Annotated in this window: 101 protein-coding genes and 1 pseudogene (2 of these 102 cut by a window edge); 61 read left to right on the top strand and 41 right to left on the bottom strand. The window is 68.2% G+C overall.

The genetic code is table 11. From position 1 onward, the window contains the following. From GGR89_RS14020 to GGR89_RS14010, 3 genes are all read right to left on the bottom strand, one after another. Positions 1-697, bottom strand: partial view of an IlvD/Edd family dehydratase gene (locus GGR89_RS14020; protein ID WP_241217786.1) — the 5' end (the start) only. Its footprint begins 1,082 nt before the window's first position; only the first 697 of its 1,779 coding nucleotides appear in the window; it begins with the start codon at positions 695-697; its stop codon lies beyond the left edge, outside the window. 205 nt (positions 698-902) lie between these two features. After that, the gene (locus GGR89_RS14015) at positions 903-2,309 is read right to left on the bottom strand and encodes a sugar porter family MFS transporter (RefSeq protein ID WP_125971798.1); all 1,407 of its coding nucleotides are present in this window, start codon (positions 2,307-2,309) and stop codon (positions 903-905) included. A gap of 116 nt (positions 2,310-2,425) precedes the next feature. Continuing rightward, positions 2,426-3,472 carry a LacI family DNA-binding transcriptional regulator gene (locus GGR89_RS14010; protein WP_125971796.1) on the bottom strand — a complete coding sequence of 349 codons (1,047 nt, stop codon included), beginning with the start codon at positions 3,470-3,472 and terminating at the stop codon, positions 2,426-2,428. Between the two features lie 169 nt (positions 3,473-3,641). Between GGR89_RS14010 and GGR89_RS14005 the strand changes: the two genes are divergently transcribed. Further along, positions 3,642-6,041, top strand: coding sequence for a glycoside hydrolase family 3 N-terminal domain-containing protein (locus GGR89_RS14005; RefSeq protein WP_125971794.1), 2,400 nt, complete (start codon positions 3,642-3,644; stop codon positions 6,039-6,041). 39 nt (positions 6,042-6,080) lie between these two features. Here the strand turns inward: GGR89_RS14005 and GGR89_RS14000 are convergent, their stop codons facing one another. Further along, positions 6,081-7,904 (bottom strand): glycoside hydrolase family 9 protein, encoded by a 1,824-nt coding sequence (locus tag GGR89_RS14000; protein WP_125971793.1) that lies wholly within the window; start codon positions 7,902-7,904, stop codon positions 6,081-6,083. A 16-nt stretch (positions 7,905-7,920) separates the two neighbouring features. Then, positions 7,921-10,077: an alpha-glucuronidase family glycosyl hydrolase gene (locus GGR89_RS13995; protein WP_125971791.1), complete on the bottom strand. Its 2,157-nt coding sequence runs from the start codon at positions 10,075-10,077 to the stop codon at positions 7,921-7,923. A 112-nt stretch (positions 10,078-10,189) separates the two neighbouring features. Between GGR89_RS13995 and GGR89_RS13990 the strand changes: the two genes are divergently transcribed. Then, positions 10,190-11,344, top strand: coding sequence for an endo-1,4-beta-xylanase (locus GGR89_RS13990; protein ID WP_125971789.1), 1,155 nt, complete (start codon positions 10,190-10,192; stop codon positions 11,342-11,344). Positions 11,345-11,427: 83 nt separating this feature from the next. Beyond that, complete coding sequence (locus GGR89_RS13985) at positions 11,428-12,435, top strand: P-loop nucleotide/nucleoside kinase family protein (RefSeq protein ID WP_125971787.1); 1,008 nt, start codon at positions 11,428-11,430, stop codon at positions 12,433-12,435. Between the two features lie 33 nt (positions 12,436-12,468). On the opposite strand, the gene GGR89_RS13980 is transcribed toward GGR89_RS13985, so the two are convergent. Then, positions 12,469-12,819 (bottom strand): ArsR/SmtB family transcription factor, encoded by a 351-nt coding sequence (locus GGR89_RS13980; protein ID WP_093298762.1) that lies wholly within the window; start codon positions 12,817-12,819, stop codon positions 12,469-12,471. Between the two features lie 167 nt (positions 12,820-12,986). On the opposite strand from GGR89_RS13980, the gene GGR89_RS13975 reads away from it, so the two are divergent. Then, positions 12,987-13,616 (top strand): alpha-ketoglutarate-dependent dioxygenase AlkB, encoded by a 630-nt coding sequence (locus GGR89_RS13975; RefSeq protein WP_125971785.1) that lies wholly within the window; start codon positions 12,987-12,989, stop codon positions 13,614-13,616. A gap of 33 nt (positions 13,617-13,649) precedes the next feature. Here GGR89_RS13975 and GGR89_RS13970 read toward each other — a convergent pair whose 3' ends face one another. The 3 genes from GGR89_RS13970 to hemN form a co-directional block, all read right to left on the bottom strand. Beyond that, positions 13,650-16,253 (bottom strand): TonB-dependent receptor, encoded by a 2,604-nt coding sequence (locus tag GGR89_RS13970; protein ID WP_125971783.1) that lies wholly within the window; start codon positions 16,251-16,253, stop codon positions 13,650-13,652. Between the two features lie 353 nt (positions 16,254-16,606). Continuing rightward, entirely contained in the window at positions 16,607-19,921 is a 3,315-nt protein-coding gene (locus tag GGR89_RS13965; protein WP_125971781.1) for a trifunctional glycoside hydrolase family 18/polysaccharide deacetylase/glycosyltransferase family 2 protein, read from the bottom strand. A gap of 122 nt (positions 19,922-20,043) precedes the next feature. Next, positions 20,044-21,366, bottom strand: a complete 1,323-nt coding sequence (hemN, locus tag GGR89_RS13960) for an oxygen-independent coproporphyrinogen III oxidase (RefSeq protein ID WP_206431090.1) — start codon at positions 21,364-21,366, stop codon at positions 20,044-20,046. A 91-nt stretch (positions 21,367-21,457) separates the two neighbouring features. Between hemN and GGR89_RS13955 the strand changes: the two genes are divergently transcribed. The 8 genes from GGR89_RS13955 (at position 21,458) to GGR89_RS13920 (ending at position 31,235) form a co-directional block, all read left to right on the top strand. After that, the gene (locus tag GGR89_RS13955) at positions 21,458-21,712 is read left to right on the top strand and encodes a hypothetical protein (RefSeq protein ID WP_125971779.1); all 255 of its coding nucleotides are present in this window, start codon (positions 21,458-21,460) and stop codon (positions 21,710-21,712) included. Positions 21,713-21,868: 156 nt separating this feature from the next. Then, positions 21,869-22,513, top strand: coding sequence for an aldehyde dehydrogenase iron-sulfur subunit PaoA (paoA, locus tag GGR89_RS13950; protein ID WP_125971777.1), 645 nt, complete (start codon positions 21,869-21,871; stop codon positions 22,511-22,513). Further along, on the top strand, positions 22,510-23,460 hold the full coding sequence (locus GGR89_RS13945; RefSeq protein ID WP_125971775.1) for an FAD binding domain-containing protein: 951 nt from the start codon (positions 22,510-22,512) through the stop codon (positions 23,458-23,460). Before paoA ends, GGR89_RS13945 begins: the two co-directional genes overlap by 4 nt. 3 nt (positions 23,461-23,463) lie before the next feature. After that, on the top strand, positions 23,464-25,671 hold the full coding sequence (gene paoC, locus GGR89_RS13940) for an aldehyde oxidoreductase molybdenum-binding subunit PaoC (RefSeq protein ID WP_125971773.1): 2,208 nt from the start codon (positions 23,464-23,466) through the stop codon (positions 25,669-25,671). 209 nt (positions 25,672-25,880) lie between these two features. Then, positions 25,881-27,233 carry a chloride channel protein gene (locus GGR89_RS13935; protein WP_125977627.1) on the top strand — a complete coding sequence of 451 codons (1,353 nt, stop codon included), beginning with the start codon at positions 25,881-25,883 and terminating at the stop codon, positions 27,231-27,233. A 47-nt stretch (positions 27,234-27,280) separates the two neighbouring features. After that, a complete protein-coding gene (gene otsB, locus GGR89_RS13930) occupies positions 27,281-28,039 on the top strand; it encodes a trehalose-phosphatase (protein ID WP_125977629.1) in 759 nt (252 codons plus the stop codon). Next, complete coding sequence (locus tag GGR89_RS13925; protein WP_125977631.1) at positions 28,036-29,829, top strand: glycoside hydrolase family 15 protein; 1,794 nt, start codon at positions 28,036-28,038, stop codon at positions 29,827-29,829. Before otsB ends, GGR89_RS13925 begins: the two co-directional genes overlap by 4 nt. After that, complete coding sequence (locus GGR89_RS13920) at positions 29,826-31,235, top strand: alpha,alpha-trehalose-phosphate synthase (UDP-forming) (protein ID WP_125977633.1); 1,410 nt, start codon at positions 29,826-29,828, stop codon at positions 31,233-31,235. Before GGR89_RS13925 ends, GGR89_RS13920 begins: the two co-directional genes overlap by 4 nt. Positions 31,236-31,376: 141 nt before the next feature. On the opposite strand, the gene GGR89_RS13915 is transcribed toward GGR89_RS13920, so the two are convergent. Beyond that, on the bottom strand, positions 31,377-32,459 hold the full coding sequence (locus tag GGR89_RS13915) for a mechanosensitive ion channel family protein (RefSeq protein WP_125977635.1): 1,083 nt from the start codon (positions 32,457-32,459) through the stop codon (positions 31,377-31,379). A gap of 189 nt (positions 32,460-32,648) precedes the next feature. Between GGR89_RS13915 and GGR89_RS13910 the strand changes: the two genes are divergently transcribed. Beyond that, entirely contained in the window at positions 32,649-32,837 is a 189-nt protein-coding gene (locus tag GGR89_RS13910; protein ID WP_125977637.1) for a hypothetical protein, read from the top strand. Positions 32,838-32,934: 97 nt separating this feature from the next. Here the strand turns inward: GGR89_RS13910 and cydX are convergent, their stop codons facing one another. The 3 genes from cydX to GGR89_RS13895 are packed head-to-tail and all read right to left on the bottom strand — an operon-like array spanning position 32,935 to position 35,820. Continuing rightward, on the bottom strand, positions 32,935-33,051 hold the full coding sequence (cydX, locus tag GGR89_RS13905; RefSeq protein WP_093298739.1) for a cytochrome bd-I oxidase subunit CydX: 117 nt from the start codon (positions 33,049-33,051) through the stop codon (positions 32,935-32,937). 12 nt (positions 33,052-33,063) lie between these two features. After that, a complete protein-coding gene (gene cydB / locus GGR89_RS13900; RefSeq protein ID WP_125977639.1) occupies positions 33,064-34,209 on the bottom strand; it encodes a cytochrome d ubiquinol oxidase subunit II in 1,146 nt (381 codons plus the stop codon). Positions 34,210-34,230: 21 nt separating this feature from the next. Then, positions 34,231-35,820, bottom strand: a complete 1,590-nt coding sequence (locus tag GGR89_RS13895) for a cytochrome ubiquinol oxidase subunit I (RefSeq protein ID WP_125977641.1) — start codon at positions 35,818-35,820, stop codon at positions 34,231-34,233. A 118-nt stretch (positions 35,821-35,938) separates the two neighbouring features. On the opposite strand from GGR89_RS13895, the gene GGR89_RS13890 reads away from it, so the two are divergent. The 4 genes from GGR89_RS13890 to GGR89_RS13875 are packed head-to-tail and all read left to right on the top strand — an operon-like array spanning position 35,939 to position 41,559. Then, positions 35,939-37,546, top strand: a complete 1,608-nt coding sequence (locus GGR89_RS13890) for an ABC transporter ATP-binding protein/permease (protein WP_125977643.1) — start codon at positions 35,939-35,941, stop codon at positions 37,544-37,546. After that, positions 37,543-39,120 carry an ATP-binding cassette domain-containing protein gene (locus GGR89_RS13885; protein WP_125977645.1) on the top strand — a complete coding sequence of 526 codons (1,578 nt, stop codon included), beginning with the start codon at positions 37,543-37,545 and terminating at the stop codon, positions 39,118-39,120. Before GGR89_RS13890 ends, GGR89_RS13885 begins: the two co-directional genes overlap by 4 nt. A 40-nt stretch (positions 39,121-39,160) precedes the next feature. After that, complete coding sequence (locus tag GGR89_RS13880; RefSeq protein ID WP_125977647.1) at positions 39,161-39,511, top strand: DUF2946 family protein; 351 nt, start codon at positions 39,161-39,163, stop codon at positions 39,509-39,511. 53 nt (positions 39,512-39,564) lie between these two features. Beyond that, the gene (locus GGR89_RS13875) at positions 39,565-41,559 is read left to right on the top strand and encodes a TonB-dependent receptor (protein WP_125977649.1); all 1,995 of its coding nucleotides are present in this window, start codon (positions 39,565-39,567) and stop codon (positions 41,557-41,559) included. A 21-nt stretch (positions 41,560-41,580) separates the two neighbouring features. On the opposite strand, the gene GGR89_RS13870 is transcribed toward GGR89_RS13875, so the two are convergent. The 4 genes from GGR89_RS13870 to GGR89_RS13855 are packed head-to-tail and all read right to left on the bottom strand — an operon-like array spanning position 41,581 to position 44,099. Then, positions 41,581-42,588, bottom strand: coding sequence for a nucleotidyltransferase domain-containing protein (locus GGR89_RS13870; protein WP_125977651.1), 1,008 nt, complete (start codon positions 42,586-42,588; stop codon positions 41,581-41,583). Continuing rightward, positions 42,585-43,436 (bottom strand): HprK-related kinase A, encoded by an 852-nt coding sequence (locus tag GGR89_RS13865; RefSeq protein ID WP_125977653.1) that lies wholly within the window; start codon positions 43,434-43,436, stop codon positions 42,585-42,587. The genes GGR89_RS13870 and GGR89_RS13865 overlap by 4 nt, the downstream gene beginning before the upstream one ends. Then, positions 43,424-43,699, bottom strand: a complete 276-nt coding sequence (locus tag GGR89_RS13860; RefSeq protein ID WP_125977655.1) for an HPr-rel-A system PqqD family peptide chaperone — start codon at positions 43,697-43,699, stop codon at positions 43,424-43,426. Before GGR89_RS13860 ends, GGR89_RS13865 begins: the two co-directional genes overlap by 13 nt. Before the next feature lie 10 nt (positions 43,700-43,709). Further along, positions 43,710-44,099, bottom strand: coding sequence for a hypothetical protein (locus GGR89_RS13855; RefSeq protein WP_125977657.1), 390 nt, complete (start codon positions 44,097-44,099; stop codon positions 43,710-43,712). An 82-nt stretch (positions 44,100-44,181) separates the two neighbouring features. On the opposite strand from GGR89_RS13855, the gene GGR89_RS13850 reads away from it, so the two are divergent. The 11 genes from GGR89_RS13850 (at position 44,182) to GGR89_RS13800 (ending at position 54,587) form a co-directional block, all read left to right on the top strand. After that, positions 44,182-45,387: a sensor histidine kinase gene (locus tag GGR89_RS13850; RefSeq protein WP_125977659.1), complete on the top strand. Its 1,206-nt coding sequence runs from the start codon at positions 44,182-44,184 to the stop codon at positions 45,385-45,387. A gap of 88 nt (positions 45,388-45,475) precedes the next feature. Beyond that, positions 45,476-46,507 carry a substrate-binding domain-containing protein gene (locus GGR89_RS13845; protein WP_125977661.1) on the top strand — a complete coding sequence of 344 codons (1,032 nt, stop codon included), beginning with the start codon at positions 45,476-45,478 and terminating at the stop codon, positions 46,505-46,507. A 40-nt stretch (positions 46,508-46,547) separates the two neighbouring features. Beyond that, positions 46,548-47,924 carry a phosphate ABC transporter permease subunit PstC gene (gene pstC / locus GGR89_RS13840; RefSeq protein ID WP_125977663.1) on the top strand — a complete coding sequence of 459 codons (1,377 nt, stop codon included), beginning with the start codon at positions 46,548-46,550 and terminating at the stop codon, positions 47,922-47,924. Next, on the top strand, positions 47,917-49,215 hold the full coding sequence (gene pstA, locus GGR89_RS13835; RefSeq protein ID WP_125977665.1) for a phosphate ABC transporter permease PstA: 1,299 nt from the start codon (positions 47,917-47,919) through the stop codon (positions 49,213-49,215). The genes pstC and pstA overlap by 8 nt, the downstream gene beginning before the upstream one ends. Continuing rightward, complete coding sequence (gene pstB, locus GGR89_RS13830; RefSeq protein ID WP_125977667.1) at positions 49,215-49,991, top strand: phosphate ABC transporter ATP-binding protein PstB; 777 nt, start codon at positions 49,215-49,217, stop codon at positions 49,989-49,991. The genes pstA and pstB overlap by 1 nt, the downstream gene beginning before the upstream one ends. Next, the gene (phoU, locus tag GGR89_RS13825) at positions 49,991-50,692 is read left to right on the top strand and encodes a phosphate signaling complex protein PhoU (RefSeq protein WP_125977669.1); all 702 of its coding nucleotides are present in this window, start codon (positions 49,991-49,993) and stop codon (positions 50,690-50,692) included. Before pstB ends, phoU begins: the two co-directional genes overlap by 1 nt. Positions 50,693-50,702: 10 nt before the next feature. Then, positions 50,703-51,395: a phosphate regulon transcriptional regulator PhoB gene (phoB, locus tag GGR89_RS13820; RefSeq protein WP_064314091.1), complete on the top strand. Its 693-nt coding sequence runs from the start codon at positions 50,703-50,705 to the stop codon at positions 51,393-51,395. A gap of 128 nt (positions 51,396-51,523) precedes the next feature. Further along, positions 51,524-51,799 carry a hypothetical protein gene (locus GGR89_RS13815; protein ID WP_125977671.1) on the top strand — a complete coding sequence of 92 codons (276 nt, stop codon included), beginning with the start codon at positions 51,524-51,526 and terminating at the stop codon, positions 51,797-51,799. Between the two features lie 142 nt (positions 51,800-51,941). Next, positions 51,942-52,406, top strand: coding sequence for a Fe-S oxidoreductase (locus GGR89_RS22050; RefSeq protein ID WP_206434332.1), 465 nt, complete (start codon positions 51,942-51,944; stop codon positions 52,404-52,406). Between the two features lie 105 nt (positions 52,407-52,511). After that, the gene (locus GGR89_RS13805) at positions 52,512-53,402 is read left to right on the top strand and encodes an SDR family NAD(P)-dependent oxidoreductase (RefSeq protein WP_125977673.1); all 891 of its coding nucleotides are present in this window, start codon (positions 52,512-52,514) and stop codon (positions 53,400-53,402) included. Between the two features lie 72 nt (positions 53,403-53,474). Next, positions 53,475-54,587 carry a hypothetical protein gene (locus GGR89_RS13800; protein WP_125977675.1) on the top strand — a complete coding sequence of 371 codons (1,113 nt, stop codon included), beginning with the start codon at positions 53,475-53,477 and terminating at the stop codon, positions 54,585-54,587. A gap of 50 nt (positions 54,588-54,637) precedes the next feature. Here the strand turns inward: GGR89_RS13800 and GGR89_RS13795 are convergent, their stop codons facing one another. From GGR89_RS13795 to purB, 3 genes are all read right to left on the bottom strand, one after another. Then, the gene (locus tag GGR89_RS13795; protein ID WP_125977677.1) at positions 54,638-57,208 is read right to left on the bottom strand and encodes an HWE histidine kinase domain-containing protein; all 2,571 of its coding nucleotides are present in this window, start codon (positions 57,206-57,208) and stop codon (positions 54,638-54,640) included. Then, positions 57,209-57,754 (bottom strand): biliverdin-producing heme oxygenase, encoded by a 546-nt coding sequence (locus GGR89_RS13790; protein ID WP_125977679.1) that lies wholly within the window; start codon positions 57,752-57,754, stop codon positions 57,209-57,211. 89 nt (positions 57,755-57,843) lie between these two features. Continuing rightward, positions 57,844-59,160 (bottom strand): adenylosuccinate lyase, encoded by a 1,317-nt coding sequence (purB, locus tag GGR89_RS13785; RefSeq protein WP_125977681.1) that lies wholly within the window; start codon positions 59,158-59,160, stop codon positions 57,844-57,846. A 130-nt stretch (positions 59,161-59,290) separates the two neighbouring features. Between purB and GGR89_RS13780 the strand changes: the two genes are divergently transcribed. The 5 genes from GGR89_RS13780 to GGR89_RS13760 all read left to right on the top strand — a co-directional run bounded on the left by GGR89_RS13780 (position 59,291) and on the right by GGR89_RS13760 (position 64,932). Next, positions 59,291-59,755 (top strand): EF-hand domain-containing protein, encoded by a 465-nt coding sequence (locus GGR89_RS13780; RefSeq protein ID WP_167712981.1) that lies wholly within the window; start codon positions 59,291-59,293, stop codon positions 59,753-59,755. Between the two features lie 42 nt (positions 59,756-59,797). Continuing rightward, the gene (locus GGR89_RS13775; protein WP_125976600.1) at positions 59,798-60,247 is read left to right on the top strand and encodes a PH domain-containing protein; all 450 of its coding nucleotides are present in this window, start codon (positions 59,798-59,800) and stop codon (positions 60,245-60,247) included. Positions 60,248-60,431: 184 nt separating this feature from the next. Continuing rightward, on the top strand, positions 60,432-62,588 hold the full coding sequence (locus tag GGR89_RS13770; RefSeq protein WP_125976598.1) for a gluzincin family metallopeptidase: 2,157 nt from the start codon (positions 60,432-60,434) through the stop codon (positions 62,586-62,588). Beyond that, positions 62,588-64,129 (top strand): MBL fold metallo-hydrolase, encoded by a 1,542-nt coding sequence (locus tag GGR89_RS13765; RefSeq protein WP_125976596.1) that lies wholly within the window; start codon positions 62,588-62,590, stop codon positions 64,127-64,129. The genes GGR89_RS13770 and GGR89_RS13765 overlap by 1 nt, the downstream gene beginning before the upstream one ends. A 20-nt stretch (positions 64,130-64,149) precedes the next feature. After that, positions 64,150-64,932, top strand: coding sequence for a hypothetical protein (locus GGR89_RS13760; RefSeq protein ID WP_125976594.1), 783 nt, complete (start codon positions 64,150-64,152; stop codon positions 64,930-64,932). Positions 64,933-64,944: 12 nt separating this feature from the next. Here GGR89_RS13760 and GGR89_RS13755 read toward each other — a convergent pair whose 3' ends face one another. The 4 genes from GGR89_RS13755 to epsC all read right to left on the bottom strand — a co-directional run bounded on the left by GGR89_RS13755 (position 64,945) and on the right by epsC (position 68,992). Continuing rightward, a complete protein-coding gene (locus GGR89_RS13755; protein ID WP_125976592.1) occupies positions 64,945-65,265 on the bottom strand; it encodes a 2Fe-2S iron-sulfur cluster-binding protein in 321 nt (106 codons plus the stop codon). A 91-nt stretch (positions 65,266-65,356) separates the two neighbouring features. Beyond that, positions 65,357-67,798 (bottom strand): TonB-dependent receptor, encoded by a 2,442-nt coding sequence (locus tag GGR89_RS13750; protein ID WP_125976590.1) that lies wholly within the window; start codon positions 67,796-67,798, stop codon positions 65,357-65,359. Positions 67,799-67,964: 166 nt separating this feature from the next. Next, positions 67,965-68,303, bottom strand: coding sequence for a DUF2794 domain-containing protein (locus GGR89_RS13745; RefSeq protein WP_125976588.1), 339 nt, complete (start codon positions 68,301-68,303; stop codon positions 67,965-67,967). After that, positions 68,303-68,992 (bottom strand): serine O-acetyltransferase EpsC, encoded by a 690-nt coding sequence (gene epsC / locus GGR89_RS13740; protein WP_125976586.1) that lies wholly within the window; start codon positions 68,990-68,992, stop codon positions 68,303-68,305. The genes GGR89_RS13745 and epsC overlap by 1 nt, the downstream gene beginning before the upstream one ends. 155 nt (positions 68,993-69,147) lie before the next feature. On the opposite strand from epsC, the gene GGR89_RS13735 reads away from it, so the two are divergent. The 6 genes from GGR89_RS13735 (at position 69,148) to GGR89_RS13710 (ending at position 76,189) form a co-directional block, all read left to right on the top strand. Further along, on the top strand, positions 69,148-69,921 hold the full coding sequence (locus GGR89_RS13735; RefSeq protein ID WP_125976584.1) for a sulfite exporter TauE/SafE family protein: 774 nt from the start codon (positions 69,148-69,150) through the stop codon (positions 69,919-69,921). A gap of 87 nt (positions 69,922-70,008) precedes the next feature. Beyond that, complete coding sequence (locus GGR89_RS13730; protein ID WP_164521776.1) at positions 70,009-71,217, top strand: acyltransferase family protein; 1,209 nt, start codon at positions 70,009-70,011, stop codon at positions 71,215-71,217. Between the two features lie 89 nt (positions 71,218-71,306). Beyond that, the gene (locus tag GGR89_RS13725; protein WP_125976580.1) at positions 71,307-72,569 is read left to right on the top strand and encodes an acyltransferase family protein; all 1,263 of its coding nucleotides are present in this window, start codon (positions 71,307-71,309) and stop codon (positions 72,567-72,569) included. Between the two features lie 336 nt (positions 72,570-72,905). Next, a complete protein-coding gene (gene ahpC / locus GGR89_RS13720; RefSeq protein WP_125976577.1) occupies positions 72,906-73,469 on the top strand; it encodes an alkyl hydroperoxide reductase subunit C in 564 nt (187 codons plus the stop codon). A 142-nt stretch (positions 73,470-73,611) separates the two neighbouring features. Further along, a complete protein-coding gene (gene ahpF / locus GGR89_RS13715; RefSeq protein ID WP_125976575.1) occupies positions 73,612-75,192 on the top strand; it encodes an alkyl hydroperoxide reductase subunit F in 1,581 nt (526 codons plus the stop codon). A 94-nt stretch (positions 75,193-75,286) separates the two neighbouring features. Beyond that, the gene (locus GGR89_RS13710) at positions 75,287-76,189 is read left to right on the top strand and encodes a hydrogen peroxide-inducible genes activator (protein WP_241213438.1); all 903 of its coding nucleotides are present in this window, start codon (positions 75,287-75,289) and stop codon (positions 76,187-76,189) included. On the opposite strand, the gene GGR89_RS13705 is transcribed toward GGR89_RS13710, so the two are convergent. From GGR89_RS13705 to GGR89_RS22900, 6 genes and pseudogenes are all read right to left on the bottom strand, one after another. Next, positions 76,186-76,500, bottom strand: coding sequence for a type II toxin-antitoxin system RelE/ParE family toxin (locus GGR89_RS13705; protein WP_125976571.1), 315 nt, complete (start codon positions 76,498-76,500; stop codon positions 76,186-76,188). The genes GGR89_RS13710 and GGR89_RS13705 overlap by 4 nt on opposite strands. Beyond that, entirely contained in the window at positions 76,497-76,766 is a 270-nt protein-coding gene (locus GGR89_RS13700; RefSeq protein WP_125976569.1) for a ribbon-helix-helix domain-containing protein, read from the bottom strand. Before GGR89_RS13700 ends, GGR89_RS13705 begins: the two co-directional genes overlap by 4 nt. A gap of 33 nt (positions 76,767-76,799) precedes the next feature. Then, a complete protein-coding gene (locus GGR89_RS13695; RefSeq protein WP_125976567.1) occupies positions 76,800-77,237 on the bottom strand; it encodes a molybdenum cofactor biosynthesis protein MoaE in 438 nt (145 codons plus the stop codon). Continuing rightward, positions 77,234-77,491, bottom strand: a complete 258-nt coding sequence (gene moaD, locus GGR89_RS13690; protein ID WP_125976565.1) for a molybdopterin converting factor subunit 1 — start codon at positions 77,489-77,491, stop codon at positions 77,234-77,236. The genes GGR89_RS13695 and moaD overlap by 4 nt, the downstream gene beginning before the upstream one ends. Beyond that, a complete protein-coding gene (gene pgsA, locus GGR89_RS13685; RefSeq protein ID WP_125976563.1) occupies positions 77,491-78,045 on the bottom strand; it encodes a CDP-diacylglycerol--glycerol-3-phosphate 3-phosphatidyltransferase in 555 nt (184 codons plus the stop codon). The genes moaD and pgsA overlap by 1 nt, the downstream gene beginning before the upstream one ends. Positions 78,046-78,100: 55 nt before the next feature. Continuing rightward, positions 78,101-78,614, bottom strand: a pseudogene (locus GGR89_RS22900) (phosphotransferase). A 103-nt stretch (positions 78,615-78,717) separates the two neighbouring features. On the opposite strand from GGR89_RS22900, the gene GGR89_RS13675 reads away from it, so the two are divergent. After that, positions 78,718-80,025, top strand: a complete 1,308-nt coding sequence (locus GGR89_RS13675; protein ID WP_125976561.1) for an MFS transporter — start codon at positions 78,718-78,720, stop codon at positions 80,023-80,025. Here the strand turns inward: GGR89_RS13675 and GGR89_RS13670 are convergent. The 3 genes from GGR89_RS13670 to rnr form a co-directional block, all read right to left on the bottom strand. Next, positions 80,020-80,184 carry a hypothetical protein gene (locus tag GGR89_RS13670; protein WP_164542669.1) on the bottom strand — a complete coding sequence of 55 codons (165 nt, stop codon included), beginning with the start codon at positions 80,182-80,184 and terminating at the stop codon, positions 80,020-80,022. The two genes, GGR89_RS13675 and GGR89_RS13670, sit on opposite strands and share 6 nt — an antisense overlap. A 127-nt stretch (positions 80,185-80,311) precedes the next feature. Further along, positions 80,312-81,322 carry a LacI family DNA-binding transcriptional regulator gene (locus GGR89_RS13665; protein WP_125976559.1) on the bottom strand — a complete coding sequence of 337 codons (1,011 nt, stop codon included), beginning with the start codon at positions 81,320-81,322 and terminating at the stop codon, positions 80,312-80,314. A 133-nt stretch (positions 81,323-81,455) separates the two neighbouring features. Beyond that, on the bottom strand, positions 81,456-83,699 hold the full coding sequence (rnr, locus tag GGR89_RS13660; RefSeq protein WP_125976557.1) for a ribonuclease R: 2,244 nt from the start codon (positions 83,697-83,699) through the stop codon (positions 81,456-81,458). Between the two features lie 131 nt (positions 83,700-83,830). Between rnr and GGR89_RS13655 the strand changes: the two genes are divergently transcribed. After that, on the top strand, positions 83,831-83,977 hold the full coding sequence (locus GGR89_RS13655; RefSeq protein WP_164521773.1) for a hypothetical protein: 147 nt from the start codon (positions 83,831-83,833) through the stop codon (positions 83,975-83,977). Here the strand turns inward: GGR89_RS13655 and GGR89_RS13650 are convergent. Both GGR89_RS13650 and GGR89_RS13645 read right to left on the bottom strand, forming a co-directional pair. Further along, positions 83,961-84,560: a TIGR02466 family protein gene (locus GGR89_RS13650; RefSeq protein ID WP_125976555.1), complete on the bottom strand. Its 600-nt coding sequence runs from the start codon at positions 84,558-84,560 to the stop codon at positions 83,961-83,963. The genes GGR89_RS13655 and GGR89_RS13650 overlap by 17 nt on opposite strands. Next, positions 84,560-85,804 (bottom strand): threonine ammonia-lyase, encoded by a 1,245-nt coding sequence (locus GGR89_RS13645; protein ID WP_125976553.1) that lies wholly within the window; start codon positions 85,802-85,804, stop codon positions 84,560-84,562. Before GGR89_RS13645 ends, GGR89_RS13650 begins: the two co-directional genes overlap by 1 nt. 58 nt (positions 85,805-85,862) lie before the next feature. Here GGR89_RS13645 and GGR89_RS13640 point away from each other — a divergent pair, with 58 nt between their 5' ends. Together GGR89_RS13640 and GGR89_RS13635 are read left to right on the top strand one after the other, a co-directional pair. Continuing rightward, entirely contained in the window at positions 85,863-87,518 is a 1,656-nt protein-coding gene (locus GGR89_RS13640; protein WP_125976551.1) for an amidohydrolase, read from the top strand. A 5-nt stretch (positions 87,519-87,523) separates the two neighbouring features. Beyond that, complete coding sequence (locus GGR89_RS13635; RefSeq protein WP_164521772.1) at positions 87,524-88,171, top strand: HPP family protein; 648 nt, start codon at positions 87,524-87,526, stop codon at positions 88,169-88,171. 37 nt (positions 88,172-88,208) lie between these two features. Here the strand turns inward: GGR89_RS13635 and GGR89_RS13630 are convergent, their stop codons facing one another. The 4 genes from GGR89_RS13630 to GGR89_RS13615 form a co-directional block, all read right to left on the bottom strand. Then, the gene (locus tag GGR89_RS13630; protein WP_241213437.1) at positions 88,209-88,646 is read right to left on the bottom strand and encodes a diacylglycerol kinase family protein; all 438 of its coding nucleotides are present in this window, start codon (positions 88,644-88,646) and stop codon (positions 88,209-88,211) included. A 71-nt stretch (positions 88,647-88,717) separates the two neighbouring features. Further along, on the bottom strand, positions 88,718-89,425 hold the full coding sequence (ctrA, locus tag GGR89_RS13625) for a response regulator transcription factor CtrA (RefSeq protein ID WP_125976549.1): 708 nt from the start codon (positions 89,423-89,425) through the stop codon (positions 88,718-88,720). A gap of 134 nt (positions 89,426-89,559) precedes the next feature. Next, positions 89,560-90,630 carry an AI-2E family transporter gene (locus GGR89_RS13620; RefSeq protein ID WP_125976547.1) on the bottom strand — a complete coding sequence of 357 codons (1,071 nt, stop codon included), beginning with the start codon at positions 90,628-90,630 and terminating at the stop codon, positions 89,560-89,562. Then, entirely contained in the window at positions 90,627-91,538 is a 912-nt protein-coding gene (locus GGR89_RS13615; protein WP_125976545.1) for a LysR family transcriptional regulator, read from the bottom strand. The genes GGR89_RS13620 and GGR89_RS13615 overlap by 4 nt, the downstream gene beginning before the upstream one ends. A 114-nt stretch (positions 91,539-91,652) precedes the next feature. On the opposite strand from GGR89_RS13615, the gene GGR89_RS13610 reads away from it, so the two are divergent. From GGR89_RS13610 to GGR89_RS13560, 11 genes are all read left to right on the top strand, one after another. After that, a complete protein-coding gene (locus GGR89_RS13610) occupies positions 91,653-92,351 on the top strand; it encodes a pirin family protein (protein ID WP_125976543.1) in 699 nt (232 codons plus the stop codon). Between the two features lie 48 nt (positions 92,352-92,399). Then, positions 92,400-93,002, top strand: a complete 603-nt coding sequence (wrbA, locus tag GGR89_RS13605; RefSeq protein WP_125976541.1) for an NAD(P)H:quinone oxidoreductase — start codon at positions 92,400-92,402, stop codon at positions 93,000-93,002. Positions 93,003-93,120: 118 nt separating this feature from the next. Further along, positions 93,121-93,780 carry an RluA family pseudouridine synthase gene (locus tag GGR89_RS13600; RefSeq protein ID WP_125976539.1) on the top strand — a complete coding sequence of 220 codons (660 nt, stop codon included), beginning with the start codon at positions 93,121-93,123 and terminating at the stop codon, positions 93,778-93,780. Beyond that, a complete protein-coding gene (gene arfB, locus GGR89_RS13595) occupies positions 93,773-94,174 on the top strand; it encodes an alternative ribosome rescue aminoacyl-tRNA hydrolase ArfB (protein ID WP_125976537.1) in 402 nt (133 codons plus the stop codon). The genes GGR89_RS13600 and arfB overlap by 8 nt, the downstream gene beginning before the upstream one ends. Positions 94,175-94,345: 171 nt before the next feature. After that, the gene (locus tag GGR89_RS13590; protein ID WP_125976606.1) at positions 94,346-94,828 is read left to right on the top strand and encodes a GAF domain-containing protein; all 483 of its coding nucleotides are present in this window, start codon (positions 94,346-94,348) and stop codon (positions 94,826-94,828) included. Positions 94,829-95,120: 292 nt separating this feature from the next. Next, entirely contained in the window at positions 95,121-97,799 is a 2,679-nt protein-coding gene (locus GGR89_RS13585) for a TonB-dependent receptor (RefSeq protein WP_342449847.1), read from the top strand. Positions 97,800-97,867: 68 nt separating this feature from the next. After that, positions 97,868-100,201, top strand: a complete 2,334-nt coding sequence (locus GGR89_RS13580; RefSeq protein ID WP_125976533.1) for an alpha-N-acetylglucosaminidase — start codon at positions 97,868-97,870, stop codon at positions 100,199-100,201. Then, positions 100,198-101,346 (top strand): acyltransferase family protein, encoded by a 1,149-nt coding sequence (locus GGR89_RS13575; RefSeq protein ID WP_125976532.1) that lies wholly within the window; start codon positions 100,198-100,200, stop codon positions 101,344-101,346. Before GGR89_RS13580 ends, GGR89_RS13575 begins: the two co-directional genes overlap by 4 nt. 113 nt (positions 101,347-101,459) lie before the next feature. Next, complete coding sequence (gene cphA, locus GGR89_RS13570) at positions 101,460-104,222, top strand: cyanophycin synthetase (protein WP_167712976.1); 2,763 nt, start codon at positions 101,460-101,462, stop codon at positions 104,220-104,222. Then, positions 104,215-105,111, top strand: coding sequence for an isoaspartyl peptidase/L-asparaginase family protein (locus tag GGR89_RS13565; RefSeq protein WP_125976528.1), 897 nt, complete (start codon positions 104,215-104,217; stop codon positions 105,109-105,111). The genes cphA and GGR89_RS13565 overlap by 8 nt, the downstream gene beginning before the upstream one ends. Further along, positions 105,104-105,904: a cyanophycinase gene (locus GGR89_RS13560; RefSeq protein WP_125976526.1), complete on the top strand. Its 801-nt coding sequence runs from the start codon at positions 105,104-105,106 to the stop codon at positions 105,902-105,904. The genes GGR89_RS13565 and GGR89_RS13560 overlap by 8 nt, the downstream gene beginning before the upstream one ends. Before the next feature lie 9 nt (positions 105,905-105,913). Here GGR89_RS13560 and GGR89_RS13555 read toward each other — a convergent pair whose 3' ends face one another. After that, entirely contained in the window at positions 105,914-106,513 is a 600-nt protein-coding gene (locus GGR89_RS13555; protein WP_125976524.1) for an alpha/beta hydrolase, read from the bottom strand. A 151-nt stretch (positions 106,514-106,664) separates the two neighbouring features. Here GGR89_RS13555 and GGR89_RS13550 point away from each other — a divergent pair, with 151 nt between their 5' ends. The 7 genes from GGR89_RS13550 to bfr all read left to right on the top strand — a co-directional run bounded on the left by GGR89_RS13550 (position 106,665) and on the right by bfr (position 113,973). Further along, positions 106,665-109,583, top strand: coding sequence for a sensor histidine kinase (locus tag GGR89_RS13550; RefSeq protein ID WP_125976522.1), 2,919 nt, complete (start codon positions 106,665-106,667; stop codon positions 109,581-109,583). Positions 109,584-109,695: 112 nt separating this feature from the next. Continuing rightward, the gene (locus tag GGR89_RS13545; protein ID WP_164521771.1) at positions 109,696-110,730 is read left to right on the top strand and encodes a sensor histidine kinase; all 1,035 of its coding nucleotides are present in this window, start codon (positions 109,696-109,698) and stop codon (positions 110,728-110,730) included. A gap of 66 nt (positions 110,731-110,796) precedes the next feature. Further along, a complete protein-coding gene (locus GGR89_RS13540; RefSeq protein ID WP_125976520.1) occupies positions 110,797-111,198 on the top strand; it encodes a DUF3052 family protein in 402 nt (133 codons plus the stop codon). Positions 111,199-111,292: 94 nt separating this feature from the next. Beyond that, positions 111,293-111,946 carry a nitroreductase family protein gene (locus GGR89_RS13535; RefSeq protein WP_241213434.1) on the top strand — a complete coding sequence of 218 codons (654 nt, stop codon included), beginning with the start codon at positions 111,293-111,295 and terminating at the stop codon, positions 111,944-111,946. Between the two features lie 9 nt (positions 111,947-111,955). Further along, positions 111,956-113,200: a DUF418 domain-containing protein gene (locus tag GGR89_RS13530; RefSeq protein WP_241217977.1), complete on the top strand. Its 1,245-nt coding sequence runs from the start codon at positions 111,956-111,958 to the stop codon at positions 113,198-113,200. Between the two features lie 33 nt (positions 113,201-113,233). Next, positions 113,234-113,404 (top strand): (2Fe-2S)-binding protein, encoded by a 171-nt coding sequence (locus GGR89_RS13525; RefSeq protein ID WP_010545522.1) that lies wholly within the window; start codon positions 113,234-113,236, stop codon positions 113,402-113,404. 86 nt (positions 113,405-113,490) lie between these two features. Then, the gene (gene bfr, locus GGR89_RS13520; protein WP_125976516.1) at positions 113,491-113,973 is read left to right on the top strand and encodes a bacterioferritin; all 483 of its coding nucleotides are present in this window, start codon (positions 113,491-113,493) and stop codon (positions 113,971-113,973) included. A 171-nt stretch (positions 113,974-114,144) separates the two neighbouring features. Here bfr and der read toward each other — a convergent pair whose 3' ends face one another. Next, a protein-coding gene (gene der / locus GGR89_RS13515; RefSeq protein WP_164521770.1) for a ribosome biogenesis GTPase Der crosses the window boundary here: on the bottom strand, positions 114,145-114,545 show its 3' portion. 967 nt of this gene lie beyond the right edge of the window; 401 of the gene's 1,368 nt are visible here — the last part of the coding sequence; its start codon lies beyond the right edge, outside the window; the stop codon is at positions 114,145-114,147.

The following is a 114,545-nucleotide window of genomic DNA, read 5'->3' as shown; positions in this document are numbered from 1 at the left end:
GATAGGGCGCCGGGATCATCGCGCAGCCGGGCAGGCTCATGCCCAGCCCCTCGGCCATGCTGTTCATCGTCGAGGCCGTGCCCATCGTGTTGCAATGGCCCGAGGAGGGCGCACTCTCCATCGCCCGGCGGAGGAACTCGGCCTCGTCGATCTCGCCCGCCGCCATCTTGCGGCGCGAGCGCCAGATCACCGTGCCCGAGCCGACCAGTTCGCCTTCGTGCCAGCCGTCGAGCATCGGCCCGCCCGAGAGGACGATCGCCGGGATGTCGACGGTGGAGGCGGCCATCAGCGACGAGGGCGTGGTCTTGTCGCAGCCGGTGGTGAGGATCACCGCGTCGATCGGATAGCCGTTGAGGATCTCGACCAAGCCCAGATAGGCGAGGTTGCGATCGAGCGCGGCGGTCGGACGCCTACAATTCTCGAAGATCGGGTGGAGCGGAAACTCCATCGGAATGCCGCCCGCCGCGAGGATGCCTTCGCGGGCGCGCTTCACCGTCTCGAGGTGGATGCGGTTGCACGGCGCGATGTCGCTGCCGGACTGGGCGATGCCGATGATCGGCTTGCCCGAGGTCAGCTCCGCCGGCGTGATGCCGTAGTTCATGAACCGCTCGAGATAGAGCGCGGCCATGTCGGCGCGGCCGGGGGCGGCGAACCATTCGCGCGATCGGAACGGACGGACGGGCGTGCGGGTCACGATATTCTCCCAAACCAAAACTCGAAGGGTACTCGCTGGTCGCGCCGATCAGGGCCCCTCGCTTCCCCGAAGACGTTACCCCGGCGAAAGCCGGGGTCCATTATGGCCTCCGTCGCCGCTCTTGCTTCGACCGAGAGGCGAATGGATCCCGGCTTTCGCCGGGATGACGGCGTAACGAAGGGCGGGTCCCAATCGACGCGCCTTCGTCTTACCCCTCCATCGCCTCGAGTTCCTTGCCCTTGGTTTCCTTGATGAACTTCAGGACGAGGAAGAAGCTGACCGCCGCGCAGACAGCGTAGAAGGTGTAGCTGGCGGCCAAGCCGAGCTTGGACGCCATCACCGGGAAGCTCTGCGCGATCAGATAGTTGGCGAACCACTGCGCGAAGCCGCACACGGCAAGCGCCGAGCCGCGGATCTGGTTCGGGAACATCTCGCCGAGCATCACCCACATCACCGGGCCCCAGCTGACGTTGAAGAAGATCACGTAAAGGTTGGCGGCGACCACGGCGATCTTGCCGAGTTCGGGCGAGAGCACCAACTTGCCGGCGGCGTCGAGCGAGCCATGGCCGAAGGCATAGACCAGCACGAACAGCGTCACCGCCATGCCCGCCGAGCCGATCAGCAGCAGCGGCTTGCGGCCGATCTTGTCGACCAGGCCGATGGTGACGAGGCAGGCGGCGATCGAGACCGCGCCCGAGACGATGTTGATCAGCAGCGAATCCGCTTCGGTGAAGCCGGCCAGCTGCCACAGCGTCGAGCCGTAGTAGAAGATCACGTTGATGCCGACGAGCTGCTGGAACACCGCGATCACCAGGCCCGCCCACAGGATGGTGCGGATCTTGCCGGTGCGCGGGTCGATCAGGTCGCGGAAGCTCGGGCGGTGATCGGCGGTGAAGCTGGCGCGAATCTCCTCCAGCTTGGTGCGCGCGGTGGCCGGGCCGAACAGGTCGGTCAGCACCTTGGTAGCTTCCTCGGTGCGGCCCTTGGCGACCAGGAAGCGCGGGCTTTCGGGAATGAAGAACAAGGCGACCAGGAACACCGCCGCCGGCAGCGCCTGCATCAGGTACATCCAGCGCCAGGCCTCGAGGCCGGCCCAGAACTTGTTGGTCGAGGCACCGGCCGCGCCGGCCAGATAATAGTTGACCACGAACGCGGCGGTGAGTCCGGAGATGATCATGATCTGCTGCACCGTCGTCATCCGGCCGCGAATGTTCGCAGGGGCGACTTCGGAGATATAGGCGGGCGACAGCACCGATGCGGCGCCGACCGCGATACCGCCGGCGATCCGGGCGATGACGAAGATCGTATGGTCGTGCGCAAAGCCCTGGACGAGCGCGCCGCCGAGGAAGAGGAGCGCGGCGAGCCGCATCACGTTGCGGCGGCCCATCTGGTCCGCCAGCGTGCCGGCGAAGAAGGCGCCCGCGACGCAGCCGATCAGCAGCGAGCCGACGGTGAAGCCGAGCCCGGCTTCATCGAGCGCGAACGCGGCCTGCAGGCCCGGCTGGGTGCCGTTCACCGCGCCGCTGTCATATCCGAAAAGCAATCCGCCGATCGTGGCTACGGCCACGATGGCGCCGATCAGGCCGATATTGGCCCGCTCCGCCGTCTGATTCATCCGATCCCTCTCCTAGCCCGGGAAGTTGGGCCGATTTGTTAGCGGTAACGCTGGCCCGTGCAACCAGGAAAAGCAAGCCGGCAGCTGCGTTCACGCAAGATTCTGCCAGCGTTGTCCTATCGCTTGGGCGGCGGCGCGCAGGATTCGCGCACGATGAGCTGATGTGCAAGCACTTGTTCGGGCTCGGTGATCTGCCCGCGCGGCCGCAGCTCGTCGAGGAGCATGGTCAGCGCCGCCTCGGCCATTGCGGCGATCGGCTGGCGGACGGTGGTAAGCTCGGGCCACATGGTGGTGGCGAGCGCGGTATCGTCGAACCCGACGACGCTCAAGTCCTGCGGCACGTGCAACCCGCGGCGATGCGCCACGCCCACCGCGGCCGCGGCCATGTCGTCGTTGCTGGCGAAGATCGCGGTTGGCGGGTCGGGCAGGTCGAGCAGTGCCTCGCTGGCGACGATGCCGGAGCGGAAGGTGAAATAGCCCTGCTCCACCGGCATCGCGGCCAGGTCGAGCCCTGCTTCCTCGATGGCCGCGCAGAAGCCACGATAGCGCTCGGCGCTGGAAGTCTGATTGGGATTGCCGCGGATGAAGCCGATATGGCGGTGGCCCATGTCGAGCAGGTGCTTGGTCATCGCGCAGGCGGCGGCGAAATCGTCGATGCGGACGTTGAGGCTGCCCTCGGGGGGCAGGCCCATCGCCACCGATACCCAGGGGATGCCCGCCGCTTCCAGCTCGTCGCGCACCGCCGTCACTTCGGAGAGCGGCGGCGGCAGGATCACGCCCTGCACATGCGTCTGCACGAAGCCGCGGGTCGCCTCGGCCTGCTCCTCGGCGCGCTCGCCTTCGCAGGCCTCGAGCACCAGATGGCACCCTGCCCGCCGCGCCGCGGCCAGCGCGCCGATCAGGAATTGCGACAGATAGGCGGCCGACGGGTTCGAGTAGAGCAACCCGATCTGGGTCGCCTCCCCTGCGGCCAGGCTGCGTGCGGCGCTGTTCGGCGAGTAGTTGAGCTTGGCGATCGCCGCGAGCACGGCTTCGCGAGTCGCTTCGCGCACATTGGTGCCGCCGTTGACGACGCGCGACACGGTCATGGCGGATACGCCTGCCTCGCGGGCCACGTCCTGTACGGTGATGCTGCCCCGGCTGCGCCGGCTTGGTTTGGTCATCCCCCCTCCTGCACGAACGCTTAAGTGCGCGCTATCACGATTGCAATCGTTCGCGTGCCCTTACCCCGCACCGGTTGACCGGCGTCGTTACGCCCCCTTATAGCTGATAGCGCTACCAACATGGCAAGAGGCGACTGCACCAATGTCGCCGGCCTTCAGGGAGAGGAACATGCGCTCATTCCGTCGCGTCGCCGCGCTTGCCATCGCTGCGAGCGCTCTGACCCCCTTCGTCGCCGCGCAGCCCGCCGCCGCGCAGACCAATGTCGCCGGCAAGCCGCTGTACAAGGATGCGAGCCAGCCGGTCGAGGCGCGCGTCGACGACCTCCTCGCCCGCATGACGCTGGAGGAGAAGGTCCAGCAGCTCCAGGCGCTGTGGCTCAACAAGGGGCTGGTCCAGGACGCCAGGGGCGAGTTCGACCCCCTCAAGGCGAGCGCCAACTTCCCCAACGGCCTGGGCATGATTTCGCGCCCCTATGACCGCCGCGGCGTCGTCGCAGGGCAGGGGGACGCGGCCGGCGCGGTAGCCGGTGCGGTCAATCGCAGCCCGGAAGAAACCGCGCGCTATGTCTATGCCGCGCAGAAATGGGCGATGGAGAAGACCCGGCTCGGCATCCCGATGCTGATGCACGAGGAAGCGCTCCACGGCCTGGTCGCGCCCGGCGCGACCAGCTTCCCCCAGTCGATCGGCCTCGCCAGCAGCTTCAACCCGAAGCTGGTCGAGAACATCTTCTCGATGGCCGCAAGGGAAGCGCGCGCCCGCGGCGCCAACCTCGTCCTCGCCCCCGTGGTCGACGTGGCGCGCGATCCGCGCTGGGGCCGCATCGAGGAGACCTATGGCGAGGACCCGTATCTCGTCACCCAGATGGGGCTGGCGGCGATCCGCGGCTTCCAGGGCACCACCCTGCCGCTCAAGTCCGACAAGGTGTTCATCACCCTCAAGCACATGACCGGCCATGGCCAGCCCGAGAACGGCACCAATGTCGGCCCCGCCTCGCTCGGCGAGCGGACGCTGCGCGAGGATTTCTTCCCGCCCTTCGAACAGGCGGTGAAGACGCTGCCGGTGATGTCGGTGATGGCCAGCTATAACGAGATCGACGGCATCCCCAGCCATGCCAACAAATGGCTGCTCACCGACGTGCTGCGCGGCGAATGGGGCTTCCAGGGCGCCGTGGTCAGCGACTATTTCGCGATCCGCGAGCTGATCACCCGTCACCACATGTTCAAGGACCCCAAGGACGCGGCCCAGCGCGCGCTCGACGCGGGCGTCGACGTGGAAACGCCGGACGGCGAGGCGTTCACGCACCTCGTCCAGCTCGTCAAGGAAGGCCGGGTCAGCCAGGGCGAGATCGACAATGCCGTGCGCCGCGTGCTGCGGATGAAGTTCGAGGGCGGGCTGTTCGAAAACCCCTATCCCGAAGTGAAGCTGGCGGCGGCGCGCACCAACACGCCCGAAGCCATCGCCCTGTCCCGCCAGGCCGCGCGCGAATCGATCGTGCTGCTGAAGAATGCCCAGGGCCTGCTGCCGCTCGACGCCAGGGGCATCAAGCGCATGGCAGTGATCGGCACCCACGCCAAGGACACCCCGATCGGCGGCTATTCGGACCTGCCCAACCATGTCGTCAGCGTGCTCGAGGGCATGCAGGCCGAGGGCAAGGGCAAGTTCGCGGTCGACTATGCCGAGGGCGTGCGCATCACCGACCATCGCGAATGGTCGAAGGACGAGGTGAAGCAAGTGCCGGCGCCGGTGAACGACCAGCTCCGCGCCCAGGCGCTGGAGACGGCGAAGAACGCCGATGTCGTGGTGCTGGTGCTCGGCGGCAACGAGGCGGTGAGCCGCGAGGCCTGGGCCGACAACCATCTCGGCGACAGCGAGACGCTCGACCTGCCGGGGCCGCAGGACCAGCTCGCCAAGGAGCTGATCGCGCTCGGCAAGCCGGTCGTGGTGATCCTGCTCAACGGCCGCCCCTATGCGGTGAACTACCTCGCCGAGAAGGCCCCGGCGCTGATCGAGGGCTGGTATCTCGGCGAGCAGACCGGCACCGCGCTCGCCGACGTGGTGTTCGGCCGCTACAATCCGGGCGGCAAGCTGCCGGTCTCGGTGGCGCGCAATGTCGGCCAGCTGCCGATCTACTACAACAAGAAGCCGAGCGCGCGCCGCGGCTACCTGTTCGGCGACACCAGCCCGCTCTACCCGTTCGGCTATGGTCTGAGCTACACCAGCTTCGACATCTCGGCCCCACGTCTGGGCACGCCGACGATCGGCATCGCCGACAAGGCGAACATCGAGGTGGACGTGACCAACACCGGCAAGGTCGCCGGGGACGAGGTGGTCCAGCTCTACGTCCATGACGACGAGGCCTCGGTGACGCGACCGGTGATCGAACTCAAGCGCTTCGAGCGCGTGACGCTCAAGCCGGGCGAAAAGAAAACGGTGCGCTTCGAGCTCACCCCGGACGATCTGGCGCTGTGGAACAGCCAGATGAAGCATGTCGTGGAGCCGGGGACCTTCACGATTTCGTCCGGCCCGAACTCGGCGACGCTGAAGAGCGCTACGCTGACCGTGCGCTAACGCGGCTCGGGGAGGGAGCAAGGCTCCCTCCCCTCTGGCTCAATCCTCCATCCACGCCGCCACCCAGAAGAACGGCGCGTTCCAGTTGATGGCGACTTCGTTCAGCGCATAGGCATGGATATCGTCGGCCCAGCAGGTCTGGGCGACGCACTTGCCCTTGAGCTGCATCGCCACCGGGTCGGCCAGTGCCGTGTCGTTCGGTCCGCCCGAAAGCACGCCCGGCGGCGGCCCCGGCAGCTTGGCATCCAGCACATGCGCCCAGAAACGGTGGTGCGGGTTGTTGAGCGACCGCACTCCATGGCCGCTGACATAGGAGGTCCCCATCGGGTTGCGGCCGAGCAGATAGTCCAGCGCGGAGACGATGCCCCCGCGGTACTTCGAGTCGCCGGTCAGGTCGCTCGCCACACCGAGCAGCATTGCCTGGTTCATCAGGTCACCGTTCGATCCCCAGGGATAGCCCTGCGCCTTGTAGGGGATCGCATAGCCGTTCTGGCGGCGCTGCTCGAGCATGCCGTCCGCCGCCGCGATCAGCGTGGCGCGCAGCTTCTGCACCTCGGCATCGCTGAGGCCCGTCTTCACCGTCGCGAGGGTGATCGTGCCAAGCGGCGCGGTGAAGCTCCAGCCAGGCGCGCGGACCGCTTCGCCGAAGTGCGGCGAGCCGGTCACCGCCTTGCGGAATGCCGCCTCGCCGGTCGTCGCGTAGAGCTCGGCAGCAGCCCAGTAGAATTCGTCGCTCAGGCTGTTGTCGCCATAGCCGCCGCTGCCGGTGAAGCTGCTGGTAGCATAGACCTGGGGGTTGCGCTGCGCCGCCGCCCAGGCCCGCCGCGCGGCGGTGAGGCAGCGGGCGGCGAAGGCATCGTCCACCTCGCGCCACAGCCGCGCGCACTGCGCCGCCGTCGCCGCGAGATTGAGCGTCGCCCCCGTCGTCGGCGGATAGAGCAGCCGTTCCTCGCGGTCGTTCTGCGGGGGCATGGGCAGCGCGGTCCAGTTGCGGTCGGCGACCTTCTGGTGCGCCATGCCGCCGGCATCGATTTCGGCGAAGGGCGGGAAGCTCGCTTCCCAGGCCGGGCGGCCGGGCTTGGGCGCGCCGAGCGGGCCCGAAGGCACCTGCGTGCGTACCCCATCCGGGATCTGCATCCGCAACAGAAATTCCATCTCCCAGCGCGCTTCGTCGAGCAGGTCGCTCACGCCGTTGCCGCTTTCCGGGATGCGCAGCGATCCGTCCGGGAAGGCCTTGGGGCGGCGCGCATAGGCGTTGAGCAGTGTCCACAGCGCGATGCCGCCGTTGACGACGTACTTGCCGTGGTCGCCGGCATCGTACCAGCCGCCGGTCACGTCGAGCTTGTAGGCGCACCCCGGCCATACAGTGCCGCGCTCGTCGACGCCGGAAAAGCAGCCCGCCACTTCGTGCGCGTGACCCGCAGGGCGTGCCCAGGCGGAACCGGCGAATTTCGCGTCGATCGGGGTGCCGGCGCGTTGCTGGTAGAAGAAGTTCGCCGCGTCGCGCACCAGCGGCCGGTAGAGGCTCGGCGCAATCGCGAAGGGATCGCTGGTCACCCCGGCGACCGACAGGCGATAGCCCTTGCCCGCACGACGGAAACCCGAAAAGTCGATCCGCTGCACCACCGCACCCGAGCTTGCGTCAGGGCCGTAAACCAGGGTCTCGCCCTTGCCCACCGCCTTGCCATCCGTATCCAGCAGCAGCCAGGGCAGCGTCTTCGTACCCGCGCCCCGCACCACGGCCAGCTTCACGTCGGCCGGCTCGAACCCCAGCTGGTTGAGGTCGATCGCAGGCGACTGCTGCGCCGCAGCCGCACTCGTCGCCATCAAGGTGGCGAGCAGCCACCCGTTTCGCTTGCGCATCCTGCTCCCCTGTTTCTCATTTGCCGTTGCCGGGCGCGTGGGGCGTCCGGATCGCCTCGTAATAGCTGAGCGGGCGCGGCGGGGCCAGATGACCGGCCGGCAGCGGGCGCTTCGACAGCGACTGCCAGTACGCGATCGAGGCATCCCGCCACCACTGCGCTTCCTGCCGCTGGATGGCGAGGAAGTCGCGCACCTCGGCCCAGCGGCGGGCGTCGACCTTGCCCTCCAGCCCGGCCCAGCGGCGCTGCATGCCCTCCACCGTGGCGATGCCGGTGTCGTAGTGCGCGATCAGGCTGTTCCACAGCGTCTCGCCCGAGCGCAGGCGATAGTCCCAGGGGACATGGTGGAACCAGAGCAGCAGGCTGTCCGGCACCGTCTTCAGGTCGCCCCAGCGCTTCGCCACCTGCGGCGCGTACTGGCCGAGCGCGTTGGTCCCGGTCGGCGTGCGGTCGAAGCCGATCCCGTCCGCATCGGCACGGTGATAATAGGTCGGGTTCCACTCGGGCCGGGCGAGGTCCGACACCCAGGGCCCCGGGCCATAATGGTGGCCGGTCGCCATCACATGGCCGAGGCCGAGCGGCGTCATGTAGTTCACCACCGCCTCGCGCGATTCCAGCATCATCGCGACGATCGGGGTGACCACCGCCGGATCGGGGCTCCAGGTCAGCCGCGCCCAGTCGCGGGCAATATCCTCGGCCTTGGCGTCGGGATCCCAGGCGAGCCGGCCATAGGCGTACCAGTTGGCCTGGTCGAACTGCGATCCGCTCCAGTTCACGTCGGTGCCGATATTGGCGACGCCCGCCATGCCGGTAAGGGCCTTGGGCGCGACCGGCGTCTCCAGCACCTTGGCCACCGTGCTGCCGGCGCGCGGGCGGAAGGTGTCGCTTTCCAGCACCTCCTCCCACATCGTTCCCAGATAGGCGAGGTGCGTGGCGAAGCCGAGATATTCCTTGGTGATCTGCACCTCGAGCATCAGCGGCGTCTTGGGCATCGCGCCGAACAGCGGGTGGAAGGGCTCGCGCGGCTGGAAGTCGATCGCGCCGTTCTTCACCTGGAGCAGCACATTGTCGCGGAACTTGCCGTCGAGGGGCACGAACTCGTCATTGGCCTGCTTGTGGCGATCGGCGTCGTTATGCTCGGAATAGACGAAGGCGCGCCACATCACCACGCCGCCATGGGGAGCGAGCGCGTCGGCGAGCATGTTGGCGCCGTCGGCATGGCTGCGCTTATAGTCGGACGGGCCCGGCTGGCCTTCCGAATTGGCCTTGACCAGAAAGCCGCCGAAATCGGGGATCACCGCGTAGATCTCGTCCGCCTTGGCCTTCCACCAGGCGCGCACCGCCGGGTCGAGCGGGTCGGCGGTCTTGAGCCCGCCGATCTCGATCGGGGCGGAGAAGCGCGCGGTCAGGTAGATGCGGATGCCATAGGGGCGGAACACCTCGGCCAGCGCCTTCACCTTCTGCAGGTAGGGCGCGGTCAGGATATCGGCATTGGCGTTGACGTTGTTCGGCACCACCGCGTTGATGCCGATCGAGGCATTGGCGCGGGCATAGTCGGTATAGCGCGGGTCCTTGTAGCCCGGCAGCTTCTGCCAGTCCCACAGCGACTGGCCGGCATAGCCGCGCTCCACGTAGCGATCGAGATTGTCCCAGTGATCGAGCACGCGCAGCTGCAGCTTGGGGGCGTCCTGCACGTCGAGCGCGTCGATGGGTGCGCGGAGCTGGAGCAGCTTGAGCAGGCGGAAGCTGCCATAGAGCAGCCCGGTGTCGCTGTTGGCCGCGATCAGCGTCACCTTGGCGCCGCCGATCGTCGTCGTGCGGAGCAGGAAGCCCTCGCGGCCGAGCGCGGCCAGCGGCAGCTTCATCCCCGCCAGCAGCGGCGAGCCGGCGGTGGCGAGCACCACCCCGCCCTCGCCCCGCACCGCGCTGGCATGCGCCGGCGCCGATCCGATCAGCCCGGCAAGGCCGCGGTCCAGCTCGTCGAGCGCCGCGCGGATCGTGGGGCGACTGCCGTCGGCCACCACATAGCGAAGCTTGGGCGCCACCCGCTGCACGGTGCTCGCATCGAGCGGCTGATAGCGCAGCCACAGGTCGTAGCCGGTTTCGGCATGTGCCTGATTCGCAAAGGCAAACGTCGCCAAAATCCACAAAATCGCCTGATATGCCGCCCGCATTGCGCCCTCTCTCTGCCGCGATCCTTCGCGTTTGTTGACAAGCGTGTAGCAGGCCGAACATGGTATCGCTACCAAACAAGCGACGCCCCAGGGCGCGATCAGGAGAGGGTTCATGACCAACGGATTTCCCATCGACCGCCGCGCGCTGCTCGCCGGCGCCGCCGCCACCGCCGCGCTGCCGCTGGCCGCCCGCGCGACCTCGCAGCTGCCGGGGCTGAACACCATCGCCGGGCAGAAGGCCATGCGGATCGGCTCCGCCTTCGCCTGGAGCCCGCCGGGCGCCGATGCCGGTTCCTTCGCCAACCCGCGCTACGCCGCATTGCTCCAGCGCGATTGCGGCCTGCTCGTGCCCGAGAACCAGCTGAAGTGGCAGGCCGTCCGCCCTGCCCCGGACAAGTTCGACTTCGCGCACTTCGATGCGATGCTCGACTGGGCCGAGGCGCACCGCATGGCGATGCGCGGCCACACGCTACTCTGGCACAAGAGCGAGTATTTCCCGCGCTGGCTCAACGCCTATGATTTCGGCGCGACCCCGCGGCGCGAGGCCGAACGGCTGCTCACCAGCCATATCGATACGGTCTGCCACCGCTATGCGAATCGGATCGGCAGCTATGACGTGGTCAACGAGACGGTCGACGAGAAGACCGGCGCGCTGCGCGAGACCAGCCTGTCGCGCGCCTTCGGCGGCACCGTGCCGATGCTCGACCACGCCTTCCACACCGCCCGCGCCGCCGCCCCGCACGCCCAGCTGGTCTATAACGACTATATGAGCTGGGAGCCCGGCAACGAGGCGCACCGCGACGGCGTGCTCCGCCTGCTCGAAGGCTTCCGCAAGCGCGGCGTGCCGGTGGATGCGCTGGGCGTCCAGTCGCATATCGAGCCGCTCAGCGATGCCCCCGCCGGCGTGCTGGCGGCGCGGCAGGAAAAGCCGTGGCGTGCCTTCCTCGATGCGGTCACCGGCATGGGCTATGCGCTGCTGATCACCGAGTTCGACGTCGCCGACCAGCACCTGCCCACCGACATCGCCGTGCGCGACCGCCAGGTGGCGGACTATGCCGGGGTATATCTCGACATCCTGCTCGGCTATCCGCAACTGCGCGACATGCTGTTCTGGGGGATGTGCGACAAGTATAGCTGGCTCAACGGCTTCAAGCCGCGCAAGGACGGCAGCGCACCGCGGGTGGCACCCTATGACCGCGATTTTCGGCGCACGCCGCTCCACACGATGGTTGCGACGAAATTGATGAAAACCGCCGCGCGGCGCTAACCTCGGTACGCTCCCGTTCAGATTTTGCGCGTATAGGATAGTTCCGAGTGGCTGAGTCGCCGAGGGAATCAGGGAGCAGGGCAATGGCCGCAGCGGCCGCGAAACGGCAAGGACCGGGCGGAGACCTCCCGCTCCCCAGCACGATCGACGTCGCCGCGCTCCATGGCCTCGCCGAGGGGATCGTGCGGACGCATGGCCGCGCGACCGTCACCCCCGCCGGCGCTGCCTTCCGCCAGATGCTGATGGAGCGTGCCCGCACCAGCGCCCAGCGCAGCGCGCTCGCCCTGCTCGGCGCCGATATCGAGCGGCGCGCCCGCGCCGGCCGGGTACGCCGGATCGATGACGGCGCGCCGGTCGACATCCTGTTCGATCTCGCCGGGCCGCTGGCGGCGCTGCTCGCCGAGGGGCGCCCGACCGATGCCAGCATCCTCGCCAATCGCTATCTCGACCTGTCGCCGCAGGGCGCCACCGGCTGGGCGCTGCTGCCGCTGATGCTGTCGCTGCAGACCGACGATCCGGAAGCCGCCGACCGCTTTCTCGAGCCCTCCGCGCCGCAGCTGATCGTGATCGGCGGCCTCTCCGGCACCGGCAAGTCGAGCCTGGCGCGGCTGCTCGGCGGGCTCTATGGCCGCCGCCCGGGCGCGCGGGTGCTGCGTTCCGACGTGTTCCGCAAGCGGCTCGCCGGGCTGCCGCCCGAGACGCGGCTGCCGCCGTCGCACTATACTCGCCGCAACGATGCCGAGACCTATGAGGCGCTGTTCGAATCGGCCGACGACCATCTCGCCTGCGGCTCGACCGTGATCCTCGACGCGGTGTTCCTCAATCGCAGCGAGCGCGAGGTTGCCGAAGCGCTGGCGCTGCAGGCACGGGTGCCGTTCACCGGCATCTGGCTGGAGGCGCCCGATCGCGACCGGATCGCCCGGGTCAACGCCCGCTCTGGTGATGCGTCGGATGCCACGGCGGAGGTGGCGCGGGAACAAGCACGGCGGCCCGTCGGCGACTTGTTCGGCTGGCACCGGATGCGGGCGAACCGCGCGATGGAATGGATCGTCCCCGCTGCACGCGCCGCGATCGAACGACCGCGCCGCTGAACGTGCCCGAGCGGCAACGCCGGCCGGAGCCGCTCAGGCGGTTTCGGCGACCTCGGGCTTGAGCAGGATGCCGCTCACGCTGTCATTGGCGCAGAACAGGTCGTTCAGCGCTTCGAGCATGCGGCGTGCCTCGGGGCTGGCCAGCGAGTAGAAGATCATCTGGCCGGCCCGCCGAGCCGAGACCATGCCCTCGCGGCGCAGCAGGGCGAGTTGCTGGGAGACCGCCGTGTCGCGCGCGCCGGTCAGCCTTGCCAGCTCCCCTACCGATTTCTCGCCATCCACCAGATGGCAGAGAAGCAGCAGGCGGCTGCGGCCGGACAGCGCCTTCAAAAACTGCGACGCGTGGTCGATTACCTCGATCATATCGTTTTTCACGGCGACCATGGCTATGCGTGTATCCTATGCCAAGCAACCCGTCACGAGCCAAAAAATCTAGCGAATTCATAAACCTGGATCAATATGAGACATCATATATACGCATTTTTGCTGGTGTGTGTCCCATGCGACGGCTGCGATCGGGAGCGTACCAGCGCTTCGAAGGTTGAGCCAGCATGACGGCACGCCAGGCGGATTTGTTCGAGGTTCCGGGCCCTTCCGGGCTGCGGACGGGCGAGAAGTTCCTGAATGCTAACGAGGAATCGGCAGCGATCGCAGCGATCGACTCGGCCGGGCTCGAGCCCTTCCGATTCCAGGGCTGGACCGGTAATCGCCGCACGACCAGCTATGGCTGGCGCTACGACTTCGAGGACGGGGGCTTTGCCCGCGCCGAACCGTTCCCCGACTGGCTGGTACCGCTCCGCGACCGGGCGGAGGCCTTTGCCGGCCTTGCCCCCGGCGCGCTCGTCCAGGCGCTGCTGATTCACTATCCGGTGGGTGCGGGGATCGGCTGGCACCGCGACCGCCCGGTGTTCGAGGAGGTGGTGGGCATCTCGCTCGGCGCGCCCGCCAGGCTGCGCCTCCGCCATCGCACCGGCCCGCGCGCCTTCGATCGCGCCGAGCAGTTCCTGGCCCCGCGCTCGGTCTACCTGCTCTCCGGCGAGGTGCGCCACGCCTGGGAGCACGGCATCGCGCCGATGGCGCAACCGCGCTGGTCAATCACCTTCCGCGCGCTGTCCGCGCTGGGCCTGCGCCAGACGCAGAACGGCCCGGACGGCGATCCCCGCCCGGGCCGCACTGGTTGACCGTCCCGCCACCGCAGCGGCGGGACGATCACATCAGAACTTGACGCTGGCTTCCACGCCCCAGGTCCGCGGGGGGTTGAAGTTGGCATAATCGCCCAGGATGCCGCCATAGCTGGTCGAGACCAGCTGGCCGTTGGCGCCATAATTGAGGACCGGCGACGAGTTGGCCGACGAGCGGCGGTAGATATAGGTGTGGTCGAGCAGGTTGCGCGACCAGACGGCGAAGGTGACCTTGTTGTGATCCGACACGGCAATGTCGGCGATCGCGATGCGCCCGTTCATGATGAAGGCGGCATCGGTCTTGGTCGGCTCGAGCTGGAAGCTGTACTGGCTGCTCGAATAATTGCCGTCGAGGTGCAGGCGCAGGGTGGCGTCGCCGCCGCCGATCGGCAGGGCATAGTCGATCGAACCCGACGCCGCGTTCTTCGGCGTGTAGACGATGTACAGCTGCTGCGCCGGCGCACCCGGGGTCAGCGGGTTCACCGCCGACGGCGCGCGCCAGTAGGTGTAGGCATAGGACGCGGTGAGCGTCAGGCCCTGCACCGGCGCCACGGTCAGGTCGGCCTCGATGCCGCGGATCTTGCTCTGGCCGGCATTGGTGGTCTGCTCGATATGGCTGCCGAGGGTCGGGCTCGCACCGTTCGTGTCGTAGTAATCGAAGTCGAACTGGGTGTTGGACCGATCCATGATGTAGCCCGCCAGGTTCAGGCGTGCCTTGTGCTCCCAGAAGTCCATCTTGGCGCCGATTTCATACGACTTCACCGCTTCCGGACCGAAGGCGTTGAACTGCAGCGAACGATCGTTCGCGCCGCCGGCGCGGAAGCCCGTCGCGTATTTGGCGTAGAGATGGATGTCCTGCGTCGCGTCGAACGCGACGTTGATCATCGGATCGAACCGGCTGATGCTGTTGCTGAAGCCGAACGGCGACACCGTGCCCGCAACCGCCAGGTCCGACCGGTTGTTGATGACATAGAGCGTGCCGTGCCGCTTGTCCTTGGTCCAGCGACCACCGACGGTGACGTGCACTACGTCGTTCAGCGCGTCCGGCGTGAAGGTCAGGTTGCCGAACAGCGAGTAGTTGTGGTCGGTCGCTTGGCTGGCGCGGGTGATGAACTGGCAGCTGTTCGCGAACTGCGGCACGGTCGCCGCCAGCGTGTTGTTGCACGACGGGTCATACTGCTGATAGCCCGAGTTGGCGCCGGTGATCGGGTTGGAATTGCCCGGGATCGGGCTGCGGATCGTGTAGGCGGTGCCGTCCGCATTCCACTGGTTGCTGAGCGGCGTCGCGGCATATTCCGTGGCATGCTCGGTGAAATAATAGGCGCCGACGACATAGTCGAACTGCGGCACGCTGCCGACCGCCTGGAATTCCTGGCTGAACTGGTGCTGGCGCAGGAACGACAGGCTGTAGCGACTGAAGGTACCGCTGGTGTTGATCGCAGCCGGGTTGGCCGTGTTCGGCACGAACGGTGCGAAGGTCTGGCGCTCCGGACCGCCCGAATTGTCCCACTGGTCGGTGCTGACACCGCGCCAGGCCGTGATCGAGCGCAGTTCCAGCCACGGCGCGGCGGTGTACTTCAGGTTCGACGAGACGCCGTGCGTGATGTCGACACTCGGCTGCTGCGGCACGCCGACATCGGCGACGCGCTGGCGATCCGGGTGCACGCCGACCAGCGGCGCCTTGGGCGCGATGCAAATCGGCGTGGTCGCACCGGCGGTGATGGTGCCACCGCAGGCGGTGTTGGTGCCCGGCAGCACCAGCTTGCCGGCGTTGTACGCGCCGACGGTGTAGCCGTTCGGGTTGTAGTTGACGAGCTGGCTGAACTGCGGGGTGTTCTCGTCCTTCGCATAGTCATAGGCGAAGTCGGCGGTGAAGTTGCTCACCGGCTTCCAGCGCGCGGCGACGCGGCCGCCCTTGCGGTCGTAATAGTTCCAGCCGGTCGCGCCCGTCAGCGGGTTGTCCACCGTCGGATCCTGGTGCTGGTAGACGCCGTCCAGCTTGATCGCGACGTCGTGGAAGGCGGGCAGGTCGAGATGCGCGTCGACGCTGCGGCTGCCATAGTTGCCGACGCCGCCGTTGACGCGGCCGCCGAACTCGCCGGTGGGCGCGCGCGAGACGAGCGACAGCGCGCCGCCTTCGGTGTTGCGGCCGAACAGCGTGCCCTGCGGGCCCTTCAGCACTTCGATGCGCTCGATGTCGAACAGCGCGGCGTTGAGGCCCTGGGTCTTACCCAGCGCAACGCCGTCGATGTACACGCCGACGCCGCCGTCGCGCGCGGTCTGGTTCTGGTCGTAGGGAACGATGCCGCGGATGCCGATGGTCAGCGCCGACTGGCGCGCCTCGAAGGTCGCGACGCGGAGCGACGGCACGGTACCGTCGGCGAGGTTGAACAGGCTCTGGACGTGGCGGTCCTCGAGCGCCTGCGTGCTCAGCACGCTGATCGAGATCGGCGTCTTCTGCAGGTTGGTTTCGCGCTTGGTCGCGGTGACGACGATGTCGGCCAGACCTTCCGGCTGTCCGGTACCGGCGGCCGGTCCATCGGCGGTCTGGGCCTGCGCCATCGCCGGGGCCGCGACAAGGGCGAGCGACGTGGCGCCGGCCAGCAGCGCGAGGCGGATAGTAGAGCGATCTGACATTCTGGAGTCCCCGAGGTGTTCCGTTTGGTTCGGGGCGCCCCTAGGCACAGGATTTGGCAGGATTGTTACATCAACTGCCGCATAACAGTCCTCGTTAAATCATCCTCACTTCATGTTGAATAATAACATCGGAAAACCAAGCCTTTTCACTCAACAGGACGATGCCCTAGACTTGGTCAATACACCCACCCTTGTATCCCATCGGTCGGAAAAATCCAAAGTGGTGCAGAAATAACACAGGTCGATTTGCATCTCGCCGATGCTGTTCGAGAGCACGGAAACGCAAACCGCCCGCCTCGCCGGTACGGCAAGGCGGGCGGTGTGACGCCGCGTTCTTCGAAGGGGTGGCGCCGCTATTCGGCCGCCGCCGCGCCGGCGGTGCCGACTCGGCCGGTGCGCTCCAGCTTGCCCCAGCCGACGAACCAGCCGCCGAGCGCCGAGCTGATCGCGCGCAGCACCACCCAGTACATCAGCTGGCGGTAGACGAAGCGCTGCGCCACCAGCAGCAGCGCCGGGTAGCGGATGCGCCGACTGTTGAGCCGGTAGGCGACCCAGCCGCAGCCCACGTCGATCGTGGTGAAGGCCACCCAGTAGATCGCCATGGTGCCGACATCGCCGCGAGTCTGCTCCCAGCCATGCTGGGCAATCCGCACGGCGGTGGCGAAGATCGCCGAGACCAAAGCGAGATCGATCAGCGGCGAGATCGCGGCGAAGACGATCTGGAATACCCAGGCCTGGGGCAGCCCGATCCAGGCGAGCCCGCGCGCGCTCTTGTCGCGGTAGAGGCCGCGATGCTTCCACAGGCACTGGAGCGTGCCGAACGCCCAGCGATAGCGCTGCTTGGCGAGCGCGCGGAAGCTCTCCGGCGCTTCGGTCCAGGCGACCGCATCGGGATCGTAGGTGACCCGCCAGCCGGCGCGCTGGATGGCGATGGTGAGATCCTGATCCTCGGCCAGCGTATCCTCGGGATAGCCGCCCACCGCATCGAGCGCCGCGCGGCGCCAGGCGCCGACCGCGCCCGGCACCACCGTGATCGCGTTGAACCCGGCCAGCGCACGCCGCTCCAGATTCTGCGCGGTGATATATTCCACCGCCTGCCAGCGGGTGACGAGGTTGACCCGGTTGCCCACCTGCGCGCTGCCCGCGACCGCGCCGATCTTGTCGTCGGCGAACCAGCGCGCGAGCCGGCGGATCGTCTCGGGCTCGAACTGGGTATCGGCGTCGAGCGCGATGATCACCTCGCCCTTGGCCTGCTGCAGCGCGCGGTTGAGCGCCGCCGCCTTGCCGCCATTGACCAGCGTCAGCAGCGTCACCCGCGGATCATCGCCGAACGCCGCCGCGACGATTTCGCTGGTGCGGTCCTTCGAGCCGTCGTCGGCGACGATCAGCTCGATCGCCGGATAGTCGCTGGCGAGCACGCGGCGCACCGAGGACTCGATCACCCGCTCCTCGTTATAGGCGGGGATGATCACCGAGACGGTGGGGGTGTACACCGGGGCCTCGCCGCGCTCGCGCAGCCGCTGGCGCAGCGCCAGCGCGGCGAGGATCAGCGCGCGGGCGATGCCCAGCGTGATCGCGATGAAAAACATCCAGCGCAGCCCCGACGCGATCGCCGCGAGCACGATGAAGATCGCCACGTCCGCCCGCACCGCGAGCAGGTCGCTACCGCTGATCGGCGGCATCACCTCGTCATAGGAGAGCCCGGCGAGCTTCGAGACCGGCACGAAGCTATAGCCGCGCGCGCGCAACTCGCGGATGATGATCGGCAGCGCCTCGATGGTCTGCTCGCGGTTGCCGCCGCCATCGTGGAGCAGCACGACATTGGTGGAATGGTCCGGTGCGGCGCCTGCCACGTCGTTGAGCACGCCCTGCACGATCGCATCGACGCCCGGCCGCTTCCAGTCGTCCGGGTCGACGTGGAGGCCGACCACCGTATAGCCCTGCTTCTGCGCGACCACGGCGGGATCGAGTTCGTCGGGCGTGGTCGGCTCGGCATCGCCGAAATAGGGCGCGCGGAACAGCCGCATGCCGCGGCCGGTATAGGCCTGCACCAGCCGCTGGGTGGCGTTCAGCTCCAGCGCGGTGCTCGCCGCCGAGGTGGTGGCGAGGTTCGGGTGGGTATAGGTGTGGTTGCCCAGCTCGTGCCCCTCGGCGACCAGCCGGCGCAGCAGCAGCGGATGCTGCAGCCCGTTCTCGCCGATGATGAAGAAGGTTGCCGGCACATGCTCGGCCTTGAGGATGTCCAGGATGCGCGGGGTGTAGGTCGGATCGGGGCCGTCGTCGAAGGTCAGCGCGATCTCGTGCTTCGAGGCGCCGGTGCGCATGACGACATAGGGCGTCGGCAGCACCGGATATTGCACGTCGCGGATCATGTTGGCCGCATCGAAGCTGATCGCGCGCTCGCCCACCGTCGGCGTCCTGGTTACCCGCAGGATCTCCCCAGGGCCTTCCACGTCGACGTTCGTCGCCGGCACGATCCGGCTCAGATCGGGCCGGCCGCCATGGCGATAGGCGAGCAGCGCGGTCCACACGCCGGCATCCTCGGTGCCGAGCCGCCACAGCGCGACGCTGCCGACGCCGGCCGCGCGCACCGCCTGTAGCTGGTTCCAGGTGGCGGTAGCGTCGACCATCCAGACTTCGTGGTGCTTGCCGTCCTCGTCATAGGCGAAGGCGCTGTTGCCGGTGGTCTTGTCGAAGGTCACCTTGGCCTCGCTGTCGCGCGCCGCCGACCAGGCTTCTTCGATGCTCAGCGCGTCGGTGCCGTCACCGTGATAGTCATAGGCATAGCTGGCCAGTGCGACGATCAGCTTGCCGGCGCCGACCTTGGCCACGGCGCGGCGCAGTTCCTCGACGAACCAGGGCTGCGAGGCGATCGGCCCGGCGGCGCCGCCCTGCCAGTGCTCGTCATAGTCCATCAGGATCACGCGATCGGTGACCGCGGCGAAGCGCTTGAGGTCCCAGTTGGTGTCGCCCGCCGGCACGGTGACCGCGAGCGTCTTGTCCTTCGGCATCGCCTTGTTGATCTGATCGAGGAGCTGGACATAGCCGGGGAGCGAGCCCGGTTGCAGGCTCTCGAAATCCAGCACCAGCCCGGCGAGGTTGCGTGCCTTGACCATCGCCGCCAGGTCGCGCGCCAGCTTCGCGCGCGCCGCCGGGCTCGCCATCAGCTTGGCGGAACCCGCCGTGTCCCAGGCTTCGTCGGAAACATTCTGCACCATTGGCAGCACGCGTGGACGGCGCGGCGCATTGGCGACGATGCTCGCGAACTTCGGATCGTCTATTACCTGCATCGCATGGTTCGGCCCGGTGACCGAGATGAAGGCCGGCACCACCCAGTCGAGGTCGCCGATGTTGCGGCGAAGCGAGTCGGCGCTCGCCGGGTCCCAGGGCACGTAGAAGCCGACGGTGAGCGGAGCGCCCGGCTTCTTCGCGGAGCCGCCCGGCAGCCAGCGCTGCGAGCGCGGCTGGCCGCGCGCGCTCAGCGAGCGCAGCGCCGCCGGCTTGGCATTCTCCCACCGCACCGGCAGGTCCTGTGCGGGCGGCACGTTGACGATGGTGGCGGCGAACACGATTGCGGTGACGAGAATGCCGCCGATCAGCGCGAATACCGTGCGCATCGTCCAGCGCTTGCGGCTGCCGGTGGGGTCGAAGAATACGGGACGCGACATCGATGCTCTTTCGAAACGCGCGATCGTTTCCCCGGCGCGTGACGGGCCCGCGCCTTATACGGGTCGAAATTAACCGAAGCTATACACCCAAGGTTGGGTAGATTCCCTGAGCAGGGATAGGGTCACACCGCACTGCTGAAGCGTGTGGCGGCCGGTCCGCGGTGGCCGTCGAGCGCGCTGGCGATCACCCGCGCATAGGGGAGCGCCTCGGGCGCGAGCAGCAGCACGCTGCCTTCCCAGCGCACCAGATCGAGCGCCGCGAAGCGCGCCAGCCGCAGCGCGATCGCCGCACGGCCGGCGATGCCGCCCAGATCGGCGCGCCCCTGGCAGAGCAGTTCCTCGATCGCCGCCGCCCGCCACTGGTCGTCGACCGAGCGCCGCACCCCGCGCGCCGCCGCGAACCGGCCGGAGGAAATGGCCATATGCCAGCGGCCGGCATTCTTCTCGTTCTGCACCAGCAGATCGGGGAACTGGCTGATCGCGCTGGCGCCCAGCCCGATCAGCACCTCGGCCTCGTCCTCGGTGAAGCCCTGGAAGTTGCGCCGCAGTCGGCCCTCGCGCGCCGCCACCGCGATCGCGTCGCCGGGCTGGGCGAAATGGTCGAAGCCGATCGCGGCGTAGCCGTCGCCCACCAGCATCTCGTGCGCCCGTGCTGCCTGGGCGAAGCGGGCTTCGGCGTCGGGGAGCGCGGTCGCATCGATGCGGCGCTGGCGCGGGATCAGGTGCGGCACATGGGCATAGCCGAACACGGCGAGCCGATCGGCGCCCATCGCCACGCTGTCGTCGATCGACTCGGCGAGTGCCTGGTCGGTCTGGCCGGGCAGGCCGTACATAAGGTCGAAATTGATCGACTCGACCCCGGCGTGGCGCAGCAGGTCGACCGTGATCGCGATGTCGGCGCGCGGCTGGACCCGGCCGATCGCCGCCTGGATGGCAGGATTGAAGGTCTGCACGCCCAGGCTGACGCGCGACGCTCCGGCTTCGGCCAGCGCGCCGGCCCAGGCCGCGTCGAAGCCGCGCGGATCAACCTCCACCGACAGCACCGGGCTTCCGGCACCGAACGCAGCCTTGGCCTGCGCGACCAGCCGGAGGAAGGCCTGCGGGGTGATGGCGTTGGGGCTGCCGCCGCCGAAGGCGATGCGCCCCACCCGCCCGCGCCCGCCGAGCCGCCGCGCGACCTGCTCGATCTCCTCCGACAGCCGGGAAAGATAGGCATCGAGCCGCGCGGTGCGGTTGGCAGCACCCGTATTACAGCCGCAATACCAGCAGATCTCGTGGCAGAAGGGGATGTGAAGATAGAGCGACAGCTCCGCATCCGCCTCCACCCGATCGAGCGCGGCGGCCATGTCCGCTGGGCCGACGCCATCGTGGAATTCGGCGGCGGTGGGATAGCTGGTGTAGCGCGGCACCGGCGTGGCGAGCAGATCGGGATGATAGGTCCACATGCCCACGCGCATGCACCGCTGCGGCAGGCGCGTCGCTTGGGAATGTCCCGTATCCTTGCCGCCCGCGCCGCGCAGGCGTAGGCGCGAGGCCATGCAACTCGACGACCAGCTAGTCCGCTATTTCGGCACCGCCGATCTCGGCGCCCTCACCCCGCCTGCACTCGCCTCGGGCATCGAACGGATGAAGGTCGATCTCGGCCTGGAGACCGATCGCGCCCGCCGCTTCGCGCTTTGGGCGCTGCTGTTCATGCTCGGCAGCGCGCCCGACCTCGACGTGACCTTCGAGGACGAGGCCGATCGCGAGGCCGCCCGCAACTTCATGGACTTGTCCGACCAGCAGGACTGAGTACCTCCGGCCGGGCTTCCCCCGCAGACATTTGCTACCGCTCGGTAAAGCCGGTAGGGTTGCCGGGAAATCACACCGCCGCGCAAGTCGCCGCCGGAACCAGAAGCACGTTCAGGCGATGGAATTGCGGGAGCATGCAGACAGGGGATGCCCAAGATGGATAGTCCAAGCGATATCGGCGTATCGCGGCGGGGGTTGCTGACGAGCGGCGCAGGCTTTGCCGCCGTGACGGCCCTGCCCGCGAGCGCCAGCAACAAGGAACCGGTAGCGCCGATGGAGACGCCCCCCGCCCTGCCCGTCCAGCTCAAGGTCAATGGCAAGCCGGCGGAGCTTACCGTCGACACGCGCACCACGCTGCTCGATGCGCTGCGCGAGCATCTCCACCTCACCGGCACCAAGAAGGGCTGCGACCATGGCCAGTGCGGCGCGTGCACGGTGATGGTCAACGGCCGCCGCATCAATAGCTGCCTAAGCCTGGCGGTGATGCACGAGGGTGACAGCGTCACCACCATCGAAGGCTTGGGCACGCCCGAGGACCTGCACCCGATGCAGGCCGCCTTCGTGAAGCATGACGGCTATCAGTGCGGCTATTGCACGCCGGGGCAGATCTGCTCGGCCGTCGCGGTGCTCGACGAGATCAAGGCCGGCATCCCCAGCCATGTCGCCGCCGACGTCGCCGCCTCGCCGGCTTTCTCCGAGATGGAGATCCGCGAGCGGATGAGCGGCAACATCTGCCGTTGCGGCGCCTATTCCAACATCGTCGAGGCGATCCGCGAGGCCGCGGGGCGGAGGCAGGCATGAAGGCGTTCCACTATACCCGCGCGAGCAGCCCGGCCGACGCTGCCGCCCTCGCCGCCAAGACCCCCGGCGCCAAGTTCATCGCCGGCGGCACCAACCTGCTCGACCTGATGAAGCTCGAGATCGAGACGCCGGCGCATCTGATCGACGTCAACAAGCTCGCGCTCGACCGGATCGAGGAAACCCCGGACGGCGGGCTGCGCATCGGCGCGCTGGTGCGCAACACCGACCTCGCCGCCGACAAGCGCGTCCGCCGCGACTATGCGGTGCTGACCCGGGCGATCGTGGCGGGCGCGAGCGGCCAGCTGCGCAACAAGGCGACCACCGCGGGCAATCTGCTCCAGCGCACCCGCTGCCCCTATTTCTACGATCCCAACCAGCCCTGCAACAAGCGCAAGCCCGGCAGCGGCTGCGCCGCGATCGGCGGGTTCAGCCGCCAGCTGGCGGTGATCGGCACCAGCAAGGCGTGCATCGCCACCTATCCGGGCGACATGGCGATCGCGATGCGGCTGCTCGACGCGACGGTGGAGACGGTAAAGCCCGACGGTGCCACGCGGAAGATCGCCATCGCCGACTTCCACCGCCTGCCGGGCGACACGCCGCACCTCGACAACACGCTGCAGACCGGCGAGCTGATCACCGCGGTCACCCTGCCCAAGCCGCTGGGCGGCAAGCATTTCTACCACAAGGTGCGCGACCGCGCCTCCTACGCCTTCGCGCTCGTCTCGGTGGCGGCGGTGGTGCAGAAGGATGGCACCGGCCGCGTCGCCTTTGGCGGCATGGCGCACAAGCCGTGGCGGGTCGAGGCCGCCGAGGCTGCGCTCCCCAAGGGTGCTGCCGCCACCGCCAGGATCGCCTTCGCCGGCGCCACGCCGACGCACGACAATGCCTTCAAGCTGCCGCTGGCCGAGCGCACGCTCGCCGCGGTGCTGAGCGAAGCAAGGGGCTGAGCCATGAAGTTCGATATCCCCGCCACGACCAACCCGATCGACCGCCTCAAGGTGGTCGGCAAGGCCACCGACCGGATCGACGGTCCGCTCAAGACCACCGGCCGCGCGCCCTATGCCTATGAGCGGCACGATGTCGCGCCGGGCGCGGCCTATGGCTATGTGCTCGGCTCGGCGATCGCCAAGGGCCGGATCACGGGCATGGACCTGAGCGCCGCCAAGGCAGCGCCGGGCGTGCTCGCGATCGTCACCGCCGAGAATGCCGGCAAGCTGACCAAGGGCAATTTCAACACCGCCAACCTGCTCGGCGGGCCGGAGATCGAGCATTACCACCAGGCGATCGCGCTGGTGGTGGCCGAGACCTTCGAACAGGCGCGGGCCGCATCGTCGCTGATCCGCGTCGATTATGCGCGGGGCAAGGGCCGGTTCGATCTCGAGGCGGAAATGGCCAGCGCCACGCTGCCGAAGGAAGGGTTCGGCGGCGCGGCCGAAAGTAAGGTCGGCAATTTCGACGGCGCCTTTGCCAGCGCCCCCGTCCAGCTCGACGCGCGCTACACCACGCCCGATCATTCGCACGCGATGATGGAGCCGCACGCCTCCACCGCCAAGTGGGAAGGCGACCAGTTGCTGCTCTGGACCTCGAACCAGATGATCAACTGGGGCAAGGGCGATGTCGCGCGCACGCTGGGGCTCCCCAAGGAGAAGGTGCGGCTGATGTCGCCCTATGTCGGTGGCGGGTTCGGCGGCAAGCTGTTCGTCCGCACCGACGCGATCCTCGCGGCGTTGGGTGCCAAGGCGGCGGGGCGGCCGGTCAAGGTGTCGCTCCAGCGCCCGCTGATCGCCAACAACACCACCCACCGTCCGGCGACGATCCAGCGCATCCGCATCGGCACCACCAGCGACGGCAAGATCACCGCGATCGGCCATGAGAGCTGGTCGGGCGACCTGCCCGGCGGCGGCCCGGAGACGGCGGTGAGCCAGACCCGCCTGCTCTACGCGGGCGAGAACCGGCTGACCGCGATGCGGCTGGCGGTGCTCGACCTGCCCGAGGGCAATGCGATGCGCGCGCCGGGCGAAGCGCCCGGCATGATGGCGCTCGAGATCGCGATGGACGAGATGGCGGAGAAGCTGGGGATGGACCCGGTGGCGTTCCGCGCGCTGAACGACACCCAGGTCGACCCCGAGGCCGCCAACCGTCCCTTCTCGCAGCGCCAGCTGATCCAGTGCATGCGGATCGGCGCGGACAAGTTCGGCTGGGCCAGGCGCGCCAAGGCGCCGGGTGCCGTCCGCGAAGGTCGCTGGCTGATCGGCATGGGCATGGCCGCCGCCTTCCGCAACAACCTCAACGGCCGCTCGGGCGCGCGGGTGCGGCTGGACGGCAAGGGCGTCGTGACGGTCGAGACCGACATGACCGATATCGGCACCGGCACCTATACCATCATCGCGCAGACCGCGGCGGAGATGATGGGCGTGCCGCTGGAGACGGTGGTGGTGCGGCTGGGCGATTCCAGCTTCCCGGCCTCGGCGGGCTCGGGCGGGCAATGGGGCGCCAACAGCTCGACCGCGGGCGTCTACGCCGCCTGCGCGATGCTGCGCGACAAGGTGACCGCGGCGCTCGGCTTCAACTCGGCCGATGTCGTGTTCGAGGACGGCAAGGTCCGCGCGGGCAACCGCAGCGTCGCGCTGGCCGATGCGGCCAAGGGCGGTGAGCTCGTCGCCGAGGACTATATGGACTATGGCGACCTCGCCAAGAAGTACCAGCAATCGACCTTCGGCGCGCATTTCGTCGAGGTCGCGGTGGATGCGGCCACGGCCGAGGTGCGGGTGCGCCGGATGCTCGCGGTGTGCGCGGCGGGGCGGATCCTGAACCCCAAGTCGGCGCGCAGCCAGGTGATCGGGGCGATGACGATGGGCGTCGGCTCGGCGCTGATGGAGGAGCTCGCGGTCGACAAGCGCTTCGGCTTCTTCGTCAACCACGACCTCGCCGGATACGAAGTGCCGGTCCATGCCGACATCCCGCACCAGGAAGTGATCTTCCTCGACGAGACCGATCCCACGACGTCGCCGATGAAGGCGAAGGGTGTCGGCGAACTCGGCCTGTGCGGCGTCGGCGCGGCGGTGGCGAACGCCATCCACAATGCCTGCGGGGTGCGGGTGCGCGACTATCCGGTGACGCTGGACAAGCTGCTGCCGGGGATGCCCGCGTTCGCGTGAGCTAGATCCTCCCCGGAACGGGGAGGGGGACCAAGACGCGCAGCGGCTTGGTGGAGGGGGATCGCCGCGAGGGACGTCCCTTGTGGAGATCCCCCTCCACCACCGCCTTCGGCGGCGGTCCCCCTCCCCGTGCCGGGGAGGATCTTGGGCTGGCGCTCCCCTCCCTCCCCCGCTACAGCACCCCCGGCGGGGGCTGGCTGAGGGAGTGCATGGACCACCACCGGACCACCCGCCGCGTCCGCGCGATCGTGCGCCGGCATGGCCCCACCGCGCAGATCTGGCGGCGCCGGGTCGCCTTTCTCGGCGGTGCGATCGTGATCGGCCTCGTCGCCTTCGGGTTTGCGGAGACCGCCGACTGGGCCGCGCGCCGGTTTACCAGCCTCGAAAAGACCTGGTGGTGGCTCCCCCTCCTTCTCACCCCTGCCGGCTTCGCGTTCTTCGCCTGGGCGACCCGCCGCTTCGCGCCCGACGCCACCGGCTCGGGCATCCCGCAGGTCATGGCCGCCACCCGCGATCCCGACGACGCGATGACCAGCCTCACCTCGGCCAGGACCGTGGTGCTCAAGCTTATCCTCACCATCGGCGCGGTGCTGGTCGGCGCCTCCACGGGCCGCGAGGGGCCGACGGTGCAGGTCGCCGCCTCGATCATGGGCTATGCGCACCGGCTCGCGCGCGTGCCGATCCGCGCCTCGGTGTTCATCGCGGGCGGCGCGGCGGGCGTCGCCGCGGCGTTCAACACGCCGCTCGCCGGCGTCGCCTTCGCGATCGAGGAACTCGCCGCCGCCTATGAGCAGCGCATGGCGGTGCTGGTGATGGCCGCGGTGCTGATCGCCGGCATGACCAGCCTCGGCATCGCCGGGGACTATGTCTATTTCGGCGCGATGCGCGACACGCTGCCGCTGCGCCAGGCCATCCTCGCCGCGCCCGTCGCGGGCGTGGTGGGCGGCCTTGCCGGCGGGCTGTTCGCGCGGCTGATGCTCGCGGTCGGCGGATCGGACTGGCGGCCGCTGGTCGCGGTGCGTCGCCACAAACTCGCCTTCGCCGCCGCCTGCGGGCTGGTCGTGGCGGTGCTGGGCGTGACGACCGGCCTCACCTGGGGCACCGGCTATGACGCGGCCCGCAGCGCGATCACCAACGGTGCGATCCCCTGGTGGTACGCCCCCGCCAAATTCGCGACGACCCTCGCGACCGCCGTTGCCGGCATCCCCGGCGGGATCTTCGCGCCGTCGCTGTCGGTGGGTGCGGGCGTCGGCGACCTCGTCCGGCCGATGTTCCCCACCGCGCCGGGCGGGACGATCGTGCTGCTGGGCATGGTCGCCTATTTCACCGGCGTGGTCCGCGCGCCACTGACTGCAGTCATCATCATCGCCGAGACCACCGCCAGCCGTGGCCTGATGCTGCCGCTGCTCGCCGCCGCGCTGATCGCCGACTTCACCGCGCAGATCGTTTCCAAGGAACGGCTGTACCACGGCCTGTCGTTGCGCTTCGGCCATGTGCCCGAACCTGCGCAGGTGCAGCATGAATCCGACGAGCCGGGGAACGGATCGGTCCCGCGCGCGTAACGATCCTGTGGCGGGCGCCCCTTCCTGGCGCCCCGATGAGGAGTTGCATGCCCGACCGGCACCCCGTTCTGCTGATGCCGCCCCCGGCGGATCTGCTCGATTCTGCCAGCCTGTTCCTCGATTTCGACGGGACTTTGGTCGAACTCGCCGACCGCCCCGATGGCGTGGTGGTCACGCCCGTGTTGGTCGACCTGATCCGCGCGCTGGAAGAAAAGCTCGACGGCCGGCTGGCGCTGGTCAGCGGCCGCCCGGCCGGTGACCTGACGGCGCTGTTCGGCGATCGCGCGCCGTCCGTGGTCGGCAGCCACGGCATGGAATTCCACTGGTCCGACGGCCGCCGCGAACAGGCCGAGCGCCCCGCCGGGCTGATCGCGGCGCTGGCCGCGATGCGGGCCTTCACGCAAGCCAATGACGGCGCGATTCTCGAAGACAAGCCGCTGGGCGCCGCCGTCCATTACCGGCTGAACCCGGCGCTCGAAGCCGATGCCATGGCGCTGGGCGAACGGCTCGCGGCCGAGCACGGCCTCTATCTCCAGCACGGCAAGATGATGGTCGAGGTCCGCACCGGTGGCGGCGACAAGGGCAGCGCGATCCGCACGCTGATGGCCGATCCCCGCTTCGCCGCCGGCCGCCCCGTGTTCCTCGGCGACGATGTCACCGACGAGCCCGGCTTTTCCGCGGTCGCCCTGCTCGGCGGCGCGGGCGTGCTGGTCGGCGATCCCCGCCCCACCGACGCCCGCTACCGCCTCGAAACCGTATCGGGCGTCCTCGCCTGGCTCGCCACTGCCGCCGGAGTGCATGCATGACCACGCTGGACCTCTGGCCGATCGGCAATTGCCAGGTCAGCGCGCTGATCGACCGCAGCGGACGCTTCGTCTGGGGCTGCGTGCCCCGCGTCGACGGCGATCCGCTCTTCTCCGCTCTCGTCGGCGGCGAGGAGCCCGACGCCGGCTATTGGGACATCGCCCTGGAAGGCGTGGTCTCGGTCGAGCAGCGCTATCTCCGCAACGCGCCGATCCTCGTCAGCCGCCACACCGATGCGGCGGGCAACGCGATCGAAGTCACCGATTTCTGCCCGCGCTTCCAGCGGCTGGGCCGCGTCTACCGCCCGGTCGCCTTCGCGCGCATCGTCAAGCCGGTGGCGGGCAGCCCGCGCATTCGGGTGAAGCTGCGGCCCACCTGCGGCTGGGGCAAGCGCTGCACCACCCGCATCGGCGGCTCGAACCACCTGCGCTACCTGGTCGAGCCGATGACGCTGCGCCTCACCACCACCGCGCCGGTCGGCATGGTGGACGAGGAACGGGTGTTCCGTGTCGAGAAGCCGCTGCATTTCTTCCTCGGCCCGGACGAGAGCTTCAGCGGCGACGTCGCCGAGACGGTCGACGACATGCTGCTCAACACGATCGCCGAATGGCAGCACTGGGTGCGCGGCCTCGCCATCCCGCTGGAATGGCAGGAAGTGGTGATCCGCTCCGCGATCACCCTCAAGCTTTGCCAGCACGAGGAAACCGGCGCGATCGTCGCCGCGCTCACCACCTCGATCCCCGAACATGCCGGCTCGCAGCGTAACTGGGACTATCGCTACTGCTGGATTCGCGACGCCTATTACACGGTGCAGGCGCTCAACCGGCTGGGCGCGCTCGACGTGCTGGAGACCTATCTCGGATACTTGCGCAACATCGTCGACGATGCCCGGGCCGAGCCGCGCGGCGGCCATATCCAGCCGCTCTACGGCGTACTGGGCGAAGCGACGCTGGAGGAGCGCGCGGCACCCGACCTTGCCGGCTATCGCGGCATGGGCCCGGTGCGCGTCGGCAACCAGGCCTATGAGCAGGTCCAGCACGATGCCTATGGCCAGATCGTCCTTTCGAACGTCCAGGCGTTCTTCGACCAGCGGCTCTATCGCATCGCCAGCGTCGAGGATTTCGAATCGCTGGAGCGCGTTGGCGAGCGCGCCTGGCAGTATCACGACTCCCCCGATGCGGGCCTGTGGGAGCTCCGCACCCGCCAGAGCGTCCACACCTATTCGGTGGCGATGTGCTGGGCGGCATGCGACCGGCTCGCCAACGCCGCGCATGTGCTGAGCCTGCCCGAGCGCCGCGACTTCTGGCAGCACCGCGCCGACACGATCCGCACGACGATCTTCGACAAGGCGTGGCGCGAGGAGACCGACCGGTTCTCCGCCACCTTCTCGGGCGACGACCTCGACGCCAGCCTGCTCCAGCTGCTGGAGATGCGCTTCCTGGCGCCCGACGATCCCCGCTTCGTCTCCACGCTCAAGGCGGTGGAGCAAGGCCTGCGCCGCGGCTCGACCATGCTGCGCTACGATACCGAGGATGATTTCGGCCTACCCGAAACCGCGTTCAACTTCTGTACGTTCTGGTTGATCGAAGCGCTGCACATCACCGGCCGTACCGACGAAGCGCGCGCCTTGTTCGAAGAGATGCTGGGCAGGCGCACCGCCGCCGGCCTGCTCTCCGAGGATATCGACCCCGTCACCGGGGAATTGTGGGGCAATTATCCCCAGACCTACTCGCTGGTCGGCATGATCAACTGTGCCGTCCTGCTGAGCAAGCCCTGGAGTTCGATCCGTTGAGCCGCCTTATCGTCATCTCGAACCGCGTCACCGCACCCAACGGCTCCAACTCGGGGGCGCAGGGCGGCCTCGCCGTCGCGCTCGCCGCGGCGCTGCGCGAAAATGGTGGCATCTGGTTCGGCTGGTCCGGCGAGCAGACCGACCAGTTCACCGGCCAGATCAGCATGCAGCGCAGCGAGGGCGTGACCACCGCGACGGTCGACCTCGAAGAGCAGGACATCGACGAATATTATAACGGCTATGCGAACCGCACGCTCTGGCCGCTGTTCCACTACCGGATCGACCTGGCGGAATATGAGCGCGGGTTCGCCGGCGGCTATCAGCGCGTCAACGAGCGCTTCGCCGACACCGTCCGCCCGCTGATCGAGCCGGATGATGTCGTGTGGGTGCAGGATTACCACATGTTCCCGCTCGGCCAGGAGCTGCGCCGCCGGGGCTGCAAGAACCGGATCGGCTTCTTCCTCCACATCCCCTGGCCGCCGCGCCGCCTCCTCTCCAGCCTGCCCAAGGCGCACGAGCTGATCGAGACGCTGTTCGCCTATGACGTGATCGGCTTCCACACCCAGGAATGGATGGAGTCCTTCATCGACTTCGCCCGCGCCGAGATGGAGGCGGTGGTCCAGCCCGACGGCGTGCTGCGCATCGGCCTGAAGAGCGTGAAGCTGGTCGCCTGCCCGATCGGCATCGACGCCAAGGAATTCGCCGCGCTCGCCGAGAGCGGCTCCGCGCGCGAGACCTATCAGCAGATGCGCACCAGTTCGGTCGGCCGTTCGCTGATCGTCGGCGTGGATCGGCTCGATTATTCCAAGGGGCTGGAGGAGCGCTTCCTCGGCTACGAACGCTTCCTCACGACCTATCCGGAGCAGCGCAAGGAAGTGTATCTGCTCCAGATCGCGCCGCCGTCGCGGGCGACGGTGGAGACCTATCAGCGCATCCGCAACACGCTGGAGGGGCTGTCGGGCAAGATCAACGGCGCGCATGCCGATCTCGACTGGGTGCCGCTGCGCTACGTCAACCAGGGCTATCCGCGCGACGTGCTCGCAGGCGTGTACCGCGCGGCCAAGATCGGCCTCGTCACGCCCTTGCGCGACGGGATGAACCTCGTGGCCAAGGAATATGTCGCGGCGCAGGACCCCAAGGATCCCGGCGTGCTGATCCTCTCCAAGTTCGCCGGCGCGGCGATCCAGATGGAGCAGGCGCTGCTGGTCAATCCCTATAGCGCGGAGGAAGTTTCCGACGCGATCTGCCAGGCGCTCAACATGTCGCTCGAGGAGCGGATCGAACGCTGGCAGGCGCTGAAGGCGGGCGTCGACGAACAGGACGTGATGTGGTGGCTCAAGAAGTTCACCGACGAGCTCAGGAGCGTCCCGATGGAGACGGAGACGCGGCTTCCGGTCGAGGCGTAATACAAGGGCTTCGCGCTGGAAGCTGCTCTCATTTCAAGCATCCGGCATCCCGGCGAAAGCCGGGATCCATTGAGGCCTCCGTCAAGGCTCTCGCTGCAGCCGAGCGGTGACTGGGTCCCGGCTTCCGCCGGGATGACGACCCTAGGATGATGGGTCACTCTCCACACGCGTCGGCGTGAAGTCCAGCAGCCCGCGGGTGCGGACCAGCGCCTCGGGCATCTCCTGCCGGATATAGGCGAGCAGCCCCTCGCGGATGTCGCAGCGCAGGTCGAAGGCGGTCGAGGCATCCTTGGCCGTCATCAGCCCGCGCACCTCGATCGCCTCGGGCTTGGTGTCGGTCACCTGCAGGTTGCAGAAGCGGCCGTCCCAGCGCGGATTGGCCTTGACGAGTTCCTCCAGCTTGGCGCGCAGCCTGGGGATGTCCGCGGCGGGATCGAGATACCAGAACACGCTGCCGAGCAGCTGGCTGGTCTCGCGCGTCCAGTTCTGGAAGGGCTTCTCCAGAAACTGCGACACCGGCACCACCAGCCGACGATCGTCCCAGATGCGCACCACGACATAGGTGAGGCGGATATCCTCGATCCGCCCCCATTCGCCTTCGACGATCACCACGTCGTCGAGCCGGATCGGCTCGGAAAAGGCCATCTGGATTCCGGCGATCAGGTTCTTCAGCGCCGGCTGGGCGGCGGCGCCCACCGCCAGGGCGGCGAGACCGGCGGAGGCGATCAGCGTCACGCCGATGCTGCGCACGCTGGGGATGCTCATCAGCATCAGACAGAAAGTGATCGCCAGCACGACGAACACGATGATGCGGTGCAGAATCGACGCGCGCGTCCGCCGCCGGCGGGCGCGGAGATTGTCCGCCACGGTCACGTCGGCGCGCAGCAGCACCCAGTCAAAGATCACGCCGAGCAGCGCCACCAGCATCCAGCCGATCAGGCCGGGCACCAGCAGCCCCGCTGCCTGTGCCCAGGCGCGGGTGCCGCTCGTGCCGAGATCGAGCCCGGGCTGGATGAACGAAAGCGCGATCGCGACCAGCAGCCAGCGCGCCGGGCGATACAGGCGGCGGATGACGATGTCGTCGAGCTGGCCCTTGCTGTGCGCCGCCGCGCGCCGCGCGAGCGAGAAGGCCAGTCGGTGCACCAGCAGCGCCACCGTGATCGCCGCCGCGATCAGCGCGATGCTCGTCACCCAGCCGGGAAGGTCGGCGATCAACCGCTCCACATCATGCTCCTGTCGTGGTGGCTATGGCCGGGTAACGGGAGGCGGCGGCACTCGGTTCCGGGTGATTCGTCCGGCACGGCAGGGCGGATCGAGCATGCGTCAAGCGCAAGTGCATGGTCCCGTAGCGATACACACCGTGACTTCTACGGAATGGCCCCCGACCGCGATAAGTACGACATTAGGCAGGCAATGAACGAAACCCAAAACGAGACCGGGTCGATGTCCTCCCTGCACCACGCGCCCCTCACGAATCACTTCCGCCTGCGTGCCGAGCAGGAGCGGGACCGGGCGGCTCGCGCGCCAAACGAACGGCACAAGCGCCTGCACCTCGAGCTCGCAGCGATCTTCGAGCGCCGTGCCGAGGGCGGGCCGGTCTAGCAGCCAACGAAAATGGCCGGCCGATCCCTTGTCAGGATCGCACCGGCCTTCGGGGAGAAGGGGCGGTCGCGATGCGGCCGCCCCTTTTCGTTGGTGCTCAGTCGAGGACCGTCAGGTCCGAATTCGGGTCCGAATGGAACTCGTGCCAGATGCCGTTGAGCACGGCGACGGCGACGGCCAGGCAGGTCCCCAGGATCCAGGCGAAATACCACATGGGTTCAACTCCTCAGTAGAGGTCGGGGTTGAGCCGCAGCTCTTCCCCGCTGACGCGGCCGAACATCACCTTGTACACCCAGGCGGTGTAGGCCAGCACGATCGGCAGGAAGACGAGCGTGCACACCAGCATGATGAACAGCGTGAGGTGGCTCGACGAGGCGTTCCAGGCGGTGAGGCTGGAGGCCGGGTCGATCGCGCTCGGCAGGATGAACGGGAACATCGACAGGCCGACGGTGGCGATGATGCCGACATTGGCGATCGACGAACCGGCGAACACCAGCGTGCCGTTGCGCCCGCGGATGCCGATCAGCGCCAGCACCGGGCCGAGGAAGCCGAGCACCGGGGCGAGCAGCATCCACGGATGGGCACCATAGTTGCTGAGCCATGCGCCCGGCGCCTTCACCGTCTGGACCAGATGCGGGTTGGACGGACCGTTGGGATCGACCGAGCCGACCAGGCGATAGCCCATGTCGCCATAGGCGACGAATGCGCCGCCGACGGCGAACAGCAGGATCGCGAGGATCGCGGCGACGGTGCCGAAGCGCTGGGCGCGCTCCACCACCTTGCCCTCGGCCTTGAGGCTCAGCCAGCCGGCGCCGTGCAGCACCAGCATCGCGACCGAGAGCAGGCCGGCGACGAGGCTGAACGGGGTGAACAGGCCGAGCAGCGTGCCTTCGTAGAAGGAGCGCAGATCGCTATCGAGCCGGAAGGGCGCACCCAGCAGCACGTTGCCCACCGCGACGCCGAAGACGAGCGCAGGCACGAAGCCGCCGACGAACAGCGCCCAGTCCCAGCGCGAACGCCAGGCGGCGTCGGGGCGCTTGGAGCGGTATTTGAAGCCGACCGGACGCAGGATCAGCGCCGACAGCACCAGGAACATCGCCAGGTAGAAGCCCGAGAAGCTGACCGCATAGACGAATGGCCAGGCGGCGAAGATAGCGCCGCCGCCCAGGATGAACCAGACTTGGTTGCCTTCCCAGGTCGGGCCGACGGTGTTGATCACCATGCGGCGCTCTTCATCGGTGCGGCCCACGAACGGCAGCAGCGCCGCCGTTCCCAGGTCGAAGCCGTCGGTCAGCGCGAAGCCGATCAGCAGCACCCCCAGCAGCGCCCACCAGATGAGGCGCAGGATTTCATAATCGAGCGGGATGGACATGTTCTTTCTCCTTGCTCGCGCTCATTCTGCGGGAACGGCGTGGAGCGGCCGCGGATCGGGCGCGCTCGGCACCGGATCGTGGCGGGGTTGCCAGGGCTCGTAGGTCTCGGGCCCATGCTTGATCGCCGCCAGCATCAGCCGGAACTCGATCACCGCCATCAGGCCGTAGAGCGCGGTGAAGCCGATGATCGTGGTCCACAGGGCGGGCACGGTCAGGCTCGAGGTGGCGAGGAAGGTCGGCAGCACGCCGTCCACCGCCCAGGGCTGGCGCCCCACTTCGGCGACGACCCAGCCGAACTCGATCGCAAGCCAGGGCAGCGGGATGATCCACATTGCGGTGCGCAGGAACCACTTGCGGTGGAAGCGGCGCGTATTGGCATAGTAGAGCGCGGCGACGAAGAAGGCGATGAAGAAGAAGCCCAGCGCCGCCATCCCGCGGAACAGCCAGAACACGGCCGGCACGTTGGGAACGGTCGACCAGGCGGCCCGATCCTTCTGCGCTTCGGTGGCCTGACGCGGATCGGCGACCCAGCGCTTGAGCAACAGGGCATAGCCGAGGTCGCCCTTGGCGGCTTCGAACTTCGCGCGTGCGGCGACGTTCTGACGATCGGTCTTCAGCGTCTGCAGCGCATCATAGGCGGTGAGGCCGTTCTCGATGCGCAGCCGGGCCTTGCCGACCAGCGGATAGATGCCTTCCACCTGGCCGGTCAGGCTACGCGTACCGATCAGGCCGAGCACATAGGGCACCTTGACCTGGAAATAGGTCTCGCGGCCCTGGTTCGAGGGGAAGCCGAACACGGTGATCCCGGCCGGTGCCGCCTCGGTGTGCCATTCGGCCTCGATCGCGGCGAGCTTCATCTTCTGATTGTCGGTCAGCGCATATCCGCTCTCGTCGCCGAGCACGACCACCGACAGCGAGGCCGCCAGGCCGAACGCCGCCGCCACCGCGAAGCTGCGCTTGGCGAGCTCCAGGTGCCGGCCGCGCAGCAGATAATAGGCCGAGATGCCGAGGACGAAGACGCTCGCGCAGACATAGCCCGCACTCACGGTGTGGACGAACTTCGCCTGGGCGACGGGGTTGAAGATCACCGCCATGAAGTCGGTGACTTCCATTCGCATCGTCTCGGCGTTGAACGTGGCACCCGCCGGGTGCTGCATCCAGCCATTGGCGACCAGGATCCACAGCGCCGACAAATTGGTGCCGAGCGCAGTGAGGAAGGTCACCAGCAGGTGCTGGCGCTTCGACAGGCGATCCCAGCCGAAAAACATCAGGCCGACGAAGGTGGCTTCGAGGAAGAAGGCCATCAGCCCCTCGATCGCCAGCGGCGCCCCGAAGATGTCGCCCACATAATGCGAGTAATAGGACCAGTTGGTCCCGAACTCGAATTCCATCGTCAGCCCGGTAGCGACCCCGAGGACGAAGTTGATGCCAAAGAGTTTGGCCCAGAAACGGGTGATGTCCCTCCAGATCGGGCGATCGGTGACGACATAGACGCTTTCGGTGATGACGAGCATTACCGAAAGGCCCAGCGTCAACGGCACGAACAGGAAGTGGTACATCGCTGTCAGCGCGAATTGCAGGCGCGACAGCTCTACGACTGCCATATCCATAGTTTTGTCCTCAGCAAAGAGCCGGTATTCGCGGCCTAGGCTTCGGTGGCGCCACCGCCTATGCGGAACATCCCCTATTCCGTTGCAGGGCCGAAATCGCTTGTACAAATTGTCTCATATGGCTCTTCAAAAACAGGCCGGGCTCGCCTGGATCATCGACCTGGGCGGCGCGGCGCTGTTCGCCTGGGGCATTGCCGACGGCGTGGCTGCGGCAGCCGCCGGGCATGCGGTGCCGAGTGCGGCACTCGCAGCAATGCTCGGCGGCGGGCTGGTGCGTGCGGCGACCGCCTGGGGCGTGCCGGTGCTGGCGGTGCGCGGTGCGCAGGCGACCACCGCGCCGCTCCGCCGCAGTCTCGTCGAACGGCTGCTGGGCAGCGGCGCGGCGCCGTCGAGCGGGCAATCGGCGGTGCTGGCGATCGACCATGTTGCAACGATCGAAGGCTATGATACGCGATTCGTCCCCGCGCGAGTCGCGGCCGCCGCCGCGCCGCTGGTGGCGGTGGCGATCATCGCCTGCGCAAGCCTGGTGGCGGCGGGCATCCTGCTCGGCACGCTGATCCCCTTCGTCTTCGGCATGATCCTGGCGGGGACGGCGGCCAAACGCGCCTCGGAGCGCCAGCTGGAAGCGCTGGGCGACCTTTCCGACCTGTTCGTCGACCGGGTGCGCACCCTGCCGATCCTCCGGCATTTCGGTGCCGAGGACCGGATCGCGCGGCAGGTAGACGTCGCCACGCGCGAAGTCGCCGCGCGGACGGTCGCGGTGCTGCGCGTCGCCTTCCTGTCGAGCGCGGTGCTGGAGTTCTTCTCGGCGCTCGCGGTGGCGCTGGTGGCGGTCTATTGCGGGTTCAGCCTGCTCGGCCTCCTTCCCTTCCCCGATCCCGAAACGCTGACGCTGCGCGAAGCCTTTTTCGCGCTGGCGATGGCGCCGGAATTCTACCTGCCGATGCGGCGACTGGCGGCGGCGTATCACGACAAGCAGCTCGGCGAGGCCGCGCGCACGGCGATCGCGGCGGTGCCGGAGGTGGTGGCGCCTGCCGCCGCGCCGGAGGTGTTCGCAGGCGTGGAGGCGAAGAATCTGGTGATCGCCTGGCCTGGGCGGACAATCGGGCCGGTCAGCGTGTCGCTGGGCACGACGGGCATGGTAGCGCTGACCGGCCCCACCGGGAGCGGCAAGACCAGCCTGTTGGCGGCGATCGCAGGGCAGATCGTGCCCAGCGCGGGCAGCCTGCGCTTCCGGTCACCCGAAGAAGCGCCCGAATGCCTCAGCCATCAGTCCCCCTCCCGCGTGCGAGAGGGGGGAATAAGGGCATCGGGAGATACCAACCCCATCGCCTGGGCCGCGCAGCATCCGCTGATCCTCCCCGGCACGCTGCGCGACAACCTCGCGCTCGCCGCCCCGCACGCCTCCGACGCCGACCTGCTCGCCGCGATCGACCGTGTCGGCCTCGGCCCGATGCTCGCCCGCCGCGGCGCCGGGCTGGACCTGCCGCTCGACCATCGCGGCTCGGGCCTGTCCGGCGGCGAGCGCCGTCGCCTCGGCCTCGCCCGTGCGCTGCTAGCCGATCGCCCGCTGCTGCTCGCCGACGAGCCCACCGCCGATCTCGATGCCGAAAGCGCCGCCGCGATCACCGCGCTGCTCCGCGACGTCGCCAAGGAACGCGCGGTGATCGTCGCCACCCATGATCCGCGCCTGATCGCCACCGCCGATGCCGAGGTGACGCTGTGACCCCCTTCCCGCTCGCCGCCCGCGAACGCCGCACGCTCCGCCAGGCACTGGCCTGCGCGACCATCGCCGGGCTCGCCGCGATCCTGTTGCTGGCGCTGTCCGGCTGGTTCCTCACCGGCGCCGCCATTGCCGGGGCGAGCGGCACGGCAGCGGTCGCCGCGTTCAACTATCTGATCCCCAGCGCCGCGATCCGCGGCCTCGCCATCCTGCGCACCGGCGGCCGGTACGGGGAACGGCTGCTGTCGCACCAGGCTGCGCTCACCGCGATGGCGGACCTGCGCGGCCGGCTGTTCGGCAAGCTCGCCGCGCAGGACAGCCGCACCGCGCCCGACCTTGCTGGCGGCGACGCCAGCGCCCGGCTGATCGGCGACATCGAGGCGCTGGAGGACCTGGTCGTCCGCCGCCCCAGCCGGCCGGCAAGCCTCGCCGCCGCGCTGTTTGCCGTGGCGCTGGTGGCACTGGCCGGCTGGAAGGCTGCGCTCGCGCTGGCGCTGCTCCTCGCCGCGCTGCCGCCGCTCCTCACCCTTGCCGCGCGCCGCCTCACCGCCGGCCCCGCCGCCAAGGCCGCCGAAGCGCTCGGCGCGCTGCGCACCGCCTTCGTCGACTATGCCGCCGCCCGGCCCGAGATCATCGCCTATGGCCTCGCCCCGCGCGTGGCGGACACCATCGCCGACCTCTCCCGCCCGCTCGACCGCGCCCGAGCCGCACTCGCACGCGGCGACGGCGCGGTGGCCGGGCTGCTCGCCGGCTATGGCGCGCTGACCGCAGCGATCGTTTTCGCCCTTTCCGACGCCAGCGCCCCCATCCGTGCGCTAGCGCTGCTCGCGTCCGCCGCGTCGGTGGAGGTGATGGCCGCCTTTGCCCGTACCGCGCTGCGCCAGGCGAGCGTCGAACAGGGCCTCGCCCGTCTCGCCACGCTCAGCGAGTTGCCGGGCGAGCTGGTTTCTGCGCCCCCGGCCGACACCGTCGCCCGACCGATCGGCCTCGGCAGCCACGCTCTCGCACCGGGCGCCCGCGTGGCGATCACCGGCGCCTCGGGCAGCGGCAAGACCCGTTTGATGGAGGCGCTGGCCGGGCTCCGCACCCCCGTGCACGCGCTCACGCTGGACGGCACGCCGATCGCGCAGTGCAGCGCCGACACGCTCCGCCGCCAATTTGCCCTCGCCCCGCAGGACGCGGTGCTGATCGCCGGCTCGATCGCCGACAATCTCCGCGTCGCCCGCCCTGGCATCATCGAGGCGGCAATGTGGGAGGCGCTCCATACCGCCTGCCTCGACGCGACCGTGCGCGCGATGCCCGCCGGGCTGGAGACCTCGCTTGCCGAGGCCGGCGGCACACTTTCCGGCGGAGAGCGCAAACGACTGTCGCTCGCACGCGCGCTGCTGGCGGGGCGCCCCTGGCTGCTGCTCGACGAACCCAGCGAGGGGCTGGACGCCGCGACCGAAGCGGAACTGGTCCGCCGCGTCGATGCTTGGCTGCGGTCGACCGGCACCAGCCTGATCCTCGTCTCGCACCGCCCGGCCTCGCTGGCCCTTGCCACGAATCGGATCGACATCGCCGCCATCGACCAATGATATATTGAAACATACGCGTTGCTGCAGTACGGCATTGCGGATGCGCGTCTTCCGCATCCCTGGTCTGTTCGTACGGCTGCTGCCGGCGCTGCTGCTGGCGTTCGCGCTATGCTGGCAGGCGGGGATTGTCCGCGCGCATGTGCATCCTGCCCAGGGCTGGGCCGCCACGCCCCACGCCCACCATGCGCCCAAGCAGAACGACGACGACGAGGATTGCCCGCTCTGCGACGAGGTCGCGTCCGCAGCCGCTTATCTCGCCGCCACACCACCCACCGTCGTGCCGCCGCTGCCGGCACGCGCGTGGCACGCGGCCCTCGCCGCCGATCCGGCTCCGCGGCTCGTCCGCTCGCACGCCTGGCGCAGCCGCGCGCCGCCCGAACTCCCCGCCTGACCAACAACTTGCGCCGCTCAAGCGGCGCACCCCAGGTTCACGGAGTTTTCTTCATGCGTACTGCCCTTCTCACGGGCGCGGCGATCGTCGCGTTCGTTCCCCATGCCTTTGCCGACACCGACCCGCAGCAGGCCAACGACAAGAACGTGATCATCGTCACCGCGACGCCCTATGCGGTTGCCAGCGACGAGGTGCCGACGATCGTCACCCATGTCGACCGTGACCAGATCCTGCGTGCCGGCGGCGCCAGCATCAGCGACGTGCTCGCCCAGGAGCCGGGCATCTCCGCCACCAGCTTCGCCAGCGGCGCCAGCCGGCCGATCATTCGCGGCATGGACGCGACGCGGGTCCGCATCCTCGAGAACGGCGCCAGCAGCTCGGACGTGTCGGACATCGGCCCTGACCACGGCATCCCGGTGGATCCGTTTGCAGCGCAAAGCATCGAAGTCGTCCGCGGCGCCGGCACGCTTCGCTATGGCAGCCAGGCGATCGGCGGCGTGGTCAACGTGATCAACAACCGCGTGCCGATGCAGCTGCCGGACGCCCCCATCTCGGGCGAGGCGGAAGGCAGCTATGGCAGCGCCGCGAAGGTGGGCGAAGGCGGCGCGCTGGTCGATGCCAAGCTGGGCCAGTTCGCGCTGCACGCCGACGGCTTCTACCGCGACGCGAGCGATTACGACACGCCGCTCGGCGTCCAGCAGAACAGCTTCTTCCGCGGACATGGCGCGGCGCTGGGCGGCTCCTATTTCTTCGGCGGCGACGATGCGAGCCATGTCGGCCTGTCGATCAGCCAGTACAACTCGAAATACGGCATCCCCAGCGACACCACCTACATCGACATGCGTCAGACCAAGGTGATGTCGCGCGACGTGTTCGCGGTGAACGCCGGCCCGCTCAAGTCGATCAACCTCGACGCCAGCTATGCCGATTATACGCATGACGAGAAGGAACCGGACGGGACGATCGACACGACGTTCCGCAACAAGGAATTCGACGGTCACCTCGAATTCCTGCTCAACCCGCTGGGCCCGGTCCGCAACTCGGCGCTCGGCTTCGAGGTGCAGAACCGCAAGTTCTCGGCGATCGGCGACGACAGCAGCTACCTGTTCCCCACCACCACGCAGAGCGAAGCGGCCTATCTCTTCACCGAGCTGCCGCTGACGGACATCCTGCACCTCCAGGCCAGCGGCCGGGTCGAGCATGTCCGCAGCGAAGGCACGCCGGCGAACAACGTGTTCACCGTGCGCGAGTTCACGCCGGTGAGCGGGGCCCTCGGCGCGCTGCTCGACGTCGGCAGCCATGTGAAGCTGGGCTTCACCGGATCGAGCACCGGTCGCGCCCCGGCGATCACCGAGCTGTTCGCGCGCGGCGGGCATGACGGCCCCAACACCTTCGAGACCGGCGACCCGAACCTCAAGGTCGAGCGCGCCAACTCGATCGAGGCGACGGCGCGGGTGAACGTCGACCGCTTCCACTTCGACGGCAGCGCCTATTCGACCTGGTTCAAGAACTATATCTATGGCGACCTGACCGGCCGCACCTGCGACGACGACGGCACCTGCGCGATGGGCGGCGACGGCGACCTGAAGGAGCTCAACTATCGCCAGCAGGGCGCGCATTTCCGCGGGCTGGAAGGCAAGGCGAGCCTCGACCTGTTCCACCAGAACGACCAGACGCTCCAGCTGACCGGTCTGGCCGACTATACCCGCGCGACGCTGGACGACGGCGGCAACGTGCCGCGTATCCCGCCCTATCGCCTGGGTGCCGGCATGAACCTGTTCACCCCCCGCTTCGACGGCGCGGTGCAGTTCGTCCACAACGCCAAGCAGACCAAGTTCGGCGCGTTCGATACCGAGACGCCGGGCTACAACCTGATCAACGCCAATATCGCCTGGCGGCCGTTCAAGTCGCAGCCGGGGATCGAGTTCGCGATCGTCGGCCAGAACCTGACCGACGAGATCGTGCGAAACGCGGCGTCGCTCAACAAGGATCTGGTGGTCCAGCCGGGCCGCAACATCCGCTTCATGGTGAAGATCGCGACCTTCTGATCGCAACGGGCATCGGCGGGTTCAGGCCGGCCGGTGCCCCTTGCGCCATTTCGTCCACAGGTGCCGGGCAAGCATCGTCGGCGGCATCCGCAGCGCGTGCGAGCGGAGGTAGAAGCCGAGCTGGACGGCCTTGCGGGTCGAGCGGCCCCAGGTGTCACGTGCGGTCAGGCGGCGGTGGAACAGCGGGTCGAGCGCGTCCCAGCCCTGCCACTCCGCCGGCGCATCGGTGCCGTACAGCCGAACCGACTGGCGCACCGCCTGTGCCATCGCCGCGCCTAGCCCGTGCTGTGCGGCGCGCGCGGCCAACCCCTCGAAGCCAAATTCGCCGAGCAGGCAATGGATGTCCCACAGGTTGCGCATCCCGCCTGCGAGATCGCCGTCGGCGAACAGATGTGCAGCGGCGTGGCAGAGCATATCCTGCGGCGCGAGGATGCGCAGCCCGTTCTCCAGCGCCATGCTGTCCGCCAGCAGCGCCGCCGCGTCGGGGCGGATGCGCGCGGTGAGCGGCAGGATCGTGTGGTGGACGTCGATCATCTTGTCGCGGTCGCGGTGGATCAGCGGCGGCAGCTCGTGCATCCAGCGGCGATAATAGGCGTCGTCATAGGGGTCGGGCTTCACCCATTCCCACCCGGCCGCGAGCAGCGCCGCCTCCACGTCCTCGATCGCGTCGCGCGGCACCAGGATGTCGAGATCGCCGATCACCCGCCCGGTCGAGGGCGACAGCCCCGCCGCGGCATAGGCGGTGCCCTTGAGCAGCACGACCGGCGCCTCGATCCCGGCGAGCGCGCGGCGCGCCATCTCGGCTTCCCACAGCGCGGCGGTGCGGCCCTGCTCGGCCGAGGCGATGGCATCCTCCACCAGTCGCGCCGCCGCATGCGGCATCGGCAACCCGGCGATGCGGTGCGCAAGCGTGCCCGCCAGCTGCTCGGCGCGCGCGACCGCCCAGAGCGCGTTCCAGTCGGACGCGTCCAGGCCGCCAATCGCGCCGGGATCGCGCAGCACGCGGGCGAGCAGCAGCGCCGGGTTCATGCCAGCGCCTCCACCATCGCCAGCGCCGTCGCCGCATCGGGATAGTCGATCGCGCGCGCGGGCACCGTCTGGACCAACCGGGTCAGCGCGTCGAAGCCGCGCTCGGCGAGCGTGACATAGTTGGTCGAGGCCTGGGTAAGCCGGACGAACGCCTCGCTGGGCAGCACCGGCCGCTCCGCCGCCTCGAAGCCGAAGCGCGGGAAAAGGATCAGGCTGGGTTCGGCGGGCACTGCCATCGCCGCGATCGCGCGCGCATCGGGCACCAGGTGGCGGATCGCCCCCTTGGGCGTGCCCTCCAGCAGCGGCCCGAAGCGCGCGTCCGGCAGCGCCTGCGCGACCACGTCGATCGCCTCGTTCTTGAGGCTCACCAGCCGCGGAAAGGCGTGGGAGAGCCCGGTCGCGCAATCGATCAGCGCGAACTCGTCGCCCATCAGCCGCCAGCCGCGCGCCATCAGCAGCGCCGCGAGCGTCGACTTGCCCGCCCCCGAGATGCCGGTCATCAGCACCGCGCGCCCGCCCCGCTCGACCATCGCGGCATGGAGCAGCAGGTACCGCCGCAATCCCAGCGCCACCTGCAGGTTCATCCCCATCTCGGCGGCGAGCAGCCCCTGGGCGAGCGGCAGCGGCGCGGCATCGGGGATCACGAAGTCCCCCGCGATGTGCACCGACGGGCGCAGCACCCGCCGCCATGGCCGGGCGGCGAACAGATGGACGTTGAAGTCGGCGATGCCGTCCTGCGGCGCGGGATAGTCGCGGTAGAGATCGTCGAGCGCGGCGACGGGGCTGCGCCAATGGCTGCCGATGCGGAAGCCCAAGGGGCCGATGCGCAGCAGCTTCAGATGGCGCATGTCCGCTCCACCAGCCCGGCCGCGACCAGTTCGTCGAGCCGAACCGCCAGCGCTGCGGAATCGGGATCGGCGAGGTCGAAGCGCTCGCCCAGCACCGCCAGCAGCCCGGCCACGTCGCGCGGGCCCTCGCCGAGGATCTCCAGGATCTCCGGCACCGGCGCATCGACGATATGGGTGATCCCCGAGGCGCGGTGATAGATGAGCGTCAGCGCATCGAGCGGCACGATGCGGAGCGTCGCAGGATCGGCGGCGCGATAGTACACCGCCCGGCCCTCAGCCGCGCGGCATCTGCAGCGAGGCGAAGCAGGTGAAGCCGCTGGTCCCGCGCTGCAGGCGGCGGATATAGTTGGTATAGGCGCGGCTCGCCTGGGGGTCGGTACCCGGCAGCGTGCCGCCGCCCAGCGCGCGCTTGACGTCCTGCGCCTTGAAGCTGCGCCCCGGGGCCGGGAAGGCACCGGGCGTGCGCGACGGCACGACGCGACCGTCGGGCGCGATATAGCTGCCCGCGCGGCCTGGATCGGTCACCGGAATCGCGCACTGCATCACCGAGGCGTTGGTCTGCGCCAGCGCCGGGCGGATCGAGACGATCGCGGCCGCACTCGCCGCGCCGAGCATCAGCGCGCGCCGACGGGTCGGCAGGTCTTCGAATTTGGGATCGTCCATCGCCTTCTTCTTCTGCGCCCGCGCCGATTTCGCAATCGTAAATACGGGCTCGTCTTGGGACGATTGCACGCTAGAAGGCGCCATGCTTTCGGCCCATGGCTTCCGAATCAGCCTCGCACTGGGTGTCGCCACGCTGTCGGCGGTCGTCGGGCTGTTGGTCGGCGGCGACCTGCAACTGACGCTGGTGCTGCTGGTCGGCGCGATCGCCGCAGTGCTAATCGTTGCGATCGGCGGCGATCCCGCCCCCGCCCCCCGCGACGATGCGGCGGCAGCGGACCGCGACCCCGCCTTCGCCGAAGTGATCGAGGCGATCGCCGAGCCGGTGCTGGTGACCGCCGCCACCCGCGTGATCGCCGCCAACGCCGCCGCCCGCGCGCTGCTCGGCGAGCATATCCTGGGCGAGGACGTCCGCCTCGCGATCCGCCACCCCGCTGCCGCCGAACGCCTGCTCGATCCGGGCGAGGACCATAGCGCGCCGATCCACCTGGTCGGGCTCGGCACCCGCGAACAGCGCTGGGAAATGCGGGTCCGCACGCTGGAGACCGGCGAGCGCGTCGTCCATCTCGTCGACCGCACCGGCAGCTACACCGCCGATCGGATGCGCGTCGATTTCGTCGCCAATGCCAGCCACGAGCTGCGCACGCCGCTCGCCTCACTGCTCGGCTATGTCGAGACGCTGGCGGACGGCGCCGGGGAGGAGCCGGAGATCCGCGCCCGCTTCCTCAAGATCATGCACGACGAGGCGCGGCGCATGGACCGGCTGATCAGCGACCTGATCTCGTTGAGCCGGATCGAGGCTGAGAAATATCGCGCGCCGGCGGAGTCGGTGCAGCTCGCCGACCTGATCGGCCAGGTCTGCGTGGAGCTTTCGGGCAGCCCGCGTGCCGCCGACCTGGTGACCGAGATCGAGGCGGTGCCCCCGGTGCGCGGCGACCGGACCCAGCTGAGCCAATTGCTCCACAACCTGATCGGCAATGCCATGAAGTACGGCCGCGCCGGCACGCCGGTCACCGTGTCGCTGCGCAGCGAGGGGGACACGATGGTCCGCTTCGCCGTCGCCGACCAGGGCGAAGGCATCCCCGCCGAGCATATTCCGCGGCTGACCGAGCGCTTTTATCGGGTCGATTCGGGACGCAGCCGCTCGCTCGGCGGCACCGGGCTGGGCCTCGCCATCGTCAAGCATGTGGTCGAGCGACACCGTGGGCGGTTCGATATCGCCTCCACCGTGGGCGTCGGCACCACCGTGTCGGTGCGGCTGCCGATCGAGCCGAGTGTCATAAAGTCGTAACGCGATTGCCGGATGGGCAATGCGTGGGAAGCGAGGCGCAGACTCCGCGATCCGGAACACCGCCATCCTCGGGGAGCAAGAAGTGACGATGCTGGGTCGTCTAGCGCTGATCGCCTTCGGCACGCTCGCCCTTTCGGCGTGCGACGGCAGCGCCACGCGCGAAATCCGCGTCGTCGGCTCCTCCACCGTCTATCCCTTCACGACGGCGGTTGCCGAGGCATTCGTCAACGCGCGCAGCGGCCGCAAGGCGCCGGTGGTCGAATCGATCGGCAGCGGCGCCGGCCTCCGCCGCTTCTGCGAGGGCGTGGGCGCGCAGTTCCCGGACATCGCCAATGCCTCGCGCCGAATGACGCGCAAGGAATTTGATCGCTGCGAGCAGAACCAGGTCGGCGAGATCCTGGAAATCGTGATCGGGCTAGACGGCGTGGCGTTGGCCGAGTCGAACCAGGGACCGAAGCTTCGGCTGAGCAAGCGCGACGTGTATCTTGCGCTCGCCGCCAACCCGATGGGCAAGCCCAACACCGCGCGCACCTGGCACGACGTGAACCCCGCCCTGCCCGCCATCCCGATCCTGGTGATGGGCCCGCCTTCGACCAGCGGCACCCGCGACGCGTTCGTCGAGCTGATGCTGGCGCCAGGCTGCCTCGAAGCCGATCCGAACGCCGCCAAGCTGAAGACGGAGGCCGATCCGGCGCACTATGACGCCGAATGCCGCCGCGTCCGCGACGACGGCCCCTATGTCGACAAGGGCGAGAACGACAATCTGATCGTCCAGGGGCTGGCGCAGAATCCCAATGCGCTCGGCATCTTCGGCTATTCCTATCTCGAAGAGAACCAAAATCGGCTGCACGGCGTGCCGATCGAAGGCGTCGCGCCCACCTATGCGAGCATCGCCGACGGGCAATATCCCGGTGCGCGCCCGCTCTACCTTTATGTGAAGAAGCGGCACCTCAAGGCGGTGCCCGGACTGAAGGACTTCCTGACGCTCTACGCCACGCTCTGGGGGCCGGGCGGCCCGCTGGTGAAGCGCGGGCTGATCGCGGCGCCCGAGGCGATGCGCGCAGAGATGGCGAAGCGCGTGGCCGATCTCACCCCGCTCGATCCGGCCGTGCTCAAGTGATGCCCCCCCTCGCCCCCCATTCCGCTGAGTTGCTCCGCCGGTGAACCCCTTCGCGTTATCGTTCCTGATCCTCGGCCTGGGGCTGATCGGCTGGCTGACGGCGCGTGCCCGTGCGGTGCGCTTCGATCGCGGCGGCGCCAAGCGGCTGCATTCGCTGCCGGCGCAGCATGGCTGGTTCGTCGGCATGTGGACGATCCTGCCGCCGCTGCTGTTCCTGGTCGTCTGGTCGGGGATCAGCCCCGGGCTCGTCCGCCAGACCGTGCTGCAGAGCCCCGCCGCCGCCGGCCTATCCGACTTCGCCTTCGAGCGCGATTCGGTGCTCGCCCAGGCCCGGGAGGTGGCGAAGAACCCGTACGAGACCGAGGCCGATCCGCTCGCCCGCCAGCTTGCCCCCGTGGTGCGCGCCGCCAGCCGCCGCTATGCCTGGACCGGGACCGCCGCCGCCGTACTGCTCGCCTTTGCCGGTGCCGCCTTCGCGCTCAGCCGCATCCGCGCGGATTTCCGCGCCCGCTCCAAGGTGGAGCGCACGCTGATGATGGGCCTGCTGGTCGCCTCGCTGATCGCGATCTTCACCACCATCGGCATCTTCGTCTCGCTCTTCTGGGAATCGCTGCGCTTCTTTCAGCAGGTGCCGATCACCCAGTTCCTGTTCGGCACCCATTGGAGCCCGCAGGTGATCGACGCGAAGGACCCCGGCGCGTCGCTCGGTGCGGTGCCCTTGTTCTGGGGCACCTTCTTCATCGGCGCGGTGATCGCGATGCTGGTCGCGATTCCCTTCGGGCTGATGAGCGCGGTGTACCTCACCCAATATGCCTCGGCGACCACCCGGCGCTGGATGAAGCCGACGCTGGAGATGCTCGCGGGCGTGCCGACCGTGGTCTATGGCTATTTCGCCGCGCTGACCGTCGCGCCCGCCGTCCGCAAGCTCGCGGTGCTGCTCGGCGACCCCTTCGCCTCGTCGGAAAGCGCGCTGGCGGCCGGGCTCGTGATGGGCGTGATGATCATCCCCTTCGTCTCCTCGATGGCCGACGACTCGCTTGCCGCCGTGCCGACCTCGATGCGCGACGGCAGCCTGGCAATGGGGGCGACGACCAGCGAGACGATCTCGCGCGTGCTCGTGCCTGCCGCGCTGCCGGGCGTGGTCGCCGGCGTACTGCTTGCGGTCAGCCGCGCGATCGGCGAGACGATGATCGTCGTGATGGCCGCCTCGGGCGCCGCGACGATCACGCTCAACCCGCTGCAGAGCGCCACCACCGTCACCAAGCAGATCGTCGACCTGCTGACCGGCGAGGCCGAGTTCGACAGCCCCAAGACGCTGGCCGCCTTCGCGCTAGGCCTGACGCTGTTCGTCATCACCCTGTTGCTCAACATCGTCGCGCTGCGCGTCGTAAAGAAGTATCGCGAAGCCTATGAGTAAGCCCGCCGCCCAGGCCGAGCGCCGGCCGACCGACTGGAACAGCCCGGCGATGCAGAAGCGCATCCGCCGTCGCTATGCCGCCGAGCGGCGCTTTCGCGTGCTGGGTGCGGGTGCGGTGATCCTGTCGGCGGCGTTCCTCGGCTTCCTGCTGCTCACCATGGTGGCGCAGGGCTGGCGCGGCTTCACCGTCACCGAACTGGCGCTGCCGATCGACCTGAAGGCGGACGGCCTCAAGATCGAACGCAGCCAGCTCGCCACCCCCGCCGCCGATCTCGCGCTCGCAAGCGCGGGGCTGGAGGACGTGGTGGACAATGCCGCGACCCGCGCCTTCGGTGCAGACGGCGCGACCTATCTCGCCCCCAGCGCCTGGCTGGCGGTGCGCGGCGCGGTGAAGCGCGATCCCTCGCTGCTCGAGCGGCGTACGACCGTCTATGTCCCCGCCGCCACCGGCTTCGACCGGGCGCTGGCCGGGGACGGCGACCCGGCGATGGAAGCAGGCGTCGCCCGGCTGACCAGGCAGGGCGCGATCCATCGCGGCTTCAACTGGACGTTCCTCAGCGAGTCGGACTCGACCGATCCGGTCGCGGTCGGCGTGTGGGGCGCGCTCAAGGGTTCGCTGCTCACCATGGCGATCACCTTCCTGATCGCGTTCCCGGTGGGCGTGCTCTCGGCGATCTATCTCGAGGAATATGCTCCCAAGAATCGCTGGACCGACCTGATCGAGGTCTCGATCAACAATCTGGCGGCGGTACCCTCGATCATCTTCGGCCTGCTCGGGCTCGCGATGTTCCTCGGCACCTGGCAGATCGGCGGGCACAGCTTCGGCCCGATGCTGCCGCGCTCAGCCCCGCTGGTCGGGGGCGTGACGCTGGCGCTGATGATCATGCCCGTGATCGTCATCGCCAGCCGCAACGCGATCAAGGGCGTGCCGCCGTCGATCCGTGACGCCGCGCTCGGGATCGGCGCCAGCCCGATCCAGGTGGTGTTCCACCATGTCCTGCCGCTGGCGATGCCGGGCATCCTCACCGGCACGATCATCGGCATGGCCCGCGCGCTGGGCGAGACCGCGCCGCTGCTGCTGATCGGCATGCGCGCCTTCATCGTCACCGCGCCCGGCGGCTTCACCGATCCCTCGACGGTGCTGCCGGTGCAGATCTTCCTCTGGTCCGACGAGGTCAGCCGCGGCTTCGTCGAGAAGACGAGCGCCGCGATCCTCGTCCTGCTCGCGGTGCTGCTCGCGATGAACGGGCTCGCCATCTACCTCCGCAACAAGTTCGAGACCCGCTGGTAATGACCCCCGCCTCCCCCGCTCCCCACAAGATGTCGGCCCGCGGCGTCAGCGTGTTCTACGGCCAGAAACAGGCCGTGAAGGACGTGTCGATCGACGTCGACATGGACAAGGTCACCGCCTTTATCGGCCCGTCGGGCTGCGGCAAGTCGACCTTCCTGCGCACCTTCAACCGGATGAACGACACCATCGCCAGCGCGCGGGTGACCGGCGAAATCACGCTGGACGGCGCGGACATCTACGCCGCCGACATGGACGTGGTGCAGCTGCGCGCGCGCGTCGGCATGGTGTTCCAGAAGCCCAACCCGTTCCCCAAGTCGATCTTCGAGAACGTCGCCTATGGCCCGCGCATCCACGGCCTAGCCTCCTCCAAGAGCGATCTGGAAGGCATTGTCGAGCGCTCGCTGAAGCGCGCCGGGCTTTGGGAGGAAGTGAAGGACCGCCTCTCCGACAGCGGCACCGCGCTCTCGGGCGGCCAGCAGCAGCGGCTGTGCATCGCCCGCGCGATCGCGGTCGATCCCGAAGTGATCCTGATGGACGAACCGGCCAGCGCGCTCGATCCGATCGCCACCGCCAAGATCGAGGAGCTGATCCACGAGCTGCGCGGCCGCTACGCGATCGTGATCGTCACGCACAACATGCAGCAGGCCGCCCGCGTCTCGCAGCGCACCGCCTTCTTCCATCTCGGCCAGCTGGTCGAATATGGCGAGACCGACAACCTCTTCACCGCCCCCCGCGAGGAGCGGACGAAGGACTATATCACCGGAAGGTACGGCTGATGGCATCGGGCCACGAGCATACGGTCAAGGCGTTCGACCAGGACATCAGCCAGCTGCGCGCGCTGATCTCGCAGATGGGCGGGCTGGCCGAACAGGCGATCTACGACGCGATGAAGGCGCTGCAGCGCGGCGACGAGGCGCTCGCCAGGACGGTGCGCAAGAAGGACAAGCAGATCGACGCGATGGAGGCCGAGCTGGAAAAGCTCGTGGTTCGCGTCATTGCGCTGCGCGCGCCGATGGCCGACGACCTGCGCGAAGTGATCGCCGCGCTCAAGATCGCCGCGGTGATCGAGCGGATCGGCGATTATGCCAAGAACATCGCCAAGCGCGTGCCGATGATCCATGCCGAGGGCGAGGAGCGGATCGAGGCGGTGTCGATCCTGCCGGCGATGGGCCAGCTCGCCGCCGACATGGTGCGCAACGCGCTCGATGCCTTTTCGGCGCGCGACGCCAAGGCAGCGGCGGAGGTCCATGCCAGCGATACCGCGCTCGACGATTTCTACGATTCGATCTTCCGCACGCTGGTGACCTTCATGGTCGAGAATCCGCGGACGATCAGCCAGGTCGCGCACCTGCTGTTCGTCGCCAAGAATCTGGAGAGGATCGGCGACCACGCAACCAACGTCGCCGAAATGGTCTATTTTGCCGCGACCGGGCACTATCTCGCCGAAGCGGAAGCCGGCGAAAGCAGCGGGAGCTGAGGGGAACATAATGGCACGGGTCAAGATGCTGCTGGTGGAAGACGATGCCGCAATCGCGGAGCTCGTCACCTGGCATTTCAAGCGCGAAGACTATGAAGTGAAGCACACCCCCGACGGCGAGGAAGCGCTGCTGCTCGCCAAGGAGGCGACGCCAGACATCGTGCTGCTCGACTGGATGGTCGAGGGGCTCTCCGGCATCGAGGTGTGCCGCCGCCTGCGCCGCATGCCCGAGACGGCGAACGTGCCGATCATCATGCTGACCGCGCGGGGCGAAGAAGAGGATCGCGTGCGCGGACTGGAAACCGGCGCCGACGACTATGTCACCAAGCCCTTCTCGCCGCGCGAACTCGTTGCCCGCGTCGGCGCGGTGCTGCGCCGCGTGCGTCCGGCGCTGGCTGGCGAGGCGCTCACTTATTCGGACATCGAGATGGACACGGTGGGCCACAAGGTCCGCCGCGGCGGCGAAGTGATCCAGCTGGGGCCGACCGAATTTCGCCTGCTCAAGCACTTCCTCGAGCATCCGGGCTGGGTGTTCTCGCGCGAGCGGCTGCTCGACGCGGTGTGGGGACATGACAGTGACATCGAGTCGCGCACCGTCGACGTCCATATCCGCCGCCTGCGCAAGGCGATCAACAAGGGCAACCGGCCCGACATCATCCGCACGGTCCGCTCCGCCGGTTATGCGCTCGACGCGGGCAACTGACCTGTACGCACGATGAACCGCGGAACTGTTTTGTGTTCCGCGGTTTATCGGGAAACTTTCAGCCAGTGTGCCGTTCTGCAAAACGGGTGTGAAACTGCACACCCGTGTAGATTTGCAGGAGACAGCGGATGAAGCTGATTGCACTTGCAGCCGCGTTGACGCTCGCCAGCCCGGCACTTGCCCAGACCTTCCCGGTCAGCACGATCGCCACCGCCCGCCAGATTGGCGGCTATGCGCCCGCCACCATGTGGGCGAACGGCCAGCCCCAGCCCGGCGACCGGGTGGTGTTCGAGCCGAGCCGGCTCACCCCCAGCGAGGCCTTCCCGCCCCCGCCCGCACGCGCGCATTATCCCGTCTGCACGCGTGGCCAGACCGACGAATGCCTCCAGCGGGCAGGCCAATGATCGCCGCCTGAACCGTCGCAGGGGGGGGCGCCGCCATGACGCTCCCCCTGCCACCTTCCTGCTCCTTCCCGGAAATACCGGTGCAACAAATCCGCGGCCGCAGACGTTCGCACCTCGTCTTTGATGAAGAAGGAGACACAAGATGAAGTGGATGCTTCTCGCCTCGGCGATGGTCCTCAGCGGCACCGCCATCGCGCAGGATATGCCGGCGCAGCAGACGACGCCGGGCCAGACCCAGGCACAGCCCGCCCCGCCGGCGGCACCGATGCAGGGCCAGACGACCCCGCAGACCGATCCCGCCGAACCGCCCGCGCCGATGACCGGCACGACGGGCGCCGGCGAAGCCACGCCGCCCCCGCCGCCCCCGCCCCCGCCGGGCTCGGGCGTCGCCCCCTCGCCGCCCCCGCCGCCGGGCACGACTGCCCCGGGCGCGCCGCCCGCACCGCCCGCGCCGGCGGCACCGGCGGACGCTGCGGCACCACCGCCGCCCGCAGCTGCGCCTGCCCCGGCCGCTGCCGCCGCACCGCCGCCGCCGTCGGATCCGGCCAGCTATCCGCGCTGCTCGCGCACCGTGAAGGACCATTGTCGCCAGCCCGGCGGCAAGTAAGCCCACAAGCCTTCCCTCCCCTCCCGTCCGCGGGCGGGGAGCAAGGTTGGCGTCGCGGCCAACCTCCCCTAGGCTCTCCCCAAATTCTGTAGGAGAGCATTGCCGATGACCATCCGCTTCGACGACCGCGTCGCCATCGTCACCGGTGCCGGCGGCGGAATCGGCCGTGCCTATGCGCTGGAACTCGCCCGGCGCGGCGCCAAGGTGGTGGTGAACGATCTCGGCGCGAGCCGCGACGGATCCGGACATTCCGATGCCGCCCCCGCGGTGGTCGCCGAAATCGAAGCGTTCGGCGGCGAGGCGATCGCCGATGGCGGCAGCGTCACCGATGCCGCGGCGATGGTCGCGATGGCCGAGGCCGCCAAGGCGCGCTGGGGCCGAATCGACATCCTGATCAACAATGCCGGCGTGCTCCGCGACAGGAGCTTCGCCAAGATGACGCCCGAGGATTTCGCCTTCGTCGTCGACGTCCATCTGATCGGCTCGGCCAAGGCCACCAAGGCGGTGTGGGAGACGATGCGCGAGCAGGGCTATGGCCGCATCCTGATGACCGCCTCGTCAACCGGCCTGTTCGGCAATTTCGGCCAGACAAATTATGGCGCCGCCAAGCTCGGCCTCGCGGGCCTCACCAAGACGCTGCACCTCGAAGGCGCCAAGCACGGCATCCGGGTCAACACCATCGCGCCCGTCGCCGGCACGCGGATGACCGAGGACCTCTTCCCCGAAGCCGCCTTCGCCGCCTTCGCGCCCGAGCATGTCGCCCCCGCCGCGCTGTTCCTCGTCTCCGAGCAAGCGCCGAGCAACATGATCGTCGGCGCCGGCGCGGGCGTGGTGCAGGCAGCCTATATCACCCTCACACCGGGCGCGGTGCTGGCCGAGCCGACGCCTGAAGCGGTCGCCGCGCAATGGGCGCAGATCACCGACCGCACCGGCGAGATCGTCCCCGGATCGGGCGCCGAGCAGACCATGGCGATCCTCAGCAAATTGCAGCATTAGGCCTCCGCGCATCACCGTATTGCATCAGCAATACACGCATGGCATTCTCCCATGCGCGAAGGAGGATTGCCGATGTATAGCGAAAGCGAACTGGCAGGCGCCGTGGAGGCGGGGGCACTCACCCCCGATGCTGCGACGGCGTTCCGCAACTATGTCGCCGCCAGCCGGGCCACCCCGGCGGTGGACGAAGAGCATTTCCGGCTGCTGAGCGGCTTCAACGACATCTTCGTCACCATCGCCGCGGCGCTGATCCTGCTGGCGATTGGCAAGCTGGGCGGCAGCTTGGTCGAGATGCTGACCGGCGGCGGCCCCGAACCGCGTGTGATCGGTGCCAACCTCATCGGCGGGGGTGCTGCGGTAGCGGCGACCAGCTGGATGCTTGCCGAATATTTCACCGCGCGGCGCCGGCTCGCCCTGCCCTCGATCCTGCTGCTGCTCGGCTTCGTCGGCGGCGCGGGCGCGACCATTGCGGGCCTGTTCGTGATCAACTGCCAGTGGCTCACCGATACGCTGCACCTGACCAGCCAGGTCGCGCAGCAGCGCTTCGGCGGGGTGATTGCCGCCGTGGCGGGCAGCCTCACCGCAGCTGCGGCCTGGGTGCATTGGCGGCGCTTCATGGTGCCGATCACCGTCGCAGCCGGCGCGCTCGCCGTTGTCGGGGTGTCCGTCGGCCTGATCCTCTCGCTGATCCCCGCCGCCAAGGACTGGGTCAACGCGATCCTGCTGGTCGGCGGCATCGCGACGTTCATCGCGGCGATGCGCTGGGACATGACCGATCTCGAGCGCCGCACCCGCCGCGCCGACGTCGCCTTCTGGCTGCACCTCGCCGCCGCCCCGCTGATCGCGCACCCGGTGTTCCACATGCTTGGCGTGTTCGACGGCGAGATCGGCGCGCCGATGGCGGCTTTGGTGTTTGCGCTCTACCTGTTCTTTGCCTTCGTGGCGCTGGCGGTCGACCGGCGCGCGCTGCTCGTCTCCAGCCTAGCCTATGTGCTGTGGGCGATGTACTCGCTGTTCCACCAGAGCGGCGCGGTGGAGCTGAGCGCGGCGTTCACCGGGCTGGTGATCGGATCGGCGCTGCTGTCGCTCTCCGCCTTCTGGCACCCGATGCGCCGCGCTGCGGTGGGGATGCTGGGCGACCTCGCCCGGCGGCTGCCGCCCACCCAGCAGGGCGCGCTGGCCTGAGCGTCCGACCTACCCCCCACACTCGGGTGGGGGGGATCGGTCCTCGGGCCTTATCGGCCCAGCAACCCTTCCAGCATCCGCGCCATGTTCACCGCCGTGTAGGGCTTTTGCAGCACCGGCACCCCGGCATGGTCCGCGTCGAGCTGGAGCTGCTCGCCATAGCCCGTCGCGAACGCATAGGGGACGCCGTCCGCGCGAAGGCGATCGGCGATCGGCAGGCTGGTCTCGGCGCCGAGGTTGACGTCGAGGATCGCCACGTCGAACTGTTCCGCGCCGATTTCCTCGAGCGCGCTGCCGATCGATGCCGCGGTCACCACCCGCTCGGCGCCCAGGCGCAGCAGGATGTCCTCGGCGTCCATCGCGATGATCAGGCTGTCCTCGACCAGCAGCACCGGCCCGCGTAGGATCGGGCGCATCTCGCCGCCCACGGGCACCGGCACCGGCTCTTCCACGTCGCGAACGTGCTTCTCGGCTGCGTCGCCGTCGAGCACGACATGCCGTGCGGGGATGCAGAACTCGGCCTCCAAGCCGGTTAGCGGATACCGCACCGTCGCCTTGCCGCCCAGGTCATAGGGTACCGAGCGCTGGATGATCGTCGTGCCAAAGCCTTGGCGCGTCGGCGGCTGGACGACGGGACCGCCGCGCTCGCGCCACTCGACCCGGCAATCGCCCTGCGCGTCCAGCTCCCAGCGTACCGAGACCGTGCCGCTGTCCGACAAGGCACCATATTTGGCCGAGTTGGTCATCAGTTCGTGAAACACCAGCGCCAGCGTCGAGAAGGCCGCCGGGCGCAGCAGCACCATCGGCCCGTCCTGGTCGAGCCGCCCGGAACGCTCGCCGAGATAGGCCGCCGCCTCGGTGCGCAGCAGCCGGCTGAGCGGCGCCGGCCCCCAATTGTCCTCGGTGATCTGGTCGTGGGCGCGGGCCAGCGCCTCGATCCGGCCGTCGAGCATCCGGATATAGGTGGCGGTATCCATCCCCGGCGCGCGCGACTGGCGCACCAGCCCGCGGATCAGCCCGAGGATATTGCGCACCCGGTGGTTGAGCTCGGCGATCAGCAGCTCCTGCCGCTCGGAGGCGCGCTGGCGCTCTTCCTGCGCGTCGTCGGACAGGCGCAGCACCACTTCGATCAGCGAGGCGCGCAACACCTCGGCGATGCGCAGTTCCACCTCGGTGAAGGGCAGCGAGCGGCCGCGCACTTCCTGGCTCCACAGCTCGAAGCTCTGCCGCGGCGTGAGGCGTGCGCCATTGGGGCCCAGTTCGACGGGCTTTTGCGGATCACCGGCCCAGTTGACCGTGCGCACGAGTTCCTGCCGGAACAGAAGCACATAATCCCGGGGAGAGCGGCTGATCGGGATCGCCAGCAGCCCTGCGCCGACATCGGCATATTCCGCCGCTTGCGGCAGCACTTCGGCGAGGTGATCGGTCGCGAACACGCGGCCCGCCGCCATCGCGTTCAGTCGGCGCGTGATCGAGGCGAAGGACGAGGGCGGCGGGGTGATGCCGCTGAACGCCACCTTGCCGCCGATCCAGATCGCGATGCCGTCGCACGGCACCACTTCCCGGAGCCGACTACCCAGCCATTCGGGATCGTCGAGCAGCCCGCCGTCACCGGCCACCGCCGCGAGCAGCCGGTCGCTGGTCGCGCGTGCGGCCGCCTCGTAGGCGGAGAGTTCCTTGCGCTCGCGGCTCTCCAGCTTGAGCGCGAACATCTGGCCGAACAGCTCGGCCATCGAACGGCGCTCGAAGCCCGGGCAGCGCGGGCCGCCATAATGGTGGCAGGCGAACAGCCCCCACAATTTGCCCTCGACGATGATCGAGATCGACATGGAGGCCTTCACCCCCATGTTCTTGAGATATTCGATATGGATCGGCGAGACCGACCGCAGCACCGACAGTGACAGGTCGAGCGGCGCGCCGAACTCGTCGCGCTGCGGCACGATCGGCACCGGCTCGGCCGCCACGTCGGCGATGATCCGGAACGGCGTGCGCAGATACAGCTTGCGCGCCTGTTGCGGGATATCGCTCGCCGGATAGCGAAGGTCGAGGAAGCTGCCGATGCCGCTGCGGGCGGCTTCGGCCACCACTACGCCCGATCCGTCGCGCTCGAAGCGATAGACCATCACCCGGTCGAAACCGGTCAGCGCCCGCACCTGCCGCGCGCCCTCGCGGAAGAAGTCGGCGATCTTCTCCTTCTCGTCGAGCCGGCCCATCATCGCGCGCAGGGTGCTGGCGGTGTCGCCGGCGGCATCCGAGGTGCACGGCTCGCCCTCGACCACGATCGTGTCGCCGGTCATGTGGAGCGCGAGGTCATAGGTGCGGCCGCGGGTGCGCAGCGCCTTGATGCCGAAGATCCGCTCCAGTGCATCGTCACCGCGCAGCAGCGTCAGCCGGTTGCGCAGCGCATGGATCGCCTCGTCTTCGAGATAGTCGCTGGCATGGGTGCCGAGCATGTCCTCGGCCGACAGGTCGAAATGCTGCGCGACATTGGCCGAGGCGCGCTTAATCAGCCAGTCGCTCGAAAAGGCGATCAGGAAGCCGAAGGGCTGGATCGCCCCCAGTTGGTGGATTGGTTCGCGATCGCAGTTGGTCAGATCGACCTGGAAAACGCCATTGTCCACTTATGCAACCTTCGCCAGCCACTTCGTGCCGGCGGCCTCGAACCGCCCGAAGGTCTGGTTGGCGGCGGTGACGGCAGTCTCCAATGCCTCCGGCTCGTACAGGAGCAAATTAAGTTTTTCTAGTAATTCCGGCCACATATGCGGCGGCTGGTGGCTGCCCAGATAGGCGCGCGGCCAGCTGTCCGGTATGCTGCGGGCGAGGAAGCGCCCGCCGAGACGCGAACCTTCGAGCACGTACAGCATGCCCGCCATCGCCGCATCCGACGTAACGGAATCCTCGCTTTCGGGAGCCGGGAGGATGATGCCCAGCGCGTCGAGATCGACCTGGATCACGCCTGCGCGGCGGCGCTGCGGCCAGTCCTCGGTGATCGCCTCGGCACCGCCTTGGTCGAGCAGCGCCTCCACCGGCAGCAACGCTTCGGCATGGGCGGCGAGCAGCCCGGCATAATCGTCGCGACGGGCGAGGTCGAAGCGGCCGAACAGCGCATCGACCCGGGCATGCGCGGCGCCCGTGGCCTCCCGCAATCGACGATGTGCGGCGTTCATGCGGACAGATTTTTCATGAGGCGGCGATCCACGACAAGCAAAAACCGCTTGCCGTGGATGTGTTCCATTAGGGCCGGAATGGCCTCAAATTATGCGGCGCCGAAAACGCGCGCGAAGATCGTGTCAACGTGGCGATAATGATAGCCGAGGTCGAACTTCTCTTCGATGACCTCGGGGCTCAGCGCCGCAGTGACTTCGGGATCGGCCTTGAGCAGTTCCATCAGCGACAGTTCGCCGTCCGATTCCCACACCTTCATCGCATTGCGCTGGACGAGGCGATAGGCGTCCTCGCGGCTCACGCCGGCCTGGGTCAACGCCAGCAGCACGCGCTGCGAGTGGACCAGCCCGCCCATGCGATCGAGATTCTTCTGCATGCGCACCGGGTAGACCAGCAGCTTGTCGACCACGCCAGTCAGACGAGCGAGCGCGAAGTCGAGCGTGATCGTCGCGTCCGGGCCGATATAGCGCTCGACCGAGGAGTGGCTGATGTCGCGCTCGTGCCACAGCGCCACATTCTCCAGCGCCGGGGTGACATAGCCGCGCACCATGCGGGCGAGGCCGGTCAGGTTCTCGGTCAGCACCGGGTTGCGCTTGTGCGGCATCGCCGACGAGCCCTTCTGGCCGGGCGAGAAATATTCCTCGGCCTCCAGCACCTCGGTGCGCTGCAGGTGGCGGATTTCCACCGCAAGCCGCTCGATCGACGAGGCGATCACGCCCAGGGTTGCAAAGAACATCGCGTGGCGGTCGCGCGGGATCACCTGGGTCGAGACCGGCTCGACCGACAGGCCCAGCTTGGCCGCGACATGCGCCTCCACCCGCGGATCGATATTGGCGAAGGTGCCGACCGCGCCCGAGATCGCGCAGGTCGCGATGTCGGCGCGCGCGGCGAGCAGGCGCGCCTTGTTGCGCTGGAACTCGGCATGCGCCTCGGCGAGCTTGAGGCCGAAGGTGACAGGCTCGGCATGGATGCCGTGGCTGCGGCCGATCGTCGGGGTCATCTTGTGCTCGCGGGCGCGGCGCTCGAGCACTTCGAGCAGCGCGTCGATATCGGCGAGCAGCAGGTCGCTGGCGCGGGCGAGCTGCACCGCGAGGCAGGTGTCGAGCACGTCGGAGCTGGTCATGCCCTGGTGCATGAAGCGGGCTTCCTCGCCCACCTGTTCGGCCACCCAGGTGAGGAAGGCGATCACGTCATGCTTGGTCACCGCCTCGATCGCGTCGATCGCGGCGACGTCGATCGCCGGCTTGGTCGCCCACCAGTCCCACAGCGCCTTGGCGGCGCTCTGCGGCACCACGCCCAGATCGGCGAGCGCCTGCGTGGCGTGCGCCTCGATCTCGAACCAGATGGCAAGGCGCGTCTCGGGCGACCAGATGTCGGTCATCGCGGCGCGGGCATAACGGGGGACCATGGCGTTCCTTCTGTGCGGAATGGGAGTGCCCGGCAGGCCCGGGCGGGTCGCCGCCGCGCCTAGCAAGAACCGGCCACAGCGGCAACCGAACCGACGCCCCGGCCGTTGTCCGACGCGAGGAGATCACCGAATGCTGACGCCGTTGTTGCTCGCCGCCACCCTGCAGGTCACCGCCCCGGCGCAGCAGACCCCCGCGCAACCCGCGCAGCATGGCCAACCCTCCGCCTCCGCCAACCAGGCGATGCCGGGCACCCAGCCCACCCCCGCCGACCAGCCGCTGCAAGGCGCCGACGCGCCTGGCGCCCCGCCCCCCGCCGCCGAGACTGCGCAGCCCACGCCCCGGCCCGACCCGGCCAAGCTGCCGGCAGACGCGCAGTTCGCCCGCTACGACGCCAATGGCGACGGCGCGCTCGACAAGACCGAATATGGCAGCTGGCTAATTGCGCTGCGCACCGCCAAGGACCCCGACTTCAAGCCTGAAAAGCCGGAGGCGAAGGCGTGGATCGACCGCAGCTTCATCGGGGCGGATACGAACCGTGACGACAAGATCAGCCGCGAGGAGATGGTCCGGTTCCTCACCCCCGTGGCAGGCTGACATCCCCGTTGCGGCGGCCGCCGGCCCGGCTATGATGGCGGCATGGCGCAGCTGATCGACCGCTTCCAATCCTCCACCGCCGGATGGCTCAAGGGCTCGTTTGCCGGCTGGGCGACCGTGGCGCTGTGCCTGGTCGGCGTGGGCTTCGTCATTCTCGCGGTTCGCTGGATCGCCAACAAGGCGACGCTGTACGAGGTTACCGAAGACCGGATCGTCCTCTATCGCGGCATCGTCCGCAAATCGATCGACGAGATCGAGCTGTACCGGGTGAAGGACGTGCGGCTCGACTATTCGATCGTCAACCAGATCTCGGGCATCGGGACGCTCACCATCACCTCGTCGGACGAGACGACTCGCGGCGGCCCGCTGGTGATCCGCGACGTCGAATATGCCCGCGAACGCCGCGAGAAGCTGCGCGAGCTGGTGAGCAACGCCCGCCGCCTGCGCGGGGTGCGCGAGATCGACATGGTCCAGGAGGACGTGCGCGGCTGAGGCTGCGGCGACGATTGCGCGCTTATCATCGTCACGCTGACCTGCTATCGCAGCGATAGGGAGTCGAACCTCGTCCGGATCGCCGCCTTGCCGGGTGGCCCATCTTCCGGGGGACGACGTGCCGGTCGCACATAAGAACTTCATCGCTGGGTCGCAAAACACTGCTCTCGAGGGGGAGAGGCGTGTGAGTACCAATTATCCGAAGCCGGCCGTGCGGCGGTTGAAGGTCTATGCCTTCGATCCCCAGGCCTCGGTCACGCTCGCCACGGCGATGGCCAACGACTATGTCATCGAGCTGCCGTGGGAACAGCGCTGGGAGGCGCCGCTCGAAAAGGGCCCGGTCAACGATTATGTCGAGGTGATCGACATCGATCCGGCCGCCGGACTGTTCTACGCGCCGGTCGATCTCGATGACCCCTGGCTGCGCGACGGCGGGCTGGAGCCCTCCGAGGGGCGCCCGCAATTCCACCAGCAGATGGTGTTCGCGGTCGTGATGCGGACGATCCGGGCTTTCGAGCGCGCGCTGGGCCGCGTGGTGCTGTGGGCCCGCGACGAAAGGCTTTCGTCAGCAGAGCTGCCGCCGGGCGCGATCGAGCGCAACTTCACCCGGCGGCTGCGGATCTATCCGCACGCGCTGCGCGAGGCCAATGCCTATTACAGCCCGGACAAGCGCGCGCTGCTGTTCGGCTATTTCAAGCCACCGGAAAGCGCCGCCGACGTGCAGGCAAGCTGGGTGTTCACCTGCCTGTCGCAGGACGTGATCGCGCACGAGACCACGCATGCGATCCTCCACGGCATGCGCCAGCGCTCGATCGACCCGAGCCATGTCGACGCCCGCGCCTTCCACGAAGGCTTTGCCGACATCGTCGCGCTGCTCCAGCATTTCTCGATGGCGCCGGTGGTGCGCCAGCTGCTCGCCGCCAGCCACGGCTCGCTGCGGGAGCCGGGGCTGCTGACCGGGCTGGGCGAGCAGTTCGGCCGCGCGATCGGGCGCAGCAAGTCGCTCCGCTACGCGCTGGAGGCGCTGGGCGATCGCGCCCGGACGCACCAGGGTTCGGCCGAGAGCATCGCCGCCGCCATCGCCAAGCTGCGCGAGACGACCGAGCCGCATGCGCGGGGCGGGTTCCTGGTCGCGGCGGTGTTCGATGCGTTCGTCACCATCTACGAGCGGCGCAGCGAAGACCTGCTGCGGCTCGCCCGCCCCGGCCTGGTACCGGGCAACGGCCTCAGCCCCGATCTCGTCGGGCGGCTGACGCAGGAAGCGGCCAAGGCTGCCGACCAGGTGCTGCGGATGTGCGTGCGCGCGCTAGACTATCTGCCGCCGATCGGCATGACCTTCGGCGAATATCTGCGCGCGATCATCACCGCCGACACCGATCTCGTCCGCGACGATCCGCTCCACTACCGCGTCGCCTTCGTCGAGGCGTTCAAGCGCTGGGGCATCACCGTTCCCGGCTGCATCTCGATGGCGCCGGACAGCCTGTTGTGGGACTCGCCGCGCCCCGAGGAATATCCGGCCCTGATAGCGCGCGCCAACGGCACGCCGGAGGGCGAGGCCCCGCCCCAGGCGAGAATGGATCCGGACGACGCGCTCGCCTGGTGGTTCGCCGACATGCTCAAGCGGCTTCAGTTCGACGTCGCGTTCGATCAGGCGGACGATGGCCTTGGGGAGCGCAGCGCGGAGAGCGAGGAGCAAGCCAGCAGCGGCAAGGTCACCTATACGCGGCGGGACTATCGCTCCGGCCCGGCCGGGGGTCGCAACCTGCGCGACCTGGCGATGCGGGTGGTCACCCAAAACCAGCGCGCAATCCACCAATGGCTCGAACAGTGCACCACCGATCGCCACGATTGGGAGCGGCTGCTGGGCGTGAAGCTGACCCCGGCCTGCGCCCGGGTGGCGGACGTGAACGCTCCCGCCGCGCTGCGTTCGATCTCCGGCGGGACCGATCCCGGTGCGGTGCCCAATGTCGAAGTCCACTCGGCCCGGATCTCGCGGCGCACGGGGCCCGACGGGTCCGAGATGCACATGCTGATCGCGCAGATCGTCCAGCGCCGCCGCGCCTATTTCGATCCCGAGGAACAGAAGGCCGCCGATTCGGGCGACAAGGGCGTGATCGGCGCGCTGCGCTGGAAGACCCCGGACTTCTGGTTCCGCGGGGGCGCGACGCTGCACATCGACCTGCGCGACGGACGGCTGCTGCGCGTGCTGCGCAAGCGCATCGACGACGACGCCCGGCTGGCGCGCGAACGCGCCTTCCGCAGCGGCGACATGATCGCCGCGACCGCCGCCGTCACCGGCAACCCGCGCGAACCCTTCGCCTTCATCCATCGGGGGTCGTGATGGCCAGCACCGCAACCGCAACCGCCGCCACCGCGCCGCTCCAGGTCTATGTCCGCATGTACCGGGCGCTCTCGCCCGACGCCGCGTACAAGGGCATGCTCGGCGACTGTTTCCTGCTCCGACTCGCCGAGGGCGACCAGGCCTCGCACATCCTGATCGATTGCGGGCTGCTGCTCGGCAGCGCCGATGCCGATGCGCGGATGAAGACGATCGCGGCCGATATCGTGCAGACCAGCGGCGGCGTGCTCGACCTGCTGGTGGTGACGCACGAGCATTGGGATCACATCTCCGGCTTCTCGCAGGCGCGCGACGTGTTTCTCGGCGCGGCCCATCCCGAGACGGGCGCGGAGACGCTGGAGATCGCCCATCTGTGGATGGGCTGGACCGAGAAGGAGGGCGATCCCCAGGTCCAGCGGCTGCGCGAACGCTTCGACAAGACCGGCGCGGCGCTGAGCGCGCTGGCCGAGCGGATCACCCAGGACCCCGCCTCGCCCGCCGCGGCCGCCGCAGCGCAGACGGTGGGGCTGCAGGGCTTTCGCGGGGCGGCGAGCAACGGCGCCAAGCGCCTGCAGGGCCGCGAGATCATGGCCGCGCTCAAGGGCAAGTCGAAGGCCCCGCCCCAGTTCCTCGAGCCCGGCACGGTGCTGCCCACCCCGGCGGCGAAGCCCGGCGGGCCGGCGTTGCGCGCCTATGTGCTGGGGCCGCCGCGGGACGAGGAATTCCTGTTCAAGGACAAGCCCTCGTCGGGCAAGGCGCAGGAAACCTATCTCACCGACCTGCAACTGAGCGACGCGATCCTGCGCTTCGCGCAAGGGGGCGATCTCGGTAGCGGCACCGACACGCCGTTTGCGCCGCAATATCGCACGCTCCCCGTGGCGGACGTCGAGCAGGGCACGCTGGACTCCGACGACGCCGCCTGGCTCGCCGCGCGCTATTTCGGCAACGAAAGCACGCAGAAGAGCGACCCGGCGCTGTACAAGATGAACGCGCGCCGCAGGATCGACGCCGACTGGCTGGGCATCGCCGATCCGCTCGCGCTCAAGCTCGACAGCGACACCAACAATACCAGCCTGGCGCTCGCCTTCGACCTGCCCGACGGCACCTCGATGGTCTTCGCCGCCGATGCGCAGGTGGGCAACTGGCTGTCGTGGCACGAACAATCCTATCGCGACGAGACCGGCACCGAGCACAGCGCCGAGCAAATCCTCAACCGCACCCGCTTCTACAAGGTGGGGCATCACGGCAGCCACAATGCCACGCTGGACGAGAAAGGCCTGGCGATGATGACGCGCGACGATCTGGTCGCGGCGGTGCCGACCGACGAGGAATTCGGCAAGAGGCAGGGCAGCAGCGGCTGGCAGATGCCCAATCCGCGGGTGAAGGCGGCGCTGCGCGCGCGCACCAGGGACCGCATCCTGCGCAATGACCGCCACTATGACGCCGCGTCGCGCGCCGCCGATCCCGAGCTGGCGGACGTCGATGCCGATTTCCTGGCCCGGATCACCGAAACCGACCTGTATCTCGAATATCGCGTGCTCTGACGACCAGAAGGGGAGATTCGATGCCGACCATCCACGAAGCGCGCGAAGCCATTGCCGCCGCCCATCTCCCGCCGGCGCAAGCCTTCGCCGCCGACGCCCCGGCCGGCGGCGGGCTGCCCGAGTTCGATCCGGCAAGGGAGCAGTCGCTGGTGATCGGTGCCGATGTCGTCTCGTTCGGGACTGGCGTGGAAGCGCAGTTTCGCCAGGCGATCTCGGACAGCGCGCTGTTCGCCCAGCTGATGGCGCTCCAGGAGGTCGGCCAGGATGCCGATCCGATGCTGTTCTTCGATGCCTATTTCCGCTGGATGATGCGGCTCGGCTGGCTGGTACAGCAGCGCGACACCGCCGAGCTCGACGTGAAGGGCGACGGGCTCGACGTGCACCAGGCCATCACCGGCGTGATCACCGCGTTCCTGGCGCCGATCGCCGGCGCCGCGCAGGCGGTGCTCGCGGTGCTCGACGGGCTCTACCAGATGAACGGCAAGGCGCCCTTCATCGCGCTGTTCAACAAGCGCAGCACGCGCCAGAAAATCGGCCGATTCCAGTTCACCTATGTTCGTCAGACTGCTGAGGAGGGACTGTTCGCGGAGATGGCCGCGTTCGGACTGGCGGCGGACGAAGCGATCACCCAGATCCTGTTCTTCAAGATCCACAAGAATCGCGCCTCGGTGCGCCGCAGCCTCGGCCGGCTCTCCATCCCCGCGGACGCCCTGGACGGTATCCGCGTGCAGCTGGCGGCCAAGGTACAGGCGCACCGCCTCGCGATGATCGCCGAGGCCGATCTCGGGCCGATGGACGCCTGACGCGGACTCCGGTCAGCCCAGGTCGGGCGCGATCTCCACCGTGAGGCCGTCGAGCGCCGGGCCAAAGGCGATCTGGCAGGAAAGCCGCGACGTCGGCCGGCGCTGCTCGGCACCGTCGAGCAGCGCATCCTCGTCGTCGGACATCGGCGGCAGAAGCGCGGCAAAGGCCGGGTCGACATAGACGTGGCAGGTCGCGCACGACAGGCAGCCGCCGCAGAACGCCGGCAGCGATTCGAACCCGGCGTCGCGGAGGATCTCCATCACGCTCAGCCCCTCCTGCGCCTCGACGACCGTCTGGGCGCCGGCGGGCGGGGTAACCAGCAATTTCAGCATGTCTTCACCTTGTACGAAGGGGAGCGGGAGGCGCGAGGGGCGCCTCCCGCGGGAGCAAGTCGGTGCGCGCCGCCCCGCGGGGCGGCGGCGGTCAGTAGTGGATGCGGAAGTCGATGCCGACGCGCCGCGGGGTCAGCACCGATCGGGCATAATAACGCTCGACCACGCCGGTGCGCGTCTGGTTGAACGAGCTGATGTCGTTGCTGATCGACGTATAGGCGTATTTGTCGAAGATGTTGTCGGCGAACAGGCTCACCTCGTACGTCTTGTCGCGATAGGTGACGGAGGCGCGGTGGGTCATATAGTCGGGGATCGCCTCGCCGAAGCCGCGCAGGCCGACGCGCGAATAGATGTCGCCGGTATAGGTCGCCGCCCAGGTCGCCTCGATCTCGCCGCCCTGGGGCAGCGGCTGGGTGTAGATCAGCTGCGCACTGCCCGAATGCTTCGCCGAGCCCGGCAGCCGATCGCCGTTCTTCGCGTCGTAGCGGACGCCCTGGCTGACGACCAGCTCGGGGAAGTCCTCGCTCAGATGCGCGTCGACATAGGCATAGGTGCCCTGCAGGGTGAGCCGGGGCACGATCCGGAACGAGCCCGAGAATTCGATGCCCTTCGAGACCGCCGCACCCGCATTGGTGGTGATGCCCACCGCGCCGTTCACCGTCTGGCTCGGCACCTGCACGTCGTCCCACTTCACCCGGAACGCATCGAGCGTGAACTGGAGGCGCTTGTCGAACAGCGAGGCGCGCACGCCGACCTCGATGTTGCGCGTCTTGTCGGGCTTGTAGGCGAGCTCGTTGGGCAGCGCGCAGACATTCTGCCCCGGCGGCAGCGGGACCACGCAAGGGGCGACCCGGTTGACGCCGCCGATCCGGTAGCCGGTGCTGTAGGTGGCATAGGCGAGCAGGTCGGGGCTGAACTTGTACGAGGTGTTCGCCTTCCACACGAAGCCGTCGTCGCCGGTGCTGCCGGAGCGCACCCGGCTGGGATCGAACTGGATCAGCGGATAGGGCGTGCGGGTTAGGCCGCCGCCGAACAGCGGGGTGTCGGTACCGCCGGTCGCGGTCGCGTCGTACTTGAAGTAGCGCAGGCCGCCGGTGACCTGCCAGGCCGAGGTCGCGTGCAGCGTCGCCTCGCCATACACCGCCTTCTCCACCGTCTTGGTGTCGACGAAGGAGATATATTCGAGGTCGTCGGGCCGGTTGATGCCCGCGAAGGCGGCGAAGCCCGGCGTGTATTCCTGGCGATCGCTCGCATACTTCAGCCGGTTGTAGAAGCCGCCGATCACCCAGTTCACCGGCCCGCCATGCGACGAGACCAGCCGGACCTCCTGGTTGAGCTGCTTGTACTTGCGATGGTTGTTGGCGAAGGAGGAGAAGGCCGGGAACGCCTCGTACCCGTAGTTCAGGTCGAGCAACAGATCGGTATTGTCGTCGACATTGGTGATTTTCTGTTCGGTATAGGCGGTGGTGCTGACCAGGTTCACCACGTTGAACAGGTTGATGTTGAGCTCGGCCGAGAACAGGTCCGCCGCGCGGTGGAACGGCTCCAGATAGCGCCACGGGCCGACATAGTTGCCGGTGCCGAGCACCCCGGCGCCGTTCGCCTGGCGGCCGTTGGTCTTGGTATCCTGGTGCGCGTAGGTCAGGAACGCCTTCACGTTGGGGTTATATTCGAGCAGCAGCGTGTTGCGCGTGGTGAAGGTGTGCTCGAAATTGACGTCGGCGGCGCGCTTGAAGTTCTGCGCATAATCGGCGCGGGTGCCGAGCGAGGCATCGGCGGCGGCGGTGCCGCGCACCGGCTGCGGATCGGAAATGCCGGGCTTCTGCAGCAGATAGTCGTAATCGATGAAGCCCGGATTGTCGTAATAGCCGACGACCGAGCGCAGCGCGACATGGTCGGCGATCAGCGGCAGGTTGACCGTGACGTCGCCGATGCGGCCGAAATCGTCGCTGTGCGACTGGGCATAGCCGCGGCCGTGAAGGTCGACCGAGAAACGGCTCGTGTTCGGGCGGTTGGGGATGTAGCGCACCGCGCCCGCCAGCGTGCCGAGGCCGTACAAGGTGCCCTGCGGCCCGAGCAGCGTCTCCACCCGCTCGATGTCGATCAGCTTGAAATCGAGATACAGCGGCACTTCGCCGAGATAGATGCCGACCGAGTCATTGGCGTTGGCGCCGGTCGCGCTGGTGTCCCCCGAGGACAGGCCGCGCAGGATGACGTTGCCCGAGCTGGCCGGGCCGGTATCGACGATGGTGACGCCGGGGGTGAAGGCGGCGAGCCCGCGGATATCGTCGACGCGCTGGCGCTGCAGCGTCTCCTGCGACACCGCGCTGATGTTGATCGGCGCGTCCTGCAGGGTCACGCTGCGGCGGCTGCCGGTGACGACGATCTCGTTGCCGCTGGTGCCGCCCTGATCCTCGCTCTGCTGGACGGCAGCGGTGCCTGCGCCTTCGGTCTGTGCCGCCGCACGGGTCGCGCCGAAGCTTGCGAGAACGGTTGCACCCAACAGCGCCGCGCGGGAAATCGATCGTGCCACCCTAGCCCCCTTTTTCTGCTTTGGTCCCTGGCCGCCACGTGTGCGGCTGGCTTGTGCCTGCAGACTTTGGGGAAACGGCATGCGCCGCCATGGGGCGTTTGACGTACCGCATCGCAGCAATCCCGGACGGGGACGCGTGCCGAAACCGCCGGGAGGGGCGGCTAGCCTATTCTTCCACCAGCTTCATCAGCCGGCGCTCGACCGGGGCGAGCACCGGGCCGAGTTCATGCCCGCGCTTGAGCACCGCGCCGCTTTCGTTGACCAGCGCCCACATGCCCTGGCGATTGCGCAAGGCCGGCCGCTTCTCGATGCGATATTCGGGCCGCTCGGCAGCGCGGCGGAATGCGGCGAAGGCGGCATAGTCCTTCTCGAACTGCATCGCATAGTCGCGCCAATGCCCCGCCGCGACCATCCGGCCGTAGAGATCGAGGATCCGGTTGAGTTCGAGGCGATCGAAGCCGACCTGCTCGGCGCGCGCGAGGGGAAGCGGGGTGACGGTTCCCATCAGGCCCGATCGCGCCGTTCGGCCTCGGCCTCGCGCTCGGCGATCATCGCGTCGAGCCGCTTGCGCAGCGTATCCAGCTCGCAGCGCATCAGCTCAAGCTTCTGGCTGGCGGGGTCGAACACGTCGCTGCACGGCGTGCCATAGGGAACGAAGTCCTTCTGCCAGGTCATCGCCTCGACCAGCGTCGGCTTGGCCGGGATGCCCACCATCACCGCGCCGGGGGCAACGTCCTTGGTGACGACCGCGTTGGCGCCGATCCGCGCGCGCTCGCCCACCGTGATCGGGCCCAGCACCTGCGCGCCGGAGCCGATGATCACGCCGTCGAGCAGCGTCGGGTGACGCTTGCCGCCCACGCCATTGTCGGGACTCGTGCCGCCCAGCGTCACGCACTGGTAGATCGTCACATTGTCGCCGATGATCGCGGTCTCGCCAATCACGACGAAGCCATGGTCGATGAAGAAATCATGCCCGATCGTCGCGCCCGGATGGATGTCGATCGCGGTCATCCAGCGCGACCAGTGGTTGACCAGCCGGGCGAGGAAGAAGAAGCGGCGGCGGAACAGCGCGTGCGCGATGCGGTGATAGCCGAGCGCCCAGACGCCCGGATAGAGCAGGATTTCCAGCCGGCTGCGTGGCGCGGGATCGCGCGCATGAATCGAATCGAGATAGCGCTTGAGACGCTGGTACATGGCCGGACCCCTTTGCAGCCCGCAAAATAGGGGAGCGTCCGCGAAATTTCCAGCATCGCCCAGAAGCGGGCCCGTCCCGATCATACACTATCGGGGTTGTAGGATTTAGCAGAACCCGCCATTTCGAGAGGCCGACCGCCGCAACAGGGGCATGGATGCTCGCCGGAATCACGCTCGCCGAAATGCTGCCCTACATCGCCGTCGGTTTCGCCGCCCAGTTGGTGGACGGCGCGCTCGGCATGGCCTTCGGGGTGATCTCCAGTACCTTGCTGGTGAGCGTGCTGGGCATCGCCCCCGCCACCGCCTCGGCGGGCGTCCATCTGGTCGAGACGATGACCACCGGCGTCTCCGGGCTCAGCCATGTCCTCCATCGCAATGTCAACTGGCGGCTGTTCGCGCGGCTGCTGATCCCCGGCATTATCGGGGGCGTGCTCGGCGCCTATGTGCTCACCACGCTCGATGCTTCGGTGACTCGGCCGTTCGTGATGGCCTATCTGTCTGCCATCGGCCTTTATCTGCTGTTCCGCGCGATCCGCTTCGCGCCGCACCACCGCGAGCCGAAGATCGTCGAGCCGCTGGGGCTGGCCGGCGGCTTCCTCGACGCGGCGGGCGGCGGCGGCTGGGGGCCGGTAGTGACCAGCAACCTGCTCGTCCAGGGCGCGCAGCCGCGCACGACGATCGGCACGGTCAATACCACCGAATTCTTCCTGACGCTGACCATCTCGGCGACCTTCCTGTTCCATATCGGCGCGCAGGGCTTCACCCCCGATTTCTGGCATCCGGTGCTGGGGCTGCTGCTCGGCGGCGTCATCGCGGCGCCGTTCGGGGCGATGTTCGCCAAGCGCATGCCGGTGCGGCTGCTGCTGAGCCTGGTCGGCATCGTGCTGACTGCGACCAGCGCGTTCAGCCTCTATCGCGCGCTCGCCTGACCGCATTGCTGCGGCGCAACGCGTGCAAAGCCAGGCGCTGCATGGTAGCGATGGGGTAATATCGCCGCGAAAAAGAGGTCAAACTACGTGAGTCTGCCGGTCGACGCCTTCACGCTCAGCTTCCTCTTCTTCTACTTCGTGTCCCTCATCGCCGCGGTGCTGGTGGGCGGCGTGCTGCGGCGGGGCGGCTTTCCGGTGCCCAAGGGGCCGCGCTTCGGCAATATCGACGGCTTGCGCGGCTTTCTCGCGCTGTCGGTGCTCAGCCACCATTTCTGGATCTGGACGCATGTCGTCGTGTACGGCCAGCCCTGGTCTGCGGCCGACCTGCCCTTCGTCAACCAGCTCGGCGCCGGCGCGGTGGCGCTGTTCTTCATGATCACCGGGCTGGTCTTCTATCCCACCGCGCTCAAAGGCATCAACCATGTCTTCTGGCCGAAGGTCTATGTCGGGCGCTTCTTCCGCATCGTGCCGCTGGTCGCCATATCGTTCCTGCTGATCTCGCTGGTGATCGCGCTGCGGACCGGCGCGCGCCCCGACGCCAGCTATGCCCGCGCCGCGCTCGAATGGATCAGCGCGCACCGCGAAGTGCCGATCATGGGCTATGCCGATAGCGGGCTGGTCAATGCGCTGGTGCTATGGTCGCTATGGCAGGAATGGCTGTTTTACCTGTTGCTGCTGCCCGTCGTGGCGCTGGGCCTGCAACTCGCCAAGATCGTCAGGCTGCCGAGCTGGACCGTGCCGCTGCTGGTGCTGGCGGTGGGCGCCGCCGCCAATGTGGCGCATGTCGGCGGGAAACTCGTCACCTTCTGGCCGCTCTTCGCCGCGGGAATGCTGGCGTACGAACTCTGCGCGCGGGACGCCATCCGCCGCTGGCTTGCCTCCCCCCTCGCTGCGATCCTCGCCACGCTGGCGATGATCCCGGCGCTGACCCTGTCCCACCATGCGCTCACCCCCGCGTTCTTCGCCTTCGCCTTCTTCTTCTGCTGCGTGGCGGCGGGGAACGGCTTCGGCGGCATCTTCTCGTTGCCCGGCGCGGCGGTGGTGGGCGAGATCTCGTTTGGCATCTATCTGCTGCACGGCATCCTGCTCAACCTGCTGTTCGTCGATGCGACCTCGATCGTGCGGAGCCTGCCGCTGGCGGCGCTGCCGCTACTGATCCCGGCGCTGGCGATGCTGATCGTGCTGGTCACTGCGGTGACCTATCTGCTGATAGAGCGGCCGGCCTGGCGCTTCGGCAAGCGCCTTGGCGAGCGTCTTCGTCCTGTCGCCTCGCCGATCCCCGCCACCGCACCCTGACGATCCCGCGCGCTGCGAAACCCTCGTCCCGAAACGGCCATGTCGCGGCACCAGCCTCTATTCCACTCGGGACTCAAAAATGATAAGCCATGGCAGACCGGGACATCAGGGGGCCGAATTTGATGGTGGAGGCACTCTCCAGCAGCACATCCGCGCATGCGGTTCGAGCCCGTTTTCTGGCGCTCGACAGCCTACGCGGCCTCTGCGCCTGCATGATCGTCCTGTTTCACCTGCACTCCACCGGCCGCGTCACCAATTCCAGCCTGGTGCACAACAGCTGGATGTTCGTGGACTTCTTCTTCGTCCTCAGCGGCTTCGTGATTTCCTGCGGCTATCTTGAGCGGCTGCGCACCGGCTATTCGGTGGGCAAGTTCATGTTGCTGCGGCTCGGCAGGGTCTACCCGCTCCATTTCGCGATCCTCGCGCTGTTCCTTGCAATGGAGATTGTCGGCGCGCTCGTCGGAACGGCGGGCCTGAGCCACCGCACCCCCTTCTCCGACCCGCGGACGCTCGGCGAACTCGCCGGCTCGCTCGCCCTGGTGCAGATTTTCTGCGGCTTCCCCTCGATCGTCTGGAACGGCCCGAGCTGGAGCATCGCCGCGGAAGTATGGACCTATCTGCTGATGGCGGTGCTCTTCCGCGCCCTGCCCCGCTGGACGGCCCCCATGGCCGCTGCGCTCGCCATTTCGGCCGGGCTGGTGCTGGCACTTGCCGGTCCGCCCGCCTGGGACCCGGCGACCGCGTATAGCTTTGCGCGCTGCATCCTCGGCTTCTCGCTGGGCGTGCTTGCCTGGATGCTGGTCGCGAGAATGCGCTGGCCCGCGCTGGGGCTGCTACCGGCCACGACGCTGGAACTGATCGCGACGGCGGCGTGCATCGCCATGGTCGCAGCGGGCGCCGTCCCGGTCCTCGCACCGCTGCTGTTCGCTGCAACGGTGATCCTGTTCGCGGCCGAACAGGGCCTGATCAGCCGCCTGCTGAAGCTGCGGCCCTTCCTGCTGCTCGGGACGCTGTCCTATTCGATCTACATGGTCCATACGCTGGTGGTCGCGCGTAGCCTAGACGTCCTCTCGCTCGTCGGCACCAGCCTGCACCACCCGCTGATCGAAACCCGCTTCAACACAGGCGGCACCCTGAAGATCGTCACCTTCGCGCCCGACCTGATGGTCTTCGTCGTGCTCGGAGTGGTGGTACTGGTCTCCGCGGCAACCTATCGCTGGATCGAGGCACCCGCGCGGGATGCCTCGCGCAAGTGGTTGTCCCGCAAAGGGCCGAGCAGCCAGGCGCCCATTGCCACGGACGCGGCGCCCGTCGCGGACCGTGATCCGATTGCAGCGACCGTTCCGGCCTGACGCTACCGTCCGGCGCGGAGAGTCCAGCGGGTCGCCGCCCAATGTTCGCAGACCGCGCCGAATTTGCTGTCGCGAGGCGCGCGTCCGCCGGATTACGCCGCGCGGTACAAATCCTTCGGCTTCCAGCGGCGCCTTGACCGCGCCGCCTTCGGCGCCCACGGTAGCTGGGTTGCAGCTCTCGCCCCGCGACCAGCTCCCCTCGCAACATCGATCAAAAGTCTGCTATTGAGTGATATACTCGATCAGCCCAAGCGGGTCTTCCAATTTCACAGGGGCGTTGCAGCCGTCTATATCCGGCTTCGCAACAGCAACCCCCGTTCTGGAGGAACAACACTCATGGCTCTCATCGGCAGCACCATCAAGCCGTTCACCGCACAGGCCTACAAGGAAGGCAAGTTCGTCGAAGTCACCGACGCCGACGTGAAGGGCAAGTGGGCGGTCTTCTTCTTCTACCCGGCGGACTTCACCTTCGTGTGCCCGACCGAACTGGAAGACCTGGCCGATATCTACCCGACCCTGCAGGGCATGGGCGTTGAAGTCTACTCGGTCTCGACCGACACCCACTTCAGCCACAAGGCGTGGCACGACACCTCGCCCGCGATCGGCAAGATCAACTACTACATGCTGGGCGACCAGAACCACACCATCTCGAACAACTTCGACGTTCTGCGTGCGGGCCAGGGCCTGGCCGACCGCGGCACCTTCGTGGTCGATCCGGACGGCGTGATCCAGATCATGGAAATCACCTCGGAAGGCGTCGGCCGTAACGCCACCGAGCTGCTCCGCAAGATCAAGGCAGCCCAGTACATCGCCGCCCACCCGGGCGAAGTCTGCCCCGCCAAGTGGGAAGAAGGCGCCGAGACCCTCGCGCCGTCGCTCGACCTGGTCGGCAAGATCTAAGCCAGGCTATCCTCCCCTATAAGGAGAGGAGCAAAGGTTACGGCGCCTGCCCCTGCCCCCCCCTTGCGGGCGCCGTTCGCGGCCCGGAGCGGATCCCCCCTCCGCTCCGGGCCGTTTTAGTGAGACACACAGGAGTTTTCCCATGCTCGACGCCACTCTGACGCAGCAGCTCAAGGGCTATCTCGTGAACATCCGCGAGCCGATCGAGCTCGTCGCCAGCCTGGGCGACGACGCCAAGTCGCGCGAGCTGGGCGAGCTGCTGGCGGCCATCGCCGCGCTTTCCGACAAGATCGACCTCGTCCACGCCGACGACCGCCGCAAGCCCAGCTTCATGATCCGCCGCAAGGGCGCCGAACTCGGCGTGCGCTTCGCCGGCATCCCGATGGGGCATGAGTTCACCTCGCTCGTGCTCGCCCTGCTCCAGGTCGGCGGCCACCCGAGCAAGGCGGCACAGGAACTGATCGAGCAGGTCCGCAACATCAAGGGCGAGTTCAGCTTCGAGACCTATTTCTCGCTGTCGTGCCAGAACTGCCCGGACGTGGTGCAGGCGCTGAACCTGATGGCGGTGCTCAACCCCAATATCCGCCACACGGCGATCGACGGCGCGCTGTTCAAGGAAGAGGTCGAGGGCCGCAAGGTCATGGCCGTGCCGACCGTGTACCTGAACGGCGAACCCTTCGCCTCGGGCCGGATGGACCTGGAGCAGATCGTCGCGAAGATCGATACCGGCGCCGAAGCCCGCGCGGCCGAGAAGATCAAACAGAAGGACCCGTTCGAGGTGCTGATCATCGGCGGCGGCCCCGCCGGCGCTGCAGCCGCGATCTACACGGCGCGCAAGGGCATCCGCGTCGGCGTCGCGGCCGAGCGCTTCGGCGGCCAGGTGCTCGACACCATGGGCATCGAGAATTTCATCTCGGTCTCGCACACCGAAGGGCCCAAGCTGGTCGCGCAGCTCGAGCAGCATGTGAAGGACTATGACGTCGACGTCATGAACCTCCAGCGTGCCGAAAAGCTGATCCCGGCACAGCGCGAGGGCGGCCTGCACGAGGTCGTGCTGGCCAACGGCGCGAGCCTGAAGGCCAAGGCGATCATCCTCTCCACCGGCGCACGCTGGCGGCAGATGAACGTGCCGGGCGAGAACGAATACAAGAACAAGGGCGTGGCCTATTGCCCGCACTGCGACGGCCCGCTGTTCAAGGGCAAGCGCGTCGCGGTGATCGGCGGCGGCAATTCGGGTGTCGAGGCCGCGATCGACCTGGCCGGCATCGTCGCGCACGTCACGCTGATCGAGTATGACAGCCAGCTCCGCGCCGACGCGGTGCTGCAGCGCAAGCTCGCCAGCCTGCCCAACGTGAAGATCCTCACCTCGGCGATGACCACCAAGGTCAATGGCGACGGCGAGAAGGTCTCGGGCCTCAGCTACAAGGACCGCAACAGCGGCGTCGAGCACGACATCGCGCTGGAAGGCATCTTCGTCCAGATCGGCCTGGTGCCCAACACCGAATGGCTGAAGGACGCGGTGGCACTCACTACGCGCGGCGAGATCGAGATCGATGCGCGCGGCGAGACCAGCCAGCCCGGCATCTTCGCGGCGGGCGACTGCACCACTGTGCCGTACAAGCAGATCGTCATCGCGATGGGCGCGGGTTCGACTGCGGCGCTCTCGGCCTTCGACTACATGATCCGCCTGCCGGAAGAAGAACTTCAGGCTGTTGCCGCCTGAGCCCTCTCCCCTCCCGCTCGCGGGAGGGGAGCTTTCGCTTCCCATGTTCGATCCAGCCACTATATACCCGCTCGACCATCGAGAGAGGCGATCAGTGGCGCAAACCTACCTCCCCACCCTCAAGCAGCTGCAATATCTGGTGGCGCTCAATGATTCCGGCCATTTCGGCCGTGCGGCGGAGGCGTGCTTCGTCACCCAATCGACTCTGTCGGCCGGCATTCGCGAGCTGGAGACGCTGATCGGCGTGGTGCTGGTCGAGCGCACCCGCCGGGTGGTCCGCTTCACGCCGCTGGGCGAGCGGATCGTGGAGAAGGCCCGCCGCGTGCTGCGCGAGGCGGATGAACTGGGCGATCTCGCCCGCGCCGCCGGTCGCCCGCTTTCGGGGGAGATGCGGATGAGCGTCATCCCCACCATCGCGCCGTTCCTGCTGCCGCGCATCCTGCCGCGGCTCCGCCAGCAATATCCCGACCTCAAGCTCTATCTGCGCGAAGAGACCAGCGGCCAGGCCTGCGAGGCGCTGAGCCACGGCCGCACCGATTGCGTGCTGCTCGCCCTCCCCTTCTCCTGCGGCGACGTGGAGAGCGCCCGGCTGTTCGACGACCGGCTGTTCGTCGCCTTCCGCGACGGCGAGATGGACCCGACCGCGACGATCCATCCCGACGCGATCGACGAGACGCGGCTGCTGATGCTGGAAGACGGCCATTGCCTGAAGGATCATGCGCTGGCCGCCTGCAACCGGCCCGAGGTGCGCGCCGAGGCAACGATGCTCGGCACATCGCTCCACACCATGGTGCAGATGGTCGACAATGGCCTGGGGGTGACGATGCTGCCGGAGATGGCGGTGGACGCCGGCATCCTCGAGCACACCTCGGTCAAGGCGCGCCCGCTGGATTCGGCCAATGCCTCGCGCAACATCGCACTGGTCTGGCGCAAGGCATCTCCGCGCGAGCGTGATTTCAGGCTGCTCGCAGACGTGCTGACGGCGGCGCGGACCTAGGGCTCCCAGACGGCGCGGAGCCGCTCCAGCTGGTGCATGCGCTCGTGGAGGATGGTGACGATGCCGATCGCACGATCCGCCCGCTCACGCCAATACACGACGTGGTGTTCGGCCCGCGCGAAATAGAGCGGCACACCGAAGTCGGGTGGCAGTGCACGCCACGGGACCCGCCTCGCGGCAATCGCGGCAAACCGATCGAAAAGGCGCTGGATGTAGAGATCCGCCTGCTGTTCACCCCAAAGATCCGCGGTGAACTCGTAAATTTCGTCGAGCCGTTGATCGGCCGTCGGTTCGACGCAGAAGACGCTCATCGTTTGGCGCGCCGCGCCCGGTTGCGCTGTATCACCTCGTCCGCTGTAACCTCGACATACGCCTCGTCCGGCGTGGCGAAGGCGCGCTGCAGTTCGGCCTTCAGCGTCTCGAACATCTCGCGCTCGACCCGTTCCTTGTCGCGGCGGATCAGGTCGCGGACATATTCGCTGACGTTCTCGTACAGCCCGTCCTCGCCAACGTTGCGGGCGACGAATTCGCTCAAGGGGCCCGAGACTCGGACGTTGAGGTGCATCGGCTTGGTCATGCGCGTACAAATATCATCGAATATCCTGTACAGCTATGCCCAGGTAGCAGCCGCCTCCGTGTCAGTCGTCCGAGGTTCCACCCAGCGCGTGCCGCCCGCCAGCCATTCGCGCTTCCAGAAGGGCGCATCGGTCTTGAGGCGGTCGATCAGATAGGCGCAGGCCTCCAGCGCCTCGCGCCGGTGCGCCGCCGCGGTGCCGACGAACACGATCCGCTCGCCCGCGGTCATCCGCCCGACGCGGTGGACGATGGTGACGCCGAGCAGGTTCCAGCGATCGATCGCCGCCTCCGCCAGCGCACACAGCGCCGCCTCGGTCATGCCGGGATAATGTTCGAGCTCCAGCGCCTCGACGCCGTCGTCGGTCCGCACCACGCCGGTGAAGGTGGCGACACCGCCGGCGCCCCGCTCCTCCAGCGCCGCGACTTCGACGCCGAGCTCGATCGGCGCGGGGTCGACCGAAACCCGGATCATCCGCCCGTCACCGGCGGGAAGATCGCGACTTCGCGCGCATTGCCCAGCAGCGCATCGAGCGGCACGAAGCGCTGGTCGATCGCGGCGCGGAGCCTCGCGGGCTCGGCGAAGGCGGCGGCATGGCCGTCGCTCTGCTGCGAAAGCCAGTCGATCAGGTCGGCGACGTTGCGCACCGCCTCGGGCGGATCGACCTGCTCCTCGCCGGTCCCTACCGCCTCGCGCACCCAGGCGAAATAGAGCATCGAAATGGCCATCAGCTGTCCATGTGGCTCAGGCCGACGCGGAGATAGTCCCAGCCGGTAATCGCGGTCAGCACCGCGGCGCCCCACAGGGTGGCGATCCCGACCAGCAGCACCCAGCCCCATTCCGGCACCGCACCCGACAGGATCAGCGTGCCCAGCGAGACCAGCTGCAGCGTCGTCTTCCACTTGGCGAGACGCGACACCGGCACGGAAACCTGAATCCCGCCGAGAAACTCGCGCAATCCCGAAACCGCGATCTCGCGCAGCAGGATCACCAGCGCCGCGATGACGTGCCAGTCGGCGATCACCCCCTTGCCCACCAGGATCAGGATCACCGCCGCGACCATGATCTTGTCGGCGATCGGATCGAGGAACACGCCGAGCTTCGACACCGTCCCCTGCGCCCGCGCCAGATAGCCGTCGAAATAATCGGTGATGCCCATCAGGCAGTAGAGCGCGAAGGCGATCGCATATCCCGGCGCCCAATGCGGCCACCACAGGAATCCCACCAGCAACGGCACCATGAAGATGCGCGACAGGGTGAGAATGTTCGGCAACGTCAGCATCGGCAAAGCCCTAGCACCGGCATTGGCCGAGCGGGAGGGCCAAAGGCAGGCGCGATCAGAAGAATTCGTCGAGCCTGAGATGGAAGGCGAGTCTGGCGGGATCAACCGCGATTCCATAGGATTGGAGCATCGCCGCGGCGGCCTTGTCGCCGAACTCCGCCAGACTGTGCCAGAGGATCGCAAGGTCCTGCCAGCGATCGGCGATGCCGACCCGTCCCAGATCGATGCAACCGGTGACCTCCCCGTCCGCCACCAGCAGATTGTCGAGCGAGAAGTCGCCATGCGTCACCACCCGGTCGAACGTGGCGGGCATGGCGGCGAGCATCTCCTCCCAAACCTCTTCCGCCGAGCCAGCGCAGCCGCGCCATCTCGTCGACCAGATCCGAGAGCGTCTCAGCTCCCGCCACCTTCAGATAGAGGTCGCCCTCCCCCGCCTGCGCCAGCCGATAGACAGCGCAGCCCGACTGGCCGACGCGGTCACCGAACCAGGCCCGCCCTGCCACCGCCCCGGCCAGGCTCGCCGGCACCGCCATGGGCTCGATCGCGACTTCTCTCGACCCGTTCTCCACCTGCCCTCCACCCCGTTCCGATTAATCGATTGAAGCCGCGCCCGCCCCCCGGTATGCCGCCCCTTCACCATGCGGAAGACCGCAGCAGGGGAGCTTTTATCGAATGATCGGTGCGCTCGGGCTCATGAAGGAGCGCCGGTTCCTGCCCCTTTTCATCACGCAGTTCCTGGGAGCGTTCAACGACAACCTCTTCAAGAACGCGATGATCTTCTTCGCGACCTACCAGATTTTCAACTCGGTGGAGCAGGAGACGCAGTTCAGCGCGATCGCCACGGGGATCTTCATCCTGCCCTTCTTCCTCTTCTCCGCACTGGCCGGCCAGCTCGCCGATACGCATGACAAGGCCAAGATCATGCGGATCATCAAGGCGGCCGAGGTCGGCATCATGCTGGTCGGCGCCGCGGGCATCTTCCTCAAGAGCCTGCCGCTGATGCTGGTCGCGCTGGTCGGCATGGGGGTGCACTCCACCTTCTTCGGGCCGATCAAATATGCGGTCCTCCCGCAACACTTGGCCGAGGACGACGTGCTGGGCGGCACCGGCATGATCGAAGCGGGCACCTATGTCGCGATCCTGTGCGGCACCATCGCCGGCGGGCTGATCAGCGCGCATGCCGCCGCCTTCGCGGTGATCGGCGTCGCCCTGGTCGGGTGGCTCGCCTCGCTGCAGATCCCGCCCGCGCCGCCGCTGACGCATCTGGAGATCGACCTCAACATCTTCCGCGCCTCGGCCCGGCTGATCTCGGCGACGATGCACATCCGCCGGCTGTTCCTCGCGATCGTCTCGATCAGCGTGTTCTGGTCGATCGCGGCGGTGCTCGGCGTGCTGTTCCCGCCGCTGGTCAAGAACGTGTTCCACGCCCAGAAGGACGTGGCGAGCGTGTTCCTCGGCATCTTCTCGATCGGCATCGCGATCGGATCGGTGATCATCAACAAGCTGCTCAAGGGCAATGTCTCGGCGCGCTACTGCGTGCCCTCGGTGCTGGCGATGACCGTGTTCGTCATCGATTTCCACTTCACCGCCCATTATTGGCCGGTCCACGAAGGCCCGCTGCTCAAGACGATGGACTTCGTTCAGATGCCGGCGGCGTGGCATGCGCTGGGCGACCTGATCATGATCGCCACCACCGGCGGCATGTTCGTCGTGCCGCTCTACGCCTTCCTGACCACCACCGTCGAAAAGTCGCAGACCGCGCGCACCGTGGCGGCGAACAACGTCGTCAACTCCGGCGCGATGGTGCTGGGGTCGGTGGGCATCTTCGGCTTCACCCGTATCCCGGGCGTCAATGTCGAGGATGCGCTATGGGTGGTGGCGGTGCTGGCGCTGGCCTCGGCCTGGTGCGCACGCAAGCTGCACAAGGAAGGCGATGTCCCGCGCGGCCGCGACACCTGCCGAGGCGGATCGGACCTATAGCAGGAAGGTGTAGAAGCAGACGAAGAAGGCCGTGAAGCTCAGCGCGAAGAGCTTCACGTCGCCGTCTTCGCTCGCCTTGCGCTGGCGGGCGACCACCTGCCGCACATGGCGGCGGAACGGATGGCGGCGGGTGCCGCGAAGGGCAAACGGCTGCTGCATGGCGCAAGGTTAACGCGCCGTTTAGGATTTCGGCCAGCGGCAAGCGTGGTTAACGGCGTCCCGGGGCGGGATGATCCGCTTGGCGCCGGTCGTAATCCTCCCCCGCCAGGGAGCGATTCAGCACAAGTCAGCCCCTGGGCGCGGGACCGGTGGTGGCGCGGACCATCAGCTCGTGCTCCAGCATCACCTGCGGCGTTACCGCCGTCCCCGCCAGCATCAGGTCCGCCGCGGCATAAGCGAGTTCACGCACCGGCTGGCGGATGGTGGTGAGCGGCGGCCAGACCGCGCGCGCCAGATCCGAATCGTCGAACCCGGCGATCGACAGCGCCTCGGGGACCGCGATGTCGGCCTCGTGCGCGGCGGCCAACGCGCCGGCGGCCATATCGTCATTGCCGGCGAAGATCGCGGTCGGCCGGGGATCGCGGGCGAACAGCGTCCGCGCCGCCGCACCGCCCGACGCGAAGCTATAGTCGCCCGCGATCACCAGCGCCGGATCAAAGGCGATCCCATGCGCCTCCAGTTCCTGGCGATAGCCGGCAAGGCGATCCGCCGAGGAGACATGGCTTTCCGGCCCGCGCGCGAAGGCAATCCTGCGATGACCGAGCTGGAGCAGGTGCCGCGTGATCTCCCGCGCCGCCGCGACGTCGTCCATCGTCGTCGCCAGCCCATGGTCCTTGCGCAGCCCCGGCGCGATGCGGACATAGGGCAGCTTGCGCTTGTCCAGCGCCTCGAGCAGCTCGGGCATCTCGGTCAGCGGCGGGGAGAGGATCAGCCCGTCGAGATGCGCCTCGTCGACCAGCGCCATCACGTCGGGCACCATGTCCGGCGCGCTGCTGTCGATCGGCTGCATCAACAGGCGATAGCCAAGCTCGTGGCAGCGCTCCAGCGCGCCCGACTGGATGTGGAAGACATAATAGGGGCTGGGATTATCGTAGAGCAACGCGACCTGGAACGAGCGCCGCCCGGCCAGCGTGCGCGCGGCATGGCTGGGCCGGAAGTTGAGCTGTGCCACCACTTCCTCGACGCGCCGCCGCGTCTCTTCGCTGACATGTTTTTCGTTGTTGAGCACGCGGGAGACGGTCTTGAACGACACGCCGGCGATCTTCGAGACTTCCTTGATCGTCGGACGGCCGGCCATTCTCACTCCCTCGCGGACAAACGTCATCTCGGCATTGCAACATGCTCTTTGCGACAGCTTGTAGCGCGGCCGTTCCGGCTTTGCACGGTTTTTGGACAGCGCTGCCAGGCGGCCGCCCCGGCAGCGCCTCGCCTCAGCGCTTGCGCCCGTTGTGGCGGATGTTACCCGGGCGGCCGCGGCGCTGGATCACCCGCTTGGGCGCCCCCTTGCCCGGCCGGCCGGTGCGCTGCGGGCCGCCTGCCGATCCCTTACCGTCGGGCAGCTCGAAGCGCAGCGCGCCCGAGACGGGGTTCGCCTCGACCAGCCGCAGCTCGATCCGCTGGCCGAGGGTGAATGCCTCGCCACTATGCTCGCCGACCAGCCTTTTGCCCGCCTCGTCGAAGTGAAAATACTCGGCACCTAGGTCGCGCGCGGCGACAAGACCATCGCCGCCGACGCCCTCGACGGTGGCGAAGAAGCCGAAATTCTGCACGCCGGTGATCCGCGCCTCCATCACCTCGCCGATATGCGCGGCGAGATAGGCGGCGACATAGCGGTCGATCGTCTCGCGCTCGGCCTCCATCGCGCGGCGCTCCAGCTGGCTGATCGACTGGCCGATCCGGTCCATGCTGCCGGCTTCCTCCGCCGTCAGCCCGCCCGGCCCGAGCCGATAGGCGTCGACCAGCGCGCGATGGACGACCAGATCGGCATAGCGGCGGATCGGCGAGGTGAAGTGCGCATAGGAGCCGAGCGCCAGGCCGAAATGGCCGACATTCTCCGGGCCGTAGTAGGCCTGGGTCTGGGTGCGCAGCACCTGCTCCATCACCTGCGGGCGGAACTCCTCCTCGCCGACGCGGTCGAGGATCCGGTTGAACGTGGCCGGGCGGATCACCTGGCCGAGCGCGAACTCGATGTCGAAGGTCTTCAGATATTCCTTGAGCGCAGTGAGCTTCTCGCGCGCCGGGGGCTCGTGGATGCGGTACATCACCGGCGTCTTCTTCGCCTCCAGCGCCTTGGCGGCGGCGACGTTCGCGGCGATCATGTAATCCTCGATCAGCTTGTGCGCATCGAGCCGCTCGCGCGGCGCGACCGAGAGGATGCGGCCCTTCTCGTCGAGCACGATGCGGCGCTCAGGCAGGTCGAGGTCGAGCGGCTCGCGCTTGTCGCGCGCGGCGTTGAGCGCGTGCCAGCAGTCCCAGAGCGGGCGGAGCGCGGTCTCAGTGAGCGGGTTCTCCAGTTCGCCGTCGATCGCCGCCTGCGCGTCCTCATAGGCGATGTTCGCCGCCAGCCGCACCACCGCCCGGGTGAAGCGCCAGCTCTTGAGCGCGCCGCTCTTGGTCACCTGCAGATGGCAGGCCAGCGCGGCGCGATCGACGTCTTCTTTGAGCGAGCAGACGTCGGCCGACAGCACCTCCGGCAGCATCGGCACGACGCGATCGGGGAAATAGACCGAGTTGCCCCGCTTGCGCGCCTCGCGATCGAGCTCCGAACCGGGGCGGACGTAGAAGGACACGTCGGCAATGGCGACGATCGCCTTCCAGCCGCCCTCGTTGGCGGGGTCGTCGTCGGGCGTCGCCCAGACGGCATCGTCATGGTCGCGCGCATCGGCGGGATCGATCGCGACGATCGGCAAATGGCGCAGATCCTCGCGCCCCTCGCCCAGCGGGTGCCTGGCGACGCGCTCGGCCTCTTCGAGCAGTTCCTCAGAGAAGACATTGGGGATGCCGTGGCGGTGGATCGCGATCAGCGAAAAGCTGCGCGGGGCGAAGGGATCGCCGAGCCGCTCGACCACCCGCGCGGTGATCCGCGGCGGACGGCCGGCCTTTTCCGCCAGCACCAGGTCGCCCACTTCGGCACCCCCGGCGTCGGAGACGGGCCAGCTGCGCCGTTCCTTCTTCTCCACGCCCTGCAGCCAGAGCTTGCCGCCCTCTTCGTGCAGCACGCCGAGCATCAGTTCCTCGCCGCGGGCGAGCGTCTTCATCGGATGCGCGATCCAGCCGTTGCCGGCCTCTTCGGTGCGCGCGAGGATGCGGTCGCCCACGCCCAGCGCCGAGCGCTTGCCGCGCATCTCGCGGACGCGCAGCCGCGGCGCGGGGACATGCTCGGCCTCCCAGCGCTCGGGTACCGCCCAGGTGTTGTCGCCATCGGCATCGGTAATCCGCAGCACGGCCACCTTGGGCAGCCCGCCCATCTTGTGGAAGGCGCGACCGGGGGCGACGTCGATCAGCCCCTCGTCGCTCATGTCCTTGAGGAGCGCCTTGAGCAGGATCTTGTCCTGCGCGCTCAGCCCGAACGCCTTGGCGATCTCGCGCTTGCCGGCGGGCGTGTTCGAGGATGCGATGAAATCGAGAATCTGCTGCCGCGTCGGCAACCCTGCGCTTGTTCTGTTCTTAGCCATTGGCCCCCAACATAGGGGCGATCCGGCCAGACGTCACCTGCGCGCACCGTAAAAGCGCGGGGATATCCCATGGTAAGCACGGTCTTCACTATAATGGATCGTGGATCCTGTGTGATTTGAGGAGTCCGTCCATGGCTATTTCGCGTTGTCTACTCATCGGTGCCGCCCTCGGCACCTGCGTAGCGTTCGTCGCCCACGCCACCGCGCCGCATCACGCCAAGCCCGTGCGGCCGGTGATGCAGGTCGCGTCGCTGGAGCGCATTACCAGCGATAGTTGAAGCTGACGCTGATCCGCTTGTCCTTGCCATTTCCCGGCGGGACTTCGTGGCGCAGCCAGCTTTCCCAGAGCAGCACGGTCCCGACCTCCGGCACCACTTCGATGAAGGGCTGGAGCGATTCCGGCGCATCGGGCCGCCGCGTCGGCGCGGCCATCATCATCGCCAGCCGCGGGTCCTCGAGCTTGAGCCCGCGCGCGCCCGGCGGCAGCGCCACATAAACGGTGCCCGACACCACGCTGTGCGGATGGATGTGCGCGCCGTGCCCGCCCTTGCCGTCGAGCACGTTGACCCACAGGCTGTCGAGCTTGAGCTTGCGCCCGCCGAGATCGAACGCGCACGCTTCGGCGAACTTGGCAACATGCTTGTCGAGCAACCGCTTCAGGTCCGCGAAGGCTGGGTCGCGGATCGGCAGGTCGTCGAGCGAGGCATAGCTGGTATAGCCGCGATAGTGGTTCTCGCGGCACCAGCGCCGGCCGGCGCTATCGTCCTCGGCCAGTTGCAGGCACGAGGCTTCGAGATCGGCGACCAGCGCCTCGTTGCCCAGCGGCTGCTGGTAAAGCAGGGTCGAAAACAGCGTGCGCATCAGGCGGACTCGACCATGCTCACTTCATATTGCGCGCGGCGCAGCGCGGTGATCAGCCGATCGAGATGGTTGCGGTCGCGCGTCTCGCACTCGATGTCGGTTACCAGGCCCTTGGCGGGCAGCGAGGTGAACACGCGCTGGTGATAGACCTCGATGATGTTGACGCCCTGCTCGTGGAAGATCCGCGCGACATGGAACAGCGCGCCCGGGCGATCCTGCAGGCGGATGCGCAGGCGCGCGAGCCGGCCCGAGCGGGCGAGGTCGCGCAGCAGCACATTGGCGAGCAGGCGCGTGTCGATATTGCCGCCGCACAGGATGGTGCCGACGGTCTTGCCCTTGAAGCGCTCGGGCTCGGAGAGGAGCGCGGCGAGGCCGGCGGCCCCTGCCCCTTCGACCACCGTCTTCTCGATCTGGAGCAGCAGGCTCACTGCCTCTTCCAGCCGGCGCTCGCCGACCAGCACGATGTCGTCGACCAGCGCCTCGACGATCTTCGCCGTGACGTTGCCCGGATATTTCACCGCGATGCCTTCGGCGAGGGTGTCGCCCGCGCACGGCATCTCGGTGTGGTGCACGCGGTTGTACATCGAGGGGTAGAGCTCGGCCTGGACGCCCAGCACTTCGATCGGCCGGTCCTGTGCCTTGGCGACGACCGATGCGCCCGAGATCAGCCCGCCGCCGCCGATCGGCACGACCAGCGTGTCGATGCCGGGCACGTCCTCGAGCAGTTCGAGCGTCGCGGTGCCCTGGCCGGCGATCACCCGCGGATCGTCGAACGGATGGATGAAGGTGAAGCCGCGCTCCGCCTCCAATTCCCGAGAATGGGCATAGGCGGCGTCGAAGGTCTCGCCGTGGAGCACGACATTGGCGCCGTGCCCTTCGGTCTGGGTGACCTTCACGATCGGCGTGTTCTTGGGCATCACGATCGTGCTGGGGATGCCCAGCCGCGTCGCGTGATAGGCGAGGCCCTGCGCATGGTTGCCGGCCGAGGCCGCGATCACGCCCTTGGCGCGCGCTTCGGCGTCCAGCTGCAGCAGCGTGTTGAGCGCGCCGCGTTCCTTGTAGGCGGCGGTGAACTGGAGATTCTCGAACTTGAGGTACACGTTCGTGCCGGTCAGCTGCGAGAGCGTGCGGCTGTGCAGCGTCGGCGTCCGCACCACCGCGCCCGAAATTCGCTGGGCCGCCGCACGAACATCGTCGATCGACACGGGGAGCGAGGCGGGCGCGTTTGCTGCTTTGGTAGCCATGATCCTGTCCGCCTAGACCATCTGGCGCGGCAGGGGAACAGGCCCTATGCCCGGACCCATGTTTACGCGCCTCAAGCGGCTTGCCGCCGCCACCGCCCTGCTGCTCGCGCCCGCCGCCAATGCCGATGGAATCGTTGACAATGTCAACGGCATCACGCTCGATGCCAAGGGCGCGGTGGTGCGCTTCGAGGCGCTGCAGATCGATCCCTATGGCAAGGTGGTCGCACTCTATGCCAAGGGGCAGAAGCGGCCGAAGAAGCTGGTCTGGCGGCTTGATCTGAAGGGGGCGACGATCGTGCCGGGCATGATCGACGCGCATGGCCATTTCATGGGGCTGGGCTTCCAGCAGCTACAGCTCGATCTTTCGGCCACCACCAGCCTCGACGACGCGCTCGCCCGCATCGGCGACTATGCGGGCAAGAGCCGCGCGAAATGGGTCCTCGGCCGCGGCTGGAACCAGGAAGCCTGGAAGCTCGGTCGCTTCCCCACCGCCGTCGATCTCGACCGCGCGGTGAGCGATCGCCCGGTGTGGCTGGAGCGGGTCGACGGCCATGCCGGCTGGGCGAACAGCAAGGCGCTCGAACTCGCCGGCATCACCGCCGCGACCAAGGACCCCGCCGGCGGCCGCATCGAGCGCGACGCCAGCGGCCGCCCCACCGGCGTGCTGGTCGACGCCGCGACCGAACTGGTCGCCAAGGTGGTGCCGCAGCCCACGCCACGCGAGCGCAACGCCGCCTTCCTCGCGGCACAGCAGAAGCTGCTCTCGCTCGGCATCACCGCGACGGCTGACATGGGCACGACGATCGACGACTGGGAGACGATGCGCGGTATGGCCGATATCGGCCAGCTACACCTGCGCATCCTGAGCTATGCCCACGGCGTGGACACCGCGCTGCGCGTGGCGGGCGCCGGGCCGACCCCCTGGCTCTATGGCGACCGGCTGCGGATGGGCGGCATCAAGCTCTATGCCGATGGCGCGCTCGGCTCGCGTGGCGCCTGGCTCAAGGCCGACTATAGCGACGCGCCGGGCAACAAGGGACTGGGTTTCCTCACCGACGACCAGCTGCTCAACCTGATGGCACGCGGCGCGATGGACAATTTCCAGCTCGCCGTCCACGCGATCGGCGACCGCGCCAACCAGCAGGTGCTGGACGCGATCGAGATCCTCTCCGAAACCTACAAGGGCGACCGCCGCTGGCGGATCGAGCATGCCCAGGTCATCGATCCCAAGGACCTGCCGCGCTTCGCCAAGCTGGGCGCGATCGCCTCGATGCAGCCGGTCCACCAGACCAGCGACCGCACCATGGCCGAAGCACGGCTGGGGCCGGACCGGCTCGCCGGCGCCTATGCCTGGCGGACGATGCTGCGCGACGGGACGCGGATCGCGTTCGGCTCCGACTATCCGGTCGAGAGCCCCGACCCCTGGGCCGGCTGGGCGGCGAGCTTCACCCGGCAGGACGCGAGCGGCAATCCGCCGGGCGGCTGGCGGCCCGAAGAGAAGCTGACCCGCGAGGAAGGCTGGGCCGGCTTCACCATCGGCGCGGCCTATGCCAGTTTCGCGGACGACAAGATCGGCCGCCTGGCACCCGGGCTCTGGGCCGACTTCCTGATCCTCGATCGCGATCCGCTGTCCGTCTCGCCCGCCGAGCTGCGCGACACCAAGGTGGTCGAAACCTGGGTGGGCGGCCGCCGCGCCTGGGGGGCGAAGCCCTAAGCGCGATGTTCCGCTTGGTCATGGCCGGCGCGCAGTGGCGCGACCGGATCGGTGCGGCGCTGGGCGGCGCGATCGGCATCGGGGTCACGGCGTGGGTATCGGCGCTGGCCGGCTTCGACCGGACTACCGCTATCCTGCTAGCGGCACCGATCGGCGCCTCGGCGGTGCTGGTGTTCGCGGTGCCGTCGAGCCCGCTGGCGCAGCCCTGGCGGGTGATTGGCGGGAACGTCGTCTCGGCGCTGGTCGGATTGGCGGTTGCGCAGTGGCTGGGGCACGGCGCGCTCGCGGCGGGCGTCGCGGTAGGGTTGGCAATCCTCGTCATGTCGCTGACCCGCAGCCTCCACCCGCCGGGCGGCGGCACGGTGTTGCTGCCGGTGCTGGCACCGGCGATATTGTCGCAGGGGCTGGGGTTCGTGCTGGTGCCGATCGGCGTCAATGCCGTGCTGCTGACGCTGTGCGGGCTGCTCGTCCATCGCGTGACCGGGCATAGCTACCCGCACCGCGTGCCCCCGGCCCCACCCGCGCCGGGGCTGCTGCCGGAGGACATCGACGCGGCGCTGGCGGAAGCCGGCGAAGCGTTCGACGTCAGCCGCGAGGATCTGCTCGCGCTACTGGCACGGGCCGAACACCACGCAGCAGCGCGGCGCAGGTGAAGCAAGCAAAAGCCCCTCCCCTGGAGGGGAGGGGCTTTCACAGTAGCGCCCGCAACAACGGCGGCCCCAGCGTCAACAGCCCAATTGCTGCCGCCGCGAGCGATGCCACCAAGACCCCGCCCGCAGCCAGATCCTTGATCCGGCCGATCGCGGGGTCGAAGTCCGGGCAGATCCGGTCGCAGAGATCCTCGATCGCGGTGTTGAACGCTTCCGCCAGCCAGACCAGCGCGACCGCAAGGAAAAGCCAGCGCCATTCGGCGACCGCCAGCCGCAGCGCGGCGCCGGCCACTACCACGCAAAGCGACGCCGCCAGATGCACCCGCGCATTATGCTCCTCACGCAGCAGCACGCGCAGCCCCCGGATCGCGTAGCGAAAGCTCTTCAGGCGCGCGCCGATGCTGAAGCCTTTCGGCGAAGCGAATGGATCACTGGATTCCCGCATCCGGCCAGCGTGGCCGATCCGCCGTCCGCCCACCAGCCCGAAACGAAAAGGCCGCCGCCACGCGAAGGTGACGACGGCCCTGCCCCTGCGGGATCTCGGGAAGATCAGGCGACCTGGCTGTCCGCCTGCATGCCCTCGTCCGGCTCGCGCAGCACATAGCCGCGGCCCCAGACGGTCTCGATATAATTGTCGCCTTCGCAGGCCATGCTAAGCTTCTTGCGCAGCTTGCAGATGAAGACGTCGATGATCTTGAGTTCGGGCTCGTCCATGCCGCCATAGAGATGGTTGAGGAACATCTCCTTGGTCAACGTGGTGCCCTTGCGGAGCGAAAGCAGCTCCAGCATCGCATATTCCTTGCCGGTCAGATGCACACGGGCGCCGTCGACCTCGACGGTCTTGGCGTCCAGGTTCACCGCCAGCTTGCCGGTGCGGATGACCGACTGCGAATGGCCCTTGGAGCGGCGCACCACGGCGTGGATGCGGGCGACCAGCTCTTCGCGGTGGAAGGGCTTGGTGACGTAATCATCGGCGCCGAAGCCGAACGAGCGCACCTTCGAATCCATCTCGCTGATGCCCGAGAGGATCAGCACTGGGGTCTGCACCCGCGCGGTGCGCACCTTCTTCAGCACGTCATAGCCGTGCATGTCCGGCAGGTTGAGGTCGAGCAGGATGATGTCGTAGTCATACAGCTTGGCGAGGTCCAAACCTTCCTCGCCCAGGTCGGTCGTGTAGACGTTGAACCCTTCGCCCGAAAGGATCAGTTCGATCGCCTTGGCTGTGCTAGGCTCGTCTTCGATCAGCAGCACGCGCATTGCCGGTTCCCCTGTCCACACCACACGACGTAGCCCCGATGCCCGACGCGCTGGACGCTTCATTAACCTAAGCGTCAATGAAGCCGAAAGGTTAATTTCTCGTAAGTCGGGTGGTTCCGCAAGCCCCGTGGAATCTACGCATCCGGTTCGGACCTAGATGTGGAATCGTACGGTCGCGGCTCGATCTCCTCGCCCAGAACCTCGCGCAGATACAGGCTGCGCACCAGCGTGAAGATCACCACCAGCAGCGCGGCAGAGAAGAACAGGCCGAACAGCCCGAAGACGAATCCGATACCGATGATTGCGAACAGCGTGACTGCGGGCGGGATCGCGATCACCCGGCTCTGCACGAAGGGGGTGAGGAAGTTGGTCTGGACGATTCGCACGCCGGCAAAGACCAGCAGGCAGCCGATCAGCGCGCCCGGCCCGCCGGTCGCGGCGAGGCCCAGCGCCGGCAGCATCGCCGCGGTAGGCCCCACATAGGGGATGAACTCGCTGAGGCCCGCCAGCAGCCCCAGCGCTGCGGGCGAGGGCACCCCGGCGATCCAAAGCCCGAGCCCGACGAGCAGGCCCATGCTGGTCATCAGGATCAGCTGGGTGCGCAGCCACAGCCGCAGCGTGGTACCCACGTCTGCCAGCGCATCGGCAACGGCGTCGCGCGTGTCGCCCTTGGGCACGAGCAGCAGCAGCCCGCGCAGATAGACGCCCGGATCGGCGGCCATGAACAGCGCGCCGACCAGCAGCAGCAGGGCGTTGAGGAACAGCTCGAACGAGCCCAGCGCAAAGCCGCTGGCATCGCGTGCGACTCGCGAACCCGCAAAGGCCGCCTCGGCAGCATCGTAGAGCTTCGCGGCCACGGGACTCTCCTGCGCCCAGACCTTCATGCGCGTGACCAGCTGCGGGATCGAACGGACCAGCGCCTCGACCTGCGGGCCGAACTGGACCGCGAACAGCCAGACGAGGAAAGCGATCGCGGCGAGTACCGTCAGCATTGCGCTCACCACCGACCAGCGTCTCGGCACACCGAGCTGCGTATAGCGATCGGCGATGGCGCGGATCACCACCGCCCCCAGCACCGCACCGAAGGTTAGGATCAGCAGGTCGGCGGCGCGCACCAGCGCCACCACCACCGCGCCGACGGTGAGAAGGATCAGGACGCGGCGGATGAACCGCGCATCGGCAGCATCGGGTACGAGGCGCTTCACGCAGCCCGAACGCAGATGCTGCGCAAGCGCTCCGTGAGAAAAGCGATCAGCGCTTCCACCCGCACCGGCCGGCGCGATCCCGGCGGGGTGACGAGATGGAGCCCCACCGCACCTGCGACCCAGTCGGTCAGCACCGGCTCCAGCCGGCCGGCGGCGATTTCGGTATCGACCAGAAAGCCCGGCAATCGCGCAATGCCCAGGCCCGCGCACAAGGCGGGCAGCATCGCCTCGCCATTATCGGTGCGCAGCGGCCCGTCGACGCGCACCGCCGCTTCCTCGCCGCCCGCCTTCTTGAAGCGCCACACGCCCGGCGTCGCGGTGTTGGTGTAGACGAAGCAGGCATGGCGGGCGAGGTCGGCCGGGTGCTGCGGGCGCCCCGCCCGCTCGAAATAGCCGGGCGCGGCGACGACATGGATGTTTACCGGCCCCAGCCGTCGCGCGCGCAGCGAACTGTCGGGCAGCTCGGCGATGCGGATCGCGACGTCGATCCCCTCGCCGACGATGTCGACAAACGCGTCGGAGAGGGTCAGTTCCACCTTGATCTGCGGGTGCGCGATCATGAACTCGGCGATCAGCCCGGAGAGATGCCGCGACCCGAAGGTCAGCGGCGCCGCCAGCCGCACCACGCCCGAGGGCGCGCTGGCCGATTCGAACGCTGCCTCCTCCGCCGACTGCCCGTCCTCCAGGATGCGCTGGGCATGCTCGGCCAGCTGTTGGCCGCTGTCGGTGAGCGTCAGCCGCCGCGACGTGCGGTGGAACAGCGCCGTGCCCAGCCGCTCCTCCAGCCGGGTGATCGCCTTGGACACGGTCGCCTTCGATACGCCGAGCGCCAGCGCCGCGCCGCTGAACGAGCGGTGCTCGACCACGCTGGCGAACACCGCCCAGGCCTCGAAATCCGGTAGCTTCATCCCCGCGTCTCCTGCTCGGGCGAAGCCATATCACGAAACGATCAGTTTCCAACGTTTCCGTTTACGCGCTGATGCCGATGCCTATTTTGGCGGCAACCCACAAGGAGATCAGCGATGATCGACAAACGCAGTTTCGAAAGCCTGGGTGGCGCCGATCACGGCTGGCTCAAGGCCAAGCACCATTTCAGTTTCGCCGACTATTACGACCCGTCCCGCATGGGCTGGGGCGCGCTTCGAGTGTGGAACGACGACGAGATCGCTCCCAATTCGGGCTTCCCGCCGCACCCGCACCAGAACATGGAAATCATCACCTATGTCCGCTCGGGTGCGATCACCCACCAGGACTCGATGGGCAACAAGGGCCGCACCGAGGCGGGCGACGTGCAGGTGATGAGCGCGGGCAGCGGCGTGCGCCACGCGGAATACAACCTCGAGCCGGAGGCGACCCGGATCTTCCAGATCTGGATCCTGCCGCGCGAGGCCGGCGGCCAGCCGAGCTGGGGCGCCAAGCCCTTCCCCAAGGGCGATCGCTCGGGCCGGTTCGTCGCGCTGGCCTCCGGGTTTGCCGACGACAAGGACGCGCTGCCGATCCGCGCCAATGCGCGCGTGCTGGGCGCCACGCTGAAGGCTGGCGAAAGCGTCACGCATAGCGTCGGCGAAGGTCGCCATGCCTATCTCGTCCCCGCCGCCGGTGCGATCACCGTTGACGGAGATGCGGTGAACGCCCGTGACGGCGCGGCGCTTTCGGGCGGCCGGACCGTTACCATCACCGCCGTTCAAGACGCCGAGATCGTTCTCGTCGATTCCGAATAAGCGGGCGTCTGCGCCCCGCCCTTTCCACCCGCACAGGGAGTTACTGCCATGACCAAGATCCTCGTTCTCTACTATTCGTCCTATGGCCACCTCGCGAAGATGGCCGATGCCGTCGCCGAGGGCGCACGCAGCGCCGGTGCGGAAGTGGACGTGCGCCGCGTCGCCGAGACCGCGCCGGCCGAAGTCGCGCAGGCCGCCGGCTTCCGCGTCGACGACAGCCACCCGCTGTTCGACGATCCCAACCAGCTCGCCCAGTATGACGGCATCATCGTCGGCGCGCCGACCCGCTTCGGCCGTATGGCCAGCCAGATGGCGGCATTCTGGGACAAGGCCGGCGGCGTGTGGTTCCAGGGCCAGCTGAACGGCAAGGTCGGCGCTGCCTTCACCTCGACCGCCTCGCAGCATGGCGGCCAGGAAACCACGCTGTTCTCGATCCTGACGAACCTGCTGCACTTCGGCATGACCATCGTCGGCCTCGACTATGGCTTCCAGGGCCAGATGGGTGTCGACGAAGTGAAGGGCGGCACCCCGTACGGCGCCAGCACCATCGCCGATGGCGACGGCAGCCGCCTGCCGAGCGATGTCGAGCTGGAAGGCGCGCGCTACCAGGGCCGCCGCGTCGCCGAGACCGCGGCCAAGCTGAAGGCGTGACCCCGAGGACTGCGCCGGTAGCGTAGCGCGCAGCCCCCAGAACGGCCGGAGCGCCCCCTGCTCCGGCCGTTTTCGTATCCGGGCTCGCGCATTTCGTCCGGCGCGCTATATCCCGCCCATGTTCAAGGACCGGGTACTCTTCATCGACGGCGAAGCGCTGATCATCGACAAGCCGGCGGGCCTGCCCGTCGATCGCCCGCGCGACCGCAGCGAGAGCCTGGAGGATCTGCTCGAGCAGCTGACCTTCGGCTTCGAGCGGCTGCCCGTCCCCGTCCACCGGCTCGACCGCGATACCAGCGGCTGCCTGCTGCTCGCGCGCAATCCCAAGGCGATGAAGCGTTTCGGCCAGGCGTTCGAGGCCGGCCAGGTCACCAAGCGCTATGTCGCCATCCTCGACGGCGTGCCCGAAACCGAAAGCGGCGAGATCGACCTGCCGCTCGGCAAGGTCTCGACGATCGAAGAAGGTTGGCGGATGACGCACGATCCCAAGGGCAAGTCCGCGCGCACCCGCTGGAAGCGGATGGAAGTCCATGACGGCCGCGCGCTGGTCGCCTTCTATCCCGAGACCGGCCGCACCCACCAGATCCGCGTCCATGCGCTGGAAGGCATCGGCATTCCGATCGTCGGCGACCCCGTGTACGGCCGGCGCGGCCCGGCGCTGATGCTCCACGCCCAGTCGATCACCGTGCCGCGCCCGGGCAAGCCCGACGTGCACGGCGACGCGCCTTTGCCCGCGCGCTTCCACCATATCGGCTTCGGCCGACCGGCGCATGGCTGAGATCCCCGACGCGGCGATCCTCGAGGAGAAGTTCCTCGCCGCGACCGGACCCGGCGGGCAGAACGTCAACAAGGTGGCGACCGCGGTGCAACTGCGGGTGGACGTCTTCAAGCTGGGGCTTTCGCCCTATGCCTATGAACGGCTCAAGGAACTCGCCGGCACGCGGATGACCTCGGCCGGCGAGCTGCTGATCACCGCGCGGCAATACCGCACCCAGGACGCCAACCGCACCGACGCCCGCCAGCGCCTGTCCGAGCTGATCGACAAGGCCCATGAGCGCCAGGCCAAGCGGATCAAGACCAAGCCGAGCAAGGCGGCCAAGGCGCGCAGGGTGGATGCGAAGAAGGGGCGATCAGCGGTGAAGGCCGGGCGCGGCAAGGTCAGCTTCGACTGAGGGCCGCCACGACCAGTTTAGCCGTCATCCCGGCGAAAGCCGGGATCCATTCGCCACTCGGCCGCAGCAGGAAACATGGCGGAGCCCCCAATGGATTCCGGCTTTCGCCGGAATGACGGTCGTGGAGCAAGCCCCCTCGCACCCAGCGCCGCGATCTCCTACATCGCGGCCATGTACAGCTTCGACATCACCGCCGACACCAAGGCCGAGCTCTATCGCGACCTCGCCGCCGCTCTCGATTCGCTGACCGCTGACGAGCCGGACGCGATCGCCAACATGGCGAACGTCTCCGCGCTGATCGGCCAATATCTGCCCGATCTCAACTGGGCGGGCTTCTACCGCAACGTGAAGGACGAGCTGGTGCTGGGCCCCTTCCAGGGCAAGGCCGCCTGTATCCGCATCCCGTTCGGCAAGGGCGTGTGCGGTGCTGCCGCGGCGACGCGGGAGACGCAGCTGGTCGAGGACGTCCATGCCTTTCCCGGCCACATCGCCTGCGACGCCGCCAGCCGCTCCGAGCTGGTCGTGCCGATCGTCCACCAAGGCGAACTGCTCGGCGTGCTCGATCTCGACAGCCCCCTGCGCGCACGCTTCGACGCTGGCGATGCGGCAGGCTGCGAGGCGCTGATGCGAATCCTCGCTCCCCGCATCGCCTGACCTTACCCATTTCGCTGTAGATGCGGTTTCGCCGGACCTGTTGCGGTTCGGCGACACCCCTTTTTGCGCTCGTTTTCCAGCGCTTTGGCAGCACGGGTCAGGCAAAGAGGTAATACCAACATTTGTTTTTGTATTAAATTGGCCTTGACACCATAGGACCGATACCGACCAATATCCCGCGCAGCGCCTGATTCAGAACAGATGCCATGGGAGGGCATGGGCGCGCACCGAACATTGGGTTCAACCACTCGGGGGGTATGAAATGCCGACGGATCAAAGCCTTCGCACGCCAGTGAGAACGATTGCGAAAACCATCCTGCTCGCGTCGGGATGCATCGCCGCGCTCAGCTTCGCCACCGCCGCGCAGGCGCAGACCGACGGCGCGCCGGCAGGGCAGGAAGACGGCGAGATCGTCGTCAACGGCATCCGCGCGTCGATCGACAACGCCATCGAAGCCAAGCGGAAGGACATCCGCGTCACCGACGGCATCTCGGCCGAGGATCTGGGCAAGTTCCCCAGCGAGAACATCACCGAGGCGATCCAGCGCATTTCGGGCGTGCAGATGTCCAACATCAACGGGCGCGGCGCGACGATCAGCATCCGCGGCCTGGGCCCGCAATATGCGATGACCACCGTCAACGGCCAGACTTTCAAGAGCGCCGACTTCACCGACGGCTTCCGCTACGACATCATCCAGACCGAACTCGCCAACGCGATCGAGGTGATCAAGTCGCCGACGGCGGACATGGATGCGGGCGGCCTTTCGGGCACGGTCAACATCAAGACGACGATGCCGCTCGACTATAAGGAGCGCCAGCTGGTCCTGTCGGTGAAGGGCCAGAATTCCGAATATGCCGGCGGCAAGATCACGCCGAAGATCAGCGGCAGCTATGTCGACCAGTTCGCCGACGGCACGCTCGGCGTCTATGTCAATCTCGGCTACCAGAAGCTGAAGGATCGCGCCGACTATTTCTGGATGGACCGCTGGGCCACCCAGACGGCCGCCGGGGCCACCGTCACCGTCCCCCGCCGCCCGCGCTATCGCCGCATCGACCGCGATACCGAACGGCTGATGGGCAGCGGCGGCGTCCAGTGGCGCCCCAGCGACCGGATCGAAGTGGATGCCAGCGCGATCTACGCCAAGGACATCACCGATTACGACGTGAACCAGCAGGTGTTCCTGTTCAACACCTCCAGCATCGTCGGCAGCAACGTCGTCAACGGCGTCGCCACCAAGGCGACCGCGACCAACTTCACCATGGAGAACAACCGCCAGCACGAGGATCGCAACCTCGTCAGCCAGGGCTATACGCTCTCGGGCAAGTGGACCGGCGACGATGGCTGGTCGGCGCGCACGGTGTTCAACTACACCAAGGGCAGCACCTATCAGCGCGAGGCCGCCGCGATCCTGGGGGTGAACATCCCCACCGCGACGATCGATTTCTCGAACCCGGACTCGGTGAAGTATAGCGTCGGCACCGATCTTTCGAGCACCGCGCTCTACGCCCCGGCGACGCTGACCCGCAACGAATATCCCAACGGCGCGACCCGCCAGATGGCGTCGAGCGAAACCTCGGGCCAGGCGGATCTGTACAAGCAAGTCTCCTTCGGCCCCTTCACCAAGTTCAGCGTCGGTGCCAAGTATCGCCACGAGATCTTCAGCCGCGACGTGAGCCGCCACGACATGATCGCGCTGGCCAACCAGCCGAAGCCTTCCAGCCCGATCTTCCCGCAGATGGCGACGAGCAACTATCCGGTCTCGGGCTTCCTCAACGGCGATTCGGGCATCCCCGGCGCCTGGATCGGCCCCGATCTCGGCGCCTATGACAAGGCGCTGGCCGCGGCCGGGATCACCGTGCCGGACATCTTCGCGCCCGAAGCCAGCTACCATGTCGATCGCTTCATGCCCTCGGCCTATGCGATGGCGGACATCGACACCCAGCTCGGCGGGATGACGCTGCGCGGCAATCTCGGCGTGCGCTACGAGCACACCAAGCAGAAGGTACAGGGCAACATCACCGCCCCGCGCACCGACGGCTATGAAGAAGTGCAGCAGAAGGTGGGCGAGTACGCCGTCGAGCAGCGCTACGACAATGTCCTGCCCAGCCTGAACCTGGTGCTGGAGCCGACGCGCACGGTGCAGGTCCGCTTCGCCGCGGCCAAGGTGCTGGTCCGCCCGATCATGGATTCGAACACGTCCATGGCGCAGACCACCAGCAGTTCGCCCAACACCTTCCCGGCGAATACCAATACGATCACGGTGGATCTCGGCCAGGCCGGTCTCAAGCCGCTGACCGCGAACCAGCTCGACCTCGGCGTGGAATGGTATCCCACCCGCTCGAGCACGATCGCGCTCAACGGCTTCTACAAATGGATCAAGAACGGCACCTTCTCGCGCCTGATCTGCCCGACGTTGTTCAACGGCACCGCGCTCAGCACGGCGGGCAATGACTGCGTCGATGCCAAGGGCAATATCTACGACATCACCCAGACGCTCAACGATCCCAGCACCATCCGCGTGAAGGGCTTCGAGATCAGCTGGAACCAGTCGTTCGATCGTATCCTGCCGCTCGACGGCCTCGGGCTGCTCGCCAACTTTACCCGGGTCTATCCGCAGAAGGTGGCGATCGGCACGGGCTATACGATCCGCAACCTGTCGAAGGTGACGTGGAACGTCTCGCCCTATTGGGAGAACGAGCAGTTCAACATCCGCCTCTCGATCAACCACCGCAGCAGCTACGAGCAGAACAGCGCCGACAGCTTCTTCGCCCGCGAAGGCCATGTCGTGAAGGGGCGCACCCAGTTCGACCTCAGCGGTGGCTACTCGCCGAACAGCTGGCTGAGTTTCGCGGCCGGGGTGATCAACCTCAACAACAGCCGCGAACAGGCCTATTTCCGCGATCCGGCGGTATGGCAGGAGAGCAGCTTCTATGGCCGCAGCTTCTACCTGTCGGCAACGCTGAAGATGTAACAATACCCGGGGGCGACGCCGTGACGACGGCGCCGCCCCCATCGTTTTCGATGTCTGGAGAGTCTGACTTGGTCGTATCCGTCGCCCGCCGCCTTCCCCTGCTCGGCCCGGTCGCGGCCGCGCTCGTCCTTGCCACCCCCGCCGCGGCGCTGCCCGGCCGGCCGGCACCCGCCGCCGCGCCGCAAGCGCAGACCGCCGCCGCGCGCGCCGTGCTGGCGCGGCTCGGCGCCGACACTACCAGGATCGACCTGGCGCTGGCTCCCGGCGCCACCCCGCAGTTCCGCGCCCGCACCGCAGGCGGGCGGCTGCGGATCGAAGGCACCTCGCCCGTCGCGCTGGTGCGCGGTGCCGCCCGCGCGCTGGGCCAGCAGGGTAGCCTGTTCGTTTCCTGGGAGGGCGTCCGCAATCGCCCGCTGGCGCTGCGCGACGGCTATGACAGCGGCGTGGTCGCCTCGCCCTTCTCGCTGCGGACGTATCTGAACACCTGCACCTATGGCTACACCACCCCCTGGTGGAACTGGGGCCGCTGGGAGCGCGAGATCGACTGGATGGCCGCGCACGGCGTCGACACGCCGCTGGCGATGGAGGGGCAGGAGCATGTCTGGCGCGCGCTGTGGCGCGAGCAGGGCATGAACGACGCCCAGATCGCCTACGGCCTTTCCGCCGCGCCCTTCCTCCCCTGGCAGCGGATGGGCAATATCGCCGGCTACCGCGCACCGCTCTCGGCCAACTGGATCGAGAAGAAGCGCGTCCTGCAGCGCCAGATCCTCGCCCGGATGCGGTCGCTTGGCATGAAGCCGATCCTGCCGGCCTTCTCCGGCTATGTTCCCGAGGCCTTCGCCAAGGCGCACCCGGAGGCGAAGATCTACCAGATGCGGCAATGGGAGGGCTTTCCCGGCACCTATTGGCTCGACCCGTCCGACCCGCTCTTCGCCAAGCTCGCCGCGCGCTTCCTCCAGCTCTACACCGCGACCTATGGCCCCGGCGAATATTACCTCGCCGACGCCTTCAACGAGATGGTGCCGCCGATCGCCGAGGACGGCAGCGACGCCCGCGCCGCGACCTATGGCGACGCGATCGCCAACACCGCCGCCACGCGCGCCGCAGCACTTCCCAAGGAAGTGCGCGACGCCCGCCTCGCAGCCTATGGCGAGCGGCTCTACCGCTCGATCACTGCCGCCGCGCCGGGCGCGACCTGGGTGATGCAGGGCTGGCTGTTCGGCGCCGACAAGGCCTTCTGGACGCCCGACGCGATTGCCGCTTTCCTCTCCAAGGTGCCCGACGAGCGCATGCTGGTGCTCGACATCGGCAACGATCGTTATCCCGGCATCTGGAACGCGACCGAGGCCTTTTACGGCAAGGGCTGGGCGTACGGCTATGTCCACAATTACGGCGGCAGCAACCCGGTCTATGGCGACCTGAACTTCTACCGCAGCGACATGACCGCCGCGCTTGCCAACCCGGGCCATGGGCGGATGCGTGGCTTCGGGCTGTTCCCGGAAGGGCTGCACAGCAACAGCATCGCCTATGCCTATGCCTATGACCTCGCCTGGGGCGAGATCGATGCGAAGGGCGATGCCCGCCCGCTCGATGCGTGGCTGGGCGACTATACCAAGGCCCGCTACGGCAAGACCTCGCCCGCGCTGGTCGCCGCCTGGGACAAGGCGATCGCGGGTGCCTACACCACCCGCTACTGGACCCCGCGCTGGTGGCGCGAGCAGGCCGGCGCCTATCTGCTGTTCAAATTCCCCAGCCTCGACGGCGCGGACTATCCCGCCGCCCCGGGCGACCCGGCGGCACTCCGCGCCGGAATCGAAGCACTGCTCGCCCAGGCGCCGCAGCACGCCGGCGAGCCGCTCTACACCTATGACGTGGTCGACCTCGCCCGCCACTATGCCAGCGTGAAGCTCGACGACCGGATCAAGGCCGCCGTCGCCGCCTACAAGGCCGGCGACCTCGCCACCGGCGACCGCGCCACGGCGGCAGCCGAGAAGCTGGCGAAAGACATCGATGCCATCGCCGGCAACCAGCAGGAGACGCTGGGCAGCTGGCTCGCCGACGCTGCCGCCTATGGCGACACGCCCGCCGAAAAGGCGGCGTTCGTCGAACAGGCCAAGGCGGTGGTGACCGTGTGGGGCGGCACCGGCCACCTCTCCGACTATGCCTCGCGCGCCTGGCAGGGCCTGTACATCGGCTATTACTGGCCGCGCTGGCAGCGCTTCCTCGCCGCCCAGCGCGCCGCCGCTGCCGCGCACACCGACTTCGACGCCAAGGCCGCCGCCGCCGCGATCCGCGACTGGCAGGCTGGCTGGCTCAAGGACGGCAAGATGTGGGCTCGCCAGCGGCCCGCGGCCCCGCTAGCCCTTGCCCGCACGCTCCTCGCAGAAAGCGACGCCCGATGACCGAGACCCAGGCCAACACCGTCGCCGCGCTCGCCGGCAAGCCGCGCTTCCTCGCGCTGGACGTGTTTCGCGGTGCCACGATCTTCCTGATGATCCTGGTCAACACCTCCGGCCCGGGCGCCGAGCCCTATCCGCAGCTGGTGCATGCCAAGTGGTTCGGCTTCACCCTGGCGGACCTGGTGTTCCCCACCTTCCTGTTTGCGATGGGCAATGCGATGAGCTTCGCCTTCCGCAAACCGGTGGCGACCGGGCCGTTCCTCGCCCGGCTGTTCAAACGCGGCGCGATCATCTTCGTGCTCGGCTATCTGATGTACTGGTTCCCCTTCGTCGAGCAGGGCGCGAACGGCTGGGAGCTCAAGCCCTTCGCGCTCACCCGCGTGCCCGGCGTGCTCCAGCGCCTCGCGCTCTGCTATGTGCTGGCCGCCCTGCTGATCCGCTGGCTCAAGCCCCGCCAGCTGCTGCTCGCCGCCATCGCGCTGCTGCTCGGCTATTGGACGATCCTGCTCGCCTTCAGCCCACCGGGGATGGCCTATGACAAATATGCCAATATCGGCACGCAGATCGACCTGTGGCTGCTGGGACCCGGCCATCTCTACAAGAAGGACGCCGGCTTCGATCCCGAAGGCCTGCTGGGCACCCTGCCCGCCACGGTCAACGTGATCGCCGGCTATCTGGCGGGCCTCGCCATCGTCCAAGGCAGCGACCTGCGCCGCACCGTCGGCCGCATGGCGCTCGTCGGCGTCGCGCTGGTCGTAGCCGGGCTCGCCTGGTCGCCGTGGTTCCCGATCGCCAAGAAGCTGTGGACCGGCTCCTATGTCCTGCTCACCGTCGGGCTCGACCTGCTGCTGCTGGGGGCCACGATCTGGCTGATCGAGATTGCCGGCTTCAAGCGCGGCAGCCGCTTCTTCACCATCCTCGGGCGCAACCCGCTGGCGATCTACCTCTTCTCCGAGCTGTTCGTCACCGTGCTGGGGATGATTCCGGCGGGCGAGCATGGCGGCGTGTACGATGCGGCGGGCGTGGGCATCTTCCAGGCGATCGCGCCGGGGCCGTTCGGGTCGCTGCTCTGCGCCTTCGCCTATACGATGCTGTGCTGGGCGGTGGGCTGGTGGATGGACCGCAGGGGGCTGATCCTCAAGGCCTGACAAGACAGTTTTATTTCAAATAGTTGATCCGCATCAGTCGCGGAACGCGGGGAAATCTGGGTCGTTTCATCGGCTCAGACGCTGGCTCTCGGCGTCCCTTCTAGAGGTCCACTATGACAGCGTTGGTGCAGCCGGCCGATTTCGTGCGCCCGGCTTCGGCGAACGGGTTGCGGGTGCTCGAGCGGAGCGTCTATCGCGGGCCGCATCTGTTCAGCACGCGCCCGATGATCCGCATCCAGATCGATCTGCGCGATCTGGAGCAATGGCCGAGCGACAAGCTGCCGGGCTTCACCGACGCACTGCTCGCCCTCCTCCCCGGCCTGGGCGTGCATGGCTGCAGCTACCAGCGCCCCGGCGGCTTCGTCGAGCGGCTGCGCGAGGGCACCTGGATGGGTCACATCATCGAGCATGTCGCGCTGGAGCTGCAGACGCTCGCCGGATCGCGCGTGACGCGCGGCAAGACCCGCTCGGTGAAGGACCGGCCGGGCGTCTACAACATCCTCTACACCTATCGCGACGAGACGCTGGCCCTCGCCGCCGGCCTCGCCGCGATCCGGCTGGTCGCCGATCTGCTGCCGGAGCCTCTGCGCAAGGTGGAAGGTCTTCAGCTGCTGGGTGTGGCGCCGCTCGACGCGCCTCAGGACGTCCGCGCGATCATCGCGTCGCTGCAGGCAATCCTCAAAACCAGCGCCTTGGGGCCCACCACCCGCGCGCTGGTCGAGGCAGCCGAGCGGCGCGGCATCCCCGTCGCGCGGCTCAACGAGCAGAGCCTGATCCAGTTCGGCCATGGCAGCCGCCAGAAGCGAATCCGCGCCAGCATCACCGGCGACACCGCGCAGATCGCGGTCGACATCGCGGGCAACAAGGCAATGACCAAGCAGCTGCTCGCCGAGGCCGGGCTGCCGGTCCCGCGCGGTGTGGTCGTGCGCCGGGTCGAGGAAGCCCTCGCCGAGGCCAGGCGTCTGCGCTGGCCGGTGGTGGTCAAGCCGCTGGACGGCAATCACGGCCGCGGCGTCACTACCGGCATCGCCGACGAGGAGGCGCTGCGCACCGCCTTCGAACTCGCGCTCCAGCATGGCCGCCGCGTGATCGTCGAGCAGCAGGTGCCGGGCAACGACCACCGCATCCTGGTGGTGAACGGCAAGTTGGTCGCGGTGGCCGAGCGCGTGCCCGCGCAGGTGATCGGCGACGGCTTCCATTCGATCGCCCAGCTGATCGACGACCTCAACCAGGACCCCCGCCGAGGCTTCGGCCATGAGAATGTCCTGACCCGTATTATCATCGACGAGGCAATGCTGGCGCTGCTGGAGAAGAGCGACCGCACCCCCGCGACGATCCCGATGGCCGGCGAGCAGGTAATCCTGCGCGACACCGCGAACCTCTCGACCGGCGGCACCGCGGTCGACCGGACCGACGCGATCCACCCTGCCAATCGCGCTATCGCCGAGCAGGCGGCGGCGGTGGTCGGGCTCGACGTGTGCGGGATCGACTTCCTCTCGCCCGATATTGCCCGCCCGGTGCGCGAGACCGGCGGCGGCATCGTCGAGGTCAACGCGGCACCGGGCTTCCGCATGCATCTGGAGCCCTCCAGTGGTACCCCGCGCGACGTCGCCACGCCGGTCATCGACATGCTGTTCCCGCGGGGGCGTCGCAGCCGCATCCCGATCTTCGCGATCACCGGCACCAACGGCAAGTCGACCACCGCCCGGATGGTCGCGCGCATCCTCTGCCACGCCGGCAGGAATGTGGGCATGACCACCACCAGCGGCATCTATTTCAACGGCCATCTGATGGCCGAAGCCGATGCCAGCGGGCCGAAGAGCGCGCGCACCGTGCTGCGCAACCCGGCGGTCGACGTCGCGGTGCTGGAGACGGCACGCGGCGGCATCCTGCGCGAAGGGCTGGGCTTCGACGGCGCCGATGTCGGCGCGGTGCTCAACGTCACCGCAGACCATCTCGGGATCAAGGGCATCGATACGATCGAGGAACTCGCCCAGGTGAAAGGCGTGGTGGTGGAGAGCGTCGCGCGCCGGGGCCATTCGGTGCTCAACGCCGACGATCCGATGTGCCACCGCATCTCCCGCCATGCGCGGGGCACGATCGTCTGGTTCTCGCTGAACGGCGGTTCGGACCTGTCCGGCCACCTCCGCCACCATATCGCCGAGGGCGGCATGGCGGTGGTGCGCGAGCCCGGCAGTTATGGCGGCTGCATCGTCCTCCACCGCGACGGCGAGCGCATCGAGGTGATGGCCGCCGCCGACATTCCCGCGACGCTCGGAGGCATCGCCGATTTCAACATCGCCAATGCGCTTGCCGCCATTGCGATGTGCGCGGCGCAGCGGCTGTCGATCGAGACGATCCGCGACGGGCTGAGCGCCTTCAGCATCTCGTTCGAGGATTCGCCGGGCCGGCTCAACCTCCACGATGCGCATGGCCGCCGCCACATCCTCGACTATGCGCACAACCCCGCCGGGCTGCAGGCGCTGGGCCAGGTGATCGAGCGGATGCGCGGGCGCTACCACCGGGTGATCGGCATGGTGAGCATCCCTGGCGACCGGCGCGACTGCGACATCGTCGAAATGGGCCAGCTTGCCGGCGCGATCTTCGACGAGATCGTATTCCGCGAGGCGCCCGACGGCCGTGGCCGCCCGCGCGGCGAGACCAACGGGCTGATGTCCGAAGGCGCGATGGCGGCGGGCATGCGGCCCGAGCAGGTGCACCGCATCGTCGACGAGTTGGAGGCGGTGGACATGGTGCTGCAACTGGGGCGCCCCGGCGACCTGCTGGTGATCATGCCCAGCGCGATCCAGGCGGTGTGGGACCGAATCCTCGCCTTCCGGCCGGAAGCGGCGGTTCGGGAGAAGCTGCATGCCTGAAGCAACACGCTGGGCGATCCTCGTCCATGGCGGCGCCAAGACGATCGATCCGGCGCTCCACGATCGCAACCGCGCCGGGACCGCCGCCGCCGCCGAAGCAGGTGCGGCAGTGCTGCGCGCGGGCGGCAGCGCCGTGCTCGCGGCCGAGGCGGCAGTGCGGGTGCTGGAGGACGATCCGGTGTTCAACGCCGGCTTTGGATCGGTGCTCACCAGCGACGGCACCGTCGAGATGGACGCAGCATTGATGGAAGGTACGGAGCTTGCGCTGGGCGGCGTTGCGGGCGTGCGGCGCGTCCGAAATCCGGTGAGCGTCGCCCGGGCGATGCTCCCCGCCCGCCCGGTGTTGCTCGCCGGCGAGGGCGCGGAACGGTTTGCGGCGGACAACGGCATCGAACTCGTCGAGGCCGAGACCATGCTCTCTCCGGAGGCGCTCGCCTCGGAGAACAGCAAGGCACACGACACCGTCGGCTGCGTTGCGATCGACACCACTGGCGCGATCGCCGCGGCGACCTCCACCGGCGGGCTGCCGGGCAAGCATCCCGGCCGGATCGGCGATTCCCCCGTTCCCGGTGCGGGCCTCTATGCCGACGACACGCTGGGCGGCTGCGCCTTTTCCGGCGATGGCGAGGCGATCCTGCGGACGATGCTCGCCGCGCAAGTGATGCACGCGCTCGAACGCGGCGGCTCGGCCGGCGAGGCGGCGGAGCATGCCATAGCGCGGCTTAGCCGGGTCGGCGGCGAGGCGGGCGCGATCGTCGTGGAGCGCTCGGGCGCCTTCGGCATTGCCCATAACAGCGATCATTTCGCGCTGGCACTCCATTCCCACGGGCTCGATGCCCCGCGCGCGGGCGTTCACCGCGACGAATTGAAGGACTTGCTGCATGACTGACTCCGGCGGACCGCTCATCATCATCGGCGGCCACGAAGACAAGGAAGGCGACAAGACCATCCTCAAGGAGGTCGCGCAGCGGGTGAACGGCGGCAAGCTCGTCATCGCCACCGTCGCCAGCCACCAGCCCGACGGCTATTTCAGCACCTACCAGAAGGCGTTCGGGGCGCTGGGCGTCGACAATCTGGTCGAGCTCTATGTCCACGAACGCGGCGAGACGCTGGAGCAGGAGACGCAATCGGTGTTCGACGATGCCGCGGGCATCTTCTTCACCGGCGGCGACCAGCTGCGCATCTCCAGCCAGATCGGCGACACCCCGGTCGAGCGAATGGTGCGCGACATCCACGCGCGCGGCGGCGTGATCGCAGGCACCTCGGCGGGCGCGTCGGTGATGAGCGAGACGATGCTGGTGAAGGGCTCCAGCGCCGAATCGCACCGCATCGGCGACCTCCACATGGCGCCCGGCCTCGGGCTGGTGCGCGACGTGATCATCGACCAGCATTTCGCCGAGCGCGGTCGCATCGGCCGGCTGCTCGGCGCGGTGGCGCAGAACCCGCGCGTGCTCGGCATCGGCATCGACGAGGATACCGCGATCGTGCTGGAAGGCTGCTGCTTCCGCGTCGCCGGGGCCGGCGCGGTCTATATCGTCGACGGCTCGGGCGTCACCCGCTCGAACATCGCCGAGGCCAGCCCGGAGCGGACGCTATCGATGCACGACGTCCGCCTGCACGTGCTCAGCCATGGCGACGAATTCGACCTCGACCAGCGCCGCCCCCTCTCCAAAAGGGATTGAGCGCGACCTTCAGTCCTGCTCGGGCGCCAGCACCGCCGCCAGCGCGTCGGCGGTCTGGGCGCGGCGCTCGACGATTCCCGCGGTCATCCGCAGCACGAGATCGCGGGCGCCCTGCCAGTGGCTGCCACTGCGGCGGGCATGCGGCAGCTGGGGCATGCCGCCCACCGCGCTGCCCCAGCCCGTTGCCAGCGCCTGGACCCGTTCGCTCACTGCCGTATCGGGCGTGTCGCCGCTCAGCAGCAGCGAGGGGAAGGGCAGCTTGATCCTGGGCGAGGCAAAATGCGCAGCATCGCCCTCCCCTGCGATCGGATCGATCAGCAGCGCGCCGGCCACGCGGGTAATATAGTCGCGCGGCCAGAGCCGGGCCCACCAGGTCGCGGCGAAGCAGCTCGCGCCGTTCGCCATCAGCAGCACCGGCCGTTCGGCATGGAGGATCGCCGAGTCGAGCTTCGCGGCCCACAGGCTGCGCTGGCGCACCGTCGCTTCTGAATAATCGAGATGCGCATCGGCACGCAGCGGCGCGCCGAACAAGGCGGAAAGCGCGCGGGCCGGGCCGTTGCCGGTGCTGATCACCGAAAATCGATCCAAGGGGGTCGTCACGAGCGTCATGGCGAGTCTTCCCGTGTGCTGGCCGAGCGAGGCTATATGCTCCCCGCGTGCCGTGCAATGCGGATCATGGTAGCTGCCGCACGCTTCGGCGCGAGCTCTTGCCGGGGGAACGTTCTCAGGGCACGGAAGCCGCGGAGGCGATAGGCAAGCGATGCGGCGCAGACGAATCTGGACGATGCTGCTGGTGCCGGCGATCCTCGCCGCCGCGCCCGCGCCCGCGCCCGCGCAGGCGCCGGCCCAGCGCAGCATCGACCAGTACAACCTTCGCGCCTGGCACCTTGTCGACGGCGCCCCGCCCGACATCTGGGCGCTCGCCCAGGCACGCGATGGCTTCCTGTATCTCGGCACCGGCGCGGGGCTGTACCGGTTCGACGGAATCAGCTTCGAGCCGGTGGTACCGCGCCTCGGCCGCTTCCCCTCGCGCAACATCACCGCCTTGCTCGCCGACCCGGACGGCAGCCTGTGGATCGGCCATTTCGACGGCCAAGTCTCGCACCTGCAGGGTGACCGGGTGTCGCGCTACGGTGCGCCCAATGCGGTGGTGGAGCAGTTCGCACGCGGGTCCGACGGGACGATCTGGGTGGCGATGTCCGGCCTGGAAGGCGGCCTGTTCCGCATCGGCCGGGGCGGAATCGTGCGCATGGGCCCCGATCGCGGCATGCCCGCAGGCCGCGCCTCCAGCGTCGTTGCCGGGCGCGACGGCGCGATCTGGGTCGCCGCCGAAACCGACATCCGGGTGCTTCGCCCCGGCAGCACGCGCTTCGCCCCCGTGGCGCGCAGCATGTACCGCGTGCGCCTCGCCGTCGCGCCGGACGGGCAGATCTGGGTCTCGGGAAGCCCTGCGGACGCGACCGGCGCCCGCGCCGCAGGGGTGCGGATCGCGCCGCTGCCGCCGGGCATGCACCCGCCCGCTGCCGATCGGATGCGCTTCACGCGGGATGGCGCGCTGTGGCGGACGCTGTTTGCCGGCGGGGTGCTCCAGACCCGCGATCCGGGCAGCGCCGCGCCCAGCTTCACCCGCCTCACCACCACGCAGGGCCTGCCCTCGCTCGTCGCGGTGCCGTTGCTGGAGGATCATGAGGCCAATCTGTGGATCGGCACCAATCTCGGCCTTTTTCGCCTGCGACCGGTCAGCGCCGCCACCGCGCTGCGGGTCAACGACACCGTGCTCGGCGGCTTCGAGCTGGCAGCGACGCAGGACGGCACCGTCTACGCCGCCAACCCCCACAATCTCTATCGCGCCCGCCCCGGCGAGCCGCTGCGCTGGCTGCGCCGCTTCGGTCAGGGAATCGCCATGATCGAGGCGGACGGCACCGACCTGATCGTGTCGCTCCAGGACAGGCTGGTGCGGCTGCATGGCGACAGCTTCACGACGGTACCGGCCCCGGCAATCCCCGGGCCCGCCGCCACCTGGGGCCGGCAAGGGGACACGCAGTGGATCTCGGTCGCGGATGTCGGCGTGTTCCAGCTGGCCGCGGGCCGATGGCGCCCTTTGGCCACCCCCGACCAGCCGGCGAGCCGCCTCTACACCGCCTCGGGCACTGGTGGCGGCACCTGGTTCTATGGGCAGGATCGCCTGTATCGACGTGACCAGGCGGGGCTCCACGCCATCCCCGGCGACAGGGTGGGCAGCATCGCGATGGTCTCGACGGGGCCGGCGGGCACGCTGGTCGGCGGCGAACTCGGGCTCGCGCGGCTCGACCAGGGGCGCCTGCGGGCGCTGTCGGACAGCCGCGTGCCCGAGCTTGGCGGCATCACCGGCATCGTCCAGGCACCCGATGGCAGCGTCTGGATCAACGGCGTGCGCGGGCTGGTCCGCACCAGCAAGGCCGCGATCGATGCGGCCTTTGCGGACCCGCACGCAGCGCTGCAGCACCAGCTCTTCACCGCCGCCGACGGCCTGCCCGGCGTCGCCCAGCAGGGCGCGCAGAAGAGCACGGCGGTGCGCGGCGGCGACGGGCGCATCTGGGTGGCGGACAATGTCGGCATCGGCTGGATCGATCCCGCGCGCATCGTCCACAACCGGCTGCCGCCGCCGGTGACGATCCTCCGGCTGACCGCGAACGACCGCAGCTATGCCGACCCGCGCGACGTCGCGCTCCCCGCCGGCACCGCCAATCTGCGGATCGCCTATACCGCACTCAGCCTGGCGGAATCGGAGCGGGTGCGCTTCCGCTACCGGCTGATCGGGGTCGACCGCGGCTGGATCGACGCAGGCACCGCGCGCGAAGCCTATTATGCCAATCTCGGCCCCGGCAGCTGGCGCTTCCAGGTGATTGCCGCCAACAATGACGGGGTGTGGAATCGCGAGGGCGCGACCGTCACCGTCACCATCGCCCCGCATTTCTACCAGACCTGGTGGTTCCGGCTGCTGGCGATCGGCGCAGGCGCGGGCGCGCTGTGGCTGCTCTACGCCTGGCGACTGCGCGAGCAGCTGGCCCGCACCCGCGCTCGCGCCGAAGCCCAGCTTGCCGAGCGCGAGCGCATCGCCCGCGAGCTGCACGACACTTTGCTCCAGAGCATGCAGGGGCTGATGCTGCGCTTCCAGGCCGCCGCCTATGCGACCGAACCGGGCTCCCGGGCGCAGACGCTGATCGACAGCGCGCTGGAACGCGCCGACGACGTGATGATGGAGGCGCGCGACCGCGTGATGGCGCTCCGCCGCATCACCGGTCCCGGCGATCCGCAGCCGCTGATCGACGACCTTGCCCGCTGCCTCGAAGAGGAAGGGCTGATCGTCACCGTCAGCCGCGAAGGGCCGCCGCTGCGTTTCCTGCCCGAGGAGCTCGAGCAGATCCTGGCGATCGTGCAGGAAGCCCTTGCCAATGTCCGCCGCCATGCCGGCACGCTGCTCGCCCAGGTGCGGGTGAACAGCAGCGACGGCCGGCTGCGGATCGAGATCGACGATCAGGGCCGCGGCATTCCTCCCGAGATCATCGCCGCCGGGGAACGGCCGGGCCATTATGGGCTCAAGGGCATGCACGAGCGCGCCGCAGCGCTGGGCGGCATGCTGGAGGTACGCCGCGGCGTCCCCGTCGGCACGACCGTTCGACTGACCGTGGTGCGATGACGGGACGCTTGCGTCTGCATTGTTTCTGAACGATGAGAGATCCCGCTTGGCCGCTCCGATCCCTGGGGAGCGATGCCGCGTTCGCGGGGCAGGACTGGGGCAACGGGTGGCAATGAACTCCTATCATCGGACGCTGGAGAATCTTCCGCTGCTCAAGAAGCGGCGACCGCTGGCCTATGCGATCACGGTAGGTTTCTGCGCGATCGCCTGGTGGCTGCGGCTGGTGCTCGATCCGTTCTTCCCGCCGGGCTTTCCTTACCTGACCTTCTTCCCGGCGGTGATCCTCGCCTCCTTCCTGTTCGGACGCGGCCCGGGCGTCATCGCGGCGATCCTGTGCGGGCTGCTCGCCTGGTACTTCTTCATCCCGCCGCTCTACAGCTTCGCGCTGCAACGGGGCACCGCCGTCGCGCTGCTATTCTATGCCGGCGTGGTGACGGTGGACATCCTGCTCGTCCACTGGATGCAGCTTGCCAACGCCCGGCTGATGGCGGAACGCGAACGCAGCGCCAGCCTGGCCGCGCGGACCGAGATCCTATTCGAGGAGCTGCAGCACCGCGTCTCGAACAATCTGCAGATGGTGGGCGCGATGCTCGCGCTCCAGCGCCGCGGGATTGCCGATGGCGAGGCCAAGCGGGCGATCGGCGAAGCCGCGGCCAAGCTGCAGCTGATCGGCCGCATCCAACGGCGTCTATATGGCAGCCGCGGCGAACCGCTCGCGCTCGACGCCTTCGTCACCGCGCTGGTCGAGGACCTGGCCGAAAGCAGCGGCAAGCCCGGCATCCGCCATGTGGTGGAAGCGAACAGCGCGCTGCTGTTGCCGCCCGACCGCGCCATCCCGCTGGCGCTGATCGTCGCCGAGGGGATCGCCAACGCCATCGAGCATGGCTTTGCCGATCGCGAGACCGGCACCATCCTGGTCCAGGTCTGCGCCGAGGGCGACCGGCTGTCGCTGTCGATCCGCGACGACGGCGCGGGCGTGGCGGAGGGCTTCGACCTCGCCGCGGTCGACAGCCTGGGGCTGCGCATCGCGCGGAACCTGGCGCAGGGCATGGACGCCGAATTGCGGATCGCCCCCGCCCGCCCCGGCCCCGGCACGCTGGTGGAGCTGCGCAACATCCCGATCGACCGCGCCGTGCAGCCGGCCTGACCGCGATCAAGGCCGCTGGCGCCGATCTGCCGCATCCTGTAGGTTGATCCAAGGAGGGCGGCGACGATGGAACAATGTTCTGGCACCCCGATGGCGACGCGGCTCGGCTTCAAGCCCGGCATGCGCGTCTGGTTTCACGACATGCCGCCGGCGGTGCGCGCCGCGATCGCACCCGAACGCGCCGCGCTGGAGGAACTGGGCTGCGCGACCGACGGCGTTCAGGGCGTGCACCTGTTCGCCTCGCGCCGCGACCACCTGGAACGCGAACTGGGCGCGTTGCGCGAGCTGCTCGCCAGCAACGGCTTCTGCTGGGTGTCCTGGCCCGAGCAGGAAGGGACCTCCGAACTGCGCGAGAACACCGTCGCCGACGTCGCCGCGGCGCACGGATGGGAGGCGCGTGATCGCTGCGCTTTCGATGGCTGGTCGGGGGTCAAGCTAACCCCCCGGCTTACGCCTGCAACCGAATAAAGCTCGACATATGCACGTCTCCGCATAAAACACAGGTGGACATGCGACGCCTCTTCGACGACGCTCGTCTCCAAATTCCTCTATGAAACCTTCCATGCGGCCTTGGACTCCTGACATCGATCTGCCGGACGACGCGCGGATCGCGAACGCCGCAGCCTTTTGCGAGCGGATGGCAACGCGCCACAGTTGTCGGAGCTTTTCGGCCGCGCCGGTGCCGCGCGCGATCATCGAGACGGCGATCGCCGCAGCCGGTACCGCACCGAGCGGCGCCAATCGCCAGCCCTGGCATTTCGCCGCGCTTTCCTCGCCCGGCGCAAAGACGGCGCTGCGCGTGGCGGTGGAAGAGGAAGAGCGCAACTTCTACGGCGGCATCGGCGGCAGCGAATGGCAGGGGCTGCTCCAGAACCTCGGCACCAATGCCGACAAGCCCTATCTCGAAGTCGCGCCGTGGATCATCGTCGCCTTCGGCCAGACCAAGGCGACCGAAACCGATCGCTTCCCGAACCCCTACATGGTCGAGAGCGTGAGCATCGCCTGCGGCCTGCTGCTCACCACCTTGCACATGGCCGGGCTGGCGACGCTGGTCCACACCGCCACGCCGGCGCGCTTCCTCAACCGGCTGTGCCGGCGGCCCGAACATGAGCGGCCAGTAATGCTGATCGTCACCGGCCATGCCGGGGCCGATGCGACGGTGCCGGCGGCCGCCCTCGAACGCAAATCAATGGATCAGATCGCCAGCTGGTTCTAAGCGCTGGGGGTGCATCCCGCGAATTCCTCCCGCCTGCTCTCGCTCGATCTCGTCCGCGGCACCGCGCTGCTCGGCATCCTGTTGCTCAACATCGTCGGCTTCGGCATGCCCGAAGCGGCCTATTTCAACCCGCGCGCCTATGGCGGATGGCACGGCGCGGACCTCGCCGCCTGGCTGGTCAACTTCCTTTTCTTCGACGGGCGGATGCGCGGGCTGTTTTCCTTCCTGTTCGGCGCCTCGCTGCTGATCGTCACCGATGCGGGGGCGGCGGCGGGGCGCGATCCGGCGCGGGCGCATTATGCGCGGATGGGCTGGCTGCTGGTGTTCGGCCTCGCGCATCTCTGGCTGGTCTGGAGCGGCGACATCCTCGCCCATTATGCACTGGTCGGCATGCTCGCCTTTCCCTTGCGCACGCTGCCGGTGTCGCGGCTGCTGAGCCTGGGGACGGTGCTGGTGCTGGTCAGCACCGCGTTGTTCGGCACCTTCGCGCACGATGCCTGGCGGATGTCGCTGCTCCCGCACACGACGCAGGGCGCGTTCACCGCGCTGGTGAACGCGTTCGGGATGCCGCCGCCCTCGCGGATCGCGTCGGAATTGGCGGTGCATCGCGGCGACTATGCCGGGATGGTCGGCCAGCGTTTCGGCGACTATGCGACCAGCCCCCTCGCGATGCTGCTCGTCTATGGCTGGGAGACGCTTGGCTACATGCTGTTCGGCATGGCGGCGCTGCGCACCGGGCTGCTGGCCGGCGCCTGGCCGCGCGCGACCTATCGCCGCTGGTGGCTGCGCTGCTGGGCGATCGCCCTGCCCGTCTATGCGCTGCTGGCGACGTGGCTGATCGCCGAGAAGTTCAGCCTGTTCGCGGTGCTGATGGCGGCGGTGACGCTGCCCGGGCTGGTACGGCCGGTGATGATCCTCGGCTGGGCCTGCCTGATCCTCTACGCCGCGCGGCCCGAGGGCTGGCTGACCCGCCGGGTGGCGGCGGCAGGACGGATGGCCTTTTCCAACTATCTCGCGACCAGCCTGCTCTGCGTGTGGTTCTTCGACGGCTATGGCCTGGGTTGGTTCGGCTATCTCTCGCGCTGGCAGCTCTACCCGGTAGTGCTCGGCGTCTGGGCGCTGCTGCTGCTCTGGTCGCAGCCCTGGCTGTCCGTCTTCCGCTATGGTCCGCTCGAATGGCTGTGGCGCAGTCTGGCGCGCGGCAGCCTGCAACCCATTCGCAATAGCCTTGCGAATCGCTCGCAATCGCACTAGATCTCTCCCAGCGAGAGAATCGAGGGATCGTCGATGGTCGTCTGCGTTTGCAATGCCCTGCGGGAACGGGAAGTACGGGAAGCGGCGCGGTCCGGCGCCCAGAGCGCCTGCCAAGCCTATCGCGCGCTCGGCTGCCAGGCCAAATGCGGCCAGTGCGTGCCCTTCGCCCGCGCGATCATCGCCGAAGAACGTGCGGCTGCGTGACATTCGCAAGTAAAAAGCTGCTGATTTCTACGGTTTTTTTCTGACTTCATTCGCGGTAGGTACGGCTCCGAAAGGAGTCTCGCGCAATGAAGGGCGACGCTAAAGTCATCGAGTATCTCAACGAAGTACTCAAGAACGAATTGACGGCAATCAACCAATATTGGTTGCATTATCGCATGCTCGACCATTGGGGCGTGCAGAAGCTCGCCGAATTCGAGCGGCACGAATCAATCGACGAGATGAAGCATGCCGACTGGCTGGCAGAGCGCATCCTGTTCCTCGACGGCCTCCCCAATTTCCAGCTGCTCGGCCGCCTGCGCATCGGCGAGAATGTGGAAGAACTGCTCCGCGCCGACCTGGCGCTGGAAGTGGAGGCGATCGCCGTGCTGCGCGACGCGATCCAACATTGCGAAAGCGTGCGCGACTTCGTCAGCCGCGACCTGTTTCTCAAGATCCTCGACAGCGAGGAAGAGCATGTCGACACGCTGGAACGCCAGTTCGACATGATCGAGCGCATGGGGCTGGAAAATTATATCCAGCTCAACAGCAAGCCGGCCGAGGCGGAGTAAGCTGCGACCAAATGGGGGCATACGACGCCCCGCATCGTCATCCCCGCGAAAGCGGGGATCCATTGATGGAGTCGTCGAGGCTCTTGCCGAAGCGTCCTGGCAAATGGATTCCCGCCTTTGCGGGAATGCCGGAGGGAGCTTGGGGGGCGAAAGTCATAGACTGCCCCGCTCTCACTCCTTCTCCCGATCGAACGGGTTCTTCGGCGCGCGGAGCACCAGCCGCACCGGCACCGCGCCGAAATCGAACTCGCGGCGCAGCCCGTTGATCAGATAGCGCTGGTAGCTCATCGGCAGCAGGTCCACGCGGGTGCCGAACAGCACGAAGCTCGGCGGCCGCGTCTTGTTCTGGGTGACGTAGCGCGGCTTGATCCGCTTGCCGCCGGGCGCGGGCGGCGGATTGGCCTCGATCGCGCGCTCGAACCAGCGGTTGAGCTGCCCGGTCGACACGCGGCGCGACCAGGCCTCGCGCGTCTCGAACGCCACGCGCATCAGCGTGTCGATCCCCTTGCCGGTCACCGCCGAGACGGTGAGCAGCGGCACGCCCTTCACCTGCGCCAGCCCCTCGTCCAGCG

This window comes from Sphingomonas trueperi, assembly GCF_011927635.1.
GTDB lineage: Bacteria > Pseudomonadota > Alphaproteobacteria > Sphingomonadales > Sphingomonadaceae > Sphingomonas > Sphingomonas trueperi.
The sequence above is the reverse complement of the archived record's forward strand: the minus strand, read 5'-3'. Positions and strand labels throughout refer to the sequence as shown.

Bases quoted from the DNA above. Each gene is read 5' to 3' on its own strand.
- GGR89_RS13780 (WP_167712981.1), top strand. From the start codon at position 59,291: ATGCTGACGCCGTTGTTGCTCGCCGCCACCCTGCAGGTCACCGCCCCG.
- GGR89_RS13735 (WP_125976584.1), top strand. From the start codon at position 69,148: ATGCTCGCCGGAATCACGCTCGCCGAAATGCTGCCCTACATCGCCGTC.
- GGR89_RS13855 (WP_125977657.1), bottom strand. From the start codon at position 44,099: ATGGACGATCCCAAATTCGAAGACCTGCCGACCCGTCGGCGCGCGCTG.
- cydB (WP_125977639.1), bottom strand. From the start codon at position 34,209: ATGTCCATCCCGCTCGATTATGAAATCCTGCGCCTCATCTGGTGGGCG.
- GGR89_RS13560 (WP_125976526.1), top strand. From the start codon at position 105,104: ATGACTGACTCCGGCGGACCGCTCATCATCATCGGCGGCCACGAAGAC.
- GGR89_RS13875 (WP_125977649.1), top strand. From the start codon at position 39,565: ATGCGTACTGCCCTTCTCACGGGCGCGGCGATCGTCGCGTTCGTTCCC.
- GGR89_RS13670 (WP_164542669.1), bottom strand. From the start codon at position 80,184: ATGCAGCAGCCGTTTGCCCTTCGCGGCACCCGCCGCCATCCGTTCCGC.
- GGR89_RS13575 (WP_125976532.1), top strand. From the start codon at position 100,198: ATGACCGAGACCCAGGCCAACACCGTCGCCGCGCTCGCCGGCAAGCCG.
- cphA (WP_167712976.1), top strand. From the start codon at position 101,460: ATGACAGCGTTGGTGCAGCCGGCCGATTTCGTGCGCCCGGCTTCGGCG.
- GGR89_RS13640 (WP_125976551.1), top strand. From the start codon at position 85,863: ATGTTTACGCGCCTCAAGCGGCTTGCCGCCGCCACCGCCCTGCTGCTC.
- GGR89_RS13700 (WP_125976569.1), bottom strand. From the start codon at position 76,766: ATGACCAAGCCGATGCACCTCAACGTCCGAGTCTCGGGCCCCTTGAGC.
- GGR89_RS14010 (WP_125971796.1), bottom strand. From the start codon at position 3,472: ATGACCAAACCAAGCCGGCGCAGCCGGGGCAGCATCACCGTACAGGAC.
- wrbA (WP_125976541.1), top strand. From the start codon at position 92,400: ATGACCAAGATCCTCGTTCTCTACTATTCGTCCTATGGCCACCTCGCG.
- otsB (WP_125977629.1), top strand. From the start codon at position 27,281: ATGCCCGACCGGCACCCCGTTCTGCTGATGCCGCCCCCGGCGGATCTG.
- GGR89_RS13965 (WP_125971781.1), bottom strand. From the start codon at position 19,921: ATGTCGCGTCCCGTATTCTTCGACCCCACCGGCAGCCGCAAGCGCTGG.
- GGR89_RS13765 (WP_125976596.1), top strand. From the start codon at position 62,588: ATGGCCAGCACCGCAACCGCAACCGCCGCCACCGCGCCGCTCCAGGTC.
- GGR89_RS22050 (WP_206434332.1), top strand. From the start codon at position 51,942: ATGAAGTGGATGCTTCTCGCCTCGGCGATGGTCCTCAGCGGCACCGCC.
- paoA (WP_125971777.1), top strand. From the start codon at position 21,869: ATGGATAGTCCAAGCGATATCGGCGTATCGCGGCGGGGGTTGCTGACG.
- GGR89_RS13650 (WP_125976555.1), bottom strand. From the start codon at position 84,560: ATGCGCACGCTGTTTTCGACCCTGCTTTACCAGCAGCCGCTGGGCAAC.
- GGR89_RS13535 (WP_241213434.1), top strand. From the start codon at position 111,293: ATGCGGCCTTGGACTCCTGACATCGATCTGCCGGACGACGCGCGGATC.
- GGR89_RS13800 (WP_125977675.1), top strand. From the start codon at position 53,475: ATGTATAGCGAAAGCGAACTGGCAGGCGCCGTGGAGGCGGGGGCACTC.
- GGR89_RS13895 (WP_125977641.1), bottom strand. From the start codon at position 35,820: ATGGATATGGCAGTCGTAGAGCTGTCGCGCCTGCAATTCGCGCTGACA.
- GGR89_RS13705 (WP_125976571.1), bottom strand. From the start codon at position 76,500: ATGAGCGTCTTCTGCGTCGAACCGACGGCCGATCAACGGCTCGACGAA.
- purB (WP_125977681.1), bottom strand. From the start codon at position 59,160: ATGGTCCCCCGTTATGCCCGCGCCGCGATGACCGACATCTGGTCGCCC.
- GGR89_RS13910 (WP_125977637.1), top strand. From the start codon at position 32,649: ATGAACGAAACCCAAAACGAGACCGGGTCGATGTCCTCCCTGCACCAC.
- moaD (WP_125976565.1), bottom strand. From the start codon at position 77,491: ATGGCCATTTCGATGCTCTATTTCGCCTGGGTGCGCGAGGCGGTAGGG.
- GGR89_RS14005 (WP_125971794.1), top strand. From the start codon at position 3,642: ATGCGCTCATTCCGTCGCGTCGCCGCGCTTGCCATCGCTGCGAGCGCT.
- GGR89_RS13970 (WP_125971783.1), bottom strand. From the start codon at position 16,253: ATGTCAGATCGCTCTACTATCCGCCTCGCGCTGCTGGCCGGCGCCACG.
- GGR89_RS13675 (WP_125976561.1), top strand. From the start codon at position 78,718: ATGATCGGTGCGCTCGGGCTCATGAAGGAGCGCCGGTTCCTGCCCCTT.
- ahpC (WP_125976577.1), top strand. From the start codon at position 72,906: ATGGCTCTCATCGGCAGCACCATCAAGCCGTTCACCGCACAGGCCTAC.
- GGR89_RS13865 (WP_125977653.1), bottom strand. From the start codon at position 43,436: ATGCGCCATCTGAAGCTGCTGCGCATCGGCCCCTTGGGCTTCCGCATC.
- GGR89_RS13985 (WP_125971787.1), top strand. From the start codon at position 11,428: ATGGCCGCAGCGGCCGCGAAACGGCAAGGACCGGGCGGAGACCTCCCG.
- phoB (WP_064314091.1), top strand. From the start codon at position 50,703: ATGGCACGGGTCAAGATGCTGCTGGTGGAAGACGATGCCGCAATCGCG.
- GGR89_RS13890 (WP_125977643.1), top strand. From the start codon at position 35,939: ATGGCTCTTCAAAAACAGGCCGGGCTCGCCTGGATCATCGACCTGGGC.
- GGR89_RS13760 (WP_125976594.1), top strand. From the start codon at position 64,150: ATGCCGACCATCCACGAAGCGCGCGAAGCCATTGCCGCCGCCCATCTC.
- GGR89_RS13525 (WP_010545522.1), top strand. From the start codon at position 113,234: ATGGTCGTCTGCGTTTGCAATGCCCTGCGGGAACGGGAAGTACGGGAA.
- GGR89_RS13695 (WP_125976567.1), bottom strand. From the start codon at position 77,237: ATGATCCGGGTTTCGGTCGACCCCGCGCCGATCGAGCTCGGCGTCGAA.
- pgsA (WP_125976563.1), bottom strand. From the start codon at position 78,045: ATGCTGACGTTGCCGAACATTCTCACCCTGTCGCGCATCTTCATGGTG.
- pstB (WP_125977667.1), top strand. From the start codon at position 49,215: ATGACCCCCGCCTCCCCCGCTCCCCACAAGATGTCGGCCCGCGGCGTC.
- GGR89_RS13935 (WP_125977627.1), top strand. From the start codon at position 25,881: ATGGACCACCACCGGACCACCCGCCGCGTCCGCGCGATCGTGCGCCGG.
- GGR89_RS13610 (WP_125976543.1), top strand. From the start codon at position 91,653: ATGATCGACAAACGCAGTTTCGAAAGCCTGGGTGGCGCCGATCACGGC.
- GGR89_RS13815 (WP_125977671.1), top strand. From the start codon at position 51,524: ATGAAGCTGATTGCACTTGCAGCCGCGTTGACGCTCGCCAGCCCGGCA.
- bfr (WP_125976516.1), top strand. From the start codon at position 113,491: ATGAAGGGCGACGCTAAAGTCATCGAGTATCTCAACGAAGTACTCAAG.
- GGR89_RS13565 (WP_125976528.1), top strand. From the start codon at position 104,215: ATGCCTGAAGCAACACGCTGGGCGATCCTCGTCCATGGCGGCGCCAAG.
- GGR89_RS13880 (WP_125977647.1), top strand. From the start codon at position 39,161: ATGCGCGTCTTCCGCATCCCTGGTCTGTTCGTACGGCTGCTGCCGGCG.
- GGR89_RS14015 (WP_125971798.1), bottom strand. From the start codon at position 2,309: ATGAATCAGACGGCGGAGCGGGCCAATATCGGCCTGATCGGCGCCATC.
- GGR89_RS13945 (WP_125971775.1), top strand. From the start codon at position 22,510: ATGAAGGCGTTCCACTATACCCGCGCGAGCAGCCCGGCCGACGCTGCC.
- GGR89_RS13755 (WP_125976592.1), bottom strand. From the start codon at position 65,265: ATGCTGAAATTGCTGGTTACCCCGCCCGCCGGCGCCCAGACGGTCGTC.
- GGR89_RS13955 (WP_125971779.1), top strand. From the start codon at position 21,458: ATGCAACTCGACGACCAGCTAGTCCGCTATTTCGGCACCGCCGATCTC.
- ahpF (WP_125976575.1), top strand. From the start codon at position 73,612: ATGCTCGACGCCACTCTGACGCAGCAGCTCAAGGGCTATCTCGTGAAC.
- phoU (WP_125977669.1), top strand. From the start codon at position 49,991: ATGGCATCGGGCCACGAGCATACGGTCAAGGCGTTCGACCAGGACATC.
- GGR89_RS13850 (WP_125977659.1), top strand. From the start codon at position 44,182: ATGCTTTCGGCCCATGGCTTCCGAATCAGCCTCGCACTGGGTGTCGCC.
- GGR89_RS13635 (WP_164521772.1), top strand. From the start codon at position 87,524: ATGTTCCGCTTGGTCATGGCCGGCGCGCAGTGGCGCGACCGGATCGGT.
- GGR89_RS13925 (WP_125977631.1), top strand. From the start codon at position 28,036: ATGACCACGCTGGACCTCTGGCCGATCGGCAATTGCCAGGTCAGCGCG.
- GGR89_RS13550 (WP_125976522.1), top strand. From the start codon at position 106,665: ATGCGGCGCAGACGAATCTGGACGATGCTGCTGGTGCCGGCGATCCTC.
- arfB (WP_125976537.1), top strand. From the start codon at position 93,773: ATGGCTGAGATCCCCGACGCGGCGATCCTCGAGGAGAAGTTCCTCGCC.
- GGR89_RS13990 (WP_125971789.1), top strand. From the start codon at position 10,190: ATGACCAACGGATTTCCCATCGACCGCCGCGCGCTGCTCGCCGGCGCC.
- GGR89_RS13555 (WP_125976524.1), bottom strand. From the start codon at position 106,513: ATGACGCTCGTGACGACCCCCTTGGATCGATTTTCGGTGATCAGCACC.
- GGR89_RS13805 (WP_125977673.1), top strand. From the start codon at position 52,512: ATGACCATCCGCTTCGACGACCGCGTCGCCATCGTCACCGGTGCCGGC.
- GGR89_RS13600 (WP_125976539.1), top strand. From the start codon at position 93,121: ATGTTCAAGGACCGGGTACTCTTCATCGACGGCGAAGCGCTGATCATC.
- GGR89_RS13975 (WP_125971785.1), top strand. From the start codon at position 12,987: ATGACGGCACGCCAGGCGGATTTGTTCGAGGTTCCGGGCCCTTCCGGG.
- epsC (WP_125976586.1), bottom strand. From the start codon at position 68,992: ATGTACCAGCGTCTCAAGCGCTATCTCGATTCGATTCATGCGCGCGAT.
- GGR89_RS13870 (WP_125977651.1), bottom strand. From the start codon at position 42,588: ATGAACCCGGCGCTGCTGCTCGCCCGCGTGCTGCGCGATCCCGGCGCG.
- pstA (WP_125977665.1), top strand. From the start codon at position 47,917: ATGAGTAAGCCCGCCGCCCAGGCCGAGCGCCGGCCGACCGACTGGAAC.
- paoC (WP_125971773.1), top strand. From the start codon at position 23,464: ATGAAGTTCGATATCCCCGCCACGACCAACCCGATCGACCGCCTCAAG.
- GGR89_RS13545 (WP_164521771.1), top strand. From the start codon at position 109,696: ATGAACTCCTATCATCGGACGCTGGAGAATCTTCCGCTGCTCAAGAAG.
- GGR89_RS13615 (WP_125976545.1), bottom strand. From the start codon at position 91,538: ATGAAGCTACCGGATTTCGAGGCCTGGGCGGTGTTCGCCAGCGTGGTC.
- GGR89_RS13775 (WP_125976600.1), top strand. From the start codon at position 59,798: ATGGCGCAGCTGATCGACCGCTTCCAATCCTCCACCGCCGGATGGCTC.
- GGR89_RS13980 (WP_093298762.1), bottom strand. From the start codon at position 12,819: ATGGTCGCCGTGAAAAACGATATGATCGAGGTAATCGACCACGCGTCG.
- rnr (WP_125976557.1), bottom strand. From the start codon at position 83,699: ATGGCTAAGAACAGAACAAGCGCAGGGTTGCCGACGCGGCAGCAGATT.
- GGR89_RS13590 (WP_125976606.1), top strand. From the start codon at position 94,346: ATGTACAGCTTCGACATCACCGCCGACACCAAGGCCGAGCTCTATCGC.
- GGR89_RS13845 (WP_125977661.1), top strand. From the start codon at position 45,476: ATGCTGGGTCGTCTAGCGCTGATCGCCTTCGGCACGCTCGCCCTTTCG.
- cydX (WP_093298739.1), bottom strand. From the start codon at position 33,051: ATGTGGTATTTCGCCTGGATCCTGGGGACCTGCCTGGCCGTCGCCGTC.
- GGR89_RS13645 (WP_125976553.1), bottom strand. From the start codon at position 85,804: ATGGCTACCAAAGCAGCAAACGCGCCCGCCTCGCTCCCCGTGTCGATC.
- GGR89_RS13655 (WP_164521773.1), top strand. From the start codon at position 83,831: ATGGCTATTTCGCGTTGTCTACTCATCGGTGCCGCCCTCGGCACCTGC.
- ctrA (WP_125976549.1), bottom strand. From the start codon at position 89,425: ATGCGCGTGCTGCTGATCGAAGACGAGCCTAGCACAGCCAAGGCGATC.
- GGR89_RS14000 (WP_125971793.1), bottom strand. From the start codon at position 7,904: ATGCGCAAGCGAAACGGGTGGCTGCTCGCCACCTTGATGGCGACGAGT.
- GGR89_RS13540 (WP_125976520.1), top strand. From the start codon at position 110,797: ATGGAACAATGTTCTGGCACCCCGATGGCGACGCGGCTCGGCTTCAAG.
- GGR89_RS13790 (WP_125977679.1), bottom strand. From the start codon at position 57,754: ATGAACGCCGCACATCGTCGATTGCGGGAGGCCACGGGCGCCGCGCAT.
- hemN (WP_206431090.1), bottom strand. From the start codon at position 21,366: ATGTGGACCTATCATCCCGATCTGCTCGCCACGCCGGTGCCGCGCTAC.
- GGR89_RS13995 (WP_125971791.1), bottom strand. From the start codon at position 10,077: ATGCGGGCGGCATATCAGGCGATTTTGTGGATTTTGGCGACGTTTGCC.
- GGR89_RS13745 (WP_125976588.1), bottom strand. From the start codon at position 68,303: ATGGGAACCGTCACCCCGCTTCCCCTCGCGCGCGCCGAGCAGGTCGGC.
- GGR89_RS13665 (WP_125976559.1), bottom strand. From the start codon at position 81,322: ATGGCCGGCCGTCCGACGATCAAGGAAGTCTCGAAGATCGCCGGCGTG.
- GGR89_RS13725 (WP_125976580.1), top strand. From the start codon at position 71,307: ATGGCAGACCGGGACATCAGGGGGCCGAATTTGATGGTGGAGGCACTC.